The organism is Candidatus Thermokryptus mobilis, assembly GCF_900070205.1.
In the GTDB taxonomy this organism is placed as follows: domain Bacteria; phylum Bacteroidota; class Ignavibacteria; order Kryptoniales; family Kryptoniaceae; genus Kryptonium; species Kryptonium mobile.
Genome location: NZ_FAOO01000012.1, coordinates 1 through 81,051 on the forward strand (window position 1 = coordinate 1; position 81,051 = coordinate 81,051).

General features: G+C 38.8%; 61 protein-coding genes, 2 tRNA genes and 1 pseudogene. 21 read left to right on the forward strand and 43 right to left on the reverse strand.

Features of this window, described 5'->3' with window-relative positions; translation table 11 throughout:
- Window positions 1-456: glycosyltransferase (locus FKZ43_RS08210; protein WP_320415055.1), on the reverse strand; the 456-nt coding region annotated here is incomplete at its 3' end.
- Window positions 457-529: 73 nt separating this feature from the next.
- Here FKZ43_RS08210 and sdhC point away from each other — a divergent pair.
- The 4 genes from sdhC to FKZ43_RS08230 are packed head-to-tail and all read left to right on the forward strand — an operon-like array spanning window position 530 to window position 3,882.
- The gene (gene sdhC / locus FKZ43_RS08215; RefSeq protein ID WP_140945407.1) at window positions 530-955 is read left to right on the forward strand and encodes a succinate dehydrogenase, cytochrome b556 subunit; all 426 of its coding nucleotides are present in this window, start codon (window positions 530-532) and stop codon (window positions 953-955) included.
- A gap of 35 nt (window positions 956-990) precedes the next feature.
- Window positions 991-1,344, forward strand: coding sequence for a succinate dehydrogenase, hydrophobic membrane anchor protein (gene sdhD / locus FKZ43_RS08220; RefSeq protein ID WP_140945408.1), 354 nt, complete (start codon window positions 991-993; stop codon window positions 1,342-1,344).
- A 34-nt stretch (window positions 1,345-1,378) separates the two neighbouring features.
- Window positions 1,379-3,136 carry a succinate dehydrogenase flavoprotein subunit gene (sdhA, locus tag FKZ43_RS08225; protein WP_140945409.1) on the forward strand — a complete coding sequence of 586 codons (1,758 nt, stop codon included), beginning with the start codon at window positions 1,379-1,381 and terminating at the stop codon, window positions 3,134-3,136.
- 20 nt (window positions 3,137-3,156) lie between these two features.
- The gene (locus tag FKZ43_RS08230) at window positions 3,157-3,882 is read left to right on the forward strand and encodes a succinate dehydrogenase iron-sulfur subunit (RefSeq protein WP_140945410.1); all 726 of its coding nucleotides are present in this window, start codon (window positions 3,157-3,159) and stop codon (window positions 3,880-3,882) included.
- Between the two features lie 32 nt (window positions 3,883-3,914).
- On the opposite strand, the gene FKZ43_RS08235 is transcribed toward FKZ43_RS08230, so the two are convergent.
- Window positions 3,915-4,199 carry a DUF971 domain-containing protein gene (locus tag FKZ43_RS08235; RefSeq protein WP_140945411.1) on the reverse strand — a complete coding sequence of 95 codons (285 nt, stop codon included), beginning with the start codon at window positions 4,197-4,199 and terminating at the stop codon, window positions 3,915-3,917.
- Between the two features lie 76 nt (window positions 4,200-4,275).
- Between FKZ43_RS08235 and FKZ43_RS08240 the strand changes: the two genes are divergently transcribed.
- Complete coding sequence (locus tag FKZ43_RS08240) at window positions 4,276-5,499, forward strand: radical SAM protein (RefSeq protein ID WP_140945412.1); 1,224 nt, start codon at window positions 4,276-4,278, stop codon at window positions 5,497-5,499.
- 20 nt (window positions 5,500-5,519) lie between these two features.
- Window positions 5,520-7,061: an SLC13 family permease gene (locus FKZ43_RS08245; RefSeq protein WP_140945413.1), complete on the forward strand. Its 1,542-nt coding sequence runs from the start codon at window positions 5,520-5,522 to the stop codon at window positions 7,059-7,061.
- Between the two features lie 4 nt (window positions 7,062-7,065).
- Here the strand turns inward: FKZ43_RS08245 and FKZ43_RS08250 are convergent, their stop codons facing one another.
- The 9 genes from FKZ43_RS08250 to FKZ43_RS08290 all read right to left on the reverse strand — a co-directional run bounded on the left by FKZ43_RS08250 (window position 7,066) and on the right by FKZ43_RS08290 (window position 14,413).
- Window positions 7,066-8,049 carry a 2-hydroxyacid dehydrogenase gene (locus FKZ43_RS08250; protein ID WP_140945414.1) on the reverse strand — a complete coding sequence of 328 codons (984 nt, stop codon included), beginning with the start codon at window positions 8,047-8,049 and terminating at the stop codon, window positions 7,066-7,068.
- 21 nt (window positions 8,050-8,070) lie between these two features.
- Window positions 8,071-8,637, reverse strand: coding sequence for a macro domain-containing protein (locus FKZ43_RS08255; RefSeq protein WP_140945415.1), 567 nt, complete (start codon window positions 8,635-8,637; stop codon window positions 8,071-8,073).
- A 3-nt stretch (window positions 8,638-8,640) separates the two neighbouring features.
- Entirely contained in the window at window positions 8,641-9,267 is a 627-nt protein-coding gene (locus tag FKZ43_RS08260) for a DNA-3-methyladenine glycosylase (protein WP_235894723.1), read from the reverse strand.
- Window positions 9,264-10,874, reverse strand: coding sequence for an acetaldehyde dehydrogenase (acetylating) (locus FKZ43_RS08265; RefSeq protein ID WP_140945416.1), 1,611 nt, complete (start codon window positions 10,872-10,874; stop codon window positions 9,264-9,266). The genes FKZ43_RS08260 and FKZ43_RS08265 overlap by 4 nt, the downstream gene beginning before the upstream one ends.
- Window positions 10,875-10,892: 18 nt before the next feature.
- Window positions 10,893-11,354 carry a PPC domain-containing DNA-binding protein gene (locus FKZ43_RS08270; protein WP_235894724.1) on the reverse strand — a complete coding sequence of 154 codons (462 nt, stop codon included), beginning with the start codon at window positions 11,352-11,354 and terminating at the stop codon, window positions 10,893-10,895.
- Window positions 11,355-11,356: 2 nt separating this feature from the next.
- Window positions 11,357-12,403: a Holliday junction branch migration DNA helicase RuvB gene (gene ruvB / locus FKZ43_RS08275; protein ID WP_140945418.1), complete on the reverse strand. Its 1,047-nt coding sequence runs from the start codon at window positions 12,401-12,403 to the stop codon at window positions 11,357-11,359.
- 110 nt (window positions 12,404-12,513) lie between these two features.
- Window positions 12,514-13,578, reverse strand: coding sequence for a T9SS type A sorting domain-containing protein (locus FKZ43_RS08280; protein WP_140945419.1), 1,065 nt, complete (start codon window positions 13,576-13,578; stop codon window positions 12,514-12,516).
- A gap of 145 nt (window positions 13,579-13,723) precedes the next feature.
- Window positions 13,724-13,805 (reverse strand) — tRNA-Leu (locus FKZ43_RS08285).
- An 86-nt stretch (window positions 13,806-13,891) separates the two neighbouring features.
- Window positions 13,892-14,413, reverse strand: coding sequence for a hypothetical protein (locus tag FKZ43_RS08290; RefSeq protein ID WP_140945420.1), 522 nt, complete (start codon window positions 14,411-14,413; stop codon window positions 13,892-13,894).
- A 101-nt stretch (window positions 14,414-14,514) separates the two neighbouring features.
- Between FKZ43_RS08290 and FKZ43_RS08295 the strand changes: the two genes are divergently transcribed.
- From FKZ43_RS08295 to FKZ43_RS08310, 4 genes are all read left to right on the forward strand, one after another.
- Window positions 14,515-15,420, forward strand: coding sequence for an FAD:protein FMN transferase (locus FKZ43_RS08295; protein ID WP_140945421.1), 906 nt, complete (start codon window positions 14,515-14,517; stop codon window positions 15,418-15,420).
- Between the two features lie 2 nt (window positions 15,421-15,422).
- On the forward strand, window positions 15,423-16,763 hold the full coding sequence (locus FKZ43_RS08300) for a hypothetical protein (RefSeq protein WP_140945422.1): 1,341 nt from the start codon (window positions 15,423-15,425) through the stop codon (window positions 16,761-16,763).
- A 70-nt stretch (window positions 16,764-16,833) separates the two neighbouring features.
- Window positions 16,834-17,340: an FMN-binding protein gene (locus tag FKZ43_RS08305; protein WP_140945423.1), complete on the forward strand. Its 507-nt coding sequence runs from the start codon at window positions 16,834-16,836 to the stop codon at window positions 17,338-17,340.
- Window positions 17,337-18,281 carry an Aq_1264-related membrane protein gene (locus tag FKZ43_RS08310; protein WP_140945424.1) on the forward strand — a complete coding sequence of 315 codons (945 nt, stop codon included), beginning with the start codon at window positions 17,337-17,339 and terminating at the stop codon, window positions 18,279-18,281. Before FKZ43_RS08305 ends, FKZ43_RS08310 begins: the two co-directional genes overlap by 4 nt.
- On the opposite strand, the gene FKZ43_RS08315 is transcribed toward FKZ43_RS08310, so the two are convergent.
- The 3 genes from FKZ43_RS08315 to sppA are packed head-to-tail and all read right to left on the reverse strand — an operon-like array spanning window position 18,253 to window position 23,083.
- Window positions 18,253-19,092 (reverse strand): NAD+ synthase, encoded by an 840-nt coding sequence (locus FKZ43_RS08315; protein ID WP_140945425.1) that lies wholly within the window; start codon window positions 19,090-19,092, stop codon window positions 18,253-18,255. The two genes, FKZ43_RS08310 and FKZ43_RS08315, sit on opposite strands and share 29 nt — an antisense overlap.
- Window positions 19,093-19,107: 15 nt before the next feature.
- The gene (locus tag FKZ43_RS08320; protein ID WP_140945426.1) at window positions 19,108-20,706 is read right to left on the reverse strand and encodes a Gfo/Idh/MocA family oxidoreductase; all 1,599 of its coding nucleotides are present in this window, start codon (window positions 20,704-20,706) and stop codon (window positions 19,108-19,110) included.
- 7 nt (window positions 20,707-20,713) lie between these two features.
- Window positions 20,714-23,083 carry a signal peptide peptidase SppA gene (sppA, locus tag FKZ43_RS08325; protein WP_140945427.1) on the reverse strand — a complete coding sequence of 790 codons (2,370 nt, stop codon included), beginning with the start codon at window positions 23,081-23,083 and terminating at the stop codon, window positions 20,714-20,716.
- Window positions 23,084-23,180: 97 nt separating this feature from the next.
- Between sppA and queF the strand changes: the two genes are divergently transcribed.
- Window positions 23,181-23,576: a preQ(1) synthase gene (gene queF, locus FKZ43_RS08330; protein WP_140945428.1), complete on the forward strand. Its 396-nt coding sequence runs from the start codon at window positions 23,181-23,183 to the stop codon at window positions 23,574-23,576.
- Here queF and nikR read toward each other — a convergent pair whose 3' ends face one another.
- The 11 genes and pseudogenes from nikR to FKZ43_RS08385 all read right to left on the reverse strand — a co-directional run bounded on the left by nikR (window position 23,577) and on the right by FKZ43_RS08385 (window position 34,954).
- Entirely contained in the window at window positions 23,577-23,987 is a 411-nt protein-coding gene (nikR, locus tag FKZ43_RS08335; RefSeq protein WP_140945429.1) for a nickel-responsive transcriptional regulator NikR, read from the reverse strand.
- On the reverse strand, window positions 23,984-24,769 hold the full coding sequence (locus FKZ43_RS08340; protein WP_140945430.1) for an inositol monophosphatase family protein: 786 nt from the start codon (window positions 24,767-24,769) through the stop codon (window positions 23,984-23,986). The genes nikR and FKZ43_RS08340 overlap by 4 nt, the downstream gene beginning before the upstream one ends.
- Window positions 24,770-24,788: 19 nt before the next feature.
- A complete protein-coding gene (rsmI, locus tag FKZ43_RS08345; protein WP_140945431.1) occupies window positions 24,789-25,502 on the reverse strand; it encodes a 16S rRNA (cytidine(1402)-2'-O)-methyltransferase in 714 nt (237 codons plus the stop codon).
- Window positions 25,502-26,260, reverse strand: coding sequence for a polysaccharide deacetylase family protein (locus FKZ43_RS08350; RefSeq protein WP_140945432.1), 759 nt, complete (start codon window positions 26,258-26,260; stop codon window positions 25,502-25,504). The genes rsmI and FKZ43_RS08350 overlap by 1 nt, the downstream gene beginning before the upstream one ends.
- The gene (gene dut / locus FKZ43_RS08355) at window positions 26,257-26,706 is read right to left on the reverse strand and encodes a dUTP diphosphatase (RefSeq protein ID WP_140945433.1); all 450 of its coding nucleotides are present in this window, start codon (window positions 26,704-26,706) and stop codon (window positions 26,257-26,259) included. Before dut ends, FKZ43_RS08350 begins: the two co-directional genes overlap by 4 nt.
- Before the next feature lie 52 nt (window positions 26,707-26,758).
- The gene (locus FKZ43_RS08360; protein ID WP_140945434.1) at window positions 26,759-28,753 is read right to left on the reverse strand and encodes a sodium-translocating pyrophosphatase; all 1,995 of its coding nucleotides are present in this window, start codon (window positions 28,751-28,753) and stop codon (window positions 26,759-26,761) included.
- A gap of 163 nt (window positions 28,754-28,916) precedes the next feature.
- On the reverse strand, window positions 28,917-31,172 hold the full coding sequence (locus tag FKZ43_RS08365) for a T9SS type A sorting domain-containing protein (RefSeq protein ID WP_140945435.1): 2,256 nt from the start codon (window positions 31,170-31,172) through the stop codon (window positions 28,917-28,919).
- A 77-nt stretch (window positions 31,173-31,249) separates the two neighbouring features.
- Window positions 31,250-32,494 (reverse strand): imidazolonepropionase, encoded by a 1,245-nt coding sequence (hutI, locus tag FKZ43_RS08370; RefSeq protein ID WP_140945436.1) that lies wholly within the window; start codon window positions 32,492-32,494, stop codon window positions 31,250-31,252.
- 2 nt (window positions 32,495-32,496) lie between these two features.
- Complete coding sequence (locus FKZ43_RS08375; RefSeq protein ID WP_140945437.1) at window positions 32,497-32,712, reverse strand: DUF5320 family protein; 216 nt, start codon at window positions 32,710-32,712, stop codon at window positions 32,497-32,499.
- 14 nt (window positions 32,713-32,726) lie between these two features.
- Complete coding sequence (locus FKZ43_RS08380) at window positions 32,727-33,647, reverse strand: TIGR01777 family oxidoreductase (RefSeq protein WP_140945438.1); 921 nt, start codon at window positions 33,645-33,647, stop codon at window positions 32,727-32,729.
- 6 nt (window positions 33,648-33,653) lie between these two features.
- Window positions 33,654-34,954: pseudogene (locus tag FKZ43_RS08385) on the reverse strand (glycine--tRNA ligase).
- Between the two features lie 154 nt (window positions 34,955-35,108).
- On the opposite strand from FKZ43_RS08385, the gene FKZ43_RS08390 reads away from it, so the two are divergent.
- Both FKZ43_RS08390 and FKZ43_RS08395 read left to right on the forward strand, forming a co-directional pair.
- On the forward strand, window positions 35,109-36,440 hold the full coding sequence (locus FKZ43_RS08390) for a TldD/PmbA family protein (RefSeq protein WP_140945439.1): 1,332 nt from the start codon (window positions 35,109-35,111) through the stop codon (window positions 36,438-36,440).
- Window positions 36,441-36,458: 18 nt separating this feature from the next.
- Window positions 36,459-36,809 (forward strand): YkvA family protein, encoded by a 351-nt coding sequence (locus FKZ43_RS08395; RefSeq protein ID WP_140945440.1) that lies wholly within the window; start codon window positions 36,459-36,461, stop codon window positions 36,807-36,809.
- Between the two features lie 63 nt (window positions 36,810-36,872).
- On the opposite strand, the gene cas6 is transcribed toward FKZ43_RS08395, so the two are convergent.
- From cas6 to sov, 6 genes are all read right to left on the reverse strand, one after another.
- The gene (gene cas6, locus FKZ43_RS08400) at window positions 36,873-37,652 is read right to left on the reverse strand and encodes a CRISPR-associated endoribonuclease Cas6 (protein WP_140945441.1); all 780 of its coding nucleotides are present in this window, start codon (window positions 37,650-37,652) and stop codon (window positions 36,873-36,875) included.
- A gap of 197 nt (window positions 37,653-37,849) precedes the next feature.
- Entirely contained in the window at window positions 37,850-40,543 is a 2,694-nt protein-coding gene (locus FKZ43_RS08405) for a M14 family zinc carboxypeptidase (RefSeq protein ID WP_140945442.1), read from the reverse strand.
- Window positions 40,544-40,651: 108 nt separating this feature from the next.
- On the reverse strand, window positions 40,652-41,683 hold the full coding sequence (locus tag FKZ43_RS08410) for a PorV/PorQ family protein (RefSeq protein WP_140945443.1): 1,032 nt from the start codon (window positions 41,681-41,683) through the stop codon (window positions 40,652-40,654).
- A 69-nt stretch (window positions 41,684-41,752) separates the two neighbouring features.
- Entirely contained in the window at window positions 41,753-44,731 is a 2,979-nt protein-coding gene (locus FKZ43_RS08415) for a hypothetical protein (protein ID WP_140945444.1), read from the reverse strand.
- An 88-nt stretch (window positions 44,732-44,819) separates the two neighbouring features.
- Window positions 44,820-47,666, reverse strand: coding sequence for a TonB-dependent receptor (locus FKZ43_RS08420; RefSeq protein WP_181180312.1), 2,847 nt, complete (start codon window positions 47,664-47,666; stop codon window positions 44,820-44,822).
- A 90-nt stretch (window positions 47,667-47,756) separates the two neighbouring features.
- Window positions 47,757-54,326, reverse strand: a complete 6,570-nt coding sequence (sov, locus tag FKZ43_RS08425) for a T9SS outer membrane translocon Sov/SprA (RefSeq protein WP_219916514.1) — start codon at window positions 54,324-54,326, stop codon at window positions 47,757-47,759.
- Between the two features lie 189 nt (window positions 54,327-54,515).
- Between sov and FKZ43_RS08430 the strand changes: the two genes are divergently transcribed.
- From FKZ43_RS08430 to ftsE, 3 genes are read left to right on the forward strand one after another with little or no spacing between them, the layout of a single operon-like run.
- A complete protein-coding gene (locus tag FKZ43_RS08430; protein ID WP_140945447.1) occupies window positions 54,516-55,841 on the forward strand; it encodes a M24 family metallopeptidase in 1,326 nt (441 codons plus the stop codon).
- Window positions 55,838-56,581: a class I SAM-dependent DNA methyltransferase gene (locus tag FKZ43_RS08435; protein ID WP_140945448.1), complete on the forward strand. Its 744-nt coding sequence runs from the start codon at window positions 55,838-55,840 to the stop codon at window positions 56,579-56,581. The genes FKZ43_RS08430 and FKZ43_RS08435 overlap by 4 nt, the downstream gene beginning before the upstream one ends.
- A gap of 1 nt (window position 56,582) precedes the next feature.
- Window positions 56,583-57,242, forward strand: coding sequence for a cell division ATP-binding protein FtsE (ftsE, locus tag FKZ43_RS08440; RefSeq protein ID WP_140945449.1), 660 nt, complete (start codon window positions 56,583-56,585; stop codon window positions 57,240-57,242).
- 61 nt (window positions 57,243-57,303) lie between these two features.
- Here ftsE and FKZ43_RS08445 read toward each other — a convergent pair whose 3' ends face one another.
- The 5 genes from FKZ43_RS08445 to FKZ43_RS08465 all read right to left on the reverse strand — a co-directional run bounded on the left by FKZ43_RS08445 (window position 57,304) and on the right by FKZ43_RS08465 (window position 66,011).
- Window positions 57,304-58,605 carry a GAF domain-containing sensor histidine kinase gene (locus FKZ43_RS08445; RefSeq protein WP_140945450.1) on the reverse strand — a complete coding sequence of 434 codons (1,302 nt, stop codon included), beginning with the start codon at window positions 58,603-58,605 and terminating at the stop codon, window positions 57,304-57,306.
- A 64-nt stretch (window positions 58,606-58,669) separates the two neighbouring features.
- On the reverse strand, window positions 58,670-59,914 hold the full coding sequence (locus tag FKZ43_RS08450) for a tetratricopeptide repeat protein (RefSeq protein WP_140945451.1): 1,245 nt from the start codon (window positions 59,912-59,914) through the stop codon (window positions 58,670-58,672).
- Between the two features lie 39 nt (window positions 59,915-59,953).
- A complete protein-coding gene (locus FKZ43_RS08455; RefSeq protein WP_140945452.1) occupies window positions 59,954-60,511 on the reverse strand; it encodes a hypothetical protein in 558 nt (185 codons plus the stop codon).
- Between the two features lie 521 nt (window positions 60,512-61,032).
- On the reverse strand, window positions 61,033-62,436 hold the full coding sequence (locus tag FKZ43_RS08460) for a sigma-54 interaction domain-containing protein (RefSeq protein ID WP_140945453.1): 1,404 nt from the start codon (window positions 62,434-62,436) through the stop codon (window positions 61,033-61,035).
- A 2-nt stretch (window positions 62,437-62,438) separates the two neighbouring features.
- Window positions 62,439-66,011, reverse strand: a complete 3,573-nt coding sequence (locus FKZ43_RS08465; RefSeq protein ID WP_219916515.1) for a serine/threonine-protein kinase — start codon at window positions 66,009-66,011, stop codon at window positions 62,439-62,441.
- Between FKZ43_RS08465 and buk the strand changes: the two genes are divergently transcribed.
- The 5 genes from buk to FKZ43_RS08490 all read left to right on the forward strand — a co-directional run bounded on the left by buk (window position 65,992) and on the right by FKZ43_RS08490 (window position 70,418).
- Complete coding sequence (gene buk, locus FKZ43_RS08470; protein WP_140945455.1) at window positions 65,992-67,059, forward strand: butyrate kinase; 1,068 nt, start codon at window positions 65,992-65,994, stop codon at window positions 67,057-67,059. The two genes, FKZ43_RS08465 and buk, sit on opposite strands and share 20 nt — an antisense overlap.
- A 49-nt stretch (window positions 67,060-67,108) precedes the next feature.
- Window positions 67,109-67,181, forward strand: a tRNA-Ala gene (locus FKZ43_RS08475).
- A 141-nt stretch (window positions 67,182-67,322) separates the two neighbouring features.
- Entirely contained in the window at window positions 67,323-67,994 is a 672-nt protein-coding gene (locus tag FKZ43_RS08480; protein WP_140945456.1) for an energy transducer TonB, read from the forward strand.
- A gap of 89 nt (window positions 67,995-68,083) precedes the next feature.
- The gene (locus FKZ43_RS08485; RefSeq protein WP_140945457.1) at window positions 68,084-69,298 is read left to right on the forward strand and encodes a hemolysin family protein; all 1,215 of its coding nucleotides are present in this window, start codon (window positions 68,084-68,086) and stop codon (window positions 69,296-69,298) included.
- On the forward strand, window positions 69,291-70,418 hold the full coding sequence (locus FKZ43_RS08490) for a lytic transglycosylase domain-containing protein (protein WP_140945458.1): 1,128 nt from the start codon (window positions 69,291-69,293) through the stop codon (window positions 70,416-70,418). Before FKZ43_RS08485 ends, FKZ43_RS08490 begins: the two co-directional genes overlap by 8 nt.
- On the opposite strand, the gene FKZ43_RS08495 is transcribed toward FKZ43_RS08490, so the two are convergent.
- The 7 genes from FKZ43_RS08495 to FKZ43_RS08525 form a co-directional block, all read right to left on the reverse strand.
- Window positions 70,415-70,819, reverse strand: a complete 405-nt coding sequence (locus FKZ43_RS08495; protein WP_140945459.1) for a CoA-binding protein — start codon at window positions 70,817-70,819, stop codon at window positions 70,415-70,417. The two genes, FKZ43_RS08490 and FKZ43_RS08495, sit on opposite strands and share 4 nt — an antisense overlap.
- 21 nt (window positions 70,820-70,840) lie before the next feature.
- Complete coding sequence (recG, locus tag FKZ43_RS08500; RefSeq protein WP_140945460.1) at window positions 70,841-73,006, reverse strand: ATP-dependent DNA helicase RecG; 2,166 nt, start codon at window positions 73,004-73,006, stop codon at window positions 70,841-70,843.
- Window positions 73,007-73,012: 6 nt separating this feature from the next.
- Window positions 73,013-74,608, reverse strand: coding sequence for a histidine ammonia-lyase (gene hutH / locus FKZ43_RS08505; RefSeq protein WP_140945461.1), 1,596 nt, complete (start codon window positions 74,606-74,608; stop codon window positions 73,013-73,015).
- Window positions 74,609-74,615: 7 nt separating this feature from the next.
- Window positions 74,616-75,968 carry a 16S rRNA (cytosine(967)-C(5))-methyltransferase RsmB gene (gene rsmB, locus FKZ43_RS08510; protein WP_140945462.1) on the reverse strand — a complete coding sequence of 451 codons (1,353 nt, stop codon included), beginning with the start codon at window positions 75,966-75,968 and terminating at the stop codon, window positions 74,616-74,618.
- Between the two features lie 124 nt (window positions 75,969-76,092).
- On the reverse strand, window positions 76,093-78,609 hold the full coding sequence (locus FKZ43_RS08515; RefSeq protein WP_140945463.1) for a FlgD immunoglobulin-like domain containing protein: 2,517 nt from the start codon (window positions 78,607-78,609) through the stop codon (window positions 76,093-76,095).
- Window positions 78,610-78,645: 36 nt separating this feature from the next.
- Window positions 78,646-79,899 (reverse strand): phage tail-like protein, encoded by a 1,254-nt coding sequence (locus FKZ43_RS08520; RefSeq protein ID WP_140945464.1) that lies wholly within the window; start codon window positions 79,897-79,899, stop codon window positions 78,646-78,648.
- A gap of 100 nt (window positions 79,900-79,999) precedes the next feature.
- A partial coding sequence (locus FKZ43_RS08525) for a FlgD immunoglobulin-like domain containing protein (RefSeq protein WP_320415056.1) occupies window positions 80,000-81,051 on the reverse strand: 1,052 nt, incomplete at its 5' end.

Here is an 81,051-nt window from a genome sequence, read left to right on the forward strand (position 1 = left end):
CCATCCTGAGACGAGATCAAAACCCTCATTAAGTTTTTTTAAAAGATTAGGAATTTCACGTGGATCGTCTTGAAGGTCCGCATCCATAGTTATTATGACATCGCCTTTAGCGTGTTCAAATCCAACTGCAAGAGCAGCTGATTTACCATAATTTCTCCTGAAACTTATAAATTTGACATTTTTATCACCCTTTCTAATTTTTTTGATAACATCAAGGGAGCCATCATCAGAGCCATCGTCAACAAAAATGATTTCATAATTGTATTTGTTCTCCCTAACTACATTAATTATTTGCTGATATAGTTCTGGAAGCGATTCAACTTCGTTATACAAAGGTATGACAATTGAGATAAGCGGGGTGTTTCTTTTTGTCGTTTTCCTTCGTTCAGACATATTAAAGCTTATAGGCGTTAATTTTTCTACTTTTAAAGATAAGATGAAGGAAAATCTTTTCAAAATTTTAGTTGATATTGTTTTTTTATTTTTTTAAATTTTTGATGAAAACAAACAAAACTAATGGAGCACTTGCATGAAACCGATAAAAACAAAAGAAGGTTACTTCAAGCTTGTCGCCTCCTACAAAAAAGAATCAGGGGGATGGGCGTGGATAATTCACAGAATTTCTGGAATCGCCCTTACTGCTTATCTTTACCTCCACATCTACGCTCTATCAACTTTAACCAAAGGCAAAGAAGCCTTTGACGCCGAAATGGCTTTGTTTCAAAAACCATTATTCAAGTTTCTTGAGTGGATACTTTTTGCATTTGTTCTTGCACACACGCTCAACGGAATAAGAATTGTCCTCGTTGACTTTGGAAAAGGCGCATTTTATCATAAGAAAGCTTTCGCCTATTTGATGGTTATAGGAATAATCGCTTTTCTTGTGATGGGTTATTTCATCTTCAGCCACGAAATACATCAAGCATTTGCCAGCAAAATTATTCCACTTGGTTAAATTCAAGAACCTAAAACAAAACATGGGTTTTCAATATGTCATTTAAATACTACGGTTCAAGAAAAAGCGGTTCAATTGGGTGGTTGCTCCAAAGGATAACAGGTATATTTCTGATATTTGCAATGGTTGGACATTATATCCTTATGCATTATTCGCCAGAGACGGGACATTCATATGATCAGTCGGTTATGAGATTTTCAAACGCATATTGGAAGATGTTTTACCTGACATTTATAACCTTGGGCTTATGGCATGGTTTAAACGGGATATGGTCCATTTTAAGGGACTATAAAATGAAGCCCTGGGTTGCTATTACTCTTTATGGAATAATAGTTGTTTCTGGAATTGCTTTTTGGGTTTTAGGTGTAAGCACAGCATTAAGTTTTTAAGCACTTTAAAACAAAATTTCAAGAGGTGTAAAAAATGATCCATCAATATGATGCAGTAATTGTTGGCGCTGGGGGCGCTGGACTTAGAGCAGCACTTGAAATCCCCGAAGGTTATTCCTGTGCAGTCCTAACAAAGGTTTATCCAACAAGGTCTCACACCGGAACTGCCCAAGGTGGCGTATGTGCAGCACTTGGAAACGAAGAAGATGACTCCTGGGAATATCACTTCTTTGACACAGTTAAAGGTAGCGATTTCCTTGGAGACCAGGACGCAATTGAAATAATGTGTCAGGATGCCATCCGTGCTATAATTGAGCTTGAACATATGGGAATGCCTTTTTCAAGAAACGAAAAAGGACTTATCGCACAAAGACCTTTCGGCGGTCATACAAAACCTAAAGACCCAAATAATCCTTTCGGTGAAAGGGTTCCGGTAAAAAGGGCTTGTTTCTCGGCGGATAGAACAGGTCATGTTATGCTTCAGACACTTTATGAAAACTGTATTAAGCGTGGAGTTAAATTTTTCCCGGAATTTTTCGTCACCGATTTAATTGTTCAAGATAACATAGCCCGAGGCGTTGTAGCAATTGAAATCCCAACAGGTGAAATACATGTCTTTCACGCTAAAACTGTTATGTTTGCAACTGGCGGATATGGAAGGGTTTACAGGATAACTTCAAATGCTGTCGTTGGAACAGGCGATGGCTTCGCAATTTCCTATAGGAGAGGTATCCCGCTTGAAGATATGGAATTCGTTCAGTTTCATCCCACAGGTCTGTGGCGCCTTGGGATACTCGTCTCTGAAGCTGCAAGGGGTGAAGGTGGTGTGCTGAGGAATAAGCTTGGCGAAAGGTTTATGGAAAGATACGCCCCGACAATCAAAGACCTTGCGCCAAGGGATGTGATATCAAGAGCAATGTATACTGAAATAAGAGAAGGTCGTGGAATAGAGGGTCCAGATGGAACGCATTATCTTCTACTTGACTTAACTCACCTTGGTCCTGAGATTATAAACAAAAAACTCCCCGAGATAACTGGCTTTGCAAGAATTTATCTTGGCGTTGATCCAACCAAAGAACCAATCCCTGTTCAACCGACAACGCACTATGCAATGGGTGGAATACCAACAAATATTGATGCTGAAGTTGTGATTGACGATAAGGGAACAAAGGTTGAAGGATTTTATGCTGCTGGTGAGGTCGCTTGTGTTTCTGTGCATGGGGCTAACCGACTTGGCACAAACTCACTACTTGATATAATTGTCTTCGGTCGTCGTGGTGGAAAGAAAATGGCTGAATATATCAAAGAACACGACTTCCCAACGCTACCAAAAGACGCGGATGAATGGACGAGAAAAACAATTGAAAGAATACTTAACAGCAATGGAAAAGAGCGTGTCTCAAGGATAAGAAAAGAACTTCAAGAGGTGATGATGGATAAGGTTTCGGTTTTCAGGACCGGAGAGAGCATAAAAGAAGCGATAGACAAAATCAAGGAATTGAAAGAAAGATACAAGGAAGTTAAAATTGATGACAAGGGCAAAAGATTTAACACCGATCTTATTGAAGCCATTGAGCTTGAAAATTTGCTTGACACAGCGGAAGCGATTGCCTATAGTGCTTTGAACAGAACAGAAAGCCGAGGCGCACACTACCGCGAGGACTATCCCAAGCGTGATGACCAAAACTGGCTGAAACACACACTCATTTATAAAAATGAAAATAAAGAACCAATCATAAAATATAAACCCGTGGTCATAACAAAAATTCCACCAATGGAAAGAAAATATTAAAAAATCACAAGGGGATTAAAATGAAAGTCACATTCAGAATTTTCAGATTCAACCCCGAAACAGATAAAGAACCTTATTATAAGGACTATGAAGTTGAAGCCGACCCAAAGGATAGAGTCGTTGATGTTCTTCATTACATAAAAAATGAAATTGACGGAACTCTAACTTTTAGACGCTCTTGCCTTCACGGGATATGCGGTTCGGATGGCATGAGAATTAACGGGAAGAATATGCTCGCATGTTCAATACTTCTTCAGGACCTTGGATATTCAGATAAAAATAAAATGTATAAAAAGCCTATTGTAATTGAGCCACTCCCTGGAATGCCTATAATCAAAGACCTTGTCACTGACTTCACTGACTTTTGGAAAAAGTATGAAGCTGTTAAACCATATTTAATCACAAAAACACCTCCACCAGAAAGAGAACGTCTTCAAAGCCCAGAAGATGCTGAACTTTTAATGGAAGCTTCAAAATGCATCCTTTGTGCCTGCTGTACGACAAGTTGCCCATCAACTTGGTCAAATGATAATTACCTCGGACCAGCTGCACTACTTAAAGCTTACAGGTTCATATTTGACTCAAGAGATGATGCAGCGGATGAACGACTTGATATTATTGATTCACCAGATGGGATTTGGCGCTGTCATACGATTTTCCATTGCGTCCAAGCTTGCCCGAAAGAAATCAATATCACTTGGCATATTTCGCAATTGAAGAAAAAACTCGTTGAACGCGAAATTTAAAAACCAAAGGGCGGTCCTTAAACCGCCCTTTTTTATTCCTCCTTTAACAAGCGAAGATAATCAAAACTGTATATCCCTGTGTTATGTCCATCCCCCCAAGTTATTTGTATCGCATAATTTCCAACTAAATTTACCTCTTTTATATCATAAGCCGATACAGATAACTCAACATCCCTTCCGCTTTCTCTTTCTGCGGAACAAGTTGCACACGGGCACATTTTTCGCAAAAAACTTAAACTGAAAATGTCCTCGTGTCCATCATTCCAACTAAATCTAAGCTTATCCCCAACTCTTTCAATCTTTATCGGATATAACATTTGTTAAAAATTTTTTTGTTTTTAAATTTACCTTGTAAAGTTAAAAACGCCAGAACAAAAAATTCAACTTATCCGTATGGAAAAAGTAAGCGAAAATGTCACAAAAACTCTGATCCCTGGGATTGGGAATGTTTATTTCAACTTACAAAAATACTCAACGACTATATCTGAGGAACATCAATTCATCTACTACTTTGATGCAGAGGGGAAATTCATGGGTGGTTTCTTCAACGGCATAAGCTATAGAAGAGGACTTGATAACAGGATGATGAAAAAATTTTTTGATGAAGATAAATTTAAAGTCAAGATTTTCGTTGATGAAAATGAAAAAAGAAAAATCATAAACGATGTGATTGAAAGGGTTGAAAGGATAAAAAGATATGTCAGTGAAAACGATGAGGTCGTTAAACGACTTGAAGATATTTTACGCTGGGATTACGATGCGCTCCAAAAAGACGCAATCAAATTTCTTTCAATTTACAAACCAATAAGCATCCTCCCACCCGATCAATATCTCTCGCTCGTTCTCCAGCCAGCGGAAGGATGTTCCTGGAACAAGTGCACATTCTGCAGTTTCTACCAAGACAGAAGATTTAGGGTAAAATCACCCGATGAATTTAAAGAGCATATAAAAAAAGTAAAAGAATTTTTCGGTAGAGCCATCGGTTTGAGAAAATCAATTTTTCTTGGCGACGCAAATGCCTTGATAATACCACAAAAACGTTTGATTGAACTTTTAAAAATCATCCACGATGAATTCCCAATCTCAAAAAACATCTCAAACCTTGAATTTTCGTTTGATGGTATTTACTCTTTCCTTGACATCTTTGGTGCTGAAAGGAAAAATCTTCAGGAATATATTGAGCTGAAAAATTTCCATGTCAAAAGAATTTACATAGGGCTTGAAACTGGCGACTCTGAACTTTTCAAATATCTTAATAAACCTGGCTCACCGGATGAATGCGTTGATGTCGTTGAGACAATTAAAAAAGCTGGGATAAATGTTGGGATAATAGTCCTTGCCGGTGCCGGCGGTGACAAATTTTATGAAGCGCACATAAAGAATACTATTGAAACAATCCTAAAAATGCCATTTTCAAACGGAGATATAATTTACCTTTCACCTCTTGTCCTTGACGAAGCAGATGAATATGTCAAACTGATGAATGAACTTGGGGCGAGAACATTAAATAAGTTTGAAATAGCAGAGCAAATAAACCGCATCAAAGAAGGTCTTAAAAATTTAACACAACAAGGCGTCAAAGTTACAATTTACGATATCCAAGAGTTCCTCTACTAATAAATAGAACTCACTAAAAGATGGAATTTGAAAGGGTCAAAGGGAACATCGGCTTTTTTCTCGGTTTAGCTTTTTTCGTTTTAATTATCCTAATTCCGATACCACAAGTGTTTATTGAACATGCAAAACTAAAAATTCAAGTATCAGAAGTAAACGCTGATGTATTAAAACTTGCTTATAGCATGAAAGTCGTCCTCGCCCTACTTATTTTGATGGTAACTTGGTGGATTAGTGAAGCTGTTCCAATCCCTGTGACATCTCTTTTGCCAGGCGTTATACTTCCTTTGTTTCATACTTACGGTTTTCATGATGGGGGATTCATTGAATTAAACGGGAGAAATGTTTTTATGAACTATGCTAACCCGATAATTTTTCTATTTCTTGCTGGATTTTTGATAGCTGGGGCAATGCAAAAGTGGGGACTTGACAGAAGAATAGCACTTTGGATTTTGACACGAGGTGAAATTTCACAAAGCCCCGGGAAAATTCTCTTCGGCTTGATCGTTGCTTCAGCTTTTATCTCAATGTGGGTTTCAAACACAGCGACAACAGCTATGATGCTACCAATAGCGCTTGGGATTTTAAACAAACTAAATGTTGATCAAACATCAAAATTTGCCAAGGCAATTATGCTCGGTGTCGCTTTCGCATCATCAATCGGGGGTGTTGGGACAATAATTGGAACACCACCAAATGGGATAGCTGTATCAATCTTATCAAAGGAAAAAATTGTGCATATAAACTTTCTCAAATGGATGAGTTTTGGAATCCCGTTCGTGATATTTGCGCTACCAATACTTTGGCTCGTGCTCAAACTTACATTTAGGTTTAGTTTCAAGTTCAATGAAGAAATAAAAGAACTGCTCATCTCTGAAAAAAATAATCTTGGCAAACTTTCAAAAGCAGAAAAATTAACGCTTTCCGTCTTCATTCTTACAGCTTTACTTTGGATAACTAACCCCTTTTGGAACTTGATTCCTCTAATTGGAGAAAAACTTGAATGGTTTGATGAGTATCTGATAGCCGTTTTTGGCTGTATAATTTTATTCGCCCTGCCGATAAATTTTTCAGAAAGAAAATTTATCCTTGATTGGAAGGATTCAAAATATGTGGATTGGGGGACATTGCTTTTGTTTGGCGGAGGTATTGCTCTATCAGATGCCTTATTCAAAACGGGACTTGCAAGTGTCATAGCAAGTGAATTTATTAAAACTTTCGGCAAACCATCACCATTTTCCCTTGTACTCGTGATTGTGATTTTTATGGATCTTCTCACAGAGGTGACATCAAACACAGCTGTAACATCAATGATGGTTCCAGTTTTAATTTCAATTTGTTCGGGTCTTGGGATAGAGCCAACCGTTGTTGTCATTCCAGCAACGATTGCAGCATCAATGGCTTTTATGCTTCCCGTAGCAACACCACCAAACGCGCTGGTTTATGGTTCAAGATATGTGACATTAAAAGATATGATAAAAGCCGGCTTCATATTGGACATAGTTGCTTGGTTTTACATCACCATTTACTTCTATGTGTTAAATCTACTCGGCTTCAAAATCTAAACCTCTATTTTGACAAAACCTCTGGATTGACAATATTTGCTGGGATTTTCCCAGATAAAGCTTTCACTATATTTTCAGCAGCGACTATGGACATTTTCGTTCTCGCTTCAACAGTTGCGCTTCCTATGTGTGGCGTCAAAACTACATTTTCAAGCTCAATTAACTCTTTCGGAACGCTTGGCTCAAACTCAAAGACATCAAGCCCAGCCCCTGCTAACTTGCCTTTTTTAAGCGCCTTTATCAAAGCTTTCTCATAAACAACCTCACCGCGAGATGTGTTGATAAGATATGCCCCTTTTTTCATTAAATTTATCTCCCTTTCACCAATCAAATGCCTTGTCTTAGGCGTCAAAGGAACATGGATCGTAACTATATCTGAATTTTTAAGTAATGTCTCAAGCCCAACTTTTTTTGCCCCAACTTCTTCTTCAAGTATTTCATTTTTATGCGTGTTAAAGTAAAGGACTTTCATCTTAAATCCCTTTGCTCTCAATCCAACAGCGGTTCCAATTCTACCAGCGCCAATTATCCCGAGCGTTTTCCCAGCAAGTTCAGTTCCAAGCAATAACATTGGAGCCCATCCCTTAAAACGCCCACGACGAACAAACTTATCCGCTTCAACAATTCTCCTTGTAACAGCTAAAATCAACGCCCAAGTCAAATCAGCAGTTGCATCTGTAAGAACCCCAGGTGTATTCGTCACGATAATTCCACGCTTCGTCGCCTCATCAACATCAATATTATTGAAACCGACAGCATAATTTGATATTACTTTACATCTGTCCATGTTTGAGATTACCTCTGCGTCAATTCTATCACTCAAAAGACAAAGAACAGCATCAACCCCACGAACCATCTTTACAAGTTCATTATGTGTTAAATTTCTATCCCTCGTATTCACAATCACATTTTTAAAGTTCTTCTTCAAAATATCAAGTCCTTGCTTTGGAATTTCACGGGTTACAAGTATTGTAAAGTCCTTTTTCATAGCCTTTCCCATCTTAATTTGTTAAGAAACCTTTTGAAAACGGGACTTAAATTCCTCAACGAAAGCATTTAAAGTCGGTTCATCAAAAAGACAGAACCTTATTTCTTCAACACTTGTATCAGGATTTTCTTCAAGAAAGTGAACGACTGTACCAATTAAAATTTTTGCGCATCTTTCCTTTGGGAAACCGAAAATACCAGCACTTATCGCCGGGAAAGAGATTGATTTCAATTTTCTTTCATCGGCGATTTTCAAACTTGAAACGACGGCGCTTTCAAGCTTTTCATCTTCCCCACTAGTGCCACCTCTCCAAATTGGTCCGACAGCGTGGATGACAAATTTTGCAGGCAACTTCCCAGCCCCCGTTATAGCTGCGCTTCCAGTTGGAACATAACCAATTTTGTTGCTTTCCTCTTGAATTTCATATCCACCTTTTCTAACTATCGCACCTGCTACGCCACCGCCATGATGTAAGTGCTCATTCGCTGCATTAACTATAGCGTCAACAACTTCCTCCGTTATATCACCGTGAACTATGCGGATTATTTTACCTTTAATGTTCGTTTCATATAAAACTTTGTTTGGCATTTTTCACCTCAACTTTATTTTTACCTTTGAGACAAAAGGATTATCCCTGATGAAAAATCTCCACTTTCTGTCAAGCCCACTTTTTATCCCGATCCTTTCGCTTCTCCCGATTTCAAACTTCTCTTCCATCAAAGGACGAGAGATGAAAATTTCATCCCCAAGCAACGAAACGCCATTGAACCTTTTATCAATTTTAAACGCTTGACAAAATTTTGCTGGACCATTTGTTAGATTATATATGTCTTCAACACCACGAAATTTCTTCATTAACTCAACCCCACAAATTGGCTCAACAGCCCTTATCAAAACAGCAGATGGAAATCCTTCTCTTTCAGTCACAACATTAAAACAATAGTGCATCCCATAAGTGAAATAGACATATGCGTGTCCGCCTTGAAGGTACATTATTTTGTTCCTTTGTGTTTGCCCTCCAAAAGCATGGCTTGCGGGGTCATCTTCTCCAATATACGCCTCCGTCTCAACAATTTTTCCTGCAAGAATTCTATCCCCGAGTTTCCTTACTATGATCTTGCCGAGAAGCTCTCTTGCTATTTTCAATGTCGGTTGTAAATAGAACCCAATATCAAGCTTCCTCTCAATAAAATCTCGTATCAACTTCATAATGCTCATTTAGAAATTTGCGACTGGAATTCACGAATGATTCTTTCTATCTCCTCTTCACTTATCCCAGAGCCGTAAATTTTTTTCTCACTTTCAACGGTTTTCTCCTTTGCCCACATCGGCGGATTACCCGCCTTCAACTTTATCCTTTCCTCAATCTCTTCAATTATGTTTTTCACATCCCTTTTAATTTCGGGGGAGCTGGAAAATCTTTTTGCATATGAGATTTGAATTCTGTTACCCTCAATATCGTGAAGTGGCAAAAGCTCATAGGCAAGACGTTTTATCTGAATTAAATGTTTCGCCGTCACATTTTCAGAAATAATAGAATGACCCAAAGTTCCTGGACCAAGGGTCATTGACGGATCAAGCCCCGTCGTAAATCCAACGGCTCCAAGTGCAGCTACCGTGTTAACGAGAACTCTAAAAGCTGGTTTTTCAAGAGCAAACTTTACAATTATATCTGGGTCACTTGAATGTATAACCATCGTATGTCCGAGCCCTCCAAATTCAAGAAGTTCAATACATCTGTGGCAACCCTCCCGCCAACCGTCAACAGTGTAAAAGGCAAGTATTGGTGAAAGTTTTTCAACTGAAAGAGGATATTGTCTCCCAACACCTTCAAGTTCAGCAATCAACACAGTTGTTTGTTCAGGAACCGAAAAACCTGCCTTTTGCGCAATATATGCAGCTGGCTTACCGACAATCTCAGGGTTTATTCCACCTTGTGGTGTCAGTATTATCTTTTCAAGCTTCGCCTTCTCATCTGGATCGCAAAAATAAGCCCCTTTTTTCCTAAACTCGTAAATAACTTGTTCCCTTATAGGCGAGTCACAAACAACAGCATTTTCAGCCGAACAGAGCGTTCCATAGTCAAATGTCTTACCAAAGACAATATCGGCAACCGCTTTCTTTATATTCGCGGTCCTCTCAATAAACGCGGGAACATTACCCGAACCAACCCCATAAGCTGGCTTTCCAATGCTGTAAACCATCTTAACCATCTGCGTGCTCCCAGTGGCAAGTATCAATGAAACTTCACGATGTTTTAGAAGTTCCATTGTCCCTTCAATTGCAACCTCAGTCATACACTGGAACAAATTTCTCGGTGCGCCAGCCCTTTCAGCTGCGCTTTGCATTATCTGAATCGCCTCATAAGTGCACTTAACAGCTCTCGGGTGAGGACTTACAACAAGTGCATTTCTTGTCTTCGCAGAAATCAGGGCTTTAAACATTGCTGTTGAAGTCGGATTTGTCGTCGGAATTAAAGCTGCTATAACACCCATCGGCTCAGCAATTTCAACGACCCTTTTCTCCTTATCGTAATTTATGACGCCAACTGTTTTTAAATCCTTTATGGATTCGTATGTAAACTTCGTTGCAAACTCATTTTTCAATTTCTTGTCCTCCCATTTACCAATCCCGGTTTCTTCAACAGCAAGCTTCGCAAGTCGTTCCGATGCCTCATATCCAGCTTCAAACATTGCACGAACTATTTTATCAACCTGTTCCTGAGAATAGCTTTTGTATTCAAGAAATGCCTCTTTCGCTTTTGAAACAAGTTCTCGCGCTTGTTGAATTGAAATTAAATCCTTATGCGCTAAATCAATCGGCATATCATTTCAGTTTTGTTTTCACTCCATTAAAATTGTCTTCGGATGCCAAAGCGACAAACCAGAACTTTCATCAAAAACCCTTTCAAGGATTTCCCCCTCGTACTCCTCTATAAAAATCTCGCAAGCGAAAACGACCGTTCCTATCATCAAATGCCCGCCGAAACATTTACCCTCTTCATCCGCAAGTGTTATATGACAATGAACAAACGGCTGACCATTAAGTAAGCTCACATTGCCAGTGCAATTTAAAATTTCCATTGGTTTGTTAAGTTCATGATTGTAATATTTTTTCTCAGTTTGATTGTAATATGCAACCACTGCTTTCTTAACGGCACCTATAGCTGTAACTTTGCCAATTTTTATACCCTCCTCCCTGCAAATTTTGGTGATTGAATCAAGTAAATCAGCCCCCTCCGGAAGACGACCGATGTAAGTTCTGCGAATTGAGTATTGTTTCCTTGACATTAAAAATTTCTCCATTTTTAGTTATCAAATAAGCCAGGTTGCTTTTCAGAGCGCGTTTTTATAAAACCGAAATGCCTGTATGCAAGCTCCGTTGCAACCCTACCACGAGGAGTTCTCTTGATAAACCCTTCCTGAATTAAATATGGCTCATAAACCTCCTCAATTGTGCCCTCCTCTTCACCAACAGCAACAGCTATAGTTCCTATACCAACTGGACCACCGTTGTATTTTTCTATTATCGTTAAAAGAATTCTCTTATCCATATCATCAAGTCCGTGCTCATCAACATCAAGTGCTTTAAGAGCATATTCAGCGACCTCCTTAGTTATCACGCCACCATATTCGGCAAGATTTTTATCAGCTTGAGCGAAATCCCTTGATCTTTTCAATAACCTGTTCGCTATCCTCGGTGTCCCCCTTGACCTTCGCGCTATTTCATAAGCGCCTTCTTCAGTTATCTGGATTTGCAAAATCTTTGCCGAACGCTTTATGATTTGACAAAGTTCATCGGGTGTATAATAATCAAGCCGAGCACTTATGCCAAACCTCGCCCTCAATGGAGCAGTTAAAAGCCCAGCCCTGGTAGTTGCACCCACAAGCGTAAACCTAGGCAAATTTAACTTAACACTTCTCGCATTAGGACCAGTATCTATCACTATATCAATTTTAAAATCCTCCATCGCAGAATAAAGATATTCCTCAACTACCGGACTAAGGCGATGAATCTCGTCAATAAAAAGAACTTCCCTATCACTTAAACTTGTCAAAATCCCAGCAAGGTCACCAGGTTTCTCAATGACAGGACCTGAGGTCACTTTTATTCCAACCCCAAGTTCATTTGCAATTATATAAGCAAGTGTTGTCTTACCAAGCCCCGGAGGACCAGTCAAAAGCACATGGTCAAGGGGTTCCTCCCTCATTTTAGCAGCCTGTATGAAAACCTTCAAATTATTGACAATTTTTTCCTGCCCGACAAAGTCGTCAAATTTTAAAGGTCTTAATTGCTGATCAACCTCAACATCAATCTCAAGCTTTTCAGGGTTTGTATAACCTGCTCTTGGCATAAAGATAAGCTTGCCTTGTTTTTGCTTAATTTAAAAACAATCGGAGAGAATATCAACTTTATCCCCCGCTAAAAAATAAAAGGGGCGGTTTTTAAACCGCCCCGTATAAACTACTTCACAAACATAAGCTTCTTACTTTCAACAAATTTACCAGCCCTCAATGTGTAAATGTATGTCCCACTTGCAAGGTCCTTGGCATCAAAAATAACTTTATATCTCCCCGCTTCAAGTTCTTCATCAACAAGTGTCGCAACTTCCTGCCCAAGGATAGTATAAATTTTTAAACTAACTTTCTGCCTCTCCGGAATTGAAAATTCAATCGTCGTGCTCGGGTTAAATGGATTCGGATAATTCTGCTTCAGCTCATAACCAACAGGAATTTCATCGCCAATCTTTTCAACCTTCAAAGGAATAACAGGAAGCGTCCCCTGATAAACCCATTTATCAACAGTCCAACCATAATATGATTGCGTGTAAAGATTTTTCTTCTCATCAAACTTCACATCATAAGGCGAAGTGTAGCCAGATGCATTTCCTGGCGTTGTCCCATCCGTTCTGGTGCTATAACCCCCGGTCATAATGTAATTCCATTTAGCAATATCAATAGTGTCAATCGGCTCGCCCGTCGTCCCGCTTACAACATAAATCCTTCCATAAGGATATCCCATTGATAAAGGCGAGGGTCTCCAAACAGCACAAGCTATAAATAAAAGATTATTCTCGTCTAAATACTCTAAACCGATCGGCGTTCCTTTCCACATAGAAGAACCACCTGTATCAGCTTCACCGAGTTGGAAATTAAACTTTGAGTCAACTTGATAACCGGTTTGAGGTGAGCCGACATATTTAACAACTTTCCTTTCTGTTGTGTCACTATAGGACACAAACAACCACGAACCATCGCTATTTACTTCTATACCTTTGTAAACCCCATCCGGAAGGTCAATTTTTAAAATTGGCGTCGCGGTATGCGTTATCCAAGCATTTGGATCACTTTTGATTGACGGAAAGATTTTAATGTCATCATCTCGGCCATAACTACTATCGTTAATTACATAAACTCTCCCTTGAGAATCAAGATCAAGCGCAAAGATTATATTATCTCCCGTTTCAAGCCGATAGGGGGTTGGCAAAATTGTGTCGCCTGTGAATTTGAAAACAAGAATGTTGTGCATATCATCATTTAAAGGAAAAAAAGAATTGTTATAATTGTGCGCATGACACCACCAAGTTTTATTTTTTATTCAAGCACAATTTAAATAAGCCCAATTTTAATGTCAAGAGAAAAGGTATGAAAAACCCATCCCCTATGAAAATTTGTGCCGAGGGCGGGACTCGAACCCGCACGGGTTTCCCCACACGCCCCTCAAACGTGCGCGTCTACCAATTCCGCCACCTCGGCAAAAGTCATTTTAAATATAGCAAATCAAGATTTTAAAATCAAGAATTAAAAAAGAAGGGAAGGGATTTCCCCTTCCCCTCAAAAAATTATCTATAAAACACCCTTAAACCGAACTGCAAATATCTTGGCGCATATGAACTATTTGGCTGTCCAAAATTAGCTAAAGGATTTCCACTGGCATCATACATACGATTAAAGTAACCCGCTGCGTTAAACCAATTGAAAACATTAAAGGCATCAAAAATTAAAGCAATTCTATAATAGCCAAATTCAAATACCTTACTCAACCTTATATCAACTATCTTATACCAATACCTGACTTTCCTCCAATCAAGCGTCCAAATACGCGTATCGCCTGGCCAATCATCTCCATAGAAATTATTATCATTCAAATCTCTGCCATCAATTACATTAAATGGTCTGGGCGAAGCCAAAGTTGCTATTCCACTGAATTGGAAACCAAATGGCAAATTAACAATCCAATTTAAAACAAAACGATGTCTTTCATCTGCACTGCTCCTTTGCATCCTATAGCTTGATGCAAAAGGATATGCCGGTGGGGTCACGCCATCAAAATCTGAATAAGCCCAAGATAAAGTGTATGACAATTGCAAAGTATAACTTTGCGTTCACCCCCACCACCCAAAACTTGACTTTTTACACATCCTTTATTATATTTTATTTAGATTAAATCTAAATTAATAAAACGATGCTAAAACTTTTCGCAATTTTGCAACTTATATCGCTGATATTACCACCGCCACAAGGAAAAAGCTATTATCTAATGGGAACATACTCATACATTGAGATGCCAAGCGCGGACCTTAACAAAAAAGCATACAAAATCCTGCACGACATTGAAACAAAACTTTCAGATTATATTGACTCGTCCGAGGTCTCAAGGATAAACGCAAATGCAGGAAAAAACTTCCTAAAGGTTTCAAGTATAACAATGGAAATGATAAAAAAAGCAATTGAAGTGTCAGAGAAAAGCTTTGGGTATTTTGACATAACAATCGGTGCCCTGACGATAAACGCTAAAAGGTTGAAAAAAATTGACGAATTTAGAGCAAAAGAACTTGTTAACTTCAAAGATATATTAATAAAAGGAGATAGTGTGATGCTTAAAAGAGAGAACATGGCGATTGACCCTGGAGGCATAGGCAAAGGATTCGCAATTGAAATGTGTTACAAGAAACTTAACTCAAAGAAAGGTTTCATCTCAATTGGCGGTGATATGAAAATATGGGGACATAAAAGAACGATAGCTGTGAGAGACCCAAGAAATGGCACATCATTGGTTCAAATGGTTAATTCAAAAGATGTTAGCATCTCCACATCGGGAAATTATTTGAGAAAGCACATTGAGACGCCAGAAGATGATGTGCTTCAAGTGACCGTTGCACATGAAGATGGAGGATTTGCTGATGCTTATTCAACCGCAATCTTTGCGATGCCAGAAAAAATGAGAAGAAAATTTATTGAAGATAACCCGGATGTTGGAGTCTTAATCGTCTACAAAGATGGCTCAATCTTTATTAACAAAAGGTTTATGGAATTTTTTGAAATCTTGCTCTTCAAAACAAATTCGGAAAAACAAAGGAGGAAAAATTAACCATGATTAAGAAATTAATGTTGATCGCATTAACACCACTTCTATTACTCTCACAAACGCAAGAGGAAAAGATAAAGCAACTTGAGGAAAAAATTAAAAAACTTGAAATGCAGATATCACAATTTCAAATTCAATCCGAAGAAACACAAAGATTGCGCCAAGAAATTGAAGCAATTAAAGAAGAAATCAGACAATTGCGCCTTGAGGTGGCAATGCCAGAGATAGAATTGAAATCATACTTCGGACTTGGTCCAGCAGCTTCAAAAATTTATTACACTCCCAGAGGTCTTTCAATAGCTGGTTACGGTGAAATTACATATGAGAATTTCCTTGATAATTCAAAAACTGACAGAGGGGATGTCCTGCGCTTTATCCCCTATATCGGTTATAAGTTCTCGGATAAAATCCTTGTTAATTCAGAACTTGAAATTGAACACGCTGGAATTGGTAATGTCGCAAGTAGGAAACCAGAAGTTTATGTTGAATTTTTGTATGTTGATTTCATTTTGAGTTCAAAATTTAACCTCAGAACAGGTTTATTTCTCGTCCCTTCAAGTAGAATGAACGAATATCACGAACCGCCGGTTTTCTTCGGGACATTGAGACCTGATGTTGAAAGATTCATAATTCCAACCGTTTGGAGAGAAATTGGAATTATGGCTTATGGAGATATACTTAACGGGCTGTCTTACAAGCTTGGAATTATGAACGGATTGAGAACTGATTTGATCACAACTTGGATCTCTGATGGAAGACAAAGAGGTGCTACTGTTAACTTTGATAAATTTGCGGGTGTGTTGAGATTTGATTTATCAGGTATAAAGAATCTTAACATAGGCACTTCTTTCTATTATGGTGGAGGAAGCGATAAAGCTGGAGCTGAACAAAAAGGAAATGAAAGCGCACTGTTTAGATTGTGGCTACTTGAGGCTCAATATCAGATTGGAAATGCATCGGTCAAAGGTCTTTATGCACTTGGTAGCGCTTCTGGAAATTCATCTTACACCTCAAAAACACGCTCCAAACTCGTTTACGGTTTTTATGTTGAAGCGGGTTATAATATCATTCCATTGCTTTACCCTGAATCAATCGTCTCCCTTTCCCCATTTATCAGATATGAAAGATACGATTTAAATCGTGATGTCTTCACAGGTAATGCCGATCCATCTAAAAACAGAAGTGTTCTAACGCTTGGAATTGACTTCAAACCCCATCCTCAAGTTGTTTTGAAAATGGACTATCAAATTCGCAACACGATGTCAAATTTACAAGTCGGGAAAGGAACAGGATTAGATGAGTGGAAAATTGATCAGTTCAACTTGGGGCTCGGCTTCATATTTTAATGTAAGCCATTTTGAGGTTAAACCCGCCTGGGATTCCCCAGGCGGTTTTTAAAACAAAAAATTAAACACTATGTCAACCCTTTTATTAACTTTTCTACTTTTTCAAATCGGGAAACCAGAAAAGATTTTAAATGAAATTTACCCCAACTCCAAAATTGAGATAAAAAATATCGTCCTTTCTGAAACGCAAAAAAATAAGGTTAAAGAACTCTCCGGGGTTGAAATTGAAGGCAAGCTCGTAACATTTTACCTTGTCAAATTTAACGATCAAGTCAAATTTTACGGTTTCGTAGATGTGCATATCGTTAGGACTCTACCAGAGGTTGTGCTTTATGTTTTAAATGATAGAGGTGAAATTGAATTAATTCAAATTCTCTCTTTTAAAGAACCGCCCGAATACAAAGCAGATGATAACTGGTTGAAATATCTGAAAGGCAAAACACTTGGTAAAAATCTTTTGCGTTTGCGCCGAGATGTCCCAAACATGACCGGTGCAACACTTACAGCAAAAGCGATAACCGACAATGCAAGAAAAGTCATCGCACTTTGGAAAGTGATTTTTGGTGAAGTGAGATGAGATTCTTTTGGACTGGAAACTTAAAAAATCCAAAGCCAATTGGTTTTGCTTTGGCTTTTTTCATCCTTTTCCTTATTCTATTCTGGATTGGAAATTTTGTTAACTTTTGGTTCAAGTTTGAATTTTCAGTTGAAAAGATCGGCAATTATCTTTTCGGTGAGCCAGATTTCCCATTGAAAATTTCACCAGCGCAAGTTCTGGAAGAAGCGCACATAAACTTATTCGTCATCGGAATTTTATTTTTATGTCTTTCAGCTTTGTTAATTTACTCACAACTAAAAGATAGAGCAAAAATATATCTTATCGCTTCCACCAGCGTCTCTGGAATTATTTACATTTTTATTGATCTTTTAATTTTATCCCTTGGGCGGGAATTTTCATGGCTGAAAATTTTCGCGTTTTCGCTTTTCCAATTAGTAATATTAATTGCCTTAATAATCATTATAACCTTTCCAAAACTTGACAACAGAAATGGGAAAAAATTTATCGCCTATATCGTCTTCATCTTCGCAATCTTAAATTTAATCTTCGTTGTGATAAACCTTTTCGTCTATTCAGAGAAGATCGGTCTTTCAATTTCACAAACAGGTGATTATTATTTGGGTAATCCTCAAAAACTCATAAAGCAAAAATCAATTCAAGGCGCAATTTCAATCTCACAGCTTCATTTCCTGCCGATGGCGATTTACATTTTAACATTAGCCCATTTCATTTATCTTGTTAACGAAAAATTTAACCTCAGCCTCACACTTCTTCTTTTTTCAATGTCTTTAATTGACAACATATCGGGAATTTTAATTTTATACTTCGGTAAGGTCTTTGCGGTTGTCAAATTTATTTCCTTTCTCTCCTTGGAATTCCTTCTCTTTGTGTCATCATTATTAATCATTTTAAAGATGATAAGTTCAAAGTTCAACTTCCCCAATCGCGGGCGTATCTGAAATCAATATTTATTGTTCTATATGAAATTTTCGCAATGATCGGCGGACGCCTTTTGAACTGATTTCGCTGAACCATAAGTTTCACCTTTTCAATTAACACCCTTTCAAATCCAAGTTCAATTAATTCTTCATCCGCTTTTCTTTCATCAACCATGAAGTAAAGCAGTTTATCAACCTCTTTATAAGAAATACCAAGCTCGTCCTCATCCGTTTGTCCAACCCAAAGGTCGGCGGTTGGTTTTTTCTCTATTATTTTTCTTGGAACCCCAAGCTCTTCAGCAAGTTGCCAAACCTGCGTTTTATACAAATCACCGAGAGGATTTATAGCACTTGCCATATCGCCATAGAGAGTACCGTAACCAAGAAGAAGTTCAGTTTTGTTGCTTGTCCCAATCACGAGAGCTTTCTCACGAGCTGAAAGGTCATATAAAATTATCATTCTCATCCTCGCCATGACATTCCCGCGTCTGATGTTGTTCATATCTGGAAACCTTTCAAAATATGGCTCACACATTGGAGTTATATCAATTAATTCGCTCCTTATCCCAAGATTTGAAATGACAAGTTGTGCATCTTCAATGCTATCTCGCGAACTCGTCTTGTAAGGCATCATCACACCAAGGACATTTTCCTTACCGAGGGCTTCGGTTGCAAGATAAGCTGAAACAGCCGAATCAACCCCACCAGAAACACCTATCACTGCTCTGTTAAGACCAAACCGTGTTGTTTCCTTTCTTATGAAATCAACGAGAATCTTGCGCACAAACTTTGTGTTAAGCTTTAAGTCTTTAGACCTTTCAAGTATTTCCATAGTTTGAACCAATGATTAATTTTCAATTTTCGTTACCTTATTTCCTCTTTTTTGATAACTTCTTCCGCACCTTTTGCAGACCGCTTTACTTTTTTTGAAGTTTATTTTTTCTCCACATTCACAAACCCAACCTGTCAACTTTGCTGGGATGCCGGTGACGATTGCATAGTCTGGGACATCCCTTGTAACAACAGCACCTGCTCCAACCATTGCCCAACGCCCTATCGTTATACCGCAAAGTATCGTCGCATTTGCCCCAATTGTAGCACCTTCACGAACAAGCGTCGGAATCCATTTGCCACCTTTGGGATATTTCGCCCTTGGGTTGATGTCGTTTGTAAACACAGCCGAGGGACCTACAAAAACATAATCCTCAAGCGTCACAAGATCGTAAACAGAGACATTATTTTGAATTTTTACCCCATTCCCTATCACAGCCCTTGACCCAATGAAACAGTTTTGTCCTATGACACAATTTCTCCCAATCTTTGCCCCACTCATAATATGCGTGAAATGCCAAATCTTTGTCCCTTCACCAATTTCACAAGGTTGATCAATCACAGCTGTTTCATGAGCAAAGTAATTTGATCCCATTTTCAATTTAACACCGTTATTTCTTAATGATTCACTCGCAAGTTCAAGAACTTTCAATACATTTATTGACTCTAACCCATCCGTCAACGGTTTTTTTCTTAAATTAACACATTCAACGAAATGAAGACAAGCATTCCTCAGAGGTTCATCTTTAGGTATATCAATGACTTCTACATCGGCTTTTTTAGCAACTGGGAGAGAATTAATCCATTCAACTTTGTGTGGATAAAGCACAAGTTTATTTTCCCTTTCTGTATCATCAAAGACAGCCATCTTCTTCGTCCCTATGACAACGAGTTTTTGCTCCTTGTATGGATGAATCCAACTGACAAAGATATGAGCCCTGATTCCATTTTTAAATTCAAGATGCGTAACAGTTACATCACACGGTATCTTTGAAATATCATTTAAACCGCTTGAATTTGCTTGAGTATCTTCTGTAAAGAAATAACTTCCGCCAAAAGAGGAAACTTTTTCCGGCACTTCACCCGCAATTGAAAGTATCAGGGAGACATCGTGCGGGGCGAAACTCCAAAGCGTGTTTTCCTCACGCCTAAACTTTCCAAAATTTAACCTGTTTGAATAAATATATTTTATTTCGCCAAGTTCTCCATTTTTTATTAGGTCTTTAAGCTTCTGCACAGCGGGATGATACTGAAGGACATGGTCAACCATTAAAATTAAATTTTTCCCCTCGGCTATTTTCACAAGTTCAACCGCTTCATCAACTTTCAGCACCAATGGCTTCTCCACAAAAACATCCTTGCCCGATAATAAAAATTTCTTTGCAAGTTCATAGTGCGTTTCAGACGGCGTTGCAACTGCAACAGCTTTTATCTCGTCATCTTTAAGAATTTCCTCAATTGAATTCGTATAAATTGCACTATACCTCTCTTTAAGTTCATCAAAATTTGTCTCATTTATATCGCAAACTACTTTTAAAACGCCAATCTCATAAAAATTTCTGACAAGATTTTTCCCCCAGCTTCCCGAACCAACAACAGCGATGAACTTTTTCATACCATTTTCAATCATTTTTTATAAACAAGGAATTCATCACTCGTTCAACTATTCCAAGCTCAAAACCTAAGAGTGAAGGAACGGTATAAAACTTTACCTCATACTTTTTCAGTTTCAACTTTTCTCCAGCATATGCAATCGCTTGACTTAAACCACCGAATTCATCTACGAGCTTTAACTTGAGCGCTTGAGCTCCAGTGTAAACTTTCCCTTGAGCCAAATCTTCAACTTCATCAAGCGTCATATTTCTATTCTCCGCAACCTTTTGCTTAAATGAAATGTATGTATATTCAAGCATCTCTTCAACCTTTTTCTTCTCAATATCTGTCAGATGTCTTATGGGAGAAAACATATCTGAATGTTCCCCTTCTTTATATTGTTCAATCTTGATTTTGAGATTATCGTAAAGTTTTGAAATGACCGGTTTGGCAAAGACGACACCGATACTTCCAGTTAGTGTAGCTGGGCTTGCAAAAATTTTCTCCGAACCGCACGAGACATAATATCCACCGCTTGCTGCAATGTTACCAAAGGAAACCACAACCGGCTTCTTCTTCCTTGCTTCTTTAAGCGCAGTATAAATTTCATTTGAAGCAAGCGCAGAACCACCCGGACTGTTAACTCTTAAAATTATCGCCTTAACGCTCTTATCCTTTACAGCCTGATGGATTTGCTTGACGATTGTTTCAGAACCAGTTATTCGCTCACTCAGAAAAGGAAACGGAATCGGCGGTTGACTTTCACCTGTTAGAATTGAACCATGGACACCTATAACAGCTATCTTCGGAACCTCACCCCAGGATGTTTCCCAATCCCTTCTCGCTCCGACTTTTACAAGATTCACTTTTTCATCATCGCGTTTATTAGCAAGTTTATTCACCATTTTTTTCGCCTCATTGTAAAAACCTATCTCATCAACTATACCGAGCTCCTTTGCCCGCGATGGTGTCACAATGCTTGAAATTTCGCTGATCAAATCATCAGTGAATTCAATTCCCCTTGCCTTTGAAATCTGTTCCATCATCTGCCTATGAATATCCTCAGCAAGGGATTTGATAAGTTGCGCTTGCTCAGTCGTAGCTGAATCGGTGTAATAAGAGTGAAATGTTGACTTAAATTTTCCAGCAGTCATCGCATCCCACTCTATGCCGAACTTCTCAAAGAAACTTTTAAGCCGTTCAACATTTATAATCGCCCCATACCCGACTATCATACACTCAGGAGCGATGACGATTTTATCTACAACGCTTGCGAGGTAAAGTTCATTTACGCTTGCACTTTCACCACCGAGATAAGCAACAACTGGTTTCCCTGCTCTCTTGACTTTTTTAACCGCATCAACTATTTCCTGTGTAATCGCTTCAAGCTCATAGATTTTTATCTCCCCAGAAAAGGGATAAATTTTTAAAATCAACCCATTTATGTCTTTATCCTTTGCTGATCGTTCAATTTCAGAAACTATATCATGAACACTTCGCCTTGGCTTTGAAAAAATTGACGGCTGTTCTTTGTAATCGGGAATCACACCTTTTATTTCCACCTCAGCGATTCTCTTAACAGGATAAAATGAAGTTGGAAGAAACTCACTTGAATAAAAAGTTGAAATGGTAAATTTGGAGTTTATTTTGTTGCCGTTTGAGAAAAATTTAACTCCAGCGTTTTGAAAATTAATCGTAACCCCGAAAAGCAAAACTTTTTCCCTTTTGAAAATTTTTGAGTTATCAAACAATGCACTGATCTTCAAGCCATCAATAATTTTAAATTCAGCACCATACTTGTAATTTGAGTTTTTTAATTTACCTTTGTCATTTATATAAACATCCGCAGACAAGGTCAATCTATCATCACCTATCGGTCTAAGTCCTGCCCCAAATATGTATTTTCTTTCAAAAGGCGTTGCTCTGAAATATCTTCCTGTCAAGTTTTGAAGAACAAACGAAAATGCAACGAACTCAAATGGTCTTGAAAGAAATCCGATGTTAAATGATGTTTTAAAGGGTTCATCATTTACTTTAATGTAATCAATCCCAAATCCACCAGTGAAATTCCTTTTGCCAAAGCCGAGTGAAAAAGATAGAAGCGTCATTGAAGAATCGCCAAATTTTTCCGACTTTAAGCCCAACCCCGCTCTGTTATTTTGAAAAAGAAATCCCAAGTCAAAATTTTTTGATAACGGCTTGTTAAAAGTTGAAACATAAAAATTGAAGTTTGTATGATGTTTAATACCTGTGATCGCTGGATTAAACCTTATGCCATCGGCGCCCTCAGTTGTTGCGCTAAACAAATATCTTTCAATTATTGGAGGGTGAAGGGTCTGCGAGTGTAGGTTTAAAAACGCAAGAACTGAAATCAAAAAGGGGAAAATTTTAATTTTCATAAACACAAATCTTCTTTATTTGACTTGGCAGTGTAAATATAACACTTTGATAAAATTTTTAAAAGAGGTAAATTTTCAAAAAAACTTCTGGAAGTTTATGGAGGATAGAAAGTTAAAATACGGAGAAGAGGCAATCTTAAATGCACAACTTGAAACCTGGGAAAATCCATATCCCGACAGGGACTACAAAATTGAAATAACATTTCCTGAGTTCACTTGCCTTTGCCCAAGGTCAGGGTATCCTGACTTCGCAACGATAAGGATAACCTATATCCCCGATAAATATATCGTGGAGCTTCGCTCCCTTAAGCTTTACCTTAACAAATACAGAAGCGAGTATATATCTCACGAAGCAGCTACGAATAAAATTTACGATGACCTTGAGAAACTTCTAAAACCGAGATTTCTTGAAGTTGTTGGGGATTGGAATCCGAGAGGCAATGTTAAGACGATAATCACCGTCTCATCAAAGGATAAAGAAACGGTAAAGTAATCAAACTGCTGTTAAGACAATTTTCCCATGTTTAACTCCTTTTATACTTAGGGCGAGGTCTGCTATTTTTTTCAGTTCGCTTGCTCGCCCTTTCATGACAACAACTTCAAGGCAATGGTCTCTGTCAATGTGAATATGCGTTGTTGAAATTATTTTATCAAAATGCTCGTGTTGAATATCGGTTAATTTCTCCTCAAGTTCTCTTTTGTTGTGGTCGTAAACGAACGAGAAAATCCCAAAACAAACCTTATCTTTTTCAATTGCTTCTTCAACAAACTTTTCCCTGATCATATCCCTTATTGCTTCCGACCTATTGGTATAACCTCTTTGTTGTATCAAACGGTCAAATTTTTCAAGAAGTTCATTTTCCATTGATACGCCGAACCTAACGACATACTCCTTTTTCTTCATCTCGTCTTAAGCCCCTTTTTTATAACTTCCAGCATTTGTTCGTGTATCAAGCCATTGCTTGCGACGATCCCTTTCGTATAAATGTTGAAATCATTCCCATAAAAATCGGTGATTTTCCCACCCGCTTCCTCAACTATGATTTTACCTGCAGCTGTATCCCAGGGGTTCAAATCAACTTCCCAAAAACCATCAAGCCGGCCGCAAGCCACATAAACAAGGTCAAGCGCTGCTGAGCCAAGACGCCTTATCGCTTGCGCCTCCATCAAGAAATTAACAAAATGTTCTATACAATTGTCTGGATTTTCTTTGACATTGTATGGGAAACCAGTTGCAAGCATACTTTTTATCAATTTGTTCGTCTTAGAAACCGAAATTCTTTTCCCATTTAAAAAAGCACCTTTCCCCTTCTCAGCATAAAATAGCTCATCAAGGTTCGGGTCATAAACAACACCTAATATCACCTCACCTTTAAACTCAAGCGCAATTGAGACACAAAACACCGGAAATGAATGTGTGTAATTCGTAGTCCCATCAAGCGGGTCAATAATCCACCTGAAATCCGAACCCGGATTTGTCTCCCCGCTTTCTTCAGCAAGAATGCTATGATTTGGGAATCTACTTTTCAAAAAATCAATTATTTTCCTTTCAGACCCCTTGTCAATTTCAGTGACAAGATTTATCTCTTCTTTTTTCTTCTCAATGTTTTTAACTTTTCCGAGATTTAATTTCAAAAATCTCCCCGCTTCTTTCGCTGATTCAATCGCAACCGACAAATAGTCCATTTCTTTTAACTTTTTGTTTTCAAAATTCAATTCTTTTACTTTCCTCTGCCCCCGCTATAACTATCACACACTCGCCTTTCTTTTTCTTCCCCACAAAATAATTCACTACCTCAATGACATTCCCTCTTACTATTTCCTCATCAGGCATCGTCAAGTTAAAAGCAACGCATATTTTTCTATCAACGCCCAGAACCGCACCTATATCCTCAAGCACTGGGATTATCCTATAAGGCGTTTCAAATATTACAACGGTTCTCTGCTCTCCTTTTAATCTTCTCAGTTCTTCCCTTCTCCTTTGTCTTTTTTGTGAAAGCCAGCCATAATAAACAAACTTTTCAATGTTAAATCCAGATACGATAAGAGCAAGAAGCAAGGCCGAAGCCCCGGGAACAGGGACAATTTTTATACCTTCCTTTATCGCTTGTTTTACAAGCAATGACCCGGGGTCGGAAAAAACCGGAGTCCCTGCGTCAGAGATCAATGCGACATTCTTCCCCGATTTTAAGTCGTTTATAATTTTTTCAACTTTCAAACTTTCATTGTGCTCATTTAAAGTGTCAATTTCCTTTGGCTCTATCTGATAAGTTGATAAAATTTTTCTCCCTTCTTTAAGTTCCTCGCAAACTATCAAGTCGGCTTCCTTCAAAACTTTAAGGGCTCTAAAAGTTATATCATCGGGATTTCCAATAGGTGTGGCAACAAGATAAAGAGTCCCAATCTTAGGTGCTTCCATCACTTGTGGAAAATTTTGTTTTTAGCATAATTTATCAAAACCGTGAATTCAGATAATGAATTTATCAAATTTAACTTGAGCTTTTCAAATTTCGCCTCCCCTATTTTTCTCTTCAAAGAAGCGGTGGAATCAATTGTATAAACTGCAAACCTATGATAAACCCCGTTAACTTTTCTCCCGTTTGTCAAAACGTAAACACCTTCATATCCACATTCAAACGCTATGCGAACTATATTTTCATCATATCTACTGAAAGGTGGGGCAAATGACTTCACCACCGTGCCGAGATTTTTTTCAATTTCATACTTTGACGAACCAACTTCAAACTTTACATCTTCATCATCAAGAAGCGTCAAAGCGCGATGATTCGCCGAATGGGAACCAATCTCCCAGCCATTGTCAAATAAAATTTTGATCTGATCCCAATTCAAATGCTTAAACTTTATACCAAAGCCAAAATCCCAATCGTTTGATTTCCCAACAAAGTTTGAAATAACGAAAACCGTTGCCCTAAAGCCATATCTTTTCAAAATCGGAAACGCATAGTGAAAAACATCCTCATATCCATCATCAAACGTGATGCATACAAATTTTTCATCCGTCGCATTTAAACCCCTCGCCTCGGAAACAGTTATCCCTTTATAACCCTGCTTGCTTAAAAACTTTATCTGCCTTTCAAACTGACCAGGCGAAACCCTCGTTATCCCAAATTCAAATTTTGTATCAACTTTGTGATATGTTAAAATTGGAATTTTCATATCCCGGTATGACCGAAACCACCAGAAGCTCTTTTTGTTGTGTTAAGTTCTTTAACCTCATCCCATTCAATTTGCACATATTTAGATATAACCATTTGAGCGATCCTGTCACCTCGCTTAACAACAAAGTCATCTTTCCCGAGATTTATTAGGATCAACTTAATTTCACCGCGATAATCTGAATCAATTGTGCCTGGTGAGTTTAGCAAAGTTATCCCGTAATTTAAAGCAAGCCCGCTTCTTGGTCTTATTTGCGCTTCATACCCTGGTGGAAGTTCTATAGCGATTCCCGTTGGGATTAGTTTTATCTCACCTGGCTTTAAAATAACATCTTCCGTTACATCAGCGAAAAGGTCCATACCGGCTGAACCCTCAGTTGCATAAAATGGCAATGGGATATCAGAGTTATCTCTGAGTCGGGTTATTTTGACGGTGATTTTTTCCATTTTGAATAGAAAAATTTTAAAGCGGGGGCGACTGTATGTCGCCCCTAAAAAATCACTTAAATAAAGCGGAGAATAATTGTTCGTGGAATTTAGCAAGCACAACTCCAAAGACAAGGGAAACAATTGACATCAACTTTATAAGTATATTCATTGAAGGTCCACTTGTATCTTTGAACGGGTCACCAACGGTATCACCGACCACAGCTGCTTTATGCGCATCCGAACCTTTTCCGCCAAAGTTTCCAGCCTCAATGTATTTCTTTGCATTATCCCAAGCCCCACCACCATTTGCCATAAACAAAGCGATCATCACACCCGAGGCAATTGCTCCAGCTAAAAGTCCTCCAAGTGCTTCAGGACCAAGGACAACCCCAACAAGAATAGGAACAACTATAGCAAGAATCCCTGGCAAAAGCATCTCCTTCAATGCGCCAGCGGTTGCTATATCAACACATTTTGCTGTGTCTGGTTCAGCTTTGCCTTCAAGAAGCCCTGGTATCTCCCTGAATTGTCTCCTTACTTCTTCAACTATCTTAAACGCACTTTTCCCAACAGCTTCCATTGTTAAAGCCGCAAATAAAAATGGCATTCCAGCACCAATTAAAAGTCCAATAACTGTGTTAGCATGCATCAAATCAATTTTGTTAAGTCTAATCGTTTGTGAATATGCTGTAAAAAGTGCAAGTGCTGTCAATGCAGCAGAACCAATAGCAAAACCCTTCCCAATTGCAGCGGTCGTGTTTCCAAGCGCATCAAGTTTATCGGTTATTTTTCTTACTTCAGGTCCAAGGTGAGACATTTCAGCTATACCACCCGCATTATCTGCAATCGGTCCATACGCATCAACCGACATCGTAATTCCTATCGTCGCAAGCATACCAACAGCCGAAATAGCTATACCATAAATACCACCAGTTATGTAAGAAATGAAAATCGCAATAGCTATAGCAAGCACTGGATATGTCGTGCTTTTAAAACCAACCGCTATACCAGTGATTATATTTGTCGCTGCACCAGTCGTAGCAGATTGAGCAATTGATTTAATCGGTGAGCCCGATGTATAATACTCACTTAAAAGCCCAATGGCTATCCCTGCAAACACCCCGGAGACAATTGGCCAGAAATATTTCAAATCACCAACAAGATTTTTCACGACAAAATATGAAATAACGATAAGCAAACCTTCAGCTACAAATGTTGAATAACGCAGAGCTTTTTGAGGATCAATGTTCTGAAAAACTCTTATTGAAAGTGTTGCAAGAAAAGAAGCTATTGTCCCAAACATTACAATGGCAAGGGGAAGTATCATAAAATTTTCTTTATTTGAAGGCATTGTTGTCCCAACTGCGATAGTTGCTATAACAGAACCGACATAAGATTCAAAAAGGTCAGCTCCCATTCCAGCAACATCACCGACATTATCTCCGACATTATCAGCTATAACTGCTGGATTTCTCGGGTCATCCTCAGGTATGCCAGCTTCAACTTTTCCGACGAGGTCAGCCCCAACATCAGCACTTTTTGTGTAAATTCCACCTCCAACCCTTGCAAATAAAGCGATTGAACTTGCACCCATCCCAAAACCAGTTATCACCGTTGGGTCATTTTTGAAAAGCAGATAAAAAATTCCAAGACCGATTAACCCTACACTTGCAACCGTCATTCCCATAACTGCTCCACCAGTAAAGGAAACGACAAGAGCCTTATTTTGACCCTGCATAGCTGCTTGTGCTGTCCTTACATTTGCACGGGTTGCAGAGGTCATACCAATAAATCCAGCAACCATTGAGGACAACGCTCCGCTTACAAACGCGATCGCAGTTTCAATTCTTATCACAGCCCACAAAATAACGAACATAACGACAATAAAAAATACCAAAGTTGAATATTCCCTTTTGAGGAATGCAGATGCCCCTCTTTGAATAAGACGAGCGATCATTTGCATTCGCTCATTACCCGCTGGTTGTTTCAGAACATAAGAAAACAAATAGAGCGCGTATAAAATACCAAGAACACCAACAATCGGAACCCAAATTTCAAGCGACATCAATTAAAACCTCCGCTTTGTTTTTGATTTGCGAATTAAATTGAAATTTAAAATAAATTTAAAAATCGGTTTTTAAATTTTCAAGATATGCCAATTGAAGGGCAACTTTAAGGAAGGCAAAAAGAAAAAGGGAGAGGATTGTTAATCCCCTCCCAAAATCTTATTACTTTACTAAAATCATCTTTTTCACATCAACGAACTTGCCCGCCTCAAGACGGTAGAAGTAAATACCACTTGGCAAACCGCTTGCATCAAATCTGACATTATACCGACCAGGTTCTTGCTCACCATTGACCAAAGTGGCAACTTCCTGACCAAGCAAATTATAAATGACTAATTTAACTTTTGCCCTAACAGGTAAATCGTATGATATTGTAGTTGCCGGGTTAAACGGATTCGGATAATTTTGATACAAAGCAAATGTTGAAGGAATCCCAACAGTCTCATCACGAGTAACATTTGTAATAATGGCGGAACTAACAAATGCTCCAGTTGCTGGATTGAAGAAAAGAACTAATTCCTTTTTAATGAGCTTGTCCTGTTCAAACTTCTCACCGCTATAATCAGCACCCCAATAAATCTGACTCGTGTCTATCCCAAATTCCGAAAACGGCACTTGACCGAGATAAAAAGTCAAGCTGGTCAAATAATCAACCGAATCGCTTCTAAATGCACTCCCACCATTTGCTTCAGCTCGTAATAAAATTTCAGGGCTATCAAGATATGAACCAATATCAGTCAATGCCCTATTGATTTCAAAAGGCAAAATCCAAACTGAATCTACTGTTGTTGAACCAAAGAAATAATGAACTGAAAATTTACCCTTCGTTGGACTCTCATATCCGTAACTTAAAAATGTTCCCTTACCATCAATCAATGTATCACCTAAAAAACTATAATCAACGAGAAATACATACATCAATTTAGAGTCGCTTGCATAACTGCGTGCCAATGAATCAACCACTCCAAATTTTTCCTTTGCTGTCACAGGGTGAAGTGAAAACTCAGATTTATAAACAACCTCGCCCGTCACAGGATTAATAAACAATGTCAAACCTTCCGACCAATCAAGATTTGTATATCCAACCGTCCAGAATACTTCAGTTGTGTCAACCGGTCCTCCAAAAATTCTGCCCAATGAATAAAATATATTCGTTGCGTTAGGATTCTTGCTTCTGAAAGATGAACCGCCATTTGCCTCAGCTATAGCGAAAACGGAGTCACTATCAATGAAGCTTGCTGGAACTTCAACAAAATAAGCAAGTGTGTCAGGATAAGAGGTTGAGCTGATACCAAATGGACTTACAATTATATCAATGCTTACCTTTTGACTTGGAGAATAAAATTGGTAACCTGCAAAATATACCTTCCCATCAAGCGTTGAATCAGGAAGCTCTGCGAAAGGTCCTTCGCCAGCAAAAACATATAAGAGTTTAGCATCACTTGCCACGCTTTGAGCAATTGCTTTCACTGTGTCAAGCTTTTCCCTGACGGTAAATGGTCTCAATCTCCCAGATACATTTAATCCCGTCAAGTTTCCACCCGATACATTGACCGGGTCAGGTTGCCCGTCACCATTTTGATCATAAAATAAGAGCAAATCATTTTCAAAAGTAAAAATACCATCTCTACTTGTATCAAACACAGCAAAAAGATAATATCTACCATCGCGAACATATTTTATTTGGAACGAGAAATCAGAGTTAATATTCGCAGCGTATTTTACATTGACATCTTCACCTGCAAATGGATTAGCATCAAGCAAAGCAACAACCCCCCACTTTGGATCAACGCTTGTCACCTTCTCCGGTATAGATAAGCTTTGAGACAAACGGAATATGTTAAACTCTGGAAGTTTGATGTTCAAATCCCTTCTAAAATTGTTCGCCCCCAAGATTTTTTCTAACGAAATCTTTGCCTCTTTAAAACTCAATTCAAATTTCCCCAAATTTACAGAGGTAACTCTTGGATTTGGAACCGTTACCGTTCCGCTCACAGTTCTTTGCCCAATTACTGGCGAAGTTGTAAAGTTAAGAACATAAGGGGTTGCAAGCAAGTCGCCATCCGTTGAATACGCGCCCAATAAGATCACACAATAATCAGTATTAGGGCGTAGCTTTACCCAACCACCGACCTCGTTGGGTGATGGTCCCAAATATGGAGCGCCAAATTCAACTGAATCAATGGGATCAAAACTGAGAAAGTTAAACGGTCCAAGCGGTATATTAGCATCTCGTGGAAACGACTTTGTCAGATCAACATGTTTAGAAAAAACAAATTTTAAAAGTACTGAATCGGGCGCAGATTTAACCCCAAATTCTCCATCAGCAGGGGTTGAGCTAATGACAATAAAAGGTTGTTGTGATAAAGAGATGGAAAAGAATAAAATTAACAATGAAAAAATAATTTTTTCGCGCATGGTGACCACCCTTTTAGTTTGAAATTCAATTCAATATAAATAGAACCTTACAAAAAACAAAGTGATCTGTGTCACATTTAAACCCGAGAAAATTTAATTTCTCCCCCAACGAAGACAGCTTTGATATGGTTTTCACCGAAAAAGTATGGTATCATTTGATAATCGTCAACATCAAACACCAAAATATCAGCCCTTTTTCCTACTTCTATACTTCCCGTTATATTTGAAATGCCAAGTGCTCCTGCCGAATTTAAAGTTGAAGCAACTATTGCCTCCTCAATTGTCATTCTCATTTGAGTGCAAGCGATTGTCAACATCAATTGCATATTTAAACTTGGGCATGAGCCAGGGTTAAAATCTGTTGCGATGGCAACTGGAATCCCAGCGTCTATTAATTTTCTTGCAGGTGGGTAGCGATAATTTAAAAAGAAAGAAACCCCGGGAAGCAAAACTGCAATTGCGTTTGACCTTGATAAAAGTTCAATGTCGCCATCGCTTACATTTTCAAGGTGATCAATTGAAATTGCTCCAACTTTGAGGCCAACCTTTACACCGCCACAGTTTGAAAACTGTTCTGCATGTATCTTCGGCAAAAGTCCAAATTTTTTGCCAGTGTTAAGTATCGTCTCGGATTCCTCTGGTGTAAAATAGCCATCTTCACAGAAAACATCGCAAAATTTCGCAAGATTTTTTGAAGCGATAAACGGAATCACAGTATCAACTAAAAAATTAACATATCCCTGTTTTTCATCTTTAAACTCCGGCGGGACCGCATGCGCCCCTAAAAAAGTCGGAACAGTCATCAAGGGATTTTCATTTATCTCATTAATGACTTCAAGGATTTTGATTTCATCTTCAAGGTTTAAACCATATCCACTTTTTATTTCAATTGTCGTCGTCCCAAATGTAAGCGCCTTTTCAGCATAATTTTTAGAAATTTCAAGAAGCTCCTCCTTCCTCGCTTTGCGCGTTTTTTCAACAGTTCTTATGATACCCCCACCCATTTCCGCGATCTGCTGATAGGTAAATCCCTTTATCCTTAAATTGAATTCATCTTCCCTTGTCCCTGCAAAAACGAGATGTGTATGAGAGTCAACAAACCCAGGCATCAAAACTTTACCCGTCGCATCATAAATTTCAACCTCATCATATAATCCAAAATTAAAATCAAGCGCTCGCCCAACCCATTGAATTCTCCCATCTTTTACAAGAACGCTCCCATTCTCAATCAAGAAAATCTCACCCTGTTTCTTACCGCGCTTAACACTTTCACCAAAAGACGCAACGGTGACAACCTGCTTAGCGTTATGAATTAAAATCATCTTCAACCCTCTTTTTTCAAGCGCTCAATCTCCCTGTTAACTTCCTCAAGCTCATCTTCAAGCTGTCTCTTATAATCCTCAAGCATCTCAATATACTCTTCCTTCGTGATATACGGACGAAATCCCGAACAGAAAGCTTCAAATGGTGGAAATCCAAATCCAAACCAAAATCCCCCAAACCTTCGCCCGAATCCTCTATGATGCCTTCGCCACCACATGGCAGATTAAAATTTTATTTCTTAAATAAATCTTTCAAAGCCGTCTCTATTTCCGCATATTTAAATTCAAATCCAGCTTCAAGTAATCTTGATGGCTTTACCCTTACACTTGAAGTCAAAGCGACATCTGTTAATTCTTTTCCAAACAAAATTTTCAAACCGAAAATCGGAACCGGAAAAAGAGCGGGTCTTCTTAAAACCTTTGCAAAAATTTTCGTGAATTCCTCGTTCGTCACTGGATTTGGAGAGACAACATTATAAACCCCTGAAATATTTTCATTTTCAATTGCGAACTTAACCGCACTGACAAGGTCATCAATATGAACCCACGAAAGCCACGCCTTGCCGTCACCGATTTTTCCTCCAAGACCAAGTTTAAACAAAGGGATCAATCTTGCAAGAAATCCCCCGTCTCTGCCAAGAACAATCCCTATTCTTAAAATTGCAACCCTAACGCCATAATCTTTTGCCCTTTCCGCTTCAGATTCCCAATCAATGCACAATTGCGCAAGGAAATCATCGCCATAAGAAGAATTCTCATCTATTAAGCCATCACGCTTGCTCCCATAAATCCCTATAGCCGAAGCTGAAACAAAAAGTTTTCCTCTTGAGTCAACCTTTGAAAAGGCATCAACGATTTTACGCGTTGAAAATATGCGCGACTCCCTTAACCTCTTCTTAACATTTTCTGTCCATCTTTTAGAGATGTTTTCACCAATAAAATTCAAAACCGCATCCGACCGCTCAATTATCTCAATTGGAAAATCTTCCGTCTGAGGATTCCATTTAAAGACCTCAAATTTCTTAAATTCATCAGGGACTTTATCGGGATTTCTACTTGAGATCAAGACATTATACCCACTTCTTGAGAGTTCCTCCGCCAAATGTCGCCCAATGAACCCAGTCCCACCAGCTATTGAAATAGTTTTTTGCATGCTGATTTAAAGTTTTATTTTTTCTTTAAGAAAATCAAGCGCTTCACTTTTATGAATTCTCTCTTGTTTCATCGTATCCCTATCGCGAACGGTTACAGTCCCATCTTGCAGAGTTTGCGAATCAACCGTGAAACAAAACGGCGTCCCAATCTCATCTTGTCTCCGATACCTCCTCCCTATTGAACCGCTATCATCATAGAAGACCTTAAAATGTGGTTTTAATGATTTATAAATTTCCCAAGCTATCTCGGGCATATTATCCCTATTGACAAGCGGTAAAACAGCTGCCTTTATCGGCGCAAGGAAAGGATGTAACCGTAAAACAGTTCTTATCTCCTTGCCCGTGTCCTCTTCGTCATAAGCATTTATCAAAACCGCAAGCAATGTCCTATCACAACCAGCAGATGTCTCAATTATGTATGGAATATACTTTTGTTTTATCTCATCATCATAATAACTTAAGTCCTTCCCCGAGTATTGCTGATGCCTTGATAGATCATAATCCGTTCTATTATGAATCCCTTCAAGCTCCTGCCATCCAAATGGAAATTCAAATTGAATATCATAAGCTGCAGATGCGTAATGCGCAAGTTCATCTGGACCATGTTTATGAAAACGTAGCTTCTCTGGCTTTATCCCTATCCTCAAATACCATTTATACCTTTCTTCCTTCCATACCTCAAACCATTCCATATCAGTCCCTGGTCTGACGAAAAATTGCATCTCCATTTGTTCAAACTCACGCATCCTGAAAATAAAATTCCCCGGGGTTATCTCGTTTCTGAAAGCTTTTCCAATTGTGCTATCCCGAAAGGTATCTTTCTCCTCATTGAGACATAAACATTTTCAAAATTAACATAAATACCCTGAGCGGTTTCAGGTCTCAAATAAACTATGTGCGCCTCATCTTCAACAGGTCCCATAAATGTTTTGAACATAAGGTTAAATTTCCTCGGTTCTGTTAATTCACCACCGCATTCGGGACATTTCTTCAATTTCAAATTCTCCTCTGGAATTTGATCAGCTCTGAAGCGCAATTTACAGGATTTGCAATCAACGAGAGGATCGGTAAAATTTTCAACATGACCGGACGCTTCCCAGACCTTTGGGTGCATAAGTATTGAAGCGTCAAGACCTTCAATATCATCCCTTTCATAAACCATAGCCTGCCACCACGCCTGCTTGATGTTATTCTTAAGTTCAACCCCAAGTGGACCATAATCCCAACAAGCATTTATACCACCGTAAATCTCACTTGACTGGAATATGAAACCCCTTCTCTTACATAGTGATACAAGCTTATCCATAATTTGCGTTTGCTGAGATGTCTCAGCGTTCTTTTTCGCCATTGCCCGCAAAATTTGTTTTTCTGAATTTTTCTAAAATTTAACGCTTTGGTCAAAAATTTCAAAGTTTTATTGAAATGTTTTAAATTTACAAAAAAGAAGAAGGCAAAATGAGATGGATTTGATAGAGCTTGCCAAGTCAATAATTTCAAAAGCAACCAAAAACGGCGCCGATGAATGTGATGTCTTTATTTCAATGGATGAGGAATTCTCTGTAACAGTAAAAGACGAAGAAATAGAATCGTTAAAAAATGCTGTCACAAAGGGACTTGGTATAAGGGTGTTTAAAGATAGAAAAATTGGCTTCGCATATACAACTGACTTCTCACAATTCGCACTTGAAAAAATAATTGATGAAGCAATTTTACTCGCCAAAAACTCAACCCCTGAGCCAGAAAACACCCTGTCCGAAAATTATGCTCCAAAAAGCAGGGAAATAAAAATTTTTGACCCATCAATTTACTCAATAAACGTTGAACAGAGAATAAACATAGCTAAAGAAATTGAAAGAAAGGCAAAATCATACGATCGCAGGATAAAAGTTGAATCAACCGGATTTGGAAGTTTAATTCAAAGACGAACAATAGCAAACTCTAACGGATTTGTAGGTCAATATGAAGGAACAATTTTTGAAATTTACTGTGCAACGATTGCGACTGAAAATTCAGATAGTCAAACCGGTTTTTATAATTCAGTCGGGCGATTTATTGATGATTTAGAGCTACCAGAAAATGTTGCTATAAAGTCAAGCGACAGAGCTATTAAACTCCTCAACCCGAGGAAAATTAAAACTGGGAAATATCCCGTTATATTTGATCCAACAACCGCTCCAGTGATAATTTCATATATTGCAACTGCAACTAACGGGAAAAATAGTTTTAGAAAAATGAGTTTTCTCTCGGATAAAATTGGTGAAAAGGTCGCGGGGGAAAATATAACCATAATTGATGATGGATGCCTTGACGGAAAAATAGGGTCAAAACCATTTGATGACGAAGGTATTGAAACTAAAGAAAAATTTATAATTGAAAATGGCGTTTTAAAGACATTTCTCCTTGATTCAATCACCGCCAAAAAATTCGGTCAAATACCAACAGGTAACGCTCACAGAAGATATAACACGATACCTTCACCTTCACCTTTGAATTTTTACCTGAAGCCTAGCAATAAAGACCCCGAAGAAATAATAAAGCAAGTCAAAGAGGGATTACTTGTGACTAAATTAATTGGATTTGGTGTTGACATCGTGTCGGGGAACATCTCAAAGGGAGCAAGCGGTCTTTGGATCAAAAACGGTGAAATCGCATTCGCAGTTGATAAAATTACAATCGCTGATAATCTGTCAAACATGTTGACAAAAATTTCAATCATCGGTAATGATCTGATCTTTTACGGAAATATCGCTTCACCAACTTTTCTAGTTGAAGAGATGACAATAGCAAGTTAAATAAATTCTTTTACCACTATGAGTGAAAATTTCAACGAAATAATCGGATCAGATGCATCAATTCATATAAACGGAAAGATAAGCGAAAAAGAAATTGAATATGTTGAGAAAAATTTTTGGTCAAAGCTTGCAAGTGTTAAAGGAAAAGTTGGCTTCAAGCGTGATTTGATAGCCCTGTATAAATATATGAAAGACCCCCAAGTTCCACTCATAAAAAAAGCAATTGTTATATTTGCGTTAATCTATTTTATCCTTCCCCTTGATTCAATCCCTGACATTTCACCGATAGTTGGATTTCTTGATGACATTGGGATAGTTGCGATGGTAATTAAGTATTTGAGCAAAGAAATTGAGCCATATTACGATTAAAGTAATCTTTGTGTGATTCCGAAGGGTTAGGGTTGGGAGTGAGTTAATTTCTCCCTCCTCTTCTCACTTTGCGGGAGAAATATTGATTTCTTCAGCTACAGCCATCCCAAAGCCAAGATGATTTTTATGCCCAAATCCCCACTCATAACCAACCTCTATTAACCTTGGATCGGTTTTAATTACAAAAGGAGCAAGAAAACATTTTATATTTGTCCTTCCAAACTTTATAAGCTTTGAAAATTTCCCACCCTTTGATTTTATATACTCCTCATCAAACTTCATCTCAAAATCCATCGCTTCTATTTTCTCACCATAAAGGAAGTTAAACTTTGAGAGCAGGTCTTCCTTTATCCTCTCAAAATAGCTCGGTTCGTCTGGCGTCAAAAATAATTGTCCCGGTGATTTCCCTCTGAGGACGGCTATAGGTGAGAGAAGGCGAAGTTTCATCTCGGAGTTAAATTTCGGTAATTCAATCTTAGTGATTGATTTAACAACAAATTTAATATCGCCAACTTTAAGGTCTCCATCTCGTAAAAAAGCAACTGCCATGGCTTCAATGAAAGAGTCAATCGGAGAGGAAATAAAAAAATTGAAATCATCCGGATGATTTAACTTAATTTTGGCATCATCGGTTATTATAAAATTTTTGAAGCGAAGAAATGAGAATGTGTAAACCTTGAACTTATCCTTTAAAATCCCAAGTCGTCTCAAATTTTTATCTTGCGCAAAGATATCACTATGTTTTTTTATTTTTCCTCTTATTTCCGCATAGAGGAGATGATTGTAATTTACAGGAACTGATACAGGGAAATGTTGAGCTGAAAGTGTAATTTTTAATCGCATAAAAAATCCCCCGCTTTGAATTTGACTGTTTTTTCAAAGCCCCTTTATTTTCCCCGAACAAAGGCATGAGATTAAAACGAGTTTTTATTTTAGTTAAAAAATTTATCTACGTGACATTCCATCCCTCGCTCAAAAATTAATTTTGGGGGCGGGGAAACCCCACCCAGTTTTAAATATAAAACAAAGATAAAAATTTTTCAAAAGCTCGGTGAAAGTAGAATTGAATTTAAAAACAGGCGATTCAACCCCAACCAGAACAATCTGAAGTTCGGGTCATCCGCAAACATTATAACCTTTCCACGTCCGCTTGGCTCTTCAATCAGGTATGCTTTCCCAGGGAATTTTTTCTCCATATCTTCCCAAACAAAGCCACTTATGCGTACATCCTTATCAGCAAACACACCTGGATTTGCTCCATCTTTTGATTTTTCAAAAATCAAAGCAGAATAAACGAGGACAGCGATTTCGTCATCGTAACCAAAAGAGAGATAATGAATTGTATCAAGTTTAACTCTAAAAATTGCTCCTGGCGTAAATTCAATCCTTTCTTTTGGCTTTTTCTCTTTTTCCTTCAAAGTATCCTTTTGAACTTGTGGTTTCTCCTCTTCGTATTCATCTTCATCCGATGAACCCTCACCGAGAAGTTTGGCACTTGTAAGTTCAACTCCTTTTAAGGTTGGGAAAACGGAAGCGTTTTTCAATGTCACAAGGACACCACCATTTGAAACCCATTCCTTTATTTTCCTCACCCCACCTTCACCGAGTAAATTTTTCAATTGATTTGCATTTGCATCTGGTATGATCAAAACATTATATCTGTAAAGATCAACGCTTTGGAAGTAGTCCCATCTTATCGGCGTGAAATTATATTCATACATTTGTTCAAGCAAAAACCAAATGGCGCCATACGAACTCTGACTAACGGGTTCTTCAGTTAAGACCGCGATTTTTGGTTTCTTTATTTCAATCACCCAATTTGAACCAAGGTCAATACCTTTTTCAGTGTAGGCAGAATTGATTGAATATAAATCAACATTCGCTTCTTTTGCGAGTTGCTTTATCTTTTGATGAAAATCCTGAATATGTTTATTTCTTTCAACGCGAACTATAACTGTTCCTCTGGGGAAGTAAGTTCCATCTTCAGAATAGAAAAATCTTGAAGCAACAGCAACTTTAAAATCATTTGATAAAAGTTTAGATAGAAGCTTTGCGGATGCGTCTGTATCATATTTGAAGGCGTAAGCATATTTTGGAATATCATTTGGAATCTGAAAGCTGAAATTTGGTTTTTGATTAACCTTCTCAACTTTAACTTTCGCTTCATCCTCTGTCATATAACATTCAACACCCCAAGCCAAAGGCAAAGCCCAAGCTGTGACATCATAAAACCCAAGCGGTAACCTTCGGACATTTTTCCCAAGCTTTTTGTTATATTCATAAGCAAACCTTGCTTGTTTTAGAAATTCTTCTTCCATTTGCGGGTCGGGCTCAAAAAGTGTTTTAATGAGTCGCTTCTGGGGTTGATACATCGGAATTATAAATGAGCCTTTTGGAAAGGTCATTTTTCTGGTGCTCTTATCAAAGTAACTCTTGGCTGATGAACTTGTAAAGCTTTCTTTAGCTTCATAAACCTCAATTTTATGCTTAAGGCACAACTCCACAAACCTTGCGGTTTTTTCTCTATCTTTATCTGGGACGATGACAAATTGTTTATACTGCTCTTTTTTCGCCTCCTCAAGCGCAGTTTGTCTAAACTTATAAAAATCAAAAAGTATATCTACCCTGTGATTTACAGACGCCTCAAGCGTTTTCATTGATGCTATGAAATGATGATGAATACCTTCTTTGAAAGTTATTATGGTTTCATCTTCCCTTTCATATTGAAATCCCTTTCTTCCTCCGGCATCCGTTTCAAATGTCATACCTATGGCGCCGTTAAGAGCCGGATAAGAATCCCAATAACCTGGATAATGAAGGTCAAACACTTCACCTGTGTAATAGCTCCAACCGTAATCATCAAAGCCACGAGCGATGTTAAGCCCGATTACCTTTGCCCATTTTTTTGTCGTCGGTGGAAGATTTTGATTCACAGGCGGAGCATAAGGGACGAAAAACATATTTTTCGTCTCACCGTGGTGATCAGCGAAGACCTGCGGGTTCCAATAATGGAATTGCTCAACAACCTTTTGCGTTTCAATTTGTGAACAAGCAAAAGCATCACGGTTTAAATCGATCAAATAATGATTGTAATTTGTCTTCATACGCCAATCACCGCGATGCTCTGAAGCATAAGGGTCGGGATTACCATATTTACCGACGAAGGTCGCCTTGAACCAGGATACAGCTTTTTGATGGCTGTCGGGATTATGCGGAATGTTTATTATTACAACAGCATCTTTCAAAATTTTCTTCGTCACTTCGTCCTCACCAGCACAAAGCTGATATGCGACTTGTATCCCAGCTTCAAAAGCTGCTGTTTCATCCCCATCGTTTGAATAATTTAACCAGACAATTAACGGTGTCGTCTCGGCTATTTTTTTAGCTTGTGTTTCATTTGTAACTCTTGGGTCGGTCAACCTCTCTATGTTTGCTCTTATCTCATCAAGTCGGGCAAGGTTTTCTGGCGAACTTATCACAAGAAGATACATATTTCTTCTTTCGTATGATTGTCCGTATCTGATAATTTTTATCCTATCCGATGATTTCGCAAGTGTGTCAATGTAACGCTCCATTTCATAATGCTCAGTGATAAAATCGCCAATTTCATAGCCAAGTATTTGCTTAGGCGTTGGTATTTTGGGATTGTAAACTCCATCTTTCCAAAATTTAAAGTCATCCCCAAAGGACAAATTCAAAACAAAGAAAAGCAAAAAAGCGGCGAGTTTTTTCATTGTTTTTTGGGATTTTTTATTTTTATGACGGAAGGAAATAACGGAAAGTTTTCAAGGATAAAAAGAAGGCTCAGCCACACTGGCTGAGCCGTTTTAAAGGCAAACAATTTACAACACGACCCCAAGGGAAATCCTGTGGGCTTGTTTTAATCTATAAAGGTCTGAATACGAGTAATCAAACTTCAAGGCGATATTTGAACCAGGTATGTTAACCCTTACACCTGCGCCAGCGTTAAGAGTGAACTTCCCGTGCGTTTCATCAACTGCATATCTTTTCATCCCACCAACCCGGACAAAGAACATCTCTCTAAATGCAAACTCACCTCCAACAAGACCAAGCGCTCTGTAATCCCTTTCATCTCTATAATCAGCGTTCACTGTAAATCTAAAGCTTTCACTTTCAATCAAGTTAAATGTTGCGCCCATCTGAAATGTCAATGGCAATGACCATTCCTCTGCCTTTAAATTAGCTATGACATCGGTTGGATTTGACCCAGCTGTTGGATATGGATCAACTTTAACTATAAGGTCTCTTCCCTCAAGTCGTAATTTCGTTCCAAAGTTTGTAAACGACATTCCGATTTTAAGACCACGAAATCCAGTGTCGTATAAAGTTCCTATGTCAAGGGCGAAAGCACTCGCTGTTGAATGTGAAATTGTTTCAGTTATATACTTCACGCTCAAGCCAATTGAAAACTTATCGGTTAAACGTCTTGCATAGCCAACCGCAAAGCAAGCATCATATGCAGAAAATGTTTGACCACTCGCTCCCTCTGTATCAAGCCATGTCGTGATTGGCATATCTCCCATTGAAAGATAAGTTATACCAACACCAATAGCCCCAAAGTTTCCGAGTGGAACACCGACTCCGAGAAATGCGACATTCAAGTCAGCGATCCAATCAGTGTTTGCAAACATTACCTCAGTTCTTTTCATCTGGGAAAGACCAGCTGGATTCCAATACATTGCCGATGGGTCGTTTGCATTAGCTACAACAGCGCTTGCAAGTGCAGAACCGCGTGGGTCAACCGGAATTTTAAGGAATGCAGCAGCTGAAGTTCCAACATTATCAAATTGTGCAAAAACCATTCCCGGTAAGACAATCAAGATAAACAATGTGAAAATTATCTTAAACCTCATTTTTCCTCCGAAATTTTTATTTTGAAAATCAAATTTCAAAAGCCCGGGCAAAACACCCGAGCAAAACTTCTACTTTATAAGAGCAAACTTCCCAATAACCTCCCCTATCTTCCTTCCTGTCTCGTCAAATCCCTCAATGTGATAGATATAAACTCCAAACGCTACCTCTTGCTCGTTGTAAGATTGCAAGTTCCAGCGAGCTATTGAGCCACCCTCGTGATTTATAACCCTGACAAGGTCACCTGCGACATTGTAAATTCTTATTATCGCTTTCGGCGGTAAATGATGGAATTGAACTTCCTTTTGAACGCCATACTTTCCTACCTCGTAAGGTGAGCTCACAACATAAGGATTCGGAACAACCCTTATATTCTCAAGATCAGAAGCGGTCATACTCGTTGTCGTCTGTTTCACAGTGTTGAACTCATAAACATCATCCTTTGTCAAAATTTTATTCGTCACAATTCTAATTTTATCACCAGCTGGAACAGAAGCCGCTTCAGAATAGATTCTCACTCTATAAGGTATATCAGCAAGCGATGTGGCATTAAATTCACCAGGATTGCTCTCTGGATATGGTTTATTTATTATGAAAATTCTGTCATAATCATCCCAGTTAAATCCAGAGGCACCGCGATCACGAATTGCGGCATTGACTTTTGTATTCGTTGTTATGTTCCATATCTCAAATGGCGCAGTCATTGTCGTTCCGAGTGGATTCAAAGCTGAACCAACTTTCGGATATGTTACAGGGTTATTTACAATTCTTATCTCATAGTCTGAAGAAAGTGCCTCCCTTGAAAGCGAATCAATGGTTGCACCAGCGTTAAAACCTTCAAAAGTTAAATCAATAGTCCAAGCATCGTAAATATGAACACTGTCACCATCAACAACAGCATCCCAGTTTACATCAGGCGGAAGGTCTTGAACTGGAATATAAAGACCATCAAAAATCAAAGCATTATCAATCGCTGGATCGTAGAAATACGGATAGTTCTTGATAGTATCCCTACTTATCGTAACGACATAATTCCCATCTTGATCTTTCAAATCCATAAGCAAACTAAATGGGGTGCTTCCTTGCTTAAAGGTTAAGCTATACTTTTTACCAGTTGTGACTCTCGGATCTAAAACCGTTATCGGAATTTTCACATCGCTATTCCCTCTGATGTGAGTAGCTTCTTTATCAGCGCTACCGACAGTTACACCTGAGGCGGGTTTGCCTGGAATCACTGCAACTGTATTCGTTCCCTCTTTCGGATAGCTTCTAATTGCATTTTCAAGTGGTGGTATGGGTCCATCATCGTGGTCATAAGCAACAACGGCATACCAGTATTCATACCCATTGTTGACATTTCTATCAATAAAGTAATGCCTTATACCCGCATCGCTTCCTAAATTAAAGTGCCTTCTCGTTTCTGATTCACCTTGGATTCCATTTTTCAAATCGTATATCGCAATAGGAATCCAACCCTGGAATTGACCAAATGCATCAATTATCGCTTCACCCCATGTTTGCCCTCTATCCGTGCTCTTATAAATTTTGTATCCCTCAAATGCGTTGTTACCCGTCAATCTATCATTTATATGATCAATCGTTCCATCTGGCTTGTAATAAATTCCTCTTTCAGAGCGATCATCCCAATAAAGTATAACCATTCTATCACCAGCAACAGCTCTGACGGATGGCTCTGGCGGTGCCTCAGCTGCGCGATAGCTATTGTTATAAAGCAACTGGCAAAGCATTGCCTTTTTAAACAGGTCACGCTTATTCCTTGCATGAATAGAAGCAAATGTGAAAGCAAGCTGACCTCCAGGCGGAAGTGTAAATGGTCCAGAACCGACGACATAAGTTATATCAGGTCCAAAAGAATTTGGTGTCTGTGTCCAATCATCTGGATGCGGATTAACATTATGTGGCGCCATAATCCCACCTGCAAGCTGATCATATTCAGCTGTTTCCGTCTGTGGAGCTTCGCTGTAAGGGAAAACTTGGAATGTCGTTATACCCATTGGCTCACCTGTTTGAGGATTTATCGGCGTCTCAAGAAATTTCAAACCAACCCATCCAACATTTGAAGCTATCAAACCTTCAACCTTATCATCCCCATCCCAAAGATATGTGAAGTTCCAAAGCAGTGAGTCCTCACTTGGTGAATATCCTTCAACATCTGTTCCAACTGGAATAAAAGCAGCAAAATCATCCGTCCATTCATATGAACCTTGCTCAGGACAATCAGGGTCATCGTGAATCCCAACATAAACATCATATAATGTATCCGTTCCAATGTTTGTGACAATGAATCTAAAAATTATGAAGTCCTGATTGAGAAAGTCATCCCATTGAAGCCCCCAGATATCAAGACGCACATCCATTGGCTTTGGTTTGTTTCCAGCCTCAGGGTCATTATCAGTCACGACGAAATAAGCTTCTCTCTTGGCAACGACTTCACCATCCAAGACGCCCGGGAAACCAGTTGAACCAACTCTTGGCTGATTATATGTTATCTTTCTTGCGTGTTCTGGTAAATCATTCAAAGATGGCCACCTCTGTGGCCAGGATTGTGGTTTATCACTAAATGCAATCCCTATGTTATTTTTCTCATCAACATAACCAGCATCAAACCCAGGCAAAGGTTGATATTCTTCTTCACTAAACCTTGCTGCACCTCTTGTTCCACTTGCGAAAAACTTAGTATAACTTCCATCTGGATTTTTCTTCTTCGCTCCAACTAAAGGAGCCATTGTCCACCTGTATGTTATGCCACTTCTTGCTGGAAACTCCCAGCAAAGTCCCCATCTATCATATCCAAGGGTTGCAGCATTTGAAATCCTCGCCCAAACATTTCCAACATCAAGGACCGACCTTTTCCTATCACCTGGACCAAGTTCCTTTGAAAGCGGTTTTAACCCACGCTGAGGAGCAATAACCGTGTTATAATACTTTTCCTTTGTCATCCAGTTCGGATCTTCTTTAACCTGTGCAATTACCCCATTAAATAGACCAACTAAAATTAAAGTGAGAATAAAAGCGATAACCTTTTTCATTTTTCTTCTCCAATTTTATTTGTGAAAAAAATTCATAACACCCGCCATCTAAAAGATGGCGGGTTACGAGTAAAAAACTTAAAAGAGATTAAAAGTTAAGTTCTATCCCAACTTCAACATGTCGTGGAGCGCTATACCAGTGCGGTCTATGACGATTTTCAGGTGAAACAGCGGGATTTGTGCTGTAATCGGGTCTACCTGAATCATCAAAAACATTCAAGACATTCTTCTTGTTCAACAAGTTCGTCACATCAGCCCAAAGCGTTGCATTAACAAAACCAAGCTTGAATGTCTTATACGCTCTGACATCTATATTCCCAGTCCAAGGCATCCTTCCACTATTGATCTCTCCCGTAAGATATGTTCCACGGGCATCGGTTGGAGTATATGGCAAACCGCTTCCAAAGTTACCGATGAAGTTCAATCCCCAAGTGTCATAAATAAGATTGAAGATAAATGAAAGCGTGTGCGGTTGGTCCCACGCAAGCGTCGTCGTCCTCTTTGGCGGTACATATCCAGTCACAGAAGCAGTGTATGCCTCCCAGAAGTGAGTCGCCCAATTATCTGCATTACCCTCAGATCTTGAATAAGTATAGTTGATTTGAAAAGCATAATGATTGCTTAAACGTTTCCTTAGAGCGAATTCAATCCCCCTTGAATTCGCATAGTCAAGATTAACTATCTGCGTGTATGTATACGGGTCACGGAAAAATCTCTTCGTTGATATGTAATCATAGGTGTCTTTATAAAAAGCAGTTATACTCATCACGATGTCCTCGCTTAAAACCACATCAGCACCAACTTCATAAGCGTGCGTCGTCTCCGGTTTCAAATTCGGATTCCCGATTCTCGGTTCATATCCTTGCGCAAGGTTTGGATAAGGATAATTTGGATTATTCTGGTTGAATCTTCTGTAAAGGAAGAACATATCGGGATATTGATAAAACTGACCGTATGCGAAGTGAATTTTCGCTCTATCAGATATCGGATGTGAAAAACCAATTCGTGGGCTTATATGCCACTTCGGTTTGACGTTCCCAACATTTGATATATCAGCGTTCGGATCCGTTGCTTTCAAATCAATTACCTTGTAAACATCCGGTGCCTTCGGATTAAGATAATCAAAACGAATACCAACATTTATGATAAGATCCGATATCTCAATTTTATCCTGAATGTAAGCAGCTGCTTGAACAGGTCTAAACCTATAATAAGCGGTCTCATAATGTCTCGTTTCCTCTGGCTGTAAAGTATCAAGGTGATCCCAATAGCTATTCACACCGTTTATCCACCAATCGTTCAAATCATATTGCTTATATTCAAATCCGAACTTAACAAAATTGTATCTATCAACCTGACTGGCAAAACTTGCTGAAAATGTATTTGTCAAAACAAAATACTGCTGAACATAATCATCCATTGAAATAGCCATTAAATCAACTTGCGTGTATCCAGCTTGTCTGAAGCGTTCAATAAGTTGCGGTGTTAGATATGTTCCTTTCTTTATCGTGTCGCCATTGATGACATAATCCCTGTAAAGTGGGAAACCGACTTTAAGTGCATCTTTAAGCCAAAGCGTGACCCTGTATGGACCACCAAATTCATAGTTTGAAGTTGAATCAAATAGATTGTTACCCCTAACAGCACTGAATATCCTTGAAAAGTCACCCTTCAACTCCTCCTCATAAACATAATACTTATACCTGGTGTTAAATTGGGAAAACTTAACTTCATAATATGTATTCCCGCTTAACGCATGCGTCAGATGAGCCGTGTAAAGCGTGCTCGTCCTGTAATTCGTTGCTTGAAATTCCGGAAGATTTGGATCGCGCATCTTCATCAAATACTGATATTTGAAATAATGGTCGTAACCTTTGTTCTTCCTGTCGGTTATAGCATAACCGAAGCGAAGTTTCAAGTTCTCAAAAAACTTAAATGTGAGCTTCGCATTCCCTCTCAATCTACTGTCAAAGAAACCGAGGTTTTCAAATGTGTTCTGAACAACTCTCCCACCTGGAGTTTTATAAGTTGGACCAGTGAATCTGTTAAGATATGTTCTTGTAAAGCTCCTATCCCCACTTATGAAAAACGTCGCGATATCATTTCCTGGTATCACCGGACCGCTCAAAGAAAACTCGCCTCTGAAAGTCCCCCAATCGTTATCCTTCCATCCAAGCTTCCCAAATTGATCCGTTCCAACTCTCAATCCACCCGTAAACTTTGAACCACCCTCCTGCGTGACTATGTTAACAACTGCTGATTGCGCCTGTCCATACTCAGCATTAAATGTCCCAGATAAAATTGAAACCGAAGCTATCCCAAGCCGAGATACATCAAGAGCCGAACCGCCATAGAGCAGATCATCAACCCTTATACCGTCAACGACATAGCTTACTTCTGTTGTTCTACCACCCCTGACATGAATCCCATTGTCACCACCGCCAAGCCCACCGTTATTTGCCACAACAACACCAGGAGCAAGCGTCATAACCTCCTGATATGAATTCACAGGGATCGACTGAATCTCTTGCGCAGTCACAGCCGTAACAGTTGATGTTGCATCCTTTTGTATAAGTTTTCTTTCAGCCGTTACGACAACCTCTTCAACTTGAATCGCTTCGCTTGAAAGCTCAAAATTAACCTCGGTTGTAAAATCAGGCAAAACCCTCACTCCCCTAACTGTCATCGCACGATAACCAACAAATGATGCCCTTACATCATATGTCCCAACAGGAACATTTACAATGACATACTCGCCTTTCAAATCCGTCGCTGCCCCAAAAGCTGTCCCAACAAGCACAACATTTACACCCGGAAGTGGCTCTTTCGTTTCCTTATCAATAACCTTCCCCCTTATTTTACCCGTCTCACCCGCAAAAACAAAGGCGAAAACAAACAAAACTAAAAAAACTGAAAAAAATAACCTTTTCACCATAACTTGCCTCCGCTTTATATTTGAGATATAAAAGAGCAAAACGCTGTTCATAGCAAAATATAAAAAAATTTTTTACAGTTGTCAAGACCCCTATGCCCCGATTGAAATGTGAAGGTCAATCCCAACCTCATTTATCGTTGAACCAGGAACGAAAGTACTCCTTGAATCAGACCTTGACTTCGTCAAACGATAAAATAACGAGCCTGTGACCCTTGTGCTTAACATATATCTGAACCTAAATTCCATCATCGTTCTTAAAATACCATCAAGAGGAATCGCTTCTGTTAAGTTCCTTGCTTGATATGTTTTCCTTGAATTCTTTGATGATGAATACGTGAGCGTTATATCAACATCGTTTTTAAGCGATAGCCCAAAGATTGGCAAATTAAATCCACGCTTTGAATAACTAAAATTAAACGACATCTCACGCCTGAATGTCTCAACTATTGCCTTCGCAGAAAAGTTAAGGTCATAATAAGTTGAAGTAATATACCTAAATCCACCTGTTAAATTACCATTCCAAAGTGGCTTAAATGTTAAGTTCAAACCGACGAGTGGATTGAACTCATACCCAGCCCTTTCTGATTCAAATGTCATCGGCTGTCCAATGAAACTCCTCCACCTTTTCTCAAAGTTTGAAGTATATGAATGCTCAAGCGAAACCCTGGTGGCGAAAGATTTGAAAATTGAAAACCTCTCAAGCCCATCCCATCTAAATCTCCAATTTAAGCGGGGCAAAAATCCACCAAAAATTTTACTCAAAATCGGCAATGTCTCAAATCCCTCCTCAAACGCCTGCGCTAACTTTTCATCCTCGCTTCTCTTATCCGTCGGATCAATTTTAAACTCAGCATATTTTGATGCAACCGAACCGATCCCGCCTTTGAAAATGCTGAAAACAAAAACTGGTGGAATCATCAAAAATGAACGTCCCAAAGATGCAGAACTTGTAAACGATGTGACCTTCGGAATCCCAGATGAATCCGTCACAACCCTTTGATTTCTCTGATAGCTCCAATTTATGTTCCAGCTCAAATCAAGATAAGCTCCTTGCCACAATGGTCTTGATGTCGTAATGGAAATCCTGTTTGTCTGGGAATACATATTATCAAGGTTTCCATTCGGAGCTCTTAACCCAGGGCTTTGTTCAAAACCAAAAAACGGAAAACCTTTCTTCGGTGAAAACTTCAAACTACCGTTTGGATCAGACACAAAACCAAGCTGATACAAAAGCGAAGGTCCATATTCAACTTTATCACTAACAAAAGGAAACCAAGATAACAAATTACCCATCCCCGGTCTTTCAGAATAAAGACCGGTGTTCGTAGCAGTGTTAGTTTGAGTGAAATTAAGCTGAACATTGTCATAATCAAGAAAAGGCGTCTTGATCAAAATTCTTAATAAATCTTTCAACTTAAAAGTTGATCCCGATTTTTCAGTTGTGTCCTTTTGAACTTGGGCACCACGCCCCCTTCTCAAGGTCTTGCTCTCTTCACCAAACCAAGAATCAGCAAGCGACTTCAATCTAATTGAAAATCCAGCGTTCAAATTCGCCGAATAACCAGCCCCGCGACCAAGTGAACCCTGTTGAAAGTTGTTTTGCCATCTGTAAGCCGAAGAATAGCTTAAATTCAAATTTAAATACTTGTTAATTCCCAAAATCGGCGGTACTTTCGGATTTGTCCCAATGCTAATCTGCTGAGATAAACTTTGCGTCCTTCCAAAATTGATCAAACCGTCCTTAAAGAAAATATCGCCCAAAATTTCCCGTGTCGTCCTCTGTCTTCCAAGCGAATCCGTCTCAAGATGAACAAGATTACTACCTATGTCAACTGAATATCTAAGAGATGGATTCAAAAGTCCGTTGTTTGAAAATCTCCAATCAAAAGAAAAACCACGCTGTGCATTGAACAACCTTGTTGTCGGTTCAAACATTGCTTTCGTTCTGAATTTTCTATTCTCTTGACCCCTGTCAAACCTCATCATCCCAGATATATTAGACGGTGTCAATTGTATCTCCCAATCTTTATACGCCTCAAGTATCGGCACACCATCAAAAATTGATTTAAATGGTTTCAAACTGATCGGTCGTATCGCCGTTGAATAGCTCGTTTGAAAATTAAAAGCCCACCTTTTGCTAATCTCTGTGTTTATATCCCTTGACATCGCTCTATTGAAGTTAAAGCCAAGATTTATCTTGTTAATTAAATCTTTGACATACCATTTCTGTGAATTGATTGTGAAATTAAAACTCGGCACCGCCCATGTCTCAGAAGCCATAACCTGTTGAATCACCGTAAGCAAACTATCCGCTTTCCTATTTGCCTCATCTAAACTTCCACCACTATCAAGAACATTCTGTTTCAAACGATTTGCAGCCTCGGTTGCGAGTATATCCCTGCCGGGTATATACTTTGGAATCCCTATGTTCTCACTGCGTTGATAAGAAAGGGGAATACGAACGGATGAAGCAATTACGGAAGGAAATACTTTCTCAAGGTTTAAGTTTGCAGAGAAAGCCCAATTTGTCGCAAGAACGCGAGCAGAAGAATTGACAAATTTATCAGTTAAACCTCTAAATTCGGGACTTTTCCTTGACAATCCAAAGTTAAGATTTAAAAGTTCTGGAACGCTCAATTGCGCAGATAAATTATAAGCCCAACCTATTGCATCATTTGCTTTTAAAAGGCGCAATTCATTAACCCAAACATCACCTGAAAGGAATTCCGGACCCTTACCTTTTGGATTAGTAACTCCAATTGCAATAAAAGTCACATTCGTAAGCGATGGATTACCTTTTAACCAATATGTCGCCCCAGGTGGACCATCAGGAACAGGAACTCTCTTAACGGGTTGATTTACAGAATCCCTTGTCTGTTTCAGAGCTGTTAATTGATCAAAAACGATTTGAATGTTGTTCTTTATGTCCCAATCAGGCCAGATCGGCTGGCGATACTCATAATAATTTGATGTATCAGTCCCAATCCAAATAAAAATCTCACCCGCATAATCAGTTGTGTCGCGGAAGTAAAAGTTATTATCGCCGTGAACGAAAAGACGCATAACCTTGTAATTGAACAAATCAATCCTCTGTGGAAATCTCCTCATCGCAAGGCGAAGTGTATCATCTGGAAGACCCCTTATTATGAAAGCAAGAGATTGCTCGTTCCCCTCTATCTGTTGATCCGGTCTTGTCCTGTCCCTAGGTCTTTGCACACCAGGTGGCGGTGTGTAATTTGGATTGTCCTCAACGCTTACAACTGTAACTTTAAATTTATCGTCATTCTTGACAAGCTCTTCCCAATAATTCCCAACGAGATTGAAATCAGCAATCCTTATCATACCCTCACGCTCAAACCCAGTAAACCAAACACGAACAAACTCTATTAAAGTAAAGCTCGGATTCCCAACAACTCTCGTATATGCCGAAAGAGGGATTTTAAGCTGATACCACCCATTTGAGCCACCACCAGCGATGAACGGGTTATTCAAAGTGTCAAGCGGAATCTCGTATTCAAAATAATTATCTACAAGGTCAAGTATGTGATTGTTGTTTAAATCCTCCTGATCAATGTCCGGGTAGAGGTCTTTGTTTCCTTCCGTCCCGTTCCTTTTCAAGAGATTTCCAAACTCAAAGTTGTCCTGACTCGGATCGTCCCCAAGATATGGATATCTTAACCTTTCCTCTTCATCACTCATCCCATCAAGCCCAACATCTTCACCTGGATCAAGACGATAGTTTCCATTTCTATCTTCTGTGTCAAGTCGTCTGTTCGGAATAACATCTTCCGAAATCTGACCAAGGTTTATAAGCATCTTCGCATTTGGACCTGGATTTCCAACGATTTTAAACCATATTTCAATGTAAGTTATATTTTCCGTTGTCAAGTCAGTTGAAAAATACGGAAGAATCCTCATCATTCCAGCCCAATTTTGAGCTGGGAAGTTTTTTATGGAATCCCATTTTGTTGTGTAATTGTATTGACCGCGTCTGTCGGGGAAAAACTGAATGTCAAGCGGAGTTATAAACTGCTGCTCTTGTGCTACCCTTTTTTGTGGCCAAACCTCCTGAATTTGAACCGATTGAGGTATGTTAAACCAAGCAAGATAACCCTTTCTTTGAACCTTAACAGTATCTGAAATTGTTCCAGGTTTTATCTCACCAAGCAAGGGCATATGAGCCGGAGCACTCGCAAAATGCCAATGTGTTGAAATCAAGCTCAAAGGAACAATCCTTTTTGATCCTTCAAAATCATCTATATAAACTATGCTTTCAGCACCATCACCTGCAATCGTGCTCTTTCTAGTGTTCGGGTCAGAAAACATAAAAGCTGACTCGCCGCGAAGTGAAAATGAAGCATCCTGCTTTCTCTGATAACCGGGAAGGATGTCAAAAAACTCCGAAATTTTACTTGAGTTAAACCTTGTTGAAAAATCAAAACCAAGCATTGTATTGCTTATCGGCTCTTCACCAAGGCGAACTTTATCGCTCAAACTTTGCTGGGCGTAATTCATAAGCGTAAACCCAAACCTCGTGTTCTCGGCAAGGTCAATATCACCGCGAGCACCGAGAATCGTCTTTGAAGCAAACGAAAATAAATCATTCGTCTCATACCTTATCTTAAGATTTGACCCCGGAAGCAAAGCATCACGGTTCAAAATTGTTAACTGCCCAAGTATATAATCAACCCTGTAATCAACACCCTCAACCAAACGCCTATCGTTAAGATAAACCTGAACGCTACCCTCAGCAACATTAAAACCAAGATTATACGTGGCTTGGACATCGCTTGTCAATTTAGCCGAGATAAAAAACTTTGACGACTTAGCTGTGTTATTTCTCGCTGCGACTTGATTCGTATCATAAATGTCATCATAAGCAATTGAGCTTATGAAATCATCATCTTTGTCTGGTAAAAGCTTTTTTAGCGTCTCCTTGCTGAAAGGTTTAAGAAACGGGAAAATTAACTCACCTCTTGATGGATTGATCGTCAATTCAGAAAAATCAAATTTATTATCAGGTCCAGGCGAACCATCCTCATGAAATTTATCAAAACCGAAAATTTGCAAAAGATTTTTGCCGTCAATCTCCTCCCTGGGCTCTTGGTCAGGGCTAGCTTGATATAAAACTTTTAAATCAAAGCCCTCCTTCTTTATATTTCTTGCTCCACCGAGCGGATAAATACTTTTTATCAAAAGGTCCCATGCCTTTTTAAAAGATGGTTGTAAAGACCTCGGTCTAACAAGCTTCAAAACAAGCGTAGCAGATGTATCAGCAAGTGAATTTATAAAATCCCCATAAACCGTATCATCCGAAGCTACCTGTGTTGGACCTTCAACACGATAAGCAACAGCTATAGCTTGATTATCTTGTAAGTTTATGTTAAGCGATATAACACCTATATCAGGATTGATCGTGTAATCCTTGCCTCTCTCAAGCTTTCTAAAAAGTCCAACCTCAATCCTTCCTGGATCGCTCTGCAAAACATTGCTCCTTAAACTATCATAATAAGCCCTGGTATCGGCTGGAGGTAAGTTTATATCAGCAACGATAAAACGCGTAAGCCCCGGCTCCGGTCTCTCAAGCTGGGAAACCCAAACCTCTATATCCTTAACTTGCAAACCCGGAGCTATCCTCAAAGGTGGGCTGTTTTGATAATACGGCTCATATGTCGGAATGTATTTCTCGTCAATAAAGTAATGACTTTGAGAATATTGATACATAAAAACCTTTATCTCCTGCGACTGAGCCCCGCCAGTTAAAACACGCTCCTGGGATTCCCCTTTCTTCTGACTTGCTATCGTTGTCAATTTCAAGGGTCCAACTTGAAAGCTTGCTTTTATCCCGAATAAAGCCTGACTGCTCCCTATAAGTGAAGATGGTGTTTGAAGAGAAACATTACCCGCCTCAACACTTTGCACTATCTCATCATCATATCCTTTGTATTTAATTTTTAGTTGATTTTCAAAATCAAACTGTCTTTGCGTGTTCCAATCAGCGGTTATGTTAAGTTTATCCCCTATTGTCCCACCGACATTTATTTGAACCTGCTGTGAAAAGTCCGGCTCATTTCTAACATTTCCAAGTCGTGAAATTATAAGCTGTTCTGTTTTCTCATTCCGCCAAGCCCCAGTTATATCAACAGCGCCAGAAATACGAAGATTTATCACAGGTGGTCCAAATATGCTTAAAATCGGATTTGCTGGGACAGGAATTTGAATGTTCGTTATATTGCTAAAAAGCTGCTCAATGTCATCTCTTCGTTCCCGACCCTCATATCTATGTGCAAGCTCAACCCAAGAAATTTTCCTCTTCTCTTCAAGTCGGATCTGAATATATCTCTCAATAGGAACAACAAGTTCAATTGGACGTTCAATTCCAGCAATTTTTTCCTTTATACGAACGAACCTCCCTGTTGAGTCAATCTGCACCTCCCTTTTCAATAAACCTGACGGGACAAAAAGAAGTGGATGTTGTTTTGATTGCCTTACTTCAACATATGGCTTGCTCAAAAAAGAATTTAAAAATTTAACCTGGGCTGAGGAATCAACCACAACTGTATCTGCTTTGGATACCCCGATTGTGTTAACCGATGAAAAGAGATTTTCAATAAATAGAGATAAAAAAAGCATCAAAATAACATAAACTCCGCATCTCATCATCAAACAGACAAATTTTTGGTTTAACAGCGTAGCCCTTTAAGCTATAAGCAAAACTCCAACTTTTTTATGTCTAATTAAAGATAAAATTTTCAACTTTCAAATTCAAATGTCAAATCGCAACAAGATGCCATATCTTTGCTTAATTTTATATCATTTGCTAATTTAAATCAAAAAACGGAGGAGAACATGCCTGTCATATTTGCCTTAATTTTTTTGCTTCTTCTTAATCTAAGCTCCTGTGTTAGGGAGACGCCAACACCTGCCCCGAGAAAGATAAAAAGAATGTCCGCTGAAAAATTTTTTGAAATCAAAAAAACTAAACTTGATAAGTTTGCCCTCCAAGCGATGAGGGAAGAAAAAATTGACATGTGGATCATCCTTACAAGAGAATACGCTGTTGACCCCCTTGCGAAGGACTTCTCAGCCGATAAGGCGGTTGCAAAAACAGCCATAATTTTTATAAATGAAGATACCGCATTGAAAAAAATTGCAATCTGCGCAAGCTATGACACTGACCCACTCCAAAAATCCGGCATCTACGATACAATAATCTCATACAAAAAAGAAGGTCTTGCTCAACACTTAAAAAATATAGTTGAGGGGAAAAAACCAAAGAAGATAGCCATAAATATCTCCCAAGATTCTCCCCTTGCTGACGGATTGACAGCGAGCATGCTTGATTACTTGAAAAACACACTCGGTGAAAAATATGCTTCAAAATTCGTATCATCCGAAAACATAGTCATCGCATACAGAAGCCGTCTTCTCCCAGAAGAGATTGAAATTATAAAAGAAGCTGTAAAGATAACGGAAGAGATAATCGCAAAGGCGCTTTCACCTGAAGTTATAAAACCTGGGAAAACGACTGAAAAAGATGTCGCAAATTATATAAAAAAATTGATGCGCGACTACGGCGTGGGACCCTCCTGGGAAGCTGAAAGTTGCCCGAGTGTTAACGCTGGCATCACACGAGGACACTCCGAACCAACCGACTATATCATCCAGAGAGGAGACCTCATAACGATTGACTTCGGAATAAACTTGAGCGGTTATTGCAGCGACATTCAAAGAACTGCCTATGTCCTACGCAAGGACGAAACTCAACCCCCAGATTTTATCAAAAAGATGTGGGAAACAAATGTCAAAGCAATAGAAGCTGGGTTTGAAAAAATTAAACCAGGCGCTACTGGTTTTGAAGTTGACAGCGCCTCAAGAAGTATAATCATCTCAGCTGGATACGAAGAATATCCACACGCAGCAGGTCATGTGATCGGATATTCAACTCATGAGATTGGTCCAATTCTTGGTCCAAATTGGAAAGATAGATATGGAAAGAAAGTCTTTTACCGACTTCTCCCAAATCAGGTCTTCGCACTTGAACCATCGGTTTATCTGTATAGCAAAGAAAAAAATGGATATTTAAGAATTGGCATTGAAGAAGATGTCCTTGTAACTGAAACTGGCGCGGAATTCTTAAGCACGCCCCAAAAAGAGCTAATCCTGATAAAATGATTCAAACTCAACCCTACACCGTCTTAGCTGAAATTTACGACTGCATCATGAAAGATGTCCCATATAAAAAATGGGCGAAATACATACTCAAACTTATAAAAAATTTCCACCCGAAAACAAAAGATATACTTGAACTCGCCTGCGGAACCGGAACGATGCTATCTCTTCTATTAAAATTCGGTTTCAAAGTTGATGGGCTTGATATCTCAGAAAAAATGATACAGAAGGCAAGAGAAAAGATTAAAAGCGAAAATGTCAACTTCTTCATCGCAGATATGGCAGAGTTCAAACCAGATAAAAAATACGACTTGGTGATATGCCTTTACGACAGCATCAACTACCTCACGGAAGAGGAAAAGCTCCTTCGCTTGCTTTCAAATGTATGGGAGTCGCTTCAAAATGGGGGGATCTTCATCTTTGATATATCAACTGAATACAACTCAATACAAAACGCAATAGCGATGAACACCAAAGGCAAGTGTGATGATTATAAATTCGTCAGAAGAAGTTATTTTTTGAGGGACAAAAAACTTCATATAAACGAATTTGAAATTGAAAGAGATGGTGAAAAATTTTTTGAGAGACATATTCAAAGAATTTATAAGATTTCAGAAATAGAAAACGCAGTGGAAAAGACGGGGCTTTTTAAAGTCCTTGCCCGATATAGCAACTTCACTTTTTCGGAAGGAAGTGAATGGTCAGAAAGAATTCACTTCATCTTAAAGAAAATAGAACTTTAAAATGGTTGAGTTTCAAAATGTATCCGTGTGGTTTGGCGATAATCTCGTCTTCAAAAATTTGAACTTTACAGTTAACGACGGGGAATTTGTCTTTATAGCAGGTCCAACCGGCTCTGGGAAAAGCACTCTTTTGAGGTTAATTTACATGGACATTTTCCCAAACCGTGGAAAGGTGATCGTTGGTAAATTTGACTCGTCAAAGATAAAAAGAAAACACATACCGTATCTGAGAAGACGGCTTGGGATTGTGTTCCAAGATTTCAAATTACTTGATGATAGAAATGTTTTTGAAAATGTCGCCCTTGCTTTGCATGTTACCGGGGCAAAGAAAAAGGAAGTAAATAAAAAAGTTTTGACAGCTCTTGCGGAAGTTGGATTAAGCCACAAAAAGAACAACATGCCAGAAGAACTCTCAGGCGGTGAACAACAAAGGGTTGCAATAGCAAGAGCCATCGTCAATGAACCCTTCCTAATCCTCGCAGATGAACCAACGGGAAACCTTGATCCTGATACATCAATTGAAATAATTGAGCTTCTAAAAAAAATTAACCTTCGCGGGACATCAATAATCATGGCAACACACAACTATTCCCTCATTGAAAGGGTTAAAGATGCAAAAGTTTATCAAATTTCAAACTTCAATCTTACCCAAATAAAATAAAACTGGGGGCAATGAATGCCCCCAATGTCCCCGAGCGCCATTTTTGTTCATCCCCTATTTTTCACTCAACAGGAATTGAAATTATAAATTCAGTCCCCATCCCAACCTCACTTATCAACTCTATCTTCCCATTGTGATTTTCAATTATCTTCTTGCAGATCATCAATCCATAACCGTGTCCCTCTGGTTTAGTAGTCAAATTTATACTGAAAAGTTTCTCTCTAACCTCTGCGGGTATCCCAGGTCCATTATCAGCAACCCTTATTTGAACCTGATTGAATTCCCTGTCAAAATATGTCCTTGTTATAATGGTTGCATCACTGCGAGCATCAGCTGCGTTCTTGTAAAGGTTTATCAAAAGTTGCTGAAGCTGGAATGGATCAACATTAACAAAAGGTAATTCAGGGTCAAGCTCTTCAACGAATTTGACATTTGAATACCTTGAAAGTGGTTGAATGAATTGTATCGTTTCAACAATGACAGAATTTATGTCCGTCAACTTCTTGTTCGGCTTCATCTCTGCACTATCCAAAAGACCACGAATGAAATACTTCATCTTGTTTATCCCAGAAAGAAGGGAATTGACAGAGTTATTAAGCTTCTCATCAATTGAAAATTTCGCTAACTCCCTTGATATGAGCTTTGCATTAATTGAAATTATCGTTAAGTAATTTGAAAGCTCGTGTGCGATCTCCGAAGCAAGCGCTCCCCTTGTTGCCATCCTTTCGGCTTTTATCATCGCTTCGTTTGCCGACTGCAAATCAGCGTATGCTTTTGACAGCTTTTCATATAGTTTCGCATTTCGTATGGCAATGGCAGCGTGACCAGCTAAAATCTCAAAAAGCTGTAATATCTCATTTTTATTTATCTGTGAGACCCTACTGCTATCAACATAAACGACACCTATGATTTCAGAGTCAATGCTCAACGGAACACAAATGATCGTCTTTAAATTTAAAGCAACGATGCTTTCTTTTTTGCTAAATTCACTGTAATTAAGAACATCTTCAATTACAATCGGCTCACCACTTAAATAAACATCATTGACGATCGTTTTACTATAGGAAATCTCATTTTCATCAATCGTCTCACCCTTCGAATTTCTTGCAAGCGCGCATCTTAAACTTTCTCCCCCATTGACAAGAAAAAGACAACCCTTATCTGCCTTTGAAAGCGATATCAAATTGTCAAGGACAATTTTTAACACCTCCTCAAGTATTAAAGATGAGTTAATCGCCTTGACAACGTTAAATATTATCTCAAGATTTCTATGTTTTTCCCCCTCAAGCTCTTCAATTTTCTTTTTGACATCGCTGATTTTCCGCCTTACCTCTTCAAATATGTCAGCACCATCAAATGGCATTTGATTAAACGATTTTTGTTTTTAAAATGCCCCGACGGTCAAGAAACCGCCAGGGCTGATTAATTTACTTCAACTGCTCAAGCTCTGCCTGTATCCGAGCTATGTAAGATTTAACTTTGATCTTCTTAAAGTACTTAAGCGAAGACGACAACGACTCGCGCGCCTTGTCAATTTGAGATTGTTTCTTATATAGCTGACTTAACTCATAATATGTCTCACCGAGGTTAAGCCAGTTCTTGAACTCAAGATTTAAATCAATCGCGGTCATGAAGTAGCTCTCAGCAAGATGCAAGTTTCCATGTTCAAGTTGAACGATTCCCAAAATCCTGTACGCATCGGCGATACTTTGCCTGTCGCCAATTTTATAAAATGTATCAAGAGCCATCGTTGCGTAAGCCGTAGCAAGAGGTAAATCTTTTATCCTAACATATGCATCTGCTTTGCCAAGATACGCCAAAGCTAACATATAGCTATCTTCAACCCTTTGGGCTATCTCAATACTTCTCTCAAACTCTTTTATCGCAGCGTCATACTCACCTTTGTGAATTAACGTCACTCCAATATTATGATACGTCTGCGCAAGGCGTAGGGCGTCCCCTCTTTTCTCAAGCCGTGGTAATGCCTGACGAAAATGGGAAATTGCCTTATCCCAATTACCCCGCATACTTTCAATTATACCAAGGTTGATATGTAAACCGGCGATCAATTCCTCGTTCTTGCTTTTTTCTGCTTTCTTTAGTGCCTGGTTAAAATAAGTCAACCCGTAATCATAGCGTCCACTTTCAAAGAAGGCAATCCCAAGCCCGTTTTCACAAATTGAAACACCGTCAAGGTTACGAAGCTTCTTATAAATTTTTAACCCTTGCCTTAATGATGAAATCGCATCGTTTATCTCATTCTGTTTCGTCTTAACCTCTCCAAGCTTAACATATGCTTTGGCTCTAACTTCATCAAATTCACGACCCTTGCTGGACCTCTTTATAACAAGCAGAAAACAACTCTCCGCTTTATCAAACTCCCCATAAGTCATACATATATCACCAATATCAAAGCACATCTGAATGAACTTAAACTGCTCAAGCATTGCTCCAGACAAACTAAGCAATGTGTCAAACTTAATCTCATCAATAATTGACTCTTGCACCTCAGAGCTAACTTCAAACTTTCCTTTCGCTTCCTTTAAATCAAGAGCGAGATTTTCTTCTCGCTCTTTTACTATCTCGGTAAATTTTTTAAGGAAGTCGTCCCCGCAGTATCTGCGGGCGACGGCTATAACTTTATCGTAAAAATTTGATTTAACGCGCTTCATATTTTTTACCTCCTTGTTATCAAGGTTTTTCCCTCAACTTTACCAAGACCAAGCATACCTTGAGAAATGATTCGTCTGGAAGCTCAATGTCTGCTTCTTCGTATCAACTGTCACAGGACTATCAACATATTCCCAAGCCCCGGTTTCAGGGTTATACCAAACCGGTTTCAAATCATATGGCGACAAATCACCGAGATCAACCTCAGCATATGAAAGCGTAATCGTAACACTTGTATTAAATGTCATACTTGGATTGAACTCAACAACGGCATATTCCCTGTCAAGAACCTCAACCGTAACATAAGTTGGTTCACTAACTGCACCAGCTGGTATGTAAACAGAGTTATTATATGTCTTCTTCCCTCCGACCACAGCATCCTTATTTGGGAAAACCCATTTCCCAGCAAAACCCTTCTTCGCCAAGAGCTCTTGCTTAAACGCATCGTTCCACTTCAAAAGCTTCATCTGTTCCCCTTTGTTAAGAATGCCTGGCTTCCCGCTTGAAAGCCCAACCGGGTTATCGGCACAACTTGTTAAGAAAAATGCCAAGCTAACAACAATAATGATGACGCCAAGAGTTGAAACGAGACGCTTCATGGCTACCTCCATTTTTTTAGTTTGACATTTTGGTTTTTAGTGAGAAGTAAAACTTAACCACAAGTCAAAGCAACAATCTTACTTTCAACAAAATAGACATCTTCTTCAGTTCAATCATATATAACCACACCAAATCTAACTTGATAAGACAAGAGCCTCTTTCAAGTTAAAAATGGCGAACAGCAAAAAACTTAAATTGATCATATAAAATTCTAATCACGAATCAATTCAACCTCCACTTTAAAACGCTATTTTAAAGAACGAGATGTGATATGCTTATCCATTACTTAATCATTTTACACCAACTCAAAAGCCAAGTTAAATTTTTTGTATTATAAAGAGCGAAAAACTTTCTATTTAGTGAAATTCAAATACTGTGCCAAAATTTTCCCTCTGGGAGATTTCACAAAAACAACTATAAATCAATTAAAATTTGAGGCCATTTACCCCGCGATATTTGAAAATTCGGTTAAATTGTAATGGCTTGTTGCAACGATTTGTTACACCAGCAACAAATTATATCAACGAATTATTCTATACTTCTGGATCAATCTATCAAGTCGCGGACGGGATATCCCAAGTATTCTTGAGGCTCGCGACTTGTTCCAATCTACCTTCTCAAGCACCGATCTTATCAGTTCTTTCTCAACATTGCTTAAGCTTGCCGACTCAAGAGGTGTGGAAATGTAAATATTTGAACTATCCCCCTCAACGAGATGAAACCCTCTTGTTTTCTCCGGCTTTTCAAACAAAAATTTAAAATCATCAAGCGTCAAATACTCATTCCCCGTCAAAATTACTGCTTTCTCAATTGCGTATCTTAATTGACGAACATTCCCAGGCCAGTGATATTTTTTCAAAAACAACCTCGCTTCCGGTGAAATTCCCTTCACCTTTGGTAGATTTTTACGATAAAGCAAATTGAACTCATTTATAAAATGTTCAGCTAGAACAAATATATCATCACCTCGCTCACGAAGAGGTGGGAGGTGGATCGGGAAAAGCATCAACCGATAATATAAATCCCTTCTAAATTTATTTTCCCTTACAAGATGTTCAAGGTTTTGATTCGTAGCTGTTATTATCCTTCCTTCAAACTTTATCGTCTCAACGCCACCGATACGACGAAATGTCTTTTCCTCTATCACCTTCAAAATTTTCCCTTGCAAATTTAAATCAAGATCACCAATTTCATCAAGGAAAATCGTTCCACCATTTGCTATTTCAAACAAACCGATCTTTCTTTCCTTAGCATCAGTGAAAGCTCCTTTCTCATGCCCGAAAAGTTCTGATTCAAGCAAAGTCGTTGGGATTGAAGCACAATTTATCTCAACGAAAGGCCTTATCTCTGAATAAGTGTTTTGATGTATTATCCTTGCAAGCAGTGTCTTTCCAGTTCCCGTTTCCCCCGTGATTAGAATCGTTAAATCTTTGTGTTCAATTGCCTTTTTGACAAGTTCAATTATTTCCCGCACCTTATCAGAACTCCCAATGAATTTCCCGAAATCAAATTGTTCCCTCCTGATGCTAAGGAACTTCTCTGCTTCAATTTCCTTTTTCCATTCCTCCGCCTTACCCTTCACAAAATCAGAAAAGGCAACACTTTCCTCTGGCATCGTGAAATAAGAAATAACCCCCGACTTCAAAAGTTTAACAGTCAAATTATACGACTTCATATAATCAACACAAGCGAGATTTTTACTCCCAAACATATCTATCGCCGTTTCAAGCAAAATCTCATCCCCTCGGTTTGCAATCACACAAACGACAAGTTCCGGACTCTGCCCAGATAAACGCTTAAGCGAATTGTAAGACGTAACCAAATTGACAATAAAATAACCCTCCTCAACTGGTATAAATTTCTTCACATCTTCAAGCGCAGAACGACTTGTGCTGACAAGCGATATTTTAAATCTCTCATCCATTTTTAAACGGTCAAACTTCTTAATACCTTATAGAATTTTTCATTCTCGGCATCGTTGATATACGATTCAATGAAATTCACATCTTTGATCCTCTCAATCAGAACGTTAAAACTCTCCAGCGCTTTTTCAAGGTAGTTCAAATACTTAATTTCAACTCCCCTGCTTTCGTAATAACGCGCCATTTCAAGATAAACCTTCCAAGCGAACTCACTGAATTCATCTCCAAGCTCATACAAAGCTTTGTTCAAACTTCTAAAAGAAGCTGACTTGTCATCTAAAGCAAGCGAAACCAAAAAGAACACTAAAGCTTTTGTATAACGGTCATCAACAAACTCAACGAAATTTTCAACGGAATCCAAAACTTTTCCCAAGTTATTTATTTTTCCTGATACATAATTTAATTTGAGAAGAGAAATTAAAATTCTCAATTTAAATTCAAAATCTTCTTTATCTGTCTCATCTTCTAACAGCTTAAAAAGAATTTCCTCGGCTAATTTGAAATCACCCTCTTTCATTAAAACCAATGCATTAAAGTAATCTCTAATGTTAGATTGGAATCTCTCACAATTTTCATCAATCCACTTAAAAACTTCCCTAGCTCGCTTTGCATCCCCCACATAAAGAAACATAAGGAAGAGCAAGCGCTTTATCTCACAAATGCCACCTCTATCCCCCGTTTTCTCATAAAGCTTTTCTGCTTGAATCAAGTTATCATACGCCTCACTAAGTTTATACTCCTCTATCAACACTTCGCCCATGTTCCCGAGGACATTCGCCATCCCTGGGATATCCCCAATCGTCCTGTAAATCGCCATCGCCTTTTGATAATTCTCAATCGCCGATTGATAATTTCTGCGCTTGAAGTGACTTATACCGATATTGTTGTAAATGTGAGCAGTTTGTGTTAAGTTTCCAACTGTTTCAGAAATCTCTATAGCCCTTTTCCAAAAATTTATCGCTTCATCATACTTTCCAATTATACTATAAAAGTTCGCCAAGTTATTGTATCCAGCGATAATTTTTAATTTATCTCCTTTCTTGTTCCTACTCTCAACACTTATCTCAAAACAACTCTTTGCTTTATCAAGATTTCCCCTCATTTGATAAATTATCCCGAGCCCAGCGTAAAAATCGCCGATCAATTTCGTTTTTGAAACAAATTTTAAAATTTTATCATAGTCATAAGCATTCAAAATTGAAAAAGCGACTTCAACATCACCACTTATTGCTAAAATTTGTGACATTTTCATCGCAACCCTCATCCTATCATAAACGCTATCTGAAATTTTCATCCCTTGTCTTAAAATCAAAAACGCCGATTCAGTGTCACCAAGATGAAAATATGCATCTGACTTCAATTCAAACACATCAACCCCATTAACATCTTCAAGGAGAGAAAGAACCGCTTTGAAATTCCCAATTTTAATGTTAAGTTCCGCAAGCTTTAATTTAAACGATGGTTTTAAATAATCAGGTAATAAATCAAAAAAAAGTTCACAAAGACCTATCGCCTTCTTAAAGTCACCCCTTGAAACAAGGTTTTCAATTCCAATTTCTGCAAACCTTTCCACCCCCTCGCTATCTCTTGCCATAGCAAAATGAAACAAAACTTTCTCTGCATCCTTCTCCCATTCTTTTTGATTTAAATAAATCACAGCATAATTCGTATGAATTCTTCGTCTGCTCGGCTCATCAATCCCCCTTAACACATGTTCCCTCAATGATTTATAAGCTATTGAAACCCTATCGTTTTCAAGCTTAACAAAGCCAGACATTTGAAGTTGCTTTAACTCGTGATGTATATCAGCGCAGAAAAATTCATTTAATATCTTAATCTCAACTGGTCCTTCTTCAAGGGATAAAATGTTGAGTATTTGCCTTTGAATTTGGGACAAATGCTCAACACGGCTTATAATTTCATCAAGTTCTATGTTTGATAATTGTCCCAGAGCATCAACCCTACCGCCGATCTTTTGAGAAAGATAATTTGACAAAATCTCTACCACAGCTGAGATTCCGCCCGAATACTCAGCGATGGCTTCAGCAAATTCGCGCACCAAATTCTCTTCAATGTCAAAATTTACCTTTACATACTCTATTATTTCATCAACATTGAACGGGCGAAGGTATATTTTTTCAGCATTTTGAACAAGTAAATCAAAAAAATTCTCATCCTTGCCCGAAATGAAAACCGCAACTTTTCTCCCCGAAAATTCACTTGGGAAGAGAAACGACCTCAAAAAAATCTCATTGAAAGAATTTCCAATGTCAATCTCATCAATGAAAACAGCCACAGGGAAATAAACTGAGGCATTTAAAATTAACTCCCTTAAAAATTGAGCAAATTCAATCAAATTATACGAAGTTACATCAACCGCATCTTTAAATTTCTCAAACCTAATTCTCAACTCCGGCGTGAGGTTAACTATCAAAGGTGATCGCGAAATAAAATTTAAAATTTTTTGTGGTTGTATTTCATTTATTAACAGTGTCTCATATCCCATCGCCTTCGCTTCAACATTTGCATATCTAATCAAACTCGTTTTTCCAAGTCCATCTGCTCCAAAAATTAAAACCAAATTTAACTCGGAGCTTGAATTTTTAACTTTATCAAGTTTATCCGTTATCATGGAAAGCGCATCTTCCTTCCCGAAAGGTTTTCTGACCTTAAAATTGATCTCCCATCGCTTACCAGGAAATAAATTCATCAAAAACTGCAAAACATTTGAAATGCTCCCGGGTCTTTTTGACGGATCAGGATCAAGCATTGAGTTCAAAAGATTTTCAACTTCAACACCAAACCCCGGAAGGATAATTCTCTTTTTAGAAAGATGCCATTTTACAATTTCAATTGGTTCTTTAAAGTCAAATGGTAAGGAACCGCTTAAAATTTGATATATCAAAATTCCAAGGGAGTAGATGTCAGCTCTGTGGTCGTAAACTTCGGCATTTAAAACTTCTGGAGCTATATAAAACAATGTCCCAATTGGTGCTTCATTTGGATTTATCTTCTCATAAATAATAGCAAATCCAAGATCGGTGATTTTAACTTTGTCGGTCCTTGAATCATAAATTATGTTTTCGGGTTTGAGATCGCGATGGACATACCCAGCCCTGTGGATGACATTTAAAGCGTGACAAATTTGATAAATTATTTCAAATTTCTTGCTTGTATCAACTGTTGATAAAAATTTCAAGATGTTTGGGGTATCGCAATATTCAAGCACTATAAATTTTCTATCGTTTAAATTTTCATCTTCGCAAAACCTCACCGTCCCGAAATCAAGCATTGAAATTATATTCGGATGCTCAAACTGTGAAGTGATTTTAAACTCATTGATTAATTTCTCTTCGGCAAGGGGATTTCGCTTTGATATTTTAATTGCCACATCTTTATCACGCAGGGTATCGTAAGCTTTAAAAACTTCCCCAACAGCTCCATCGCCGATTTTCTCCAAGATTTTGTATCTTTTGTTGATAAGCAATTTTTGAAAATGTTTCTTTTTGTTTTTTAAATTAACAATGAAAAATCTATAACACAAGTTTTCAATAGTTATGAAAATCCTCGTGATCAATCCGGGTTCAACCTCAACAAAGGTAGCAATTTTTGAAGATGAGGAACAAGTTGAATCAAAAACTATAAGACATTCACCTGAGGAACTTTCAAAATTTAAAACGCTTTGGGAACAATTTGATTTCAGGTTAAATATAGTGCTTGAATTTTTAAAAGAGAGAAATTTAAAGCCGTCGGATTTTTCAGCTGTTGCAGGAATAGGAGGGCTTTTAAAACCCGTGAAAGGAGGAACATATAAAGTGAATGAAGAGATGTTAAATGATGCGAGGAATAATTTTCAAGGCGAACATCCATCAAATCTTGGTTGTGCGCTTGCATACGAGATAGCTAAACTTGGTGGAATTGATGCCTACATCGTTGACCCCGTCTCGGTTGACGAATTTGAGCCATTAGCTAGATATTCGGGGCATCCACTTATTCAAAGACGCAGTTTGTCACATGCTCTCAACATTCACGCAACGGCGCGAGTCGCTTGTCAAAAGCTTGGGAAAAAGCTTGAGGATTCAAACTTTGTAATCGCTCACCTTGGTGGTGGTATTTCAGTTTGTCCTGTAAAAGCTGGAAAAATTATTGACGCAAATGATGCAAGTAGTGATGGACCATTCTCCCCAGAAAGAACCGGAGGGCTTCCGCTTCAACCTTTCATAACTTTATGTTTTTCCGGTAAATTTACCGAAAGCGAAATAAGAAAAATGGTCATGGGAAAAGGTGGGCTTGTTGCATATCTTGGAACAAATGACGCTGAAGAAGTTGAGAAAAGAATTGAAAACGGGGACATTTACGCAAAAGAGGTTTACGAGGCAATGGCATACCAAATCGCCAAAGAAATAGGAGCAATGGCAACGGTTTTGAGGGGAAATGTTGATGCAATAGTTTTAACCGGTGGTTTGGCAAATTCAAAAATGCTTGTTAACTGGGTCAGTGAAAGAGTTTCATTTATAGCTCCAGTTATCGTAATTCCTGGGGAAGACGAAATGAAAGCTCTTGCGCTTGGAGTTTTGAGGGTTTTACGCGGTGAGGAAAAAGCAAAGGAATATCCTGGTGATTAAAAAATTTGTTTTTTTACCCCATCTTGGCTATATTTTAAGGGAAAGACTTGGGGCCGTAGCTCAGCTGGGAGAGCGCCAGAATCGCACTCTGGAGGTCACGGGTTCAAATCCCGTCGGCTCCACTTAACTTTGGGAACAAAATTTATGTTCATGTGTCTTAATTGATGAAGGCGAAAATATAGACCTTAAACTTGAAATTTTATTTCAAACTTTTTATCTTTAGTTCAGACAAATAAAAAATTTTATGGAGGTAGAAATCAAAAATGCCCATCATCAAGAAACCAGAAGCGGATTTGCGATTGAGGTGGCGCAAATGGGTTGAGCTTGGACTCGTAATAGCCCTGCTTGTGACAATACTTGCTTTTAGATTTTTCCCCAAAGATATAGGGCGTGGGAAGAAAATTTTAACTTTTGAGCAGGAAGTGATTAAACCAGAGGAGATACCACAAACAAGACAGGAAAACAGACCACCGCCACCACCAAGACCACCAATCCCAATTGAAGCGCCGAGTGACGAAGTGTTGAGCGATGTTGATATTGATATAAGCTCTGAGCTTGACATAACGAAAGAAGTTGCCCCACCTCCACCAAAAGAGGAACTATCATCAAAGGAAGAAATTCCTTTTGAGGAGCAATTTTTTGTCGTGGTTGAAGAAATGCCAGAGATAATAGGTGGTCTTGAATCAATTCAAAGAAATGTTGTCTATCCTGAAATAGCCATAAGAGCTGGGGTTGAAGGAACTGTTTATGTTATGGCCTTCGTAGACGAAAATGGAAATGTTGTGAGAGCAGATGTAGTCAAGGGAATCGGTGCTGGTTGTGATGAAGCAGCTGTTGCTGCTGTAATGAAAGCAAAATTTAAACCTGGGAAACAGCGTGGTAAGCCAGTAAAAGTCCGCGTTATGATTCCGATAAGATTCAAGTTGAAAAAATAATCCCATTGATAAAAAGTTTGTGTAATTTCAAAAGGCACAGGGTTTTATAACTCTGTGCCTTTTTATTTAAAAATAATACCTACAAAACAATGGAACTTTGGCTTGCTTTTATCCTATTGTTTCTTTCCTCCTTTTTCTCCGCAAGTGAAATGGCATTTATAAGCGCGAATAAAATAAAACTTGAAATAAGGTCCAATTCCTCCCTTTTTGCAAGAATCGCACACGATTTCATAAAAAAACCGGAAAAATTCCTCATCACAATTTTAATAGGAAATAACTTCGTAAATATCGCGCTGAGCTCAATTTTAACCTTCATCCTCAAGACAACTGTAAATATGAATGACTTCACGATTCTGATTTTGATAACCTTACTCCTTCTGATCTTCGGGGAGTCAATTCCAAAGAGCATAGGTCGTGAATCAGCTGACGCTTTTGTGTTATTTGCATCACTTCCTTTAAAGTTGTTTTACTTTATATTTTTACCGGCGATAAAAATTTTAGGATTTGCCTCGGAAAAGCTCTTAAAAATTTTAAAGATAAAATCAGAAACAATTGAAAATTTCTTCAGCAAGTCCGATTTTGAAATACTCATAAAGGAGACCGAATTCGGAAAAGACCTTAAAATTGATATACCTTTTTCAAGCGTCTTTAAGCTTGAAAATATGACAGTTGAAGAAGCAATGCGTCCGAGGACCGAAATCGTAGCGGTTGAAAAAAATATGCCAATGAGAGAAATAATTGAAATATTCTCAAAGTCGGGACATTCACGACTCCCAGTTTATGATGGCGTGATTGACAACATCATCGGCATAATTTATGTGAAGGACATATTTAAAAACCCAAGAAACATAGACGAAATCTTAACAGAGCCGTTTTTCGTCCCGGAGAAGAAAAAATGTATTGAACTTTTGAATGACTTCAAGCAAAAAAATACGAGCATAGCAATTGTAGTTGATGAATTCGGCGGTGTTTCTGGTTTGATAACACTTGAAGATGTGATTGAGGAGCTCGTTGGTGAAATAGAAGACGAATTTGATGTCAGCAGGAAATTAGTTCAAAAAGTTGATGCGAATACTTTCATATTAAACGGTTCTGCAGAGGTTGACCATCTAAACGAGGAATTCAATCTTAACATTCCGAAAGGCGATTATGAAACCATCGCAGGATTCGTGATAAATAACATAGGGAGGATTCCAACCGTTGGTGAGGAATTCATTATTAACAATTTCAAAATTACAATTTTAAACGCTACGAAAACAAGGATTAACTCTTTAAAATTAACGCTACTGAGACGAAATGAATAGGATATTACATGTTTTTTCAATCGGGATTTTTATTTATGTGCTTTTCATCGCCACAAAAAATCTTAGTTGGGATACATCAAATAAAAGCGATGTCACAATCGTAAACCATCTTGCCGTAACTCATCCACCCGACATCGTGTTTATTTGCGGGGAAAGGATACCTCTTGAGATACCTGATGTGAGGGAAAGATTTGAGAGAGAATTTTATCTTGAATTTGATGAGAATCAACTTATACTTGACTTGAAGAGATGCGGTAAATATATGCCTTTTATTGAAAGCAAAATCAAGGAAAGGGGGTTGCCAAGCGATTTAAAATTTTTAGCAATCGCTGAAAGTCGCTTAATAGAAAACGCATATTCAAACAAGGGAGCAGCTGGATTGTGGCAGCTTATGCCTGAAACCGCGAGAAAATACGGTTTGCGAATTGACGACTATATAGATGAGCGACTTAACATCCAAAAATCAACCGAAGCTGCTCTTTCTTATCTTCAAGACCTCTACAATAAATTTAACAGTTGGACATTGGCTCTAGCTGCTTATAACGCTGGGGAAACAAGGATAAACGATGCTTTACAATTTCAATGGGTTGACAACTATTTTGATCTTCATCTGAATAGGGAAACAGCAAGATTTGTTTTCAGAGTCGCTGCTATTAAAGAATTGATATCAAACGCAAAAAGATATGGCTTCTTAATTGACACGACAAAACTTTTTAAACCCCCGGATGTAAAATATGTGAGTGTAAAAGGTCCAATTCAAAACCTCGCTGTTTGGGCAAAACTTCAGGGGACGAACTATAAAACGCTCAAATACTTAAACCCCTGGATTTTGAAGTCATCCCTTCCTGAAGGTGAATTTTTAATAGCTCTTCCATCAAATGCCCAACCTCAACAACTTGATCTATCTCAATACAAATACAAGAGCTCACGGGTTGTCTTTCAAAATGGCGAAATTATCGTTGTGCCTGAGAAAACGATAAATCACAGGGTGAAAAAAGGTGAAACACTTGAAACCATCGCAAAAAAATATAACGCGACGGTTGAAGATATAATTGAGTTGAACAAGCTTGAAGGGAAAAACATTAAAGTCGGACAAATTTTAAAAATCCCAGTTTACTAAAAATTCCCAAACCTATACATATGCTCAACCTTTATACACTTATTCATAACGACCTTCAACCCTGCCTTTCTCGCTTTTTCCGCTGCTGATTCATTTATAACACCAAGTTGCATCCACACAACTTTCGCCCTCTTTTCAATCGCTTGATCAACTATCTCGTCAACGAATTCTGGTCTTCTAAAAATATCAACGATGTCTATCTCTTCAGGGACGCTGATTAAATCAGGATATGCCTTTAAACCAAGGACGGTATCAATGTTTGGATTAACCGGGATGATTTTATATCCTTGATTGAGAAGATATTCAGCAACGATATAGCTATCTCTATCTGGTTTATTTGAGATGCCGACAATAGCTATTGTTTTGTAAGAGGTTAAAATTTCTTTGATCTCGTCTTCCATTTATGCCTCATTTTTATTTTTTTAACTTACCTTTGCAAGGTCTACGCTATCTGAATATCTCTTTACAAGTTCCTCTCTTAAACAAAAATGTTCTGGCTTCATCAAGTCCGGGTCTTCTTTTATGATCTCAAACGCCTCTTTCCTGGCTATTTCAAGTATTTTTTGATCAGTTGCGATATTTGCGAATTTGAATTTCATAAACCCGCTTTGCCTTGTCCCGAAAAATTCACCAGGTCCGCGCAGTTCAAGGTCCTTTTCAGCGATTTTAAAACCATCAAGTGTTGAAGCGATTATTTTAACTCTTTCAACTGCTTTACTTTCCTCAAAATCAAAAAGCGTTTCGCTTTTTAATAAACTTGACTTAACAACCAAAAAACAATATGATTGTCTTTCACCTCTCCCTATTCTCCCGCGCAATTGATGAAGTTGAGAAAGCCCAAACCTTTCAGCATTTTCTATCACCATTATAGTCGCATTTGGAACATCAATTCCAACCTCTATCACTGTCGTTGCAACGAGAATCTGGATTTTTCTATCTCTGAAATCACTCATTATCTCCTGTCTTTCCGTCCCGGGCATTTTACCGTGAATTAAACCGACTTTAAACTCAGGGAATACCTCATTTTTAAGATAGATATAATTTTTTATCGCTGACTCAAGGTCAAGCTTTTCCGACTCCTCTATCAAGGGATAGACAATATATGCTTGATGTCCTTCTTTAATTTTCGCTCTGATGAATTCATATAGCCTATCCTTTTCATCGTCAGGAATTATCTCGGTTTTAATTTTTCTGCGACCTTTCGGCATCTCATCTATGACAGAGACATCCAGGTCACCGTAAACGGTAAGAGCAAGTGTCCTTGGGATAGGGGTTGCTGTCATGATCAGAACATCAGGGTTATAACCTTTTTCAATCAAAGTTGCCCTTTGCATAACGCCAAACCTGTGCTGTTCATCAATTACGACAAGCCCGAGGTTTTTGAAATTTACCCCTTCTTGTATTAACGCGTGAGTTCCAATTACAATTTGCGCTTCCCCACTTTGAATCTCTGAAAGGATTTCTTTCTTTTCCTTCGGTTTAATGCTACCTGTTAAAAGGCGAATTTTAACCGGGAGGGAATTTAACAAGTTCAAAAAAGTCGCATAATGTTGTTCTGCTAAAATTTCCGTCGGTGCCATAAACGCACTTTGATAGCCGTTATCAGCAGCTATCAACATAGCAATTAAAGCAACAACCGTCTTCCCGCTTCCAACATCACCTTGTAAAAGACGATTCATAGGTCTGTCGGATTTCATATCCCGCCATATCTCACGGATGACACGACGCTGTGCATTGGTGAGTTGAAAGGGCAAAATTTGGCTGAACCTGCGAACAAGCTCTCCTATCTTCGTAAATGAAATCCCTTTCTCAAAGTGTTTAAGTTCATAATGTTTGCGAGCAAGTAAAAGTTGAAGGAAAAACAACTCCTCAAACTTCAACCTTTTCAAGGAAACCTCCAAATCCCAACGGGAATCGGGAAAGTGAATTGACTTCAAAGCAAATTTCAAAGGAACAAGATTATACTTCAAAATTAACTTATGAGGGAGGTTCTCCTCAACATAATCAATGTAATCGTTTATAACACTACTTATAAGTTCGCGAAGCTTTAAAGTGTTCAACCCAAGCGACTTCAACTTTGAAGTGGATGGATAAACCGGGACAATTCTACCCGTGTGTATATTTATGCTATCAGATTCCGTTAGGAAATCAAATTCTGGGTGAATGAGGTTTATTTTCCCTTTGAAAATGGTCGGTTTTCCAAAGACAGCAACGAAATCACCAAACTCAAACTGACGCTTGAAGTATTCTATCTTATTGAACCAAGAACAACTAATTTTGCCAGTCCCATCATCTATCGTCAATTCAAAGATCTCCCTGCCAGATGAAGCAACCAATGTCCTCTTATCAACAACTCTACCTATAAATGTGACTGCTTCTTGAGCCCCAGAAAATTTCCACCAATTTCTTTTCAAGTCAGCAACCGTTATAACAGTGCTTCTGTCAATGTATTTAATCGGCGCATAATAAAGAAGGTCAATCAATTTCTCAATCCCGACATCTTTCAAAGCAAGGGACCTTTTTTCCCCAATGCCTTTCAAATATCTTATATCTGATTCAAGCGTCAATGTCGCTCTTTTATCAGCCATTTTATATCACTCAAGTTTTTCTCCAATCGCTTCTTCAGCGACTTTTATAATTTCACCGCTTTTTACAAGCTCAAGTGCTTTTATAATGTCTTTGTGAAGTATCCGGTCCTCATCAAGATGTTTTATATGTTTCCTTACAAACTCATAAACTGCCTGTGTCCCAACCCCACATCTCATTATCTTACCTGTTTTTTCATCAACCCTTGCGAAATCAATTCCTTGAACCGCACACATTATCTCAATCGCAAGAACTGTTTGAACATTTTTTAAAACTCTATACGCCTTTTGCGCAGATATAGAGCCCATGCTATTATGGTCTTCCTGATTTGCCGATGTCGGTATTGAATCAACACTTGCTGGATGAGACAAAACTTTATTTTCAGAGACAAGGGAAGCAGCTGTATATTGAGCTATCATAAGCCCGGAATTTAACCCCCCGATCTTCGTCAAAAATTTCGGCAACCCGCTTAATTGAGAGTTCACAAGTCGTTCAATTCTTCTTTCGGAAACATTTGCTAACTCGGAAAGAGCAATCGCCATAAAATCCATCGCAAGAGCTATTGGCTGTCCGTGAAAATTCCCACCTTCAAGATGTTCCCCATCATCTGGAAAAATCAAAGGGTTATCGGTTGCGGAGTTAATTTCAATTGAGACGATGTTGTAAACATAATCAATCGCATCTCTTGAAGCACCATGAATCTGCGGAACACACCTTAACGAATAAGCATCTTGAACCCTCGGGTCATCATACAAATGGGAAAGTCGTATCTCACTATTACGCATCATACGCAAAATGTTCCTCGCTACCTTTTGCTGTCCCTGATAAGGTCTTAATTTATGAATCCTCTCATCAAAAGCTCTATCAGTCCCTTTAAGTGCTTCAATGCTTAAGGAAGCTGCGATGTCAGCTATCTTACACAATTCCTTTGCCTGTTTCACAATTAAACATGCATAAGCTGTCATCATTTGTGTCCCATTAATAAGTGCAAGCCCTTCCTTTGCAGAAAGCTTTAATGGTTTCAACCCGAACTTTTTCAATGCTGAACGAGATGGAAATCTTTTAAGTTTTTCAACATTTATTGATTTCCCAACCCAAACCTCTCCTTCTCCCATCATAGCAAGGACTAAATGAGCAAGTTGAACAAGGTCGCCACTTGAACCGACCGAACCCTGCGATGGCACTATTGGCATAATCCCATTGTTTAAAAATTTCAACAAGAAATCAACTATTTCAGGTCTAACACCCGAATAACCCTTCGCTAAAGCATTTGCCCTCAAAAGCATCATTGCTCTCACAACCTCTGGTGGCAATGACTCTCCCGCCCCTGCTGAATGGCTGTATATCAAATTTCTTTGAAGCTTCTCAATCTTATCTTTTTCAATTCTCACCATTGCAAAATCACCAAAACCAGTCGTCACCCCATAAATCGTCTCCCCACTTTCAACCCATTTCTCAACTAACTTTCTTGATTTTTCCATCTTTAAAATCGCATCATGACTTAACTTAACCTCAGCGAAATTTACCGCAACATCAAAAACATCTTCAGGTGTCAATGTCTCCCCATCAACTAAAACAAAGTCGGTTGGTTTTGATTTTACCATAAATTTTTCATCCAACTTTGATTAATCTAACGGCAAAACCGCCGTCCATATCGTGTTTATGAGGATATGTCTCCATGCAACCCTCTTCATTTACAATGTCAGAAGGAAGGTAATTTCTCGCATCCTCAATTTTGAACTCGGGATGCCTGCTTAAAAACTCCTTAACAACCTCAATATTTTCCTCTGGTTCAATTGTGCAAGTGCTATAAACAATCACCCCACCGTTCTTGACAAGTTTACTCGCCTTCTCAAGCAATTCAATTTGCGTCTTTGCGAGATTCCTTATATCGGAAAGTTCCCTTTGCCATTTTATGTCTGGCTTCTTCTGTATCACTCCCAAACCCGAACAAGGCGCATCAACAAGGACTTTATCCGCTGGTTCAACATCAACTTCAAGGGCATCTTTCGGTATGAATTCAACATTTTCAACCCCAAGTCGCTCGCAACTCTGCTTGACAAGATTCAACCTGTGCTCATATTTATCAACCGCTATTATCTTCCCTTGATTTTTCATCAACTCACCTATAAATGTCGTTTTCCCACCAGGAGCGGAACAAAGATCAATCACAATTTCACCAGGTTTCGGATCAAGTAGTTTAACAACTAAACCTGAACTCTCATCTTGGACGGAAAAATATCCCATTTCAAAAAGGTCAAGATTATAAATTTTTGAAAGATGACCAACCTTTATGAAATTTTCAACATACTTTGACCGAGTGTTTCTTATACCCCGTTCCTCAAAAAGTTTTACAAGTTCATCAGCTGTCGTCTTCAAAGAATTCGCACGGACGACGATCGTTGGTCGTTCATTATTTGCCGAGAGCAATTGCTCCGTCTCATATAAACCGTATCTCTCAACCCAGCGCTTCACCATCCAAGAAGGATGAGAATACATAATTGAAAGATACTGAACAGGGTCTGTTTCATGGTCAGGGGTGGGAAGTTTATTCAAATTTCTTATTATGTTCCTCAAAACCGCATTTACGAGATTTGCAGCTTTTTGACCACGAATCTTTTTCACGAATTCAACCGCTTCATTAACAGCAGCTGCATGGGGAATTTTGCTTAAAAACAAAATTTGATATAACGCAACCCTCATCGCATTCCTTATGTTCGGGTCCTGCATCGCAAATTTGTTCTTGCAAAACTGCTCAATTACAAAATCAAGTCGCGTCTTCCACCGAACGACACCATGAGTTAACTCAGTCAAAAACCTCTTATCCAAATCATTTAATTCATCGGACTTCAACTCAACATCAAGAAGTTTATCAAGGTATGAATCCGTTCGCTCTATCCTGTTCAAAATTTTCACCGCTATTCCACGAGGTCCTTTGTAAAATTCCTCAAATTCCATAATCATTTTATGTTCTTTTTTTATTGATCAAGTTTTTCAGAAGAAACCACTTTTTAAATAAAAAGGGAGTAGCCACTTAAAGCTACTCCCTAAAAATTTAGTAAACGAAACAAAAAATCGCAACTTTTCCTCACTTCATCAATATCATCTTCCTCGTCATCGTAAACTCCCTCTTCTCATCCTCAAGCGAACGAGCATACATTGTGACGAAATAAACCCCAGACGAAACCCGCACCCCGCTTTCATCTTTCCCATCCCAATACACAACATGTCTTGCCGGATCAACTTGACCATTTACAAGCTCTCTCACCCTCTGACCAAGTGAATTCCAAACTATCAACTTAACATTTGAAAACTCAGGAACATCAAACTCTATCCTCGTCCCGGGGTTGAACGGATTTGGATAGTTTTGATAAAGCATATAACTTTTTGGAATCTCAATATAATTTGCATCCCTCACATCAATGCTTGCGTTATAGGAGAGGTTTCTAACGCTTAATTTGACATCTGGCTGAAGCGCCCATAACTTTTCAACATCTATACCAGGAATTGATATCGTAACTATCCCTTGCCTATCACCTCTTTTGATCAATTTGCCGACATCGGAATAAATTAAAATCACAAGATAACCCAGCTCATTTTTCCCGAATGCAACTTTAAAACCACTCACAGGTAAAAGCGGGGTTACATCAAACTTCAAACGCTCAAAATTTGGCAATGCTTTAACTTTCAAAGAGATTTGCACACCTTTCACATCAACAGAATTGCTCAATCTAACCCTTATGATAGAACCTTTATCCCCTGGGTTAAAAATCTCAAAATCAACATGCAAAATCCCATCGTTAATCTTTTTCAAAGTTGCAAAACCTTTAACTGTGTCATCATCGCCGTAAAATTTATACGCGGGTTTTCCAGCTATTGCTGGAATCGCATAACTTGGCCAAGTCACATCTATCACAGCATCCTGCAAAGTCGCAAGGTCCATTTGATCAATCACCCCATCACCCGTCTCAACATCAGCAGAAGTCCTATCGGAATTGTCAGCATCAGTTCCATTATAACCATCCCCTTCATAAAAAGGTCTTGAACCATTTGGATCATTAACAGTAACCGCTCCCCAATTCTCTATCACAACATCAGCAAGCCCAGTTATATCAGCAATGTCAATCCCCCCATCCCAATTTATATCACCATATTTTCTCCAGTCAGAATAACCACTTGGCAAAAAACTTGGCGGTTGCTCAATAAATAAACTTGACGAATGAACATTCAAATTTATTGTTCCATCCCCAGCTGGCATACTGGACAACGTAAGCAATGAAGCATCACGAATCACCGCATCAGAAACTGTATTATTCACCAAACTTATAGCATTCAGATAATCACCATCTGAACCGGGCGAATCAAAATGAACCCTCGCAACAACATATTGAGCTACCGAATTCCCCTGATCCTTCAAAATCACACTCGCTGAATTCCCATAAATTAAAACCCTTATACCATTTGGAATTGGTGTCTTATTTATTGAAAAAGCGGTTGATATGGAAGGTGCAAGTGTAACATCAGTTATCGTAACAACGGAACTTGTCACATCAAAACTCCACCCCCAAACCCCGTGTGTTTTACCTGGATTTCCATCGTTCCAATCAAGCCGAATATAAGCAATATTTCCAGTTGCCCCCGTCTCAACATAAATATCACTAACAGTAAACCCAACTGCAAGATACGCCGATATAAAGTCAAAAATTGTCCCTCCAATTCCGAATTCCGAAAATCCAGACAACCCAGCTCTACGAACAACAACCTCAGTTGGTGTCCCACCTCCTGCGACATGCGTCCCTTGAAGTGTCCACGACCCACCGCTTGACCTCTTCAAAACCCTCAACCTCGTCGGATCGCTCGTACCACTAAAACCATGCGCCTCAATCTCAATATCATAAACTCCTCCACTTAATCCCCCCGACGGCTCAACGCTCCAATAACCACCTGACCAAACATTAACAATTTGAACCCCACCATCATCCAAAGGCAAACCACTCGTCCCGGGGTTAACACCATTAAAATAAACGCTCAAATTTCCAGACGATGGAGCTGTTGTAAATGTCACCTTAACCCCACGGTAATACTCATTACTTCCAACTAAAACGCTTATCGGAAAAACAAAATCACCAGTTCCAACAACTCTTCTGATTAACCTCCCAGTCCCGTTTTGAACAATAGAATTCACAGGTGAATAAGTCCCAATTGAACCCAAAACAGTTAAATCATTTGCCCCAAGATAAATCTTTCCAGATTGGATTGATAACACCCCAGAAACAGTTATTGGGCTATTTAAAACTATTGAACCACCACCAGATTTATTTAAATTCCCAAAATTAACGCTCCCAGTTATAACTTGAAAACCGCCAACAAATTCAAAATTAGAATTAACATCGCAAGTCATCGTTCCCGAATTCGTAAGGTCAGAGAAAAGCTCAAACTTCGCTCCAGAGCCAATCACAACAGTTGCTCCCGAACTGACATTTAAACTCCCCATCTTCACAACAACACCAGAACCAGCACTTACATATGTCCCAGACATAACAACGACATCTTGCGAATGTAAAGATAAAACCGAAACCAATGTGAAAAATATCAAAAGTCGCAAATATATCACTGCTTGGGACTAAATCTTTTTTGAATTTCATCTGTTCAGCGAGACATAGTAAATATACCGAGTTGCAGTAATAGCATTTAAATTTACAGTCGCTGGCAAGACAACTCCGCCACCGGTAGATATATAACCAGTTCTAAACATTGCGCCCGCTACTCCAAGGTTTGCGCCCGCAATAACCCCTGTCGTTGAATTCCAAGTAACAGCAACATAATACTGACCTGGATTAAGAGTCCTGTTTGCTTGCTGAGGGACAATAATTTTAACACCAGCAGTTGTAGTCAAAGAGCCAGCACCACCATTTAAAACAAGATTACCATTTGAATCATAAATCCCAACATCACCAGTAGCTCCGAGTGCAGTTGTCACCCTTAACCTTATCTGATTTACCGTTATTCTCGCAGGTATATAAATCGGCGAAATTAAAATCGCTCCTACCGTTGGCTTTGCAGCTGTTGCTGCAATTGGACCCCAAACTGTTGAAGCTACATCCATCTCAGGTATTGCCCAAGCTGGACCCGAAGCCGTCCAAGTTAAAACCTGACCTTCAGTTCCAGCACCGCTTGTTAAAAGAAAACCATCATCATCCGATAAAACAACCTGTGGCAATCCACCTGTTGCAACGGTCCTTATGGAAACAGGACCATTCATATAAACTTGACCATCATTCCTCACCGTCATCAAAATACTACCACTGGAGTTCTCAACTCTCAAACCATACGCACTCGCATCATTAGTCCCACCCCTTATCGTCAACCTGTAACCACTCACTGACGAAGTCCCTATCCCAATGTATGTCCCATCGTTATACAACGTGCTATTTGCAACCCAACTCGTCCCATCATGCCTTAATGTTTGTCCAGCACTTCCAGATGGAAGCCCACCTTCACCAGTTAAACTCAACCTCTGCCAGACAGAACCATCCCAATAGTAAAACCCAGCTGTCCCATCTGTCTGATAAACAAGAAGCCCAACCGCAGGTGAACTTATGCTCAACCTCTCTGAAGCTGTCATTCTGGGTATCAGAACACCCTTCTTCGTCGTTCCAGTAATTTTAACATCAAGAATAGCTGACGGATCGGGCACAGCAGATGGATCATCACTTATTAAAAAACCCGCACCTGTTGACAAAGGAACACTTGGCTTCTTCCTAACCATTTTATCAGAAATGCTTGTATCCTTGGGAGCTCCTAATATCTGTGACTTCTTCACCTGCGAATTTAGAACTCCAAGTTGAAAAATTAACAAAACAAAAATAATCAAAACCGTTTTCATTTTTATCATCACCCTTTCTCCCGAATTATTTTACTTCCAAATTAAAACAAAAAAAGGGGACAGGCAACTTCGCACCTATCCCCCTATGAAAATCAAAACACTTAAACTTTTACTTCATCAATATCATCTTCCTCGTCATCGTAAACTCCCTACCCTGCTCCTCAAGCGAACGAGCATACATTGTGACAAAATAAATACCCGATGCAACCGATGTCCCATTCTCATCTTTCCCATCCCAATATACACTATACCTGTTTGGATCAACAGCACCAGAATATATCTCCCTCACCCTTTGACCAAGCGAGTTCCAAATTATCAACTTAACATTTGAAAACTCCGGAACCTCAAACTCTATCTTCGTCCCAGGGTTGAACGGATTCGGATAATTCTGATACAACATATAATTCAACGGCACAACACCACTCGCCTCAGTGACATCATAATTAACATCATAAGCGACATTCTTTATACTTGCGATAACTCTCGGCTCAGCACCTAAAATTTGCTCACGGGTTACATTCGGGATAACTATCGTCACATAAGACGCGCTTCCCGACTTAAGAACTTTACCACCATCAGCATAAACTATTATAACAACTTTATTAAACTCATTCCTCGCCCAATCAACCTTTAACCCACTGGCATCCGGTAAGCTCCAAACATCAAGTTTCCCAGGAAGAACAGATGAGGTTAACTCAATCTGTAACCCCCTCAAATCAAAGCTGTTATTATCAACCGTCACTCTAATTTTGCTTCCCTTTTGCCCTGCGTTAAATACTTCAAACTTAACAAACACATCTGTTGCTACTTTCTCAAAACTTGACCCACCTTCAACCTTCGCAAGTATCCCCGAACCAATCCCAAAACCACCATTTATTTTAGAAGCAGGTAGACCTGCAATAGCAGAAATTGCATAACTTGGCCATACACCACTTGTCACAGCATCCTCTAATACCGCAAGGTCCATAAGGTCAAGCGTCCCATCCCCACCTTCTACATCAGCTGCCGTCCTATCGTTGTTGTCAGCATTAGTTCCATTATAACCATCATTTTCATAAAACTTTCTCGGACCGGTTACTGGATCATTCACATCAACCGCTGCCCAATTCTCAACCAAAACATCTGCAAGCCCTGTGACATCGGCTATGTTAATAAACCCAT

Coding starts and splice junctions, on each gene's coding strand:
- sdhC (WP_140945407.1), top strand. CDS start 530: ATGAAACCGATAAAAACAAAAGAAGGTTACTTCAAGCTTGTCGCCTCC.
- sdhD (WP_140945408.1), top strand. CDS start 991: ATGTCATTTAAATACTACGGTTCAAGAAAAAGCGGTTCAATTGGGTGG.
- sdhA (WP_140945409.1), top strand. CDS start 1,379: ATGATCCATCAATATGATGCAGTAATTGTTGGCGCTGGGGGCGCTGGA.
- FKZ43_RS08230 (WP_140945410.1), top strand. CDS start 3,157: ATGAAAGTCACATTCAGAATTTTCAGATTCAACCCCGAAACAGATAAA.
- FKZ43_RS08235 (WP_140945411.1), bottom strand. CDS start 4,199: ATGTTATATCCGATAAAGATTGAAAGAGTTGGGGATAAGCTTAGATTT.
- FKZ43_RS08240 (WP_140945412.1), top strand. CDS start 4,276: ATGGAAAAAGTAAGCGAAAATGTCACAAAAACTCTGATCCCTGGGATT.
- FKZ43_RS08245 (WP_140945413.1), top strand. CDS start 5,520: ATGGAATTTGAAAGGGTCAAAGGGAACATCGGCTTTTTTCTCGGTTTA.
- FKZ43_RS08250 (WP_140945414.1), bottom strand. CDS start 8,049: ATGAAAAAGGACTTTACAATACTTGTAACCCGTGAAATTCCAAAGCAA.
- FKZ43_RS08255 (WP_140945415.1), bottom strand. CDS start 8,637: ATGCCAAACAAAGTTTTATATGAAACGAACATTAAAGGTAAAATAATC.
- FKZ43_RS08260 (WP_235894723.1), bottom strand. CDS start 9,267: ATGAGCATTATGAAGTTGATACGAGATTTTATTGAGAGGAAGCTTGAT.
- FKZ43_RS08265 (WP_140945416.1), bottom strand. CDS start 10,874: ATGCCGATTGATTTAGCGCATAAGGATTTAATTTCAATTCAACAAGCG.
- FKZ43_RS08270 (WP_235894724.1), bottom strand. CDS start 11,354: ATGGAGAAATTTTTAATGTCAAGGAAACAATACTCAATTCGCAGAACT.
- ruvB (WP_140945418.1), bottom strand. CDS start 12,403: ATGCCAAGAGCAGGTTATACAAACCCTGAAAAGCTTGAGATTGATGTT.
- FKZ43_RS08280 (WP_140945419.1), bottom strand. CDS start 13,578: ATGCACAACATTCTTGTTTTCAAATTCACAGGCGACACAATTTTGCCA.
- FKZ43_RS08295 (WP_140945421.1), top strand. CDS start 14,515: ATGCTAAAACTTTTCGCAATTTTGCAACTTATATCGCTGATATTACCA.
- FKZ43_RS08300 (WP_140945422.1), top strand. CDS start 15,423: ATGATTAAGAAATTAATGTTGATCGCATTAACACCACTTCTATTACTC.
- FKZ43_RS08305 (WP_140945423.1), top strand. CDS start 16,834: ATGTCAACCCTTTTATTAACTTTTCTACTTTTTCAAATCGGGAAACCA.
- FKZ43_RS08310 (WP_140945424.1), top strand. CDS start 17,337: ATGAGATTCTTTTGGACTGGAAACTTAAAAAATCCAAAGCCAATTGGT.
- FKZ43_RS08315 (WP_140945425.1), bottom strand. CDS start 19,092: ATGGAAATACTTGAAAGGTCTAAAGACTTAAAGCTTAACACAAAGTTT.
- FKZ43_RS08320 (WP_140945426.1), bottom strand. CDS start 20,706: ATGAAAAAGTTCATCGCTGTTGTTGGTTCGGGAAGCTGGGGGAAAAAT.
- sppA (WP_140945427.1), bottom strand. CDS start 23,083: ATGAAAATTAAAATTTTCCCCTTTTTGATTTCAGTTCTTGCGTTTTTA.
- queF (WP_140945428.1), top strand. CDS start 23,181: ATGGAGGATAGAAAGTTAAAATACGGAGAAGAGGCAATCTTAAATGCA.
- nikR (WP_140945429.1), bottom strand. CDS start 23,987: ATGAAGAAAAAGGAGTATGTCGTTAGGTTCGGCGTATCAATGGAAAAT.
- FKZ43_RS08340 (WP_140945430.1), bottom strand. CDS start 24,769: ATGGACTATTTGTCGGTTGCGATTGAATCAGCGAAAGAAGCGGGGAGA.
- rsmI (WP_140945431.1), bottom strand. CDS start 25,502: ATGGAAGCACCTAAGATTGGGACTCTTTATCTTGTTGCCACACCTATT.
- FKZ43_RS08350 (WP_140945432.1), bottom strand. CDS start 26,260: ATGAAAATTCCAATTTTAACATATCACAAAGTTGATACAAAATTTGAA.
- dut (WP_140945433.1), bottom strand. CDS start 26,706: ATGGAAAAAATCACCGTCAAAATAACCCGACTCAGAGATAACTCTGAT.
- FKZ43_RS08360 (WP_140945434.1), bottom strand. CDS start 28,753: ATGTCGCTTGAAATTTGGGTTCCGATTGTTGGTGTTCTTGGTATTTTA.
- FKZ43_RS08365 (WP_140945435.1), bottom strand. CDS start 31,172: ATGCGCGAAAAAATTATTTTTTCATTGTTAATTTTATTCTTTTCCATC.
- hutI (WP_140945436.1), bottom strand. CDS start 32,494: ATGATTTTAATTCATAACGCTAAGCAGGTTGTCACCGTTGCGTCTTTT.
- FKZ43_RS08375 (WP_140945437.1), bottom strand. CDS start 32,712: ATGTGGTGGCGAAGGCATCATAGAGGATTCGGGCGAAGGTTTGGGGGA.
- FKZ43_RS08380 (WP_140945438.1), bottom strand. CDS start 33,647: ATGCAAAAAACTATTTCAATAGCTGGTGGGACTGGGTTCATTGGGCGA.
- FKZ43_RS08390 (WP_140945439.1), top strand. CDS start 35,109: ATGGATTTGATAGAGCTTGCCAAGTCAATAATTTCAAAAGCAACCAAA.
- FKZ43_RS08395 (WP_140945440.1), top strand. CDS start 36,459: ATGAGTGAAAATTTCAACGAAATAATCGGATCAGATGCATCAATTCAT.
- cas6 (WP_140945441.1), bottom strand. CDS start 37,652: ATGCGATTAAAAATTACACTTTCAGCTCAACATTTCCCTGTATCAGTT.
- FKZ43_RS08405 (WP_140945442.1), bottom strand. CDS start 40,543: ATGAAAAAACTCGCCGCTTTTTTGCTTTTCTTTGTTTTGAATTTGTCC.
- FKZ43_RS08410 (WP_140945443.1), bottom strand. CDS start 41,683: ATGAGGTTTAAGATAATTTTCACATTGTTTATCTTGATTGTCTTACCG.
- FKZ43_RS08415 (WP_140945444.1), bottom strand. CDS start 44,731: ATGAAAAAGGTTATCGCTTTTATTCTCACTTTAATTTTAGTTGGTCTA.
- FKZ43_RS08420 (WP_181180312.1), bottom strand. CDS start 47,666: ATGGTGAAAAGGTTATTTTTTTCAGTTTTTTTAGTTTTGTTTGTTTTC.
- sov (WP_219916514.1), bottom strand. CDS start 54,326: ATGAGATGCGGAGTTTATGTTATTTTGATGCTTTTTTTATCTCTATTT.
- FKZ43_RS08430 (WP_140945447.1), top strand. CDS start 54,516: ATGCCTGTCATATTTGCCTTAATTTTTTTGCTTCTTCTTAATCTAAGC.
- FKZ43_RS08435 (WP_140945448.1), top strand. CDS start 55,838: ATGATTCAAACTCAACCCTACACCGTCTTAGCTGAAATTTACGACTGC.
- ftsE (WP_140945449.1), top strand. CDS start 56,583: ATGGTTGAGTTTCAAAATGTATCCGTGTGGTTTGGCGATAATCTCGTC.
- FKZ43_RS08445 (WP_140945450.1), bottom strand. CDS start 58,605: ATGCCATTTGATGGTGCTGACATATTTGAAGAGGTAAGGCGGAAAATC.
- FKZ43_RS08450 (WP_140945451.1), bottom strand. CDS start 59,914: ATGAAGCGCGTTAAATCAAATTTTTACGATAAAGTTATAGCCGTCGCC.
- FKZ43_RS08455 (WP_140945452.1), bottom strand. CDS start 60,511: ATGAAGCGTCTCGTTTCAACTCTTGGCGTCATCATTATTGTTGTTAGC.
- FKZ43_RS08460 (WP_140945453.1), bottom strand. CDS start 62,436: ATGGATGAGAGATTTAAAATATCGCTTGTCAGCACAAGTCGTTCTGCG.
- buk (WP_140945455.1), top strand. CDS start 65,992: ATGAAAATCCTCGTGATCAATCCGGGTTCAACCTCAACAAAGGTAGCA.
- FKZ43_RS08480 (WP_140945456.1), top strand. CDS start 67,323: ATGCCCATCATCAAGAAACCAGAAGCGGATTTGCGATTGAGGTGGCGC.
- FKZ43_RS08485 (WP_140945457.1), top strand. CDS start 68,084: ATGGAACTTTGGCTTGCTTTTATCCTATTGTTTCTTTCCTCCTTTTTC.
- FKZ43_RS08490 (WP_140945458.1), top strand. CDS start 69,291: ATGAATAGGATATTACATGTTTTTTCAATCGGGATTTTTATTTATGTG.
- FKZ43_RS08495 (WP_140945459.1), bottom strand. CDS start 70,819: ATGGAAGACGAGATCAAAGAAATTTTAACCTCTTACAAAACAATAGCT.
- recG (WP_140945460.1), bottom strand. CDS start 73,006: ATGGCTGATAAAAGAGCGACATTGACGCTTGAATCAGATATAAGATAT.
- hutH (WP_140945461.1), bottom strand. CDS start 74,608: ATGGTAAAATCAAAACCAACCGACTTTGTTTTAGTTGATGGGGAGACA.
- rsmB (WP_140945462.1), bottom strand. CDS start 75,968: ATGATTATGGAATTTGAGGAATTTTACAAAGGACCTCGTGGAATAGCG.
- FKZ43_RS08520 (WP_140945464.1), bottom strand. CDS start 79,899: ATGATAAAAATGAAAACGGTTTTGATTATTTTTGTTTTGTTAATTTTT.